Source organism: Pseudoalteromonas sp. B131b, from assembly GCF_037162545.1.
Taxonomy (GTDB): Bacteria; Pseudomonadota; Gammaproteobacteria; order Enterobacterales; family Alteromonadaceae; genus Pseudoalteromonas; species Pseudoalteromonas fuliginea.
Genome location: NZ_JARLUZ010000001.1, coordinates 634,385 through 749,727, shown reverse-complemented (window position 1 = coordinate 749,727; position 115,343 = coordinate 634,385). Strand labels below are relative to the sequence as shown.

The 115,343-nt window shown below is 39.9% G+C and carries 88 protein-coding genes, 3 tRNA genes, 15 pseudogenes and 1 riboswitch (2 of these 107 running past the window's edge); of the genes and pseudogenes, 62 read left to right on the top strand and 44 right to left on the bottom strand.

Features of this window, described 5'->3' with window-relative positions:
* On the bottom strand, positions 1-27 hold the 5' portion of the coding sequence (gene yrfG / locus P4S65_RS03555; protein WP_007378908.1) for a GMP/IMP nucleotidase. 621 nt of this gene lie to the left of the window's left edge; the window shows 27 of its 648 coding nt (coding positions 1-27); the start codon lies at positions 25-27; its stop codon lies beyond the left edge, outside the window.
* 61 nt (positions 28-88) lie between these two features.
* Here yrfG and nudE point away from each other — a divergent pair, with 61 nt between their 5' ends.
* From nudE to P4S65_RS03520, 7 genes and pseudogenes are all read left to right on the top strand, one after another.
* Positions 89-661 carry an ADP compounds hydrolase NudE gene (gene nudE, locus P4S65_RS03550; RefSeq protein WP_033029292.1) on the top strand — a complete coding sequence of 191 codons (573 nt, stop codon included), beginning with the start codon at positions 89-91 and terminating at the stop codon, positions 659-661.
* Positions 654-1,457, top strand: coding sequence for a 3'(2'),5'-bisphosphate nucleotidase CysQ (cysQ, locus tag P4S65_RS03545; RefSeq protein ID WP_033029289.1), 804 nt, complete (start codon positions 654-656; stop codon positions 1,455-1,457). Before nudE ends, cysQ begins: the two co-directional genes overlap by 8 nt.
* Positions 1,458-1,593: 136 nt before the next feature.
* Positions 1,594-1,670, top strand: a tRNA-Met gene (locus P4S65_RS03540).
* A 161-nt stretch (positions 1,671-1,831) separates the two neighbouring features.
* Positions 1,832-1,908: transfer RNA gene (locus tag P4S65_RS03535), tRNA-Met, on the top strand.
* A gap of 141 nt (positions 1,909-2,049) precedes the next feature.
* Positions 2,050-2,126 (top strand) — tRNA-Met (locus tag P4S65_RS03530).
* A 374-nt stretch (positions 2,127-2,500) separates the two neighbouring features.
* Positions 2,501-3,114, top strand: a pseudogene (locus P4S65_RS03525) (trimeric intracellular cation channel family protein).
* Positions 3,115-3,148: 34 nt separating this feature from the next.
* Positions 3,149-4,658 (top strand): annotated as a pseudogene (locus P4S65_RS03520) (YifB family Mg chelatase-like AAA ATPase).
* On the opposite strand, the gene P4S65_RS03515 reads toward P4S65_RS03520, so the two are convergent.
* Positions 4,655-5,359 carry a response regulator transcription factor gene (locus tag P4S65_RS03515; RefSeq protein ID WP_033029285.1) on the bottom strand — a complete coding sequence of 235 codons (705 nt, stop codon included), beginning with the start codon at positions 5,357-5,359 and terminating at the stop codon, positions 4,655-4,657. The pseudogene P4S65_RS03520 and the gene P4S65_RS03515 sit on opposite strands and share 4 nt — an antisense overlap.
* 216 nt (positions 5,360-5,575) lie before the next feature.
* Positions 5,576-8,071: an alpha/beta hydrolase family protein gene (locus P4S65_RS03510; protein ID WP_337119586.1), complete on the bottom strand. Its 2,496-nt coding sequence runs from the start codon at positions 8,069-8,071 to the stop codon at positions 5,576-5,578.
* Between the two features lie 84 nt (positions 8,072-8,155).
* Between P4S65_RS03510 and P4S65_RS03505 the strand changes: the two genes are divergently transcribed.
* Positions 8,156-9,232, top strand: coding sequence for a hemolysin family protein (locus P4S65_RS03505; protein ID WP_337119585.1), 1,077 nt, complete (start codon positions 8,156-8,158; stop codon positions 9,230-9,232).
* 32 nt (positions 9,233-9,264) lie between these two features.
* Here the strand turns inward: P4S65_RS03505 and P4S65_RS03500 are convergent, their stop codons facing one another.
* A complete protein-coding gene (locus P4S65_RS03500) occupies positions 9,265-10,476 on the bottom strand; it encodes an EAL domain-containing protein (RefSeq protein WP_337119584.1) in 1,212 nt (403 codons plus the stop codon).
* A 163-nt stretch (positions 10,477-10,639) separates the two neighbouring features.
* On the opposite strand from P4S65_RS03500, the gene P4S65_RS03495 reads away from it, so the two are divergent.
* Positions 10,640-11,656 carry a metalloprotease gene (locus P4S65_RS03495; RefSeq protein WP_096793941.1) on the top strand — a complete coding sequence of 339 codons (1,017 nt, stop codon included), beginning with the start codon at positions 10,640-10,642 and terminating at the stop codon, positions 11,654-11,656.
* 67 nt (positions 11,657-11,723) lie between these two features.
* Here the strand turns inward: P4S65_RS03495 and P4S65_RS03490 are convergent, their stop codons facing one another.
* Complete coding sequence (locus P4S65_RS03490; protein WP_096793940.1) at positions 11,724-12,671, bottom strand: chemotaxis protein CheV; 948 nt, start codon at positions 12,669-12,671, stop codon at positions 11,724-11,726.
* 159 nt (positions 12,672-12,830) lie between these two features.
* Here P4S65_RS03490 and P4S65_RS03485 point away from each other — a divergent pair.
* Positions 12,831-13,897 (top strand): annotated as a pseudogene (locus tag P4S65_RS03485) (potassium channel family protein).
* 108 nt (positions 13,898-14,005) lie between these two features.
* Here P4S65_RS03485 and P4S65_RS03480 read toward each other — a convergent pair.
* Positions 14,006-14,467, bottom strand: coding sequence for an EVE domain-containing protein (locus P4S65_RS03480; protein WP_007376189.1), 462 nt, complete (start codon positions 14,465-14,467; stop codon positions 14,006-14,008).
* A 77-nt stretch (positions 14,468-14,544) separates the two neighbouring features.
* Here P4S65_RS03480 and tesB point away from each other — a divergent pair, with 77 nt between their 5' ends.
* Positions 14,545-15,402, top strand: coding sequence for an acyl-CoA thioesterase II (gene tesB, locus P4S65_RS03475; RefSeq protein ID WP_002957902.1), 858 nt, complete (start codon positions 14,545-14,547; stop codon positions 15,400-15,402).
* A gap of 20 nt (positions 15,403-15,422) precedes the next feature.
* Here the strand turns inward: tesB and plsB are convergent, their stop codons facing one another.
* The gene (plsB, locus tag P4S65_RS03470) at positions 15,423-17,861 is read right to left on the bottom strand and encodes a glycerol-3-phosphate 1-O-acyltransferase PlsB (protein WP_033029271.1); all 2,439 of its coding nucleotides are present in this window, start codon (positions 17,859-17,861) and stop codon (positions 15,423-15,425) included.
* Positions 17,862-18,278: 417 nt separating this feature from the next.
* On the opposite strand from plsB, the gene rpsJ reads away from it, so the two are divergent.
* From rpsJ to P4S65_RS03410, 12 genes are all read left to right on the top strand, one after another.
* Positions 18,279-18,590, top strand: coding sequence for a 30S ribosomal protein S10 (gene rpsJ, locus P4S65_RS03465; protein ID WP_002957900.1), 312 nt, complete (start codon positions 18,279-18,281; stop codon positions 18,588-18,590).
* Between the two features lie 27 nt (positions 18,591-18,617).
* On the top strand, positions 18,618-19,253 hold the full coding sequence (gene rplC, locus P4S65_RS03460; RefSeq protein ID WP_002957898.1) for a 50S ribosomal protein L3: 636 nt from the start codon (positions 18,618-18,620) through the stop codon (positions 19,251-19,253).
* Positions 19,254-19,270: 17 nt separating this feature from the next.
* The gene (rplD, locus tag P4S65_RS03455) at positions 19,271-19,876 is read left to right on the top strand and encodes a 50S ribosomal protein L4 (protein WP_002957897.1); all 606 of its coding nucleotides are present in this window, start codon (positions 19,271-19,273) and stop codon (positions 19,874-19,876) included.
* Positions 19,873-20,175, top strand: a complete 303-nt coding sequence (gene rplW, locus P4S65_RS03450) for a 50S ribosomal protein L23 (RefSeq protein WP_002957896.1) — start codon at positions 19,873-19,875, stop codon at positions 20,173-20,175. The genes rplD and rplW overlap by 4 nt, the downstream gene beginning before the upstream one ends.
* Before the next feature lie 15 nt (positions 20,176-20,190).
* Positions 20,191-21,015 carry a 50S ribosomal protein L2 gene (rplB, locus tag P4S65_RS03445; RefSeq protein ID WP_007376192.1) on the top strand — a complete coding sequence of 275 codons (825 nt, stop codon included), beginning with the start codon at positions 20,191-20,193 and terminating at the stop codon, positions 21,013-21,015.
* A 15-nt stretch (positions 21,016-21,030) separates the two neighbouring features.
* The gene (gene rpsS / locus P4S65_RS03440; protein WP_004588689.1) at positions 21,031-21,309 is read left to right on the top strand and encodes a 30S ribosomal protein S19; all 279 of its coding nucleotides are present in this window, start codon (positions 21,031-21,033) and stop codon (positions 21,307-21,309) included.
* Between the two features lie 13 nt (positions 21,310-21,322).
* Positions 21,323-21,655 (top strand): 50S ribosomal protein L22, encoded by a 333-nt coding sequence (gene rplV / locus P4S65_RS03435; protein WP_002957892.1) that lies wholly within the window; start codon positions 21,323-21,325, stop codon positions 21,653-21,655.
* A gap of 11 nt (positions 21,656-21,666) precedes the next feature.
* Positions 21,667-22,368: a 30S ribosomal protein S3 gene (gene rpsC / locus P4S65_RS03430; RefSeq protein WP_002957891.1), complete on the top strand. Its 702-nt coding sequence runs from the start codon at positions 21,667-21,669 to the stop codon at positions 22,366-22,368.
* 12 nt (positions 22,369-22,380) lie between these two features.
* Positions 22,381-22,794, top strand: coding sequence for a 50S ribosomal protein L16 (gene rplP, locus P4S65_RS03425; RefSeq protein ID WP_002957890.1), 414 nt, complete (start codon positions 22,381-22,383; stop codon positions 22,792-22,794).
* Entirely contained in the window at positions 22,794-22,985 is a 192-nt protein-coding gene (gene rpmC / locus P4S65_RS03420; protein ID WP_002957889.1) for a 50S ribosomal protein L29, read from the top strand. The genes rplP and rpmC overlap by 1 nt, the downstream gene beginning before the upstream one ends.
* Positions 22,985-23,242 (top strand): 30S ribosomal protein S17, encoded by a 258-nt coding sequence (rpsQ, locus tag P4S65_RS03415; RefSeq protein WP_007376193.1) that lies wholly within the window; start codon positions 22,985-22,987, stop codon positions 23,240-23,242. Before rpmC ends, rpsQ begins: the two co-directional genes overlap by 1 nt.
* An 839-nt stretch (positions 23,243-24,081) precedes the next feature.
* The gene (locus P4S65_RS03410; RefSeq protein ID WP_337119583.1) at positions 24,082-24,420 is read left to right on the top strand and encodes a hypothetical protein; all 339 of its coding nucleotides are present in this window, start codon (positions 24,082-24,084) and stop codon (positions 24,418-24,420) included.
* Between the two features lie 55 nt (positions 24,421-24,475).
* Here P4S65_RS03410 and P4S65_RS03405 read toward each other — a convergent pair whose 3' ends face one another.
* Positions 24,476-26,113, bottom strand: coding sequence for an endonuclease (locus P4S65_RS03405; protein ID WP_008133324.1), 1,638 nt, complete (start codon positions 26,111-26,113; stop codon positions 24,476-24,478).
* Positions 26,114-26,418: 305 nt separating this feature from the next.
* Between P4S65_RS03405 and P4S65_RS03400 the strand changes: the two genes are divergently transcribed.
* The 4 genes from P4S65_RS03400 (at position 26,419) to P4S65_RS03385 (ending at position 31,416) form a co-directional block, all read left to right on the top strand.
* Positions 26,419-28,233 (top strand): assimilatory sulfite reductase (NADPH) flavoprotein subunit, encoded by a 1,815-nt coding sequence (locus P4S65_RS03400; protein ID WP_337119582.1) that lies wholly within the window; start codon positions 26,419-26,421, stop codon positions 28,231-28,233.
* Positions 28,234-28,294: 61 nt separating this feature from the next.
* Complete coding sequence (gene cysI, locus P4S65_RS03395; protein WP_337119581.1) at positions 28,295-29,992, top strand: assimilatory sulfite reductase (NADPH) hemoprotein subunit; 1,698 nt, start codon at positions 28,295-28,297, stop codon at positions 29,990-29,992.
* 42 nt (positions 29,993-30,034) lie between these two features.
* Entirely contained in the window at positions 30,035-30,775 is a 741-nt protein-coding gene (locus tag P4S65_RS03390) for a phosphoadenylyl-sulfate reductase (RefSeq protein WP_033029261.1), read from the top strand.
* 131 nt (positions 30,776-30,906) lie between these two features.
* The gene (locus tag P4S65_RS03385) at positions 30,907-31,416 is read left to right on the top strand and encodes a DUF4124 domain-containing protein (protein WP_337119580.1); all 510 of its coding nucleotides are present in this window, start codon (positions 30,907-30,909) and stop codon (positions 31,414-31,416) included.
* A gap of 245 nt (positions 31,417-31,661) precedes the next feature.
* Here the strand turns inward: P4S65_RS03385 and acnA are convergent, their stop codons facing one another.
* Positions 31,662-34,406, bottom strand: coding sequence for an aconitate hydratase AcnA (gene acnA / locus P4S65_RS03380; RefSeq protein WP_337119579.1), 2,745 nt, complete (start codon positions 34,404-34,406; stop codon positions 31,662-31,664).
* 724 nt (positions 34,407-35,130) lie between these two features.
* A complete protein-coding gene (locus tag P4S65_RS03375; protein ID WP_337119578.1) occupies positions 35,131-35,514 on the bottom strand; it encodes an RNA-binding S4 domain-containing protein in 384 nt (127 codons plus the stop codon).
* Between the two features lie 245 nt (positions 35,515-35,759).
* Between P4S65_RS03375 and P4S65_RS03370 the strand changes: the two genes are divergently transcribed.
* Both P4S65_RS03370 and P4S65_RS03365 read left to right on the top strand, forming a co-directional pair.
* The gene (locus P4S65_RS03370; protein ID WP_007582180.1) at positions 35,760-36,047 is read left to right on the top strand and encodes a hypothetical protein; all 288 of its coding nucleotides are present in this window, start codon (positions 35,760-35,762) and stop codon (positions 36,045-36,047) included.
* A 56-nt stretch (positions 36,048-36,103) separates the two neighbouring features.
* Positions 36,104-36,769: a hypothetical protein gene (locus P4S65_RS03365; protein ID WP_337119577.1), complete on the top strand. Its 666-nt coding sequence runs from the start codon at positions 36,104-36,106 to the stop codon at positions 36,767-36,769.
* A gap of 9 nt (positions 36,770-36,778) precedes the next feature.
* Here P4S65_RS03365 and P4S65_RS03360 read toward each other — a convergent pair.
* The 5 genes and pseudogenes from P4S65_RS03360 to glnA form a co-directional block, all read right to left on the bottom strand.
* Positions 36,779-37,236 (bottom strand): annotated as a pseudogene (locus P4S65_RS03360) (Crp/Fnr family transcriptional regulator).
* A gap of 29 nt (positions 37,237-37,265) precedes the next feature.
* Positions 37,266-38,650: pseudogene (ntrC, locus tag P4S65_RS03355) on the bottom strand (nitrogen regulation protein NR(I)).
* A gap of 14 nt (positions 38,651-38,664) precedes the next feature.
* Positions 38,665-39,735 carry a nitrogen regulation protein NR(II) gene (gene glnL, locus P4S65_RS03350; protein ID WP_008133339.1) on the bottom strand — a complete coding sequence of 357 codons (1,071 nt, stop codon included), beginning with the start codon at positions 39,733-39,735 and terminating at the stop codon, positions 38,665-38,667.
* 238 nt (positions 39,736-39,973) lie between these two features.
* A pseudogene (locus P4S65_RS03345) lies at positions 39,974-40,502 on the bottom strand (DUF4124 domain-containing protein).
* A gap of 114 nt (positions 40,503-40,616) precedes the next feature.
* Positions 40,617-42,023 (bottom strand): glutamate--ammonia ligase, encoded by a 1,407-nt coding sequence (glnA, locus tag P4S65_RS03340; protein ID WP_007376208.1) that lies wholly within the window; start codon positions 42,021-42,023, stop codon positions 40,617-40,619.
* Between the two features lie 506 nt (positions 42,024-42,529).
* Here glnA and typA point away from each other — a divergent pair.
* Both typA and P4S65_RS03330 read left to right on the top strand, forming a co-directional pair.
* Positions 42,530-44,353 (top strand): translational GTPase TypA, encoded by a 1,824-nt coding sequence (typA, locus tag P4S65_RS03335; protein WP_007376210.1) that lies wholly within the window; start codon positions 42,530-42,532, stop codon positions 44,351-44,353.
* 290 nt (positions 44,354-44,643) lie between these two features.
* Positions 44,644-45,081 (top strand): 5'-nucleotidase, encoded by a 438-nt coding sequence (locus tag P4S65_RS03330; protein WP_337119576.1) that lies wholly within the window; start codon positions 44,644-44,646, stop codon positions 45,079-45,081.
* A 12-nt stretch (positions 45,082-45,093) separates the two neighbouring features.
* On the opposite strand, the gene P4S65_RS03325 is transcribed toward P4S65_RS03330, so the two are convergent.
* Positions 45,094-46,272, bottom strand: coding sequence for an IS4 family transposase (locus P4S65_RS03325; protein WP_050484169.1), 1,179 nt, complete (start codon positions 46,270-46,272; stop codon positions 45,094-45,096).
* Between the two features lie 53 nt (positions 46,273-46,325).
* On the opposite strand from P4S65_RS03325, the gene P4S65_RS03320 reads away from it, so the two are divergent.
* Positions 46,326-46,628 carry a 5'-nucleotidase gene (locus P4S65_RS03320; protein ID WP_337119575.1) on the top strand — a complete coding sequence of 101 codons (303 nt, stop codon included), beginning with the start codon at positions 46,326-46,328 and terminating at the stop codon, positions 46,626-46,628.
* A complete protein-coding gene (locus P4S65_RS03315; RefSeq protein WP_337120726.1) occupies positions 46,580-46,870 on the top strand; it encodes a 5'-nucleotidase in 291 nt (96 codons plus the stop codon). The genes P4S65_RS03320 and P4S65_RS03315 overlap by 49 nt, the downstream gene beginning before the upstream one ends.
* A 160-nt stretch (positions 46,871-47,030) precedes the next feature.
* On the opposite strand, the gene P4S65_RS03310 is transcribed toward P4S65_RS03315, so the two are convergent.
* The 3 genes from P4S65_RS03310 to P4S65_RS03300 form a co-directional block, all read right to left on the bottom strand.
* Complete coding sequence (locus tag P4S65_RS03310) at positions 47,031-47,759, bottom strand: CBM9 family sugar-binding protein (RefSeq protein ID WP_337119574.1); 729 nt, start codon at positions 47,757-47,759, stop codon at positions 47,031-47,033.
* Positions 47,760-47,825: 66 nt separating this feature from the next.
* The gene (locus tag P4S65_RS03305) at positions 47,826-48,917 is read right to left on the bottom strand and encodes an MBL fold metallo-hydrolase (RefSeq protein WP_337119573.1); all 1,092 of its coding nucleotides are present in this window, start codon (positions 48,915-48,917) and stop codon (positions 47,826-47,828) included.
* 141 nt (positions 48,918-49,058) lie between these two features.
* The gene (locus tag P4S65_RS03300) at positions 49,059-49,715 is read right to left on the bottom strand and encodes a DUF2959 domain-containing protein (protein WP_007376214.1); all 657 of its coding nucleotides are present in this window, start codon (positions 49,713-49,715) and stop codon (positions 49,059-49,061) included.
* Between the two features lie 87 nt (positions 49,716-49,802).
* On the opposite strand from P4S65_RS03300, the gene P4S65_RS03295 reads away from it, so the two are divergent.
* The gene (locus P4S65_RS03295) at positions 49,803-50,708 is read left to right on the top strand and encodes a virulence factor BrkB family protein (protein ID WP_008133351.1); all 906 of its coding nucleotides are present in this window, start codon (positions 49,803-49,805) and stop codon (positions 50,706-50,708) included.
* Complete coding sequence (dtd, locus tag P4S65_RS03290; protein WP_337119572.1) at positions 50,709-51,146, top strand: D-aminoacyl-tRNA deacylase; 438 nt, start codon at positions 50,709-50,711, stop codon at positions 51,144-51,146.
* Here the strand turns inward: dtd and P4S65_RS03285 are convergent.
* Positions 51,130-51,848: pseudogene (locus P4S65_RS03285) on the bottom strand (spermidine synthase). The gene dtd and the pseudogene P4S65_RS03285 overlap by 17 nt on opposite strands.
* A gap of 242 nt (positions 51,849-52,090) precedes the next feature.
* Here P4S65_RS03285 and P4S65_RS03280 point away from each other — a divergent pair.
* A complete protein-coding gene (locus P4S65_RS03280) occupies positions 52,091-52,984 on the top strand; it encodes a bifunctional GNAT family N-acetyltransferase/hotdog fold thioesterase (protein ID WP_337119571.1) in 894 nt (297 codons plus the stop codon).
* Between the two features lie 72 nt (positions 52,985-53,056).
* Here P4S65_RS03280 and P4S65_RS03275 read toward each other — a convergent pair.
* From P4S65_RS03275 to dapA, 5 genes and pseudogenes are all read right to left on the bottom strand, one after another.
* Positions 53,057-54,090 (bottom strand): annotated as a pseudogene (locus tag P4S65_RS03275) (phospholipase A).
* A gap of 378 nt (positions 54,091-54,468) precedes the next feature.
* The gene (locus P4S65_RS03270; RefSeq protein WP_337119570.1) at positions 54,469-55,590 is read right to left on the bottom strand and encodes a succinylglutamate desuccinylase/aspartoacylase family protein; all 1,122 of its coding nucleotides are present in this window, start codon (positions 55,588-55,590) and stop codon (positions 54,469-54,471) included.
* Between the two features lie 5 nt (positions 55,591-55,595).
* Positions 55,596-56,800 (bottom strand): annotated as a pseudogene (locus P4S65_RS03265) (PLP-dependent decarboxylase).
* Positions 56,800-57,540: a 2,3,4,5-tetrahydropyridine-2,6-dicarboxylate N-succinyltransferase gene (locus P4S65_RS03260; RefSeq protein WP_337119569.1), complete on the bottom strand. Its 741-nt coding sequence runs from the start codon at positions 57,538-57,540 to the stop codon at positions 56,800-56,802. The pseudogene P4S65_RS03265 and the gene P4S65_RS03260 overlap by 1 nt, the downstream one beginning before the upstream one ends.
* Before the next feature lie 15 nt (positions 57,541-57,555).
* Positions 57,556-58,440: a 4-hydroxy-tetrahydrodipicolinate synthase gene (gene dapA, locus P4S65_RS03255; RefSeq protein WP_337119568.1), complete on the bottom strand. Its 885-nt coding sequence runs from the start codon at positions 58,438-58,440 to the stop codon at positions 57,556-57,558.
* A gap of 190 nt (positions 58,441-58,630) precedes the next feature.
* Positions 58,631-58,831, bottom strand: a riboswitch (Lysine riboswitch).
* Positions 58,832-59,022: 191 nt separating this feature from the next.
* Between dapA and P4S65_RS03250 the strand changes: the two are divergent.
* The 6 genes and pseudogenes from P4S65_RS03250 to P4S65_RS03225 all read left to right on the top strand — a co-directional run bounded on the left by P4S65_RS03250 (position 59,023) and on the right by P4S65_RS03225 (position 67,559).
* Positions 59,023-59,720 (top strand): annotated as a pseudogene (locus tag P4S65_RS03250) (DNA-3-methyladenine glycosylase I).
* 8 nt (positions 59,721-59,728) lie between these two features.
* Positions 59,729-61,137, top strand: a pseudogene (locus tag P4S65_RS03245) (protein adenylyltransferase SelO).
* 398 nt (positions 61,138-61,535) lie between these two features.
* A complete protein-coding gene (locus P4S65_RS03240; RefSeq protein WP_007376227.1) occupies positions 61,536-62,591 on the top strand; it encodes an OmpA family protein in 1,056 nt (351 codons plus the stop codon).
* Positions 62,592-62,883: 292 nt separating this feature from the next.
* Positions 62,884-65,481 (top strand): bifunctional aconitate hydratase 2/2-methylisocitrate dehydratase, encoded by a 2,598-nt coding sequence (gene acnB, locus P4S65_RS03235; RefSeq protein ID WP_033039455.1) that lies wholly within the window; start codon positions 62,884-62,886, stop codon positions 65,479-65,481.
* A gap of 200 nt (positions 65,482-65,681) precedes the next feature.
* Positions 65,682-66,314, top strand: a complete 633-nt coding sequence (locus P4S65_RS03230; RefSeq protein ID WP_008133367.1) for a 2OG-Fe dioxygenase family protein — start codon at positions 65,682-65,684, stop codon at positions 66,312-66,314.
* 9 nt (positions 66,315-66,323) lie between these two features.
* A complete protein-coding gene (locus P4S65_RS03225) occupies positions 66,324-67,559 on the top strand; it encodes a cysteine desulfurase-like protein (protein ID WP_337119567.1) in 1,236 nt (411 codons plus the stop codon).
* 20 nt (positions 67,560-67,579) lie between these two features.
* Here P4S65_RS03225 and P4S65_RS03220 read toward each other — a convergent pair whose 3' ends face one another.
* Positions 67,580-68,284: a 2OG-Fe(II) oxygenase gene (locus P4S65_RS03220; protein WP_149605717.1), complete on the bottom strand. Its 705-nt coding sequence runs from the start codon at positions 68,282-68,284 to the stop codon at positions 67,580-67,582.
* A 33-nt stretch (positions 68,285-68,317) separates the two neighbouring features.
* Here P4S65_RS03220 and P4S65_RS03215 point away from each other — a divergent pair, with 33 nt between their 5' ends.
* The 8 genes from P4S65_RS03215 to P4S65_RS03180 all read left to right on the top strand — a co-directional run bounded on the left by P4S65_RS03215 (position 68,318) and on the right by P4S65_RS03180 (position 79,281).
* On the top strand, positions 68,318-68,728 hold the full coding sequence (locus P4S65_RS03215; RefSeq protein ID WP_337119566.1) for an acyl-CoA thioesterase: 411 nt from the start codon (positions 68,318-68,320) through the stop codon (positions 68,726-68,728).
* 200 nt (positions 68,729-68,928) lie between these two features.
* Positions 68,929-69,900 carry an aldose epimerase family protein gene (locus P4S65_RS03210; RefSeq protein ID WP_149605718.1) on the top strand — a complete coding sequence of 324 codons (972 nt, stop codon included), beginning with the start codon at positions 68,929-68,931 and terminating at the stop codon, positions 69,898-69,900.
* Positions 69,901-70,090: 190 nt separating this feature from the next.
* Positions 70,091-72,838, top strand: coding sequence for a TonB-dependent receptor (locus P4S65_RS03205; RefSeq protein WP_096793914.1), 2,748 nt, complete (start codon positions 70,091-70,093; stop codon positions 72,836-72,838).
* Between the two features lie 173 nt (positions 72,839-73,011).
* Positions 73,012-74,538, top strand: a complete 1,527-nt coding sequence (locus tag P4S65_RS03200; RefSeq protein WP_337119565.1) for a tryptophan halogenase family protein — start codon at positions 73,012-73,014, stop codon at positions 74,536-74,538.
* A gap of 12 nt (positions 74,539-74,550) precedes the next feature.
* Positions 74,551-74,697 carry a hypothetical protein gene (locus P4S65_RS03195; RefSeq protein WP_337119564.1) on the top strand — a complete coding sequence of 49 codons (147 nt, stop codon included), beginning with the start codon at positions 74,551-74,553 and terminating at the stop codon, positions 74,695-74,697.
* Positions 74,676-75,311 carry a SapC family protein gene (locus P4S65_RS03190; protein WP_337119563.1) on the top strand — a complete coding sequence of 212 codons (636 nt, stop codon included), beginning with the start codon at positions 74,676-74,678 and terminating at the stop codon, positions 75,309-75,311. The genes P4S65_RS03195 and P4S65_RS03190 overlap by 22 nt, the downstream gene beginning before the upstream one ends.
* 36 nt (positions 75,312-75,347) lie before the next feature.
* Positions 75,348-76,826, top strand: a complete 1,479-nt coding sequence (locus tag P4S65_RS03185; protein ID WP_007376244.1) for an SLC5 family protein — start codon at positions 75,348-75,350, stop codon at positions 76,824-76,826.
* A 322-nt stretch (positions 76,827-77,148) separates the two neighbouring features.
* Entirely contained in the window at positions 77,149-79,281 is a 2,133-nt protein-coding gene (locus P4S65_RS03180) for an alpha-galactosidase (protein WP_096793911.1), read from the top strand.
* 69 nt (positions 79,282-79,350) lie between these two features.
* Here P4S65_RS03180 and P4S65_RS03175 read toward each other — a convergent pair whose 3' ends face one another.
* On the bottom strand, positions 79,351-80,052 hold the full coding sequence (locus P4S65_RS03175; RefSeq protein ID WP_007376246.1) for a FadR/GntR family transcriptional regulator: 702 nt from the start codon (positions 80,050-80,052) through the stop codon (positions 79,351-79,353).
* Positions 80,053-80,249: 197 nt separating this feature from the next.
* Here P4S65_RS03175 and P4S65_RS03170 point away from each other — a divergent pair, with 197 nt between their 5' ends.
* Both P4S65_RS03170 and P4S65_RS03165 read left to right on the top strand, forming a co-directional pair.
* Positions 80,250-81,008 (top strand): SDR family NAD(P)-dependent oxidoreductase, encoded by a 759-nt coding sequence (locus P4S65_RS03170; RefSeq protein ID WP_007376247.1) that lies wholly within the window; start codon positions 80,250-80,252, stop codon positions 81,006-81,008.
* Positions 81,009-81,011: 3 nt separating this feature from the next.
* Positions 81,012-81,953 (top strand): 2-dehydro-3-deoxygalactonokinase, encoded by a 942-nt coding sequence (locus P4S65_RS03165; protein WP_007376248.1) that lies wholly within the window; start codon positions 81,012-81,014, stop codon positions 81,951-81,953.
* A gap of 246 nt (positions 81,954-82,199) precedes the next feature.
* Here P4S65_RS03165 and glpD read toward each other — a convergent pair whose 3' ends face one another.
* The 7 genes from glpD to galE form a co-directional block, all read right to left on the bottom strand.
* On the bottom strand, positions 82,200-83,705 hold the full coding sequence (gene glpD / locus P4S65_RS03160; protein ID WP_337119562.1) for a glycerol-3-phosphate dehydrogenase: 1,506 nt from the start codon (positions 83,703-83,705) through the stop codon (positions 82,200-82,202).
* A gap of 211 nt (positions 83,706-83,916) precedes the next feature.
* Complete coding sequence (gene glpK / locus P4S65_RS03155; RefSeq protein ID WP_033014813.1) at positions 83,917-85,416, bottom strand: glycerol kinase GlpK; 1,500 nt, start codon at positions 85,414-85,416, stop codon at positions 83,917-83,919.
* 297 nt (positions 85,417-85,713) lie between these two features.
* Entirely contained in the window at positions 85,714-87,036 is a 1,323-nt protein-coding gene (locus P4S65_RS03150; protein WP_337119561.1) for an alpha/beta hydrolase family protein, read from the bottom strand.
* Between the two features lie 29 nt (positions 87,037-87,065).
* Positions 87,066-88,070 (bottom strand): Gfo/Idh/MocA family protein, encoded by a 1,005-nt coding sequence (locus tag P4S65_RS03145; RefSeq protein ID WP_096793908.1) that lies wholly within the window; start codon positions 88,068-88,070, stop codon positions 87,066-87,068.
* A 19-nt stretch (positions 88,071-88,089) separates the two neighbouring features.
* The gene (galK, locus tag P4S65_RS03140; RefSeq protein ID WP_337119560.1) at positions 88,090-89,238 is read right to left on the bottom strand and encodes a galactokinase; all 1,149 of its coding nucleotides are present in this window, start codon (positions 89,236-89,238) and stop codon (positions 88,090-88,092) included.
* On the bottom strand, positions 89,228-90,292 hold the full coding sequence (locus P4S65_RS03135; RefSeq protein WP_337119559.1) for a UDP-glucose--hexose-1-phosphate uridylyltransferase: 1,065 nt from the start codon (positions 90,290-90,292) through the stop codon (positions 89,228-89,230). Before P4S65_RS03135 ends, galK begins: the two co-directional genes overlap by 11 nt.
* 1 nt (position 90,293) lies before the next feature.
* Entirely contained in the window at positions 90,294-91,307 is a 1,014-nt protein-coding gene (galE, locus tag P4S65_RS03130) for a UDP-glucose 4-epimerase GalE (RefSeq protein WP_337119558.1), read from the bottom strand.
* 314 nt (positions 91,308-91,621) lie between these two features.
* Here galE and P4S65_RS03125 point away from each other — a divergent pair, with 314 nt between their 5' ends.
* Positions 91,622-92,440, top strand: a complete 819-nt coding sequence (locus P4S65_RS03125) for an SDR family NAD(P)-dependent oxidoreductase (RefSeq protein WP_337119557.1) — start codon at positions 91,622-91,624, stop codon at positions 92,438-92,440.
* A gap of 163 nt (positions 92,441-92,603) precedes the next feature.
* Here the strand turns inward: P4S65_RS03125 and P4S65_RS03120 are convergent, their stop codons facing one another.
* A complete protein-coding gene (locus P4S65_RS03120) occupies positions 92,604-92,852 on the bottom strand; it encodes a YdcH family protein (RefSeq protein ID WP_306724497.1) in 249 nt (82 codons plus the stop codon).
* A 545-nt stretch (positions 92,853-93,397) separates the two neighbouring features.
* On the opposite strand from P4S65_RS03120, the gene P4S65_RS03115 reads away from it, so the two are divergent.
* From P4S65_RS03115 to speD, 8 genes and pseudogenes are all read left to right on the top strand, one after another.
* Positions 93,398-93,979: an anthranilate synthase component II gene (locus P4S65_RS03115; RefSeq protein ID WP_007376259.1), complete on the top strand. Its 582-nt coding sequence runs from the start codon at positions 93,398-93,400 to the stop codon at positions 93,977-93,979.
* A gap of 46 nt (positions 93,980-94,025) precedes the next feature.
* A complete protein-coding gene (locus P4S65_RS03110; protein WP_007376260.1) occupies positions 94,026-95,186 on the top strand; it encodes an HDOD domain-containing protein in 1,161 nt (386 codons plus the stop codon).
* Between the two features lie 379 nt (positions 95,187-95,565).
* On the top strand, positions 95,566-96,771 hold the full coding sequence (locus tag P4S65_RS03105) for an aspartate aminotransferase family protein (protein WP_337119556.1): 1,206 nt from the start codon (positions 95,566-95,568) through the stop codon (positions 96,769-96,771).
* An 85-nt stretch (positions 96,772-96,856) separates the two neighbouring features.
* Positions 96,857-97,872: pseudogene (gene astA / locus P4S65_RS03100) on the top strand (arginine N-succinyltransferase).
* A gap of 15 nt (positions 97,873-97,887) precedes the next feature.
* Positions 97,888-99,357: a succinylglutamate-semialdehyde dehydrogenase gene (gene astD / locus P4S65_RS03095; protein WP_337119555.1), complete on the top strand. Its 1,470-nt coding sequence runs from the start codon at positions 97,888-97,890 to the stop codon at positions 99,355-99,357.
* Positions 99,358-99,483: 126 nt separating this feature from the next.
* A complete protein-coding gene (locus P4S65_RS03090; protein ID WP_007376264.1) occupies positions 99,484-99,831 on the top strand; it encodes a DUF3802 family protein in 348 nt (115 codons plus the stop codon).
* 91 nt (positions 99,832-99,922) lie between these two features.
* Positions 99,923-100,336, top strand: a complete 414-nt coding sequence (locus P4S65_RS03085) for an OsmC family protein (protein WP_306724500.1) — start codon at positions 99,923-99,925, stop codon at positions 100,334-100,336.
* A gap of 88 nt (positions 100,337-100,424) precedes the next feature.
* Positions 100,425-101,237: an adenosylmethionine decarboxylase gene (speD, locus tag P4S65_RS03080; protein ID WP_007376266.1), complete on the top strand. Its 813-nt coding sequence runs from the start codon at positions 100,425-100,427 to the stop codon at positions 101,235-101,237.
* Between the two features lie 51 nt (positions 101,238-101,288).
* On the opposite strand, the gene P4S65_RS03075 is transcribed toward speD, so the two are convergent.
* From P4S65_RS03075 to P4S65_RS03040, 8 genes and pseudogenes are all read right to left on the bottom strand, one after another.
* Positions 101,289-102,632, bottom strand: a complete 1,344-nt coding sequence (locus P4S65_RS03075; RefSeq protein ID WP_337119554.1) for a M24 family metallopeptidase — start codon at positions 102,630-102,632, stop codon at positions 101,289-101,291.
* 133 nt (positions 102,633-102,765) lie between these two features.
* Positions 102,766-104,037 (bottom strand): HAAAP family serine/threonine permease, encoded by a 1,272-nt coding sequence (locus tag P4S65_RS03070; RefSeq protein ID WP_337119553.1) that lies wholly within the window; start codon positions 104,035-104,037, stop codon positions 102,766-102,768.
* A 453-nt stretch (positions 104,038-104,490) separates the two neighbouring features.
* A pseudogene (locus tag P4S65_RS03065) lies at positions 104,491-107,579 on the bottom strand (efflux RND transporter permease subunit).
* Entirely contained in the window at positions 107,576-108,691 is a 1,116-nt protein-coding gene (locus P4S65_RS03060; protein WP_007376271.1) for an efflux RND transporter periplasmic adaptor subunit, read from the bottom strand. Before P4S65_RS03060 ends, P4S65_RS03065 begins: the two are co-directional and overlap by 4 nt.
* A gap of 120 nt (positions 108,692-108,811) precedes the next feature.
* A complete protein-coding gene (locus tag P4S65_RS03055) occupies positions 108,812-109,756 on the bottom strand; it encodes a pseudouridine-5'-phosphate glycosidase (protein ID WP_007376272.1) in 945 nt (314 codons plus the stop codon).
* A gap of 12 nt (positions 109,757-109,768) precedes the next feature.
* Positions 109,769-109,930, bottom strand: coding sequence for a hypothetical protein (locus tag P4S65_RS03050; protein WP_007376273.1), 162 nt, complete (start codon positions 109,928-109,930; stop codon positions 109,769-109,771).
* A 72-nt stretch (positions 109,931-110,002) separates the two neighbouring features.
* Positions 110,003-110,905, bottom strand: coding sequence for a thioesterase domain-containing protein (locus tag P4S65_RS03045; RefSeq protein WP_337120725.1), 903 nt, complete (start codon positions 110,903-110,905; stop codon positions 110,003-110,005).
* Positions 110,906-110,914: 9 nt separating this feature from the next.
* Positions 110,915-113,880, bottom strand: a pseudogene (locus tag P4S65_RS03040) (amino acid adenylation domain-containing protein); the annotation flags it as partial.
* 230 nt (positions 113,881-114,110) lie between these two features.
* On the opposite strand from P4S65_RS03040, the gene P4S65_RS03035 reads away from it, so the two are divergent.
* Positions 114,111-114,614, top strand: coding sequence for a MarR family winged helix-turn-helix transcriptional regulator (locus P4S65_RS03035; RefSeq protein WP_007376275.1), 504 nt, complete (start codon positions 114,111-114,113; stop codon positions 114,612-114,614).
* Between the two features lie 373 nt (positions 114,615-114,987).
* Here the strand turns inward: P4S65_RS03035 and P4S65_RS03030 are convergent.
* Positions 114,988-115,343: pseudogene (locus P4S65_RS03030) on the bottom strand (alkene reductase) (it continues 708 nt past the right edge of the window).

Genomic DNA, 115,343 nt, shown 5'->3' with positions numbered 1-115,343 from the left:
GGTATCGATTTTTGACCAATTTAACATAGGAATTTCAACTTATAAGGTTTATTATTGAACTAACTGCCATGATAGCAAATTAACGCCAATGACACAGAAAAAGCACCCAACACCACCACAAATCCTCAGTAACAATGTTGTTGCTAAAAGTCGCCTGTTTACTGTGGAGTCTTTAGAGTTAAAGTTTTCTAATAACGAAAAGCGCCAGTATGAGCGAATTCGCGGCGGTGGCCGGGGAGCAGTGATGATTGTTCCGTTAAGTGCAGATAATGAGTTACTACTTGTACGTGAATACTGTGCGGGCACAAACAATTACCAGTTAGGTTTTCCTAAAGGCTTAATCGATCCGGGCGAAACCCCAGAGCAAGCTGCTAACAGAGAGCTTAAAGAAGAAATTGGCTTTGGTGCTGAGTATTTTAAACCATTAAGAACAGTAACAATGGCGCCGAGTTACTTTAATGCCACAATGCATATTTTATTTGCTAAGCAATTATACCCTCAAACCCTTATTGGTGACGAACCTGAGCCGCTTGTTGTTGTTAAGTGGCCATTAACTCAGTGGCAGTCATTATTAGAGCAAGAAGATTTTACCGAAGCACGCAGTGTTGCAGCTTTGCTATTATTAGATAAGTATTTAGCGTCTGGAGCTGCCGATGAATAAATTAATCGAACCGTGCATTGAATTAGCTGAGCGTGCTGGCGATGCAATTATGGCCATTTATAAAAAAGGCGATATTGGCCAACAAGAGAAATCAGATAACACGCCTGTTACCAAAGCTGATTTAGCAGCAAATGACGTACTGGTTGCTGGATTAAAAGTCTTAGCGCCCGATATTCCTATTATGTCGGAAGAAACACCTATACCAGCACTCGCTGACAGACAAAACTGGCAGCGTTATTGGTTGCTCGATCCGATGGATGGTACAGGCGAATTTATTTTAGAAAGTGGCGACTTTGCAGTAAACATTGCATTGATTGAAAATAACCACCCAGTGCTAGGGGTTATTCATTGGCCTGCCAAAAGTGTGACTTATTTTGCTACAGCTAAAAATGGTGCTTTTAAACGTGAAAACTCAATTGATAAGCAAATATCTGTAGCGCCACCAGAGAACTTAACGCTTGCAGTGAGCCGCCGCCAAAAAATAGAAGCGGTGAGCCAGTATTTAAATAGTCAGTTTACAACGATTGCTGTTGGCTCCTGTTCTTTAAAAGCTTGTATCGTTGCAGAAGGCAAAGCAGATTGTTTTTTAAGAATTGGCCCAACGGGTGAGTGGGATACAGGTGCTTCGCAAGTTATTATTGAGGAAGCCGGTGGCTGTATTACCGATGCAGAATTTAACCCGTTAACGTACAACCAGCGCGAGAGCACTGAAAACCCTGACTTTATAGTAATGGGACATCCTGATTGGGAATGGCAAAAAATGATAAATCCACACCAAAGATTGAGCGCAGAATAGCGCTTTGGTTGCTTTTTGTTCACTTGAACAACATTAAGTAGTTTAAGCCTTGCATTATATGTTTATTCCTATATAGTAGCGCTCTCTTCAAGGCAGGCTCGTAAATATTACGAAAATGTTTTAAAGAAATTACAGGCGCGGGATGGAGCAGTCTGGTAGCTCGTCGGGCTCATAACCCGAAGGTCGTCGGTTCAAATCCGGCTCCCGCAACCAATATTTTTATTGAAATTTGGTGCAATAGTTAGTTTTAAAAGGTCGTCGGTTCACTCTTCACCTTCACAACTCCCGCAACCAATTTCCTTAGGGATTGAGGTTACTGTAAACTCTAACTTAAGAGGTTAAATAAAGTAGTCGATAGACTTAAAATATACAGGCGCGGGATGGAGCAGTCTGGTAGCTCGTCGGGCTCATAACCCGAAGGTCGTCGGTTCAAATCCGGCTCCCGCAACCAATTTTTTATAAAGATTTAGTGCAGTAGGTAGCTTAAAAAGGTCGTCGGTTCACTTTCCACCTTCACAGCTCTCGCAATAAATTTTTAATTGGAAGCCAAGTTGTAATGTAAGCAACTTAAAACAAGTCTACAAATTTCAGGCGCGGGATGGAGCAGTCTGGTAGCTCGTCGGGCTCATAACCCGAAGGTCGTCGGTTCAAATCCGGCTCCCGCAACCACTGAAATTAAATATCTAAAAAATTAAAACAAAATCGCACTCTTTATTGAGTGATTTTTTGCGTTTGGAGTTTAATAAATTATTATAAATTTAAATCCACTGTTACTGCGTAAAACACTTTGCACAAGTAAGCGAAGGTCGTCGGTTCGCTTTTTACAAACTCAAGCTCCCGCAGCCACTGAAATTAAATATCTAAAAAGTTAAAAAAATCGCACTCTTTATTGAGTGATTTTTTTGCGTCTGAAGTTTGGTAAAATTCTTTATATTCTGCTTTATTTAATGACTTTCCTCTAATACCTGTAGCCTTTAACAAATAAATTTTTTAAAAGAGAATTTTATGTTAAAACGGTTAAAATATTTTAAGTAACAATACACATGACAGAACTTTATCACTGGTTTGATTTAATAGGCATTGCGGTGTTTGCTGTATCGGGCACTTTATTAGCGTACGAGAAAAAAATGGATGGCTTTGGAGTCGTAGTTTTAGCTACGGTAACCGCAATTGGTGGTGGTACAGTACGAGACCTAATTTTAGACGCTCCTGTGTTTTGGTTACACGATCAAAGTTACTTTTTAGCCATACTCGCTTCAGTATTTGTTACAACACGCCTTATAAATAAGCAAAAGCCGATACCTCATTATATTTTACAAACAGCGGATGCGTTTGGCTTAGCTTTTTTTGCCGTAATGGGGGGCAAAAAGCGCAACTTGCTGGTATGCCTGATATGACAGCGGTAATAATGGGTGTAATTACAGGCTGCTTTGGTGGATTAATTCGAGATGTACTTGCCCGTGAAATCCCTATGTTATTAAAAGGTGAGCTTTACGCTATTACCTGCATAGCGGGAGGCACTGTTTATACACTTAGTATTGGTATTTCGTTAGCAACCGAAGTGGCAATGATATTAGGTATGTTAATGACCTTATTACTTCGTTTAGCTGCAATAAAGTGGCAAATCACATTACACGTTTTTAAATATCCTGACTAAACTGGTGTAATCACACCATTTACTAGGATAAGGAATGTCTTTAGCTCGTATATTTTCTCGTGCCCAAGTGGGTATAAGCGCCCCTGAAGTTATTGTAGAAGTTCATCTAGGAAATGGTTTACCTGCTTTTCATATTGTAGGCCTGCCCGAAGCATCAGTTAAAGAGTCGAAAGATAGAGTGCGTAGTGCGCTCGAAAACTCTCAATTTGGCTTCCCCGATCAACGAATAACCGTAAATTTAGCCCCTGCTGATTTGCCAAAAGATGGCGGGCGGTTTGATCTTGCAATTGCTGTGGGTATTTTAGTCGCCTCTGGGCAAATAGTGTGTCCTGATATTCATAAGTACGAGTTTTATGGTGAGCTTGCTCTTAATGGCGAGATACGTGGTGTGAATGCTATTTTACCTTCGGTACTTGCTGCAAAAGAGCAAGATCGCTGCTGCTTTTTACCCTTTGCAAATGACAGTCTAGCAAGCCTAGTTAATGGCGTTAAACGCAAAGCCGTCAGTTCTATTCAAGAAGTGTGGGGGGACTTACTTAATCAACAACCTTTGCCATTGAATATAGAGTACCCCGACTGCACGCAAGCCCCTGACTTTTTGCTCGATTTAAGCGATGTGAAAGGTCAGCCTGGCGCAAAGCGAGTATTAGAAATCGCCGCAGCTGGCGGGCATAATTTACTTTTTTAGGCCCCCAGGCACTGGTAAATCAATGTTGGCCCAGCGAATGGCAACTATAATGCCTACTATGTCGGACGATGAAGCTATTTCGACTGCTGCGCTTTACTCTATTATTGGGCAATCTATAGATTTAACTAATTGGCGACAGCGGCCATTTCGTAACCCGCATCATACGTGCTCAGCGGTTGCTTTGGTTGGTGGCTCATCAAACCCTAAACCGGGTGAAATTTCATTGGCACATAATGGAGTGCTTTTCTTAGACGAATTACCAGAGTTTGAGCGTAAGGTGCTTGATTCACTGCGTGAGCCGATGGAGACTGGTACGGTTACTATTTCACGTGCAGCTAGGCAAATGGAGTTCCCAGCGCAGTTTCAGCTTATAACCGCATTAAACCCAAGTCCAACAGGGAGCCATACTGATAAGCGAGCAACTCCCGATCAAGTTATGCGTTATTTATCGCGCGTGTCGGGGCCTTTTATTGACCGTATTGATTTACAAATAGAGCTTCCTCGGTTAACGAGTGTTGAATTACAAAGCACTCAGCCGGAGGAAAGTAGCGCTGAGGTTAGAGTAAGAGTTGAAGCGGCTTATTACCTACAGTTAAAACGCCAAGGTAAGGTTAATGCGAGGCTTAATAATAAAGAAATGAGTGTGCACTGCGTATTAGCGCCTGCAGAGTTGCAGTTCTTAGCCAGAGCAAGCGAGAAGCTGTCTTTATCGCCACGCTCTTATCATCGAGTGATAAAAGTGGCGCGTACCATTAGTGATTTAAAAGGCGCTGAAAATATTACTTTAAATGAGCTTAAAGAGGCACTCAATTACCGTGCTTTTGAGCGCCTTATTGCGCAATTAACTAAGTATTAAATAGAAAGCATATAACCTTTACCGCGAACGGTAACAATGCGTTTCTGATCTTTTTCGTCATTTAACTTTTTACGTAAACGACCAATAAGTACATCAACAGTGCGATCATTTGGGCTCCAATCTGGCTGGCCTATTTCTTCTGATATTTTTTCGCGGGAAGTTGCTTTACCTGCATTACTAATTAAACAAATCAGCACTTTATGCTCGGCTTCAGTTAAGCGTGATTCAACGCCCGCAGCAGTAATTAATGTGCGGTTATCGGGATGAAGCTTAAAGTCAGCATACTCTATAAACTCTTCGCTTTCGTCGTCTTCTAGGTTAACGGCAACACGCTTATAGAGTGCGCGCATGCGTAGCTCCAACTCAAGTAAATCGACGGGCTTACAAATATAGTCGTCAGCACCTTGAGCAAGACCAGCAATACGATCGGCTTGGGAGTCACGACTCGATAATACAATAACGCCAATATCGGTCAGTGTGTTTAATTCTTTTGCGAGCTGAAGACCATCGCGCTTAGGTAAAACAATGTCAATTATGGCTAATGATATAGCACCGCGCAGGTTTACTCGCTGCTTTACAATGCTAAGTGCATCAGCGCCAGTGGGGTCTACCTCTATTGTAAATTCGGTATCTGCAAAGTGATTTTGGATGCGTTTAACGAGTAGTTCATCGTCTTCAACCAATAAAACATTAATAGCCATAGTACTTTATTTTGAATGCTTATAGCCTTATATGGTAGCACCATTAGGTAAATGCTGAGAAGGGTGTTTAGTCGTTTTAGGTAACTTAATATTTCAAAAGAGAGAAAGGCGTTATGAGAGGATGAGATTAGCACCTTTAAACTAATTCAAAGGTGCTAAATAATTAATACTGCTATTAATAAATCTGTATTAAGTCGTTATTTTTAAGGTCCAGGCTCAGTCATTTTTATACATGGAGTCCCACCATTGAGGCTCGTCTTTTAGTTTTTTATCAAAATATGCGAGCATGGTGTTCCACCAATTAAATCGTTTATCGCGTGCAAAAATTTGGTGGTCGGCGCCTTTGTATTCTATTAACTCTACATCTTTATTAAGCAGTTTAAGCGCAGTGTACATTGTTAAGCTCTCGCCAACAGGTACATTGGTATCGCTATCACCATGAAGAAGTAGCATAGGTGTTGTTACTTTGTCGGCATGAAATACAGGACTATGTTGGCTGTACAGCTCAGAGTTATTCCACGGGAAGCTATTTTTTGATGCTTCGCCAGAATATAAGTAACCCCACCAACCTTCACCCCAATACGAGGTAATATTAGAAATACCCGCATGAGCTATTGAAGCACTAAATATATCGGTTTTAGTTGCTAATAACATGGTCATGAAGCCACCGTACGATGCCCCTAAGTTACCTACTTTTTTACTATCAACATAGTCGTATTTCTTTAAAAAGGCTTGCGTGCCTTCGATAATATCGTCTGCAGTGTAGTCGCCCCAGGCATTAACATGCTGCGCTGAAAACTTTTGTCCAAACCCTGTTGCGCCAGTAGGTTGTACTACATAAACAACGTAGCCATTTTCTGCCCATAAGTTAAACGGGTAACGACCTGTAAAACCACGCGTAACTGGTGAAGTGCCGCCGTAATAATACACGAGCGCCGGGTGCTTTTTAGTTTTATCTAAATTGCTAGGAATATAAACGCGGCCAGTTATTTCAACCCCATGTTTATTTTTAAAATTAAACTCTTCTAATGTAGGGAGTCGTGTATTTGCATAGCTACTTGGTTTTGAATCCCATATTAAATCTATTTTATTTTTACTTACGTTAAGGCGCTTTAGTTGTTGTGGCGCTAAAGCGTTAGTGCCACTTAATAAAATTTCGGTATTACGGTCGTGCGAGTAACTAAATTTTTCAACAATATCCAATCCTGTATTTAACTTTTTAAAGCGCTGTTTACTTAAATCAAATAGGTAAAGTGGTTGAGTGTCTTGCTCTGTTACTTTAATGAGCGCATCGCCGTTTTCTAAAACTTGCAGTTGGCCAATAGCAGAATCGAATTGTTTACTAAGTGCTTTTACGTTTTTACCGCCTTCAGTAAGTAGGTAAAGTTGCCCGTCGTAGTTATTAGCAAGCATTGCTTTTGGTAGAGCTCTACCTGCGCCATTTTTAAAGTCAGGGCCTGCAACTACATAAGTATCTTTATTTGCGTATTTGGCTAAATTAAACGTTTTGAATTTACCAAGCGATGAAAGCTTGTTTGATTTTAAATCGAGTTCGACTAACTCTGTTTCAGGGTGGGTTGATGCTTGCATTGCCATTACTGGGCGGCTCATTAATATTTTGCCACGGTTACTATTTGAATCTTCAAGGCTGTAAGAAAGAGGACCTTGGCTAAGTGCTTTTGTTAAACCACTTTTAGTATCAAGCATATAAATTTGGCTGGTGGTACGTGCATACGACCAGCGATCTTGTAGACCTTTATAGTGCTTGGTTAAGCTGTTAGTGCTCTCAGGTGATTTAGACCAGCTAAACAAAAGACTGGTGTCGTTATAAAAGGTAAAGCCATTGGCTCCTTCTAAATCGTTTGCTAATGTTTTTATTGAGAAGTTTTTACGGTTAAGTTGTTTAAGCTCACCATTTAACAAATACACTAAATATTGGTTATCTGGACTCCAAATAATGTTACTTGGTTGGCCTGCTTCGAAGCGATAAAGCGTTTGATTATCTGAATCTTTAAGTACAGTAACTGTATTTGCTTGGTTTTGTGTTTTATCGCTATAAGTGCGAGTAGTAGTAACGTACTGCTTAGCATTAGGTGCGAGTGATAATTGGCTGATCGTAGGGGCATCAAATAATTGTTTTGCAGATAAGCGTTTTGTTTGTGAGGCGCTAAGCGTAATTTTATCAACCTCGCTTTTAGGTGCAAAATCAAGCATTACGTCGTGCCAATTAGCTACTTGTTGGACTACTATTAAAATAGAGTGAGTACTGTTATTTAAAGCTAACTTATAGCTGTTTTTATCGCCTGTTTGTAGTTCGCCATTAATAAATAACTGACCTTGTTCAATCCCTTTTAAGGTAAGCGTACCTTGTGTAAAGCGGGTTGTTTCAATATTAAATTTTAGTGCCTGTAACCCACCTAAAGTGAGCGCATTGATTTTATTAAACGGCTGCCAGTTTTGTTTTTTCCCAAATACAGAAAAACTATCTGTGTCTGCTTGTAGTTGCGGCAATAGGTTGTTAATAATCGCACTGCCATGAGGTGTTTGAAAAGGCTTTAACTGCATATCTTCGGCAAGTGGGCCGATAAACTGAATTTTTGATTTATCCAATGGTGCAGCTATTGCAGCAAAGCTTAAGCTGCTAAGCGTTAAAAGAGCAGCTGCGCGTTTGACTAGCTTATTTTGATGACACCATGGTGCGCTAAATTTCATTATTATGCCTATTATTATTAGAAGTTTGGCCAAATATAGCATGTATTGTTACCATGCTCACATATCCAATATAGAGGAGAGAAAGTGACTTTACTGATAGTTTATATGGTAGTGGCGATTGTTATTTCGTTTTTATGTTCTGTGATGGAGGCTGTGTTATTAAGTATTTCGCCCAGCTATGTTGCATCACTTAGAAAAGAGCATCCTGAGCTTGCTAAACGGCTCAAAAAGCTTAAAAACAATATAGATCAGCCTTTAGCTGCTATTTTAACTTTAAATACGGTTGCCCATACTGCGGGTGCTGCAGGGGTTGGCGCACAAGCGGCTGTCGTGTTTTCCGATGCGGCTGTAGGTATTGCATCAGCTATTATGACATTCCTCGTATTAATCCTTTCTGAAATTATTCCTAAAACCTTGGGGGCTAATTACTGGCGAGCTCTAACGCCAAGTGTTACTTACGCTTTGCGGTTTTTAGTTATATCGCTAAAGCCTTTTGTATGGTTTGCACAAAAGCTCACTAATCTGATGAGGCCAGAGCACAACGAAGCGTATTACATCCGTCAAGAAATAGAGGCTATGGCTGATATAGGCACTGAATCAGGGGCGCTTCATCAAGATGAGTCTGAAATAATTCGTAACCTATTGCACTTTAGACATGCAAAGTTATGCGATTTAATGACACCTCGTACGGTCATTTTTAAAGTTCATAAAGATTTGACGGTTAATCAGTATTTAAACGATCACGGCTCGTCATCATTTTCTCGTATATTGGTATTTGATAAAGACAGCGACGATATTGTAGGGTTTGTGCATAAAAACGATATTATGCTGGCATTTCACCGTTTAGGTACTGATTACAAAATTAGCAAATTGATTAAGCCCATTTATACGGTGCCAACCTCTCAGAATGTATCGTCGTTACTGCAAACTCTTTTAACAAAGCGCACGCATATATGTTTAGTTGTTGATGAGTACGGTGACGTGCAAGGTATTGTAACGCTAGAGGATATGATTGAAGCTTTAATGGGGCTAGAGATTGTAGATGAGCGTGACCAATCAACTAATATGCGAGCAGTAGCTAAGCAACGTTGGCACAAACGCTTAGCAAGTAGTGCGCATATAGTCAGTGAAGAAGATAAGCACACTCAGGGTGATAATTAGCTAACAGGCCCCGAGTAAATATTAGTACCGCTTTAAGCGGGGCTGCCATCAGTTCTTAGCCAATTTTTAGCCCAATCTATAAATTCATTTTTGGGTTTAGGAGAGCTATATAGAAAGCCTTGTATGGTTAAGTCTTTTTTATAGTGTTTTAGATAGGCAAGCTCTTCTGGTCGTTCAACACCCTCGGCTACTAAATCTAAATGCTCTTTGTTCGTGATATTAACCAATGAACTAACAATAACCTGAGAAAATAAGTCAGTTTCTATATTACTAATGAGAGAGCGATCTATTTTAATTTCAGTAAAGGGTAGGTTTCTGAGTTGGTTTATATTAGTAAAACCAACACCAAAGTCGTCAAGCGACACTCCAAAACCATGCATTCTTAATCTGTTTAATGTTTCAAGCTGTGCGAGGCTTGAGAGTGCATGCTGTTCTGTTATTTCAATAATAATGTTACTGGGAGTGAGTTGATTAAGCTCTAAAATTAGCAGTAATTTATTTGGACAATTTAGATCGTCAAGTTGGATAGATGATAAGTTAAATGCCATTTTAAAATCGTGACCGAGCTGTGCTTTTATATTTGAAAATTCGCTGGTGGCCTTTTCAAAAAGAGAGAATGTAATTTGATTAATTAAATTGTACTGCTCAGCAAGGCTAATAAAGCGATTTGGTAAAATAATGCTACCATCCTTACTTGATACAATCCGCGCCAGTATTTCAACACTCTCTATTTTATTATTAATCGCATTAACTTTAGGTTGATAAAAGGGTGTTACCTCATCATTTTTTAATGCCTTAATAAGTTCACTTTTTGAGATCAGGCTCTCTCTTAATAAAGTGTGGCTATTTAATTTTGCTACTTTGGTAAGTAATTTTCTCATTTGGGATAGTTGAACAGGTTTTGGTATATTACCAATCAGGTGTGCGTTGTGTTGTTTTGCCAGATCAGCTGCTAGGCTAATTACTTTATGGTCCATTTCAGACACAATAATAATTCCGCCTTGATAATTTAATGCTCCAAGATGTCGTATTAATTCCATTCCATCCATTTCAGGCATATTGAGATCGGTGAAAACAGCGTCAAAGCGGTTTATGTCATTGGCTACTTTTTCGAGTGCCTCGGCAGCACTTAAGCAGGTAACAACCTTTTCAGACATATCTAATTCACTGAGTATGGCTTCCATAATTATCAAAATTGCCTTTGAATCATCAACGACTAAAATATTTGGTACCATTTTCTTCATTGTTATCCCTTTCAATATAAGGCGTATTATTACTATAAAAGTAGTAGTATTTTTTACGTTTGTCAGTTTTAAATAATTTTATTTAAAAAGTTACTAACTACCGTTACTCGTGTTTTTTAGCCGATTCGGTATACTAACGCCATTGTTTTAAACGGTTTTAATTATGATAAGAATAGATCTTACTTTAGCTGAACAGCCTTTTTCATTTATGGTTTCAGGGCAAAAGATTATACAAGTTTTTCATGTTCAACAAGCCATTACCTTTGATAATCCTCGTGAAAACTATTATCAATTTACTTACGACAACAAAGTAATAGGTATTGATACAGAGGCAGTGGAAGAGCAAAGCATTTCGCTATTTGTAGATGAGCAATTTGCAACACAACTTGCGTTACCTGCCCCGGTAAATGCAGCACCTAAAAAAGGCTTTTTAGGATTAGCAGCATTAGGTTTTAAGCTTTTTAAAAGTGCCAAGGTAATTAAAGTAGTGCTTGCAGGGGCTTCTGTTGCAGGCTATGCGTGGTTATTTAGTATCGAATTTGCACTAATGCTAATTGGTTGTTTAGTCGTACATGAGTACGGACATGTGCGCGCAATGAAATACTTTGGCATAAAAACCAAGGGCATTTACCTAATCCCATTTGTGGGCGGGCTCGCTGTTAGTGACGATAAAATAACAACGCGTTGGCAAGATGTAGTTATATCACTAATGGGGCCTGCATTTGGTTTAATTACTTCTGTATTGGGCGTGGTTTTATATTATGCCACAGAGATGGAAATATTTGCCGGTGTGGCGGTGCTTAGTGCGTTATTAAATTTATTTAACTTGTTACCTATTTTACCGCTTGATGGTGGGCATGTATTAAAAAGTATCAGTTTTTCAATGCGTTCATGGATTGGTTTGAGCGTATGTTTACTCGGGGTACTATTTGGCTTATGGCTGAGTTACACATTTGGTTTGATGTTACTGGTATTCTTTTTGTTTGTCGGTGCGCTGGAGATTGTATTTGAATGGCGAGGCCGTCACTATTCACATTTGATGCCGCTAGATAAATATGGCCAAGGCTTTTCAGCTGTTATGTATGCAGTTGTAGTGGCTGGGCATGTAGCTGTAATGATGCATTTTGCCGACTCGGAGAATCCAATATTAAGCCTACCGATGACTATTTTATCGAGTTGATAATCTACGATTAAAGAAATATCTCAGTAAGCTGTATACGTAGGCAATACAAAAGGGTACCTATTGTCTACGTATAATTAAGCACTATCTTTAAACGGCTTTGTACTTCTTCAACGAGTAAGTCTGGCTGAAACTTAGATAAGAATGCATTACACCCTACTTTTTCTACCATAGCTTCGTTAAAACTACCGCTTAAAGATGTGTTAAGAACAACATAAAGATTTTTAAGCCTGCTATCATTACGTATTTCATGGGTTAAGCGATAGCCATCCATTGAAGGCATTTCAGCATCTGTAATTACCATTAATAGCTCTTTTTCAACATCTTGCCCCTCATCAGCCCAGCTTCTAAGCATGTTCAGGGCTTCTAGACCATTACTGGCAGGGATGATTTCAATTCCTAGCTGCGAAAGTGTATCGCTTACTTGTTTACGTGCAGTGGGTGAGTCATCGGCGTGAAGTATTTTACGTCCTGCAAACTCATTGACGATACCTTGATCAAGTACTCCCTCTGAAATATCTACTTCATATTCAACTATTTCGGCAAGCACTTTTTCTACATCAATAATTTCAACGAGCTGTTCTTGGCCATCGCGCTTTATTTTAGTAAGGGCTGTTAAGTAATGATTTTTACCAACAGAGCTAGGCGGAGGCATAATATCTGACCATGTCATATTGACGATTTGATCAACTTTGCCAATTAAAAAGCCTTGTACGCTTCTATTGTATTCAGTAATAACTAAGTTACAGTCTTCGGCGTATTTTACTGCGGACATAGAAATAGCCTGCCGTAAATCGATTACAGGTATAGATTCACCTCTAATATTCGCAACTCCGGTTATTTTGGAATGAGAATGGGGAATTTTGCTTAAATGTGGCAATTTTACCACTTCCTTTATTTTAAACACATTGAGTGCAAATAAATGCCGACTATGTAAATAAAACAGTAACAACTCTAAGCGGTTTTCACCAACCAACTGAGTACGTTGATCAACCGAAGCTAAAACACCAACCATAATGAACTTATCTAATCTAATTATTTTATAACTATAGTCTACTATTTTTTAACTTCATAGCTCAGTTATTATTTTTCGATTACAGCTAGTTGTTGCTATGGTGGTATAATTTGCAGTACCGTACTACAGAGTAATTTTACTAATCTATTAGCAATAACTATGCATCATATTTTTAAACGTTTTATCGTGTTATTACGCAGTCATATAGAGCAAGTGAGTTGGCAATCTGTTGCGATTGTTACCTTTATGCATATTATTATTACGTGGTGCTTATTAGTGATCGCAAATGAAAAAGCCTTGATACCCCCAAGTACTTTTTTTACTATTACGTAATAACAACATCAACGGTAGGTTATGGTGATTTTAGCCCAACGACAGAACTTGGCCGTTGGGTGGTAGCATTAGTACAGATCCCATTTGGTTTAGCTTTATTTGGTGTCCTGCTTGGAAAAACAGGGCAAACAGTTACTTATTTAATTAGGCGCGCTATGACTGGTGATAAAAGTTTTGCACACAGTATTAACCATATTATTATTTTTGGTTGGCACGACACTCGTACAAAAAAGATGATTGATTACATTTTGGCTGACAGGAAGCGAACTGACCGCCGTATTTTACTCGCGGTAACAGAGCAAATGGATCACCCTTTTTTAACTAACGAACATGTTGATTTTGCACATCTAACCAGTTTTACAAATTTATCCGAACTTGAGCGTGTTGCAATAAGTCGTGCCGATAAAGTCATTATTGATGGACAAGATGACGATCAAACATTTACTACTGCACTGCGTATAAGCCGTTTAGTTAAGGATGATTGCCATATCAGTGCCCATTTCTTAGATGAGACAAAAATAGATATGCTGTTAGAGCATTGTCAAAATGTAGAGTGTAGCAGTGCTAAATCGGCAGAAATACTTGTACGTTCAATGCAAGATCCAGGTTCTAGCCGTGTACAAGAGGAGCTGCTTTCTACACTCCATGGTGATACGCAATTTAGTTTGGCAATACCTAAAGACTGTAAAGATATGGAATTTGGCACTTTATTCCATCATTTTAAGCTTGAACATGATGCAATATTATTAGGCGTTGCACACAATTTGAGTGCGCAAAATATGGATTTAAACCCACCGCTTGATTACAAAGTAAGTGAAGGTGATATTTTGCACTACATATCTGTAGAGCGAGTATTAAGTAGTGAAGTTGATTGGACAAGTTTGGAACGATAGTTAGTCTACCCAAGGCGATGAAAAAGGCTCTTTTATCAGTGTCGTGACTTTTTGTGACACAGGTTACTTCTTTGCTTTGGATTGCGCCTAAAGACCGAAAGAATAAAGCTAAGTGCTAACCATCTTCACTATTTGCAGCCAGTCATGTTCTGTGACTGGCATAACAGATAATCGCCCTGCTTTTTTTAGTGCTAACTCAGTAATTGAATCATTCGCTTTTATATCTTTAAGACTCACCAATTTTTTTAGATGGCTTTGATAGGTTACTTCAACGACAACCCAACGAGGATTTTCGCTGGTGGCTTTAGCATCGTAATAATCACTACTTAAATCAAATTGAGTGGGATCTGGGTAGGCTTCTTTTGTAACTATAGCAATACCCGCTACACCCACTTGTTTACAGCTTGAATGATAAATCATCACCAAGTCGCCAATTTTAACGCCATCACGCATAAAGTTCCGCGCTTGGTAATTACGTACGCCTTCCCAAAGCGTGGTTTGTTTTGGAGCGTTTTTTAAATCATCTAATGAAAACGCATCGGGTTCAGTTTTAAAAAGCCAGTAAGCCATAACAGTATTCCTAACATATATTTACTTCCCACTATTGTATAGTATCATTTGAATATCAGGGGAATGAGGAAGAAATGATGAGCCAAGTATTAGATGATTTATTGTCGTTGTTAACACTTGAAGAAATTGAGCAAGGTTTATATCGAGGACAAAGCCAAGATTTAGGCTTTGGTGCTGTGTTTGGCGGTCAAGTTATGGGGCAGGCGCTTTCTGCTGCCAAAGAAACTCTACCTGAAGGGCGAATAGTTCATTCATTACATTCTTACTTTTTACGCCCAGGCGATCCGGCTAAACCCATTGTTTATGATGTTGAAACTATTCGAGATGGGAAGAGTTTTAGTACACGCCGAGTAAAAGCGATTCAGTACGGTAAGCCTATTTTTTATATGACTGCGTCGTTTCAGGGTGAAGAAAATGGTTTGTCGCATCAAGCGACGATGCCTGATGTTCCCGCACCTGAAGAACTACGTTCATCGCTTGAGTTTTACCAAGATAACGCTTCACACATTCCTGAAGTCATCCGTAATAAGTTTACCCGTGAAATGCCAATTGAAATGCGACCTGTGACATTTCATAACCCGTTTAAGCCAGAAGTTATGGAGCCAGTAAAACATATTTGGTTTAAAGCCAATGGTGAAATGCCGGACGATCAGCGTATCCATAATTACTTATTAGCGTATGCGTCTGATTTTGAGTTTTTACCAACTGCATTACAACCTCATGGTGTATCGTTTATGCAGCCAAATATGCAAGTAGCTACTATTGATCATGCAATGTGGTTTCATCGCCCATTTAGAATGGATGATTGGATTTTGTATTCAATTGATAGCCCAAGTGCGAGCAATGGTTGTGGTTTAGTACGTGGGCAGTTTTTTGATCGCCAAGGCAATTTGGTTGCCTCAACAATGCAAGAAGGGGTTATGCGCCAGCGCTAACCCCTTCTGTAAATGCATTGCTAGTTACACTGGTCTTGTACTATATCGCTGATTGACTGCCAGACGCGTGCTGGCAGTAATGTTTTAAGGTGTGCGTAGGTTTCACATAGCTGTGTGCTACCTACTAAGCCCTCATCACCTTCTGTTATTAATGACTCTCCACGTAAGTTATCGATAAAGCTAACAAGTACTTTTTTGTCAAAAAACTCAGGTGTTTTAATGCCATGCAGTGTGCCTAAACGTTGCGCAAGCACTTGGCTTTCTCTTTCAAGTTCTGCTTTTTCAATGCCATCACTTGTTTGAATAAAACCAATTACAATAGCGTATCGTTGCAGAGTGAAGCTAAGTGCTCGTCCAAGCATTTCAAGCTTAGCTAGGCAGTCATTACTGTTCGTTATATGAATGTTATCGCCATCAAACTCAATTAAATTTTGATCAGCAAAGTTAGCTAAAATTCGTGTTATATAGTTTTCATCAAGAGGCTGTAAGTACCATTCTTTAGCAAATAGCGGATAAAATGTTTTTACAAGTTGCTGGCATTGAGTAATCGTAGTGCTGTGTTGTTTAAATAGGTGCAGTGCAATTAAACTTGGTACTGCGAATAAGTGCAAAATATTGTTTCTATAGTAATTAAATAAAACTTTCTCTTTATCACTAATTGTGATTATTTCACCAAATTCATCACTAATAACTTCAAACTTATTAAGCTTTAATGCATGTGTTAGTAATTGCTCTGGTGTTTCGTCAGGCGCTGTTACTTTATCGCTATAACTGGCATCGCGTTGTAAGCGCAGGTAAAAATCAAGTTGTGCTAAAAGTTTTGGCTTACTCAATGCTTGTTTATCGTTAACGAGTAAAATCATCGCCAATAAGTTAACAGCATTAAGTGCTGCTGCATTATTAATTTTAATCATTACTTGATCAGCAAGTTGAGTTACTTGTGTGCCTAACCATTGTGGCTTTTGTACATCGGTAGGATGTATTGAATCACGCCAATCGGGTTGGTTGTCGTTTAAATATTGATTAATTGAAATTGGATCACCAAAGTTTAGATAACCACGACCATAGTTTTTAAGGTTTTTAATCGCCTTAAAAATACCGAAAATAGATTCGCCTTTTTTATCTTTACCATCCAGCTCTTTAAGGTAAGTGTTTATTTCCATTACGTGCTCGTAGCCAATGTACACAGGAACAATAGATATTGGTCTGTCTATTCCGCGAAGCATCGCTTGTAAGGTCATTGAAAGCATACCTGTTTTAGGCGGAAGTAAGCGCCCAGTTCGGCTTCGACCGCCCTCCGTGTAAAACTTAACAGAGTAACCTTTAATAAACAGTTGGCTTAAATACTCTTTGAAGATGGCAGAATAAAGCTTATTACCTGCAAATGAGCGACGAATAAAAAATGCCCCCGAGCGTCTAAATATCCCGCCGGCAGGGAAAAAGTTAAGATTAATACCTGCAGCTATATGTGGCGGTACTAAACCTAAATGATATATTGAGTAAGTAAGGAGCAAGTAGTCCATATGACTGCGATGACAAGGCATGTAGATTATTTCATGGCCTTTATTAGTCAATTCATGAAGTTGTTCTGTGTGTTTAATATTAATACCGTTATAAAGCTTATTCCACAACCACGTTAAAAATCGCTCAGCTACACGTATCATTGCTTCTGAATAATTAGCGGCTATTTCGTCAAGTAACTTGAGTGCATTTTGACGAGCTTCAGTTTGGCTAATATTTTTAGCTTTAGCTTCATCTAGGATTGCTTTTTTAATTGTAGGGGACGCTAATAAAGAATTAAATAATTGTTCACGAGATGGCATTTTGGGGCCAGTAGCTGCGAGCTTTTGACGTTTAAAGTGAACGCGAGCGACACGCAGTAATTTGTGTGGTAACTCACTTACATCGGCTTTCTCGTTTACCAAAAGCGATAAGTCGAGAGGTTGACTAAAGCGAATAAAGTTATCACGTCCTGAAAACAACACGACAAAAAACTTTCTAAACCAACTAGGTGTTACCGAGTGTGTAATTAATGTGCGTAAACCTGGTTTTTCTTTACCCGGATCGCGGCCCCATAAAATTGTAACAGGTACAACTTGTACGTTCTGTTGACCACTATTAATTAAGTGTTCAATAATTTGCTTACCTTGAGCTAAAGCATTTGTTGGTTTAGCTTTGTCGCCAAATAATGGTGGTGGATTTTTGATTCCAATAAAACGATCTAAATGCTGAGAGCCTAATACTTGCTCTTCAATTGGGCTTGGCAAACCATGTTTTTTACATACATGTGTGAGTGCCGCTAAATCAAATCGTGAATTTAAACGCACTATATAAAATGTAGGGTATTCTGGGTTTAGATCATACTGCTCAATGGGGTTCTCTGGCAGCACTTTACTTCGTACTAGTAAGCGGCTAAATCCAGCAGACAAAACATTTAAACAATAATTAAAAATACGCATCGACTCACCATATTGAGAGTATTAAAGGCAAAATTAGCGCAATAGGATACCATAATATCTAAAAATCCTTTAGTTTGCGCTATTGAGTAGTTAACTTATTAATTGACTAATAGTAGAGGTATTAGTTCAAGTATAGCCAGTGAGTATGTACGGGCGCTTATTTAATCAAATTAGTGGTCATTGTATTGTTTCTAAATAGTTGTTGCATTTATCACCAATACCTCTATAATACGCAGGCTTTCAAAATTCCCTAGGGAACTAGAAAGGATAAATTAAGCTTGGATTTCAAGCTAATAAACAGGAGTTCCGATTTGGAACTCAACGTAGATATAATCAAACAGCCGACATCTTAAGTTTTAAGATTGTTTCGGTCGTTTTTTTATGCTCTTTTAAATGCTCTTTATATTGAGGTTAAGAATGTCAAATCAACGCATTCGTATTCGCCTAAAAGCTTTTGACCACCGTTTGATTGACCAATCAACGGCAGAAATCGTGGAAACTGCGAAACGCACTGGCGCACAAGTACGTGGTCCAATCCCACTACCTACACGCTTTGAACGTTTTACTGTACTAACTTCACCGCACGTTAATAAAGATGCGCGTGATCAGTACGAGATCCGCACCCATAAACGTCTGATAGACATCGTAGAACCAACTGACAAGACTGTAGACGCGCTTATGCGTTTAGATCTTGCTGCTGGTGTTGATGTTCAAATCAGCCTGGGTTAATCGAAAGATTAGAGAGGTTTTAGGAAAATGGCATTAGGTCTAGTCGGTCGTAAAGTGGGTATGACACGAATCTTCACTGAAGATGGTGTATCTATCCCTGTGACAGTTATTGAAGCGACACCTAACCGCATTGCTCAGATCAAATCTGACGCAACAGACGGTTATAACGCGCTTCAAGTAACCGCAGGCACTAAAAAAGCAAGTCGTGTAAACAAAGCTAAAGCGGGTCATTTCGCTAAAGCTGGTGTTGAAGCGGGTCGCGGTCTGTGGGAATTCCGCCTTAACGGTGGTGAAGGCGATTTTGAAGTAGGCGCAGAGCTTACTGTTGAATTATTCAACGAAATCAACAAGGTTGACGTAACCGGTACTTCTAAAGGTAAAGGTTTCCAAGGTGGTGTTAAGCGCTGGAATTTCAGCATGCAAGACGCTACACATGGTAACTCTCTATCTCACCGTGCTCCTGGTTCAATCGGTCAAAACCAATCACCTGGTAAGGTGTTTAAAGGTAAGAAAATGGCCGGTCATATGGGTGCTGAGCGTGTAACGACTCAAAACTTAGAACTAGTTCGCGTTGACGCTGAGCGTAATTTGCTTTTAGTTAAGGGTGCAGTACCTGGAGCTATTGGCGGTGACGTTATCGTTAAACCAGCTGTTAAAGCATAAGTCCTGGAGATTTAGTGATGGAATTAGCAATTAAAGACGCTTCTGGCGGTCTTGAAGTTTCTGAAGCTACTTTTGGACGTGAGTTTAACGAAGCATTAGTACACCAAGTAGTTGTTGCATACGCAGCAGGTGCTCGTCAAGGTACTCGTGCTCAGAAGACACGTTCTGAAGTAAGCGGTGGTGGTAAAAAACCATGGGCTCAAAAAGGTACTGGCCGTGCACGTGCCGGTACAATCCGTAGCCCAATTTGGCGTTCAGGTGGCGTTAGCTTTGCAGCTAAACCACAAGACCACAGCCAAAAAGTAAACCGTAAAATGTACCGTGGTGCGATTAAAAGCATCTTATCTGAATTAGTTCGTCAAGAGCGTTTAATCGTTGTTGAAAGTTTTGCTCTAGCAGCACCAAAAACTAAAGAACTAGTTGCTAAGCTTAAAGAACTTGAGCTTAAAGATGTTCTTATCGTGACTGAAGAAGTAGATGAAAATCTTTTCTTATCGGCACGTAACCTTTATAAGGTTGACACGCGTGATGTAGCTGGTATCGATCCTGTAAGCTTAATTGCTTTCGATAAGGTACTTATTACAGCCGCTGCTGTTAAGCAACTTGAGGAGGCGCTAGCATGATTCGCGAAGAACGTCTTTTAAAAGTGATCCTTGCTCCACATATCTCTGAAAAAAGCACTATTGCTGCTGAAGAAAACAACACTATTGTTTTCAAAGTAGTAAATGACGCAACTAAAGCTGAAATTAAAGTAGCAGTTGAGAAGCTTTTTGAAGTAGAAGTAACTGGTGTTCGCACACTTAACGTTAAGGGTAAAACAAAACGTACTGGCGCACGTTTCGGTCGTCGTAGCGACTGGAAGAAAGCTTACGTTACTCTTAAAGAAGGCAGCGAGCTAGACTTTGTCGGCGGCGCCGAGTAATAAGGGGATAGAATTATGGCACTTCAAAAGTGTAAGCCTACTTCTGCGGGCCGTCGTCACCTAGTTAAAGTGGTTAACCCAGATCTACATAAGGGTAAGCCATACGCACCACTTTTAGAGAAAAACTCTAAATCAGGTGGTCGTAATAACAATGGTCGTATTACGGTTCGTCATATCGGTGGTGGTCATAAACAACATTACCGTTTAATCGATTTTAAACGTACTAAAGATGGCATTCCAGCCACTGTTGAACGTTTAGAATACGATCCAAATCGTAGCGCAAACATCGCTCTTGTATTATATGCAGACGGTGAGCGTCGTTACATTATCGCACCAAAAGGCTTAAAAGCTGGCGATGCAATCCAGTCTGGTGTTGATGCACCAATCAAACCTGGTAATGCATTACCAATGCGTAATATGCCTGTAGGTTCGACTGTTCACAACGTAGAATTAAAACCAGGTAAAGGTGCTCAAATCGCACGTTCTGCTGGTGCATACGTTCAAATCCTTGCTCGTGATGGTCAGTATGTAACATTACGTCTTCGTTCAGGCGAAGTTCGTAAAGTTGAATCTGATTGTCGTGCGACTCTAGGTGAAGTAGGCAATGCTGAGCATATGCTTCGTTCACTTGGTAAAGCAGGTGCAAATCGCTGGCGTGGTATTCGTCCGACAGTTCGTGGTGTTGCCATGAACCCGGTAGATCACCCACACGGTGGTGGTGAAGGTCGTACATCTGGTGGTCGTCATCCTGTGTCTCCATGGGGTAAGCCGACTAAAGGTGCGAAGACGCGTAAGAACAAGCGTACGGATAAATTTATAGTACGTCGTCGTACTAAGTAATATTGAGGAATAGCCATGCCACGCTCTCTCAAGAAGGGTCCTTTTATAGACCTACACTTGCTGAAGAAGGTAGAGAAAGCTTTGGAAAGCGGTGAGAAAAAGCCAATTAAAACTTGGAGCCGTCGTTCAATGATCATACCTAACATGATCGGATTGACCATTGCTGTCCATAATGGTCGCCAGCACGTACCAGTTTTCGTTTCTGACGAAATGATCGGTCACAAACTAGGTGAATTTGCACCAACTCGCACTTACCGTGGCCATGCTGCGGATAAGAAAGCGAAGAAACGATAAGAGGGGAAGATAAATGCAAGCATTAGCTAAACATAAATTCGCCTCTGGTTCGGCGCAAAAAGCACGTCTAGTTGCAGATCAGATCCGCGGGTTACCTGTCGATCGCGCACTAGAAATCCTGGCGTACAGCCCTAAGAAAGCCGCTGTATTAGTTAAGAAAGTACTTGAGTCTGCTATTGCTAACGCAGAGCATAACGAAGGTGCTGACATTGATGAGCTTCGCATAACAACGATCTTTGTGGACGATGGTCCTACAATGAAGCGTATTATGCCTCGTGCTAAAGGACGCGCAGACCGCATCCTTAAGCGTACAAGCCATATCACTGTTATGGTTTCAGATAGCTAGGAGTATAAGTAATGGGACAAAAAGTTCATCCTACTGGTATTCGCCTAGGTATATCTAAACCTTGGGTTTCTACCTGGTACGCGAGTTCAAAAGATTTCTCTGCACAGCTTTTTGGCGATCACAAAGTTCGTACATTCCTTACTAAGGAATTGAAAACGGCTTCTGTGTCTAAAATCGTTATTGAGCGTCCAGCAAAATCAATCCGTGTAACAATCCATACGGCTCGTCCGGGTGTTGTTATCGGTAAAAAAGGCGAAGACGTAGAAAAATTACGTCAAGCGGTAACTAAAATCGCTGGTGTACCTGCTCAGATTAATATCTCTGAAGTACGTAAACCAGAACTAGATGCACAACTAGTAGCAGACGGCATTGCCTCTCAACTAGAGCGTCGTGTTATGTTCCGTCGCGCTATGAAGCGTTCGGTACAAAATGCAATGCGCATCGGTTCTAAAGGGATTAAAGTTGAAGTTAGCGGTCGTCTTGGCGGCGCTGAAATCGCACGTTCAGAATGGTATCGTGAAGGTCGTGTACCTCTACATACTCTTCGTGCTGATATCGATTACGCAACTTCTGAAGCCTTAACCACTTATGGTATCATTGGTGTTAAAGTTTGGATCTTCAAAGGCGAAGTTATTGGTGGTTTACCACTAGTACAAGAGCAAGAGAAGCCAGCTAAACGCGCACCAAAGAAAGCCAAGAAAAGTGCTAAGTAGAGGTAGCGAGTAATGTTACAGCCAAAACGTACAAAATTCCGTAAAATGCACAAAGGCCGCAACCGCGGTTTAGCGCAAAACGGTAACAAAGTAAGCTTCGGTACTTTCGGATTGAAAGCAACTGGCCGTGGCCGTATGACTGCTCGTCAAATCGAAGCAGCTCGTCGTGCTATGACGCGTCACGTGAAACGTCAAGGTAAAATCTGGATTCGTGTCTTCCCTGACAAACCGATTACAGAAAAACCTCTTGAAGTTCGTATGGGTAAAGGTAAAGGTTCTGTTGAATATTGGGTTGCTGAAATTCAGCCTGGTAAAGTACTTTACGAAATGGAAGGTGTTTCAGAAGAGCTTGCTCGTGAAGCGTTTGACCTTGCTGCTCGTAAACTGCCATTCAAAACAACTTTCGTAACTCGGACGGTAATGTGATGAAAGCTAGCGAACTAAAAGACAAAAGCGTAGAAGAGCTTAATGCTGAACTTCTAGGACTACTTCGTGAGCAATTTAATATGCGCATGCAAGCTAGTACTGGTCAGTTGGCTCAGACACACACGCTAAGAACAGTACGCCGCGATATCGCGCGTGTAAAAACAGTTATTAACCAGAAGGCAGGTCAATAATGAGCGATAAAATTCGTACTCTTCAAGGCCGTGTAATCAGCGACAAGATGGAAAAATCTTTCACTATCGCTATCGCACGTTACGTGAAGCACCCAATCTATGGGAAATTCATTAAACGTACGACTAAGTTACACGTACATGACGAAAATAACACAGCAAAAGCGGGTGACGTAGTTACTATCCGTGAATGCGCACCAATTTCTAAGAATAAATCTTGGACTTTAGTAGACGTTATTTCTAGTCCAAAACTAGCTTAATTTTTTAATTAAATTAGTTTTGTAAAAAAGCCCCGGCATTAGCTGGGGCTTTTTGTGTTTAAGGCACTGTCAATTTTAAAAGTCATAATTCCAACTGACATAAATCTTTGAGCAATTTAACGAGTTAAATTACGACTATAACGTCGTTAAAATTTTTATTTAGAACAACTAGATAAAATTTTTGCCTAGTTCTTGCTTAATTTTCTTAACGTTAAATAGACCCCATATATAAGTAGATTGGTATAATCTGGGTCGAATAATTACGAAATCTGAAACTAAAAGAGTGTCGCGAATCGTAAAGCATTGAGTTGTTCGCATCATATAAAGAACGTCACGAATAGATATTAAATGTAGTTAAAATATTCGTAATTGATTTTATACTTTCTTTTTTAGAAAAAGCTTATATAGAAGCAGACTTATTAATAGTGTGACAAAAACATATAACGAGGAATACCAATAAAATACGATTTTCTAATCGGCCAGCATTTCGTTGCTCTCTATATATTTTCGCCTTGCCTAAAGCTGAAAATTCAACCTCGAAAGATAAACACGCTCTAGTTTTTATATAAGTTAACCTAAACTCTGGATAATAAATTTATCTCGAGCAGCTACTTTCAGCGCTAACTGCGTTGAATTTACCTACAATAGGCAGCTATTGGCGCGTAAATTCGTCTTGTTTTCACTGAAAATCTCTAGCTAGAGAAATAAATTTAAATATCACCATGATTCAATACGTTAGTAAATCTCTTAACCAGAGTTCAGGTTAAGTTATTTAAAGTGCTTTACCTCAACTTAACTTGAGCTTTTATGATGTGTTTTTTATTTTAGTAATAAGTGATATGTATACCATTCAAAGTTATTTATTAAGCTTAGGGATTACTCAATACCAGCCATCTATCGAGCAGATACAAAATATTGTGAAATTAGTTCAGCACTCTTTTAAATCACCGAATATATTTACGATAAACGCTCTAGATTGGGCTAATAACAATAAGCGAAAACCATTTACGAGTGCTGAACTTACGTTGCTTTCAGGACTATTGGTTAACGTTGGTTATAAGTTATCAATGTATTCAGCTAAGCAAGTTGTTGTAGTGCATAATCGGCAAAGTCTACTTATTACTTTTGGAGAAAGCAGTTTTAGTACTAAGGATGGCAGTAATGTGGTCTTTCAATAGTGGGTAATAAAAAAGCCTCAGAAAATGCTGAGGCTCTTACTTTGTTTATTCGCTATTACCAAATCATCTCTACAAATTCAGGATGGTCGATATATGGATTACGATTACCTTGAAATTCATAAGCGGCTTGGTTGCGATCTAACTCCATTTGGCTCACAGGATCACTGTTATGCCAGTTGAGCAGCATGGCTACAACCCAGCTTTCAAATACTTGGTTGCGTGAACCGTTAAGTACTGCGTTGCTTGAGGTAGTTATATTTTGCCAAGAGCCAATTACATTTTCGTAGCGTGTTGCCATATAAAAATAAGCGCGTGCAAAGTCACCTTTAAATTCATCAATTGGCTCAAATACAGTACCTGAGTAATTTAATGAGCTTGTAGCTGAACCTAATTTGCTGCCGTTAGTGGATGTAAATGAAGCACTTGATACTTCACCAAATGGATAGTTACTACGCTTTGAGTTTACATAACCATCGGTTGCGTAAATATGGTGAACATCTGAGTTCATAGGTTCAATAGTGCCGCCAAACCAACTTTTCGGGAATGAATGCTCACGGTTGTAACAGCCGCCTTCTCCACTATAGTTACCGCACTGATCGCTCACGGCTGTATAGTTATAGCTGTCTGAACCGTTTGGCTTTTCGCTATACATATCTAAAATACTATTATCGTTTTCAAAGTATTTATCACGTGCTGATGAATCATAAAAATTCCAAATCGCCGAATAACCCTGTGCATTATGATCTTTAGTAATATTATAAAGCTCAGTTTTCAGCGCATAGCCAGTTAAGCCCTGTGTCGTTACATAATAACCAGTGGGTGTTGGATTAGTTCCGCCAGAGCCATCACCAGGTTCTGTGCCAGAGTTTCCTAACTCAAAAGCTGAGCTGTCTGTATTGCTAAAGCTCGCACCGCTGGCAAGAGTGATAGAGCCTTGCTTAAGTGTATAGCTACCATTACCAGTAGAGCAACACATGCCATCACCATAACTATCACTAATTACAAGCGTGTATGCCCCATCAGTTAAGCATATTTGTTCATCATACTGAGTGTTTGACTCATAACCACCACCGTTAGCAATTGAACTACCTTGACTATTATTAATAGACCAGCTTGTTTCGCTGCCATAATTATCGGTATTAAGCGTTAGGGTAAGGCTATTGTCAGAACAGCTTGTTGATGAGCCACCATCGCTATTTGGTAAAAAATTATCTACGTAGACAATTTCGCTACCGTCAAATCCACTAACATCATAAAAACGCAGACCCACGTTAATTGTTTTGCTGCTACTTGCTGTGTAGCTATGGCTGATTTTTTGCCATTGATTCGTTTGCGCCTCATTTGAATAGCCTTGGTAACCATCGACATACAAACGGGCTTTAATTTTACCTTCCGTATGGTAAATATCAGCAGAAAAATCGTAAGTTTGACCTGCTTCAACAGCAATTTGCTGTAGTAAATCCGTGTTACTTTGCGAACCAGTTGTTACATTTACAGCAGCAGAGCTACTACCGCTTTTCACTGTGCTAGTTGAGCGTGATAAGTTAATACCGCTATCTATAGTAGTCCATGATGCAGGTGTATTTCCTGACCACTGTTCAAAGCTACCATTAGCTACATTGGCCATTACTGGCAGTGAGCCGAGTAATAAAGCCGTACTAAGTAGTTTGTTTTTATATGTCCCGTATGACATGAGTATTCCTATTTTTTATTTTGAATGGAGAATATACCTTATATTAGTTTGGTTACAAAATTGTTAATTTAAAATTCGATAAAAAGCAATAATAAGTCTTTAATCTGTTTTTGAAGGTAATTTTATAAATTAATAACTAAATGGAATATCAAAGCAGATTCTATTCTTTTTTTATCTATGCAGACCCCGTTATCCTACATACTTAGAAAACCTCAACAGATACACTCTGGATGAGGTAAAACTCATTTTTTAACAATACATAAAGTGTATTGTGTTTAATTTTCAGGGTTATGGGGAATCGATTCATGTTGTTAGGTCAACTAAATGCTGCGGCAAGTCCGCTATCGCAAGAGCAAGTACAGAAGCTGCAAGGTTTAGTGGCTGAACTTAATCCAATTCAACAAGCGTGGGTAAGTGGTTACTTAGCTGCTAATGCTAATTCAGCTGCGCTAGGAGCTCCTATTTCAGGCGCACAGGCTAATGGCGATTCTGCAGCACTAACTATTTTATATGGTTCGCAAACGGGTAATGCAAAAGGTGTTGCTACCAAAATGAAAGAGCAGGCCGAATCACGAGGCCTAGCAGTTAAATTGGTTAGCATGTCTGATTACAAGCCAACAGCCCTGAAAAAAGAAAAGTTTTTAACTGTCGTTGTGTCTACTTATGGTGAGGGTGAGCCTCCTGAAGACGGTGAAACACTACATGAATTTTTAGCCACTAAAAAAGCGCCAAAACTAGACAATGTAAAAATAGCCGTTATTGGTTTGGGTGATTCTAGCTATGAGTTTTTCTGTCAAACAGCAAAAGACTTTGAAGAGCGCTTAAATAAACTTGGTGCACAAACTATATATCAACGTGCTGATTTAGATGTAGATTACGAAGATGAAGCTGCAACATGGATCGCCGGTGCACTTGATGCATTTGAGCCAGATTTAAAAGCGCAGCAAGGCGTTACTTCGGGGCAAGTAGGATCAATGCCATTTGGCGCACCAACGTCTGCAGCAAGCCAATACACAAAGCAAAACCCATTTGAAGCAGAGCTTTTAACAGTTCAAAAAATTACCGGTCGCGACTCAACCAAAGATGTACGCCACGTTGAAATTTCACTTGAAGGTTCAGACATTACTTATACACCAGGTGATTCATTAGGTGTGTACTTTTTAAATGACGATGTATTAGTTGATGAAGTACTTACACTCACTCAAATAGATGCAGCAAGCATTGTAAAAGTAGGTGATGAAGAGCTAAGCGTACGCGGCGCACTTATTGAAAAACTAGAGCTGACTCAGTCATACCCAGGTTTTGTAGAAAAATACGCAACAGCAACAGGTACGCCTGAATTATTAAAGCTTGTGGAAGATAAAGCTGCAATGCGTGCGTATATTGAACCTCGCCAGATATTTGATGTAATTCGCCAAAATCCAGCAAAAATTGATGCGCAAACATTAGTCGATTGCCTACGTAAGCTGCAAGCTCGCTTGTACTCAATTGCATCTAGCCAAGCAGAGGTTGAAGACGAAGTGCATTTAACTCTAGGCTTAGTTGAGTTTGATGCGTTTGATAGTGAGCACTTAGGTGGTTGTTCGGGTTACTTAACTCGCCGAGCTGAAGAAGGCTGTAAAGTTAAAGTATTTAGCGAACACAACGACAATTTCCGCCTACCCACTAACGATGATACACCGGTGATTATGGTTGGCCCAGGCACGGGCATTGCCCCATTCCGTGCATTTTTACAAGAGCGTGATGCGCGTGAAGCACAAGGCAAAAACTGGTTGTTTTTTGGTAACCCACATTTCACTCAAGACTTTTTATACCAAGTAGAAATACAGGGTTATTTAAAATCGGGCCTACTTAATAAAGTGGATGTCGCATTTAGCCGCGACCAAGCCGAAAAAGTATACGTGCAAGACAAGTTGCGCAGTAACAGTAAAGACGTGTTTGAATGGTTAGAAGCTGGCGCTCATTTTTACATTTGTGGTGATGCAAATCGTATGGCAAAAGATGTACACAGCGCCTTGGTCGATATCATCAAAGAAAACACAGGCAAGAGCGATGAAGACGCAGAGCAATACTTAAAAGATTTGCGTAGCGCAAACCGCTATCAGAAAGACGTGTATTAATCACGTTTCTTATTTTATTTAACAGCTAACAGCCGTCACTGTAACAAATTTAGGATTTAAAATGAGCGAACAAGATAAAAACGTAAAGCTTTCTGATAACGAGCGTTTGAAAAGAGAAAGTAACTTTTTACGTGGCACCATAGAACAAGATTTAAAAGACGAAATTACCGGTGGCTTTACCGCTGATAACTTTCAGTTAATTCGTTTTCATGGCATGTATCAACAAGATGACCGTGATATACGTGGTGAGCGTGCTAAGCAAAAGCTAGAGCCGCTACATAATGTAATGTTACGTGCGCGTATGCCTGGCGGTATTATCAAGCCAGAGCAGTGGTTAGCAATCGACAAGTTTGCTGATGAAAAAACAAGCTACGGCAGCATCCGTTTAACAACGCGTCAAACGTTTCAGTTTCATGGTGTGCTAAAGCCAAACATCAAAGGCATGCACCAAATGCTTGATAGCGTGGGCATAGACTCTATTGCTACCGCAGGTGACGTTAACCGTAATGTGCTTTGTACTACTAACCCCGTTGAGTCTGAGTTACACCAAGAAGCTTACGACTGGGCTGCAAAAATTTCTGAACATTTATTACCAAAAACGAAAGCGTATGCTGAAATTTGGCTAAATGGCGAAAAGGCAGAAACCACAGAAGAGCCAATTTTAGGATCTAACTACTTACCGCGTAAATTTAAAACAACGGTAACCATTCCGCCTAATAACGAAGTTGATGTGCATGCGAATGACTTAAACTTTGTGGCAATTGCTGATAACGGCAAGCTTGTTGGCTTTAACGTACTTGTTGGTGGTGGCCTTGCCATGACTCACGGCGATACAGCAACTTATCCGCGTAAAGCAGATGACTTTGGCTTTATTACGCTCGAAGATACCTTAAAAATTGCAGAGCATGTTGTATCTGTGCAGCGCGATTGGGGTAATCGTTCAAACCGTAAAAATGCAAAAACTAAATACACATTAGACCGTGTTGGCGTTGATGTATTTAAAGCAGAAGTAGAAAAACGCTCAGGTGTTACGTTTGCACCAAGCCGCCCATTTGAGTTTACTCATCGTGGCGATCGTATTGGTTGGGTTGAAGGCATTGATGGTAAGCACCACTTAACACTATTTATTCAAAGTGGTCGTATTTTAGACTACCCAGACAAGCCGCTTAAAACAGGTTGTCGTAAAATCGCAGAAGTTCACCAAGGTGACATGCGTATGACGGCAAACCAAAACCTAATTATTGCTGGCGTACCTGCAGATCAAAAAGCTGTGATTGAAGAGATTGCACGTAGCCATGGCCTGATTGACGACAAAGATTCGCAGCAGCGTAAAAATTCAATGGCGTGTGTTTCACTGCCAACGTGCCCACTTGCAATGGCCGAAGCAGAGCGTTACTTACCAAGCCTAGTAGAAAAAACTGAAGCATTACTTGCAAAGCACGGTATACCAGATGACAGCATTATTATGCGCGTTGTAGGTTGCCCGAACGGCTGTGGCCGCGCAATGCTTGCTGAAGCTGGTTTAGTAGGTAAAGGTCCTGGTAAGTACAACGTTTACTTAGGTGGTAATTTAGAAGGCACGCGTATTCCTAAATTGTACCTTGAGAACGTAGGCGAAGATGTTTACCTAGACGCATTCGATAAGCTAATTGGCCAGTGGGCTAAAGAGCGCAACGACGGTGAGTGTTTTGGTGACTTTGTTATTCGCAAAGGCATTGTTGCTGAAGTAAAAGTATCAGTAACCGATTTTCACGCTTAATTAAATACCAGCGCTAAGCGCTGGTGAGGTTTGGAATTTACCATGAGTGAATTTAAAAACATTTTACAGCTAGATAAACAAAGCCAAGCGGCTATGTTAGCTGATGCTAATGGTTTACTAGCAAATATGAGCGCAGAGCAGCGCGTTGCGTGGGCGCTTGATAACTTACCTGATACGGCCTTTTTATCATCTAGCTTTGGTATTCAAGCAGCGGTAATGCTGCATCTAATGACCTCACAGCGTCCTGATATTCCTGTTGTATTAACCGATACAGGTTATTTGTTTCCTGAAACGTATCAGTTTATTGAGCAAATGAGCGAGCGCTTATCACTTAATTTAAAGGTGTATAGAGCACAGCTTAGTCCTGCATGGCAGGAGGCTAAATTTGGTAAATTATGGGAGCAAGGCGAAGGTGGAATTAAGCAATATAATCAGCTTAATAAAGTAGAGCCAATGACCCGTGCGTTAAAAGAAATAGAAGCGGGTACTTGGTTTAGTGGCTTAAGACGCGATCAATCATCTACACGTGCAGATAAACAGTTTGTAGAAATTAGTCGTGGCACAGTTAAAGTGTACCCGATTATTGAATGGTCGAATCGCGATGTGTATCAGTATCTTACTAAGCATGACTTACCTTATCACCCATTATGGGAGCAAGGTTATGTGTCGATGGGAGATGTACACACTACGCGTAAATTAGAGCCGGGTATGACAGAAGAAGAAACTCGTTTCTTTGGTTTAAATCGTGAGTGTGGGTTACACATTGATGGCGATGGTATTTAACGCGGCACACGTATAGCTAAATCGAAAATAAAAATGCAGCTTCGGCTGCTTTTTTATTGTGAAAAAATTGCCGGATTAAGTATTTTTAATTAGACTCAAAGGATAAAGGATTAATTTAAAGCAGGAACGCTATGAAATACTTTGCCTATTTAGCAATATCAATCATGACTATTGCGCTCATATCTTTATTTTATTTAAAAAAGCCCGATGGTAAAACATGGCTTTCAGTGTCATCAATGAGTGACAAGTCGCACCATATTAAAGAAAAAATAGTGACGCTCACCGATAATGCTGTACATAACGTAAAGCAAGCAAGCGAAAAAATAGTAAGCTCTACAGCCTCAAATAGTAAAATTTTTAAATGGCAAGATGACACAGGTCAATGGCATTTTTCAGACACGCCAAATCCGCATGCAAAAAGCATTGAGGTTAAACTCAATCCAAAAGATATTACAGTTATTGCCGCAGAAGATACGTCTATTTTAAATAACACTCCAAAAGTATCAAGTATGTCAGCAGCATCAGAAACAATAAGTATTTTAGATCCTGATTCTGTTCAAAAGTTATTTGAAGATGCAGGGAGCGTACAAGATAAACTTGAAAAACGTAACAAAGAAATTAATAGCTTAAGCGGTCTATAATAAAGCTAAGGTTTTTATAGGCACGTCGCGATAACGTTTCTCGGCTTCCATGAATAATATGGTTAAATATATCTTTGTCGAAGTGGCAATAGTACCCCTATAGCAATATATGCAGCCGCGACCATTATCCCCTTAATATCATGCTCAACAGTAAAGTAGCTCGATACAATTAATGTATGGCCAGTCACAAAAAGGCCTCCCTTTATTAAAAGGGAGGCCTTTGTTATTTTTAAAACATACTTTGCTTAATCGAGCATATTACGCAGTACATATTGTAAAATGCCGCCGTGTTTGTAGTAATCCCACTCTTTAGGGGTATCAATACGTACATCGGCACTTAAGCTAACTTTTTTACCTTCAGCATTGGTTGCAATAACGGTGACTTCATCGGTTTTATCATACAAGCCATCAATATCAAATTGCTCTTGCCCTGTTAACCCATGTGACTCGTAGCTTTCACCTTCTTTAAATTGCAGCGGTAATACACCCATACCAATTAAGTTAGAGCGATGAATTCGCTCATAGCTTTGCGCTACAACCGCTTTAACGCCTAATAAAAGAGAACCTTTAGCTGCCCAGTCGCGAGATGATCCCGTACCGTACTCTTTACCGGCCAAGATAATTAACGGAGTTCCGTTTTTTTGATACTCCATAGCTGCATCATAAATACTTGCTAAGTCATTTTCTGGCTGGGTACGTGTTACACCGCCTTCAGTTCCCGGTGCTAATAAGTTTTTAAGGCGAACGTTGGCGAAAGTACCGCGCATCATTACTTCGTGATTACCACGGCGTGAACCGTACGAGTTAAACTGGCCTTTATCTACGCCGTTTTTTTGCAGGTATAAACCTGCTGGTGCATCTGCTTTAATAGCGCCCGCCGGGGAAATATGGTCAGTGGTTACTGAATCCCCAAGCTTAGCTAGACAGCGCGCACCTTCAATCGTCGGAATGCCCGGTGGTTCTACTTTCATGCCATCAAAAAAGGGTGCTTTTTTAATGTAGGTTGATGCATCGTCCCAATCATAAAGTTTACCATCAGGTATTTGAATTTGCTGCCAGCGGCTGTCACCTTCATAAACGTTAGCGTAGCTTCTTGCGAACATTTCTTTAGTCACTGTTTCTTTAACTAAGTCACTAACCTCTTTAACGCTTGGCCAAATGTTTTTAAGGTAAATATCGTTGCCGTTAGGATCTTGAGCTAGAGGTTCGTTGTATACGTCAATATCTGTTCTACCTGCAATAGCGTATGCAACAACAAGCGGAGGAGACGCTAAAAAGTTCATCTTAACGTCTTGGTGAATACGCCCTTCAAAGTTACGGTTACCCGATAAAATAGAGCTCACTACCAATTTATGTTTTTGAATCGCGTCTGATATTTCAGTTGCAAGTGGCCCTGAATTACCAATACACGTCGTACAGCCATAGCCAACTAAGTTAAAGCCTAGACTTTCTAGGTCACCCATCAAGCCTGCTTTTTCTAGATAATCAGTAACTACTTTAGAGCCAGGTGCAAGGGATGTTTTAACCCAAGGTTTTACATTAATACCTAATTGCTTCGCTTTTTTAGCGACCAAACCTGCGGCTAAAATTACACTCGGGTTCGAGGTGTTAGTACAACTGGTTATGGCGGCAATAACACATGCGCCATCGTTTAGCTCAAACTCTTGCCCTTTAAATTTAACTTTAGCGACGCCCATAAATTGCGCTTCATCAACAGGTTCATCGGGGTTTGTTGCCGGCCCTTCACTTTCGATACGAGCTTGTTCTTCATCGCTTTTATCACGACGAGCCATACGCTCATCTTGAAAGCCTTTTAAATGCTCGCTAATAACTTTGCCAGCCTCATTTAAGGCAATTCTGTCTTGAGGACGTTTAGGTCCTGCAAGGCTTGGTACAACATCATCTAATTTAAGCTCGAGTGTGTCGGTGTAATTAGCTTCGTCGCCATCGTTACGCCATAAGCCTTGGTGCTTAGCGTAATCTTCAATGAGTTTAAGTTGCTTCTCATCGCGGTTTGTTAAGCGAAGATAGTTAATAGTTTCATCATCAATCGGAAAAATACCACACGTAGCGCCGTACTCTGGTGCCATGTTAGCTATGGTTGCTCTATCAGCGAGTGGTAAATCGGCAAGCCCGTCGCCATAAAACTCGACAAATTTACCCACTACACCATGATTACGTAATATCTCTGTTACTGTTAATACTAAATCAGTTGCGGTGGTCCCTTCAGGTAGGCGGCCGCTTAGCTTCATACCCACTACTTGTGGGATGAGTAAGCTAATTGGCTGCCCAAGCATTGCTGCTTCGGCTTCAATACCGCCTACACCCCAACCAAGCACACCTAAGCCATTAATCATGGTGGTGTGAGAGTCAGTCCCTACAAGCGTATCTGGGTAAGCGAATTTTTTGCCATCGCGCTCTTCATTAAAAACAACGCGCGCTAAATATTCTAAATTCACTTGGTGAACAATACCGGTTGCGGGTGGCACTACTTTTAAATTATCAAAAGCGGTTTGCCCCCAACGCAAAAATTCGTAACGTTCTTTATTTCGGTCGTATTCAAGCTTTGCATTTAAATCAAAAGCACCCTCGTTACCATAGCCATCTACCTGTACCGAATGGTCAATAACCAGTTCTGCCGGTGACAACGGATTTATTTTTGCAGGGTCCCCACCTAATTTTTCCATTGCGTCACGCATTGCGGCTAAATCAACAATAGCGGGTACGCCTGTAAAATCTTGCATAACAACACGAGCTGGGGTAAAGGCAACTTCAGATGCTGGTTTTGCTTGAGGATCCCAATTAAGCAGAGCTTGAATGTCTTGTTCTTTAATGTTTGCGCCATCTTCGTTACGAAGGAGGTTTTCGAGTAATACTTTTAAGGAAAAGGGCAATCGTTTTGCTTTGTCACCAAGTCCTTTTAGAGAATGAATATGGTATTGCTCACCATTAATTGTGAGCTGATGTTGGGTGTCGAAACTATTATTCATTATTTGCCCCTTTATGAATTATAAAAATATTTTGAAGAGTGACCTCTGTAGTGCTTGAGTTGCAAAGTACATACCAGCGTAAAAAACCATACTTAGAGAACGAAATTTATACAGTTACCAAGATAGAGATGATGCTGAAAACTTTATTTTCAAGGATGATTTAAAAGAGGGAGGGGGCCAAACGTTATTCGGCCCATACTGACACCTACTTGATTAAAAAATGATCATTTTATCGCATTAAATAACGCACTCACTGCGTTAAAAATTATTTTTATAGAACAACTATATATCGTAATTTCGCCTCGTGATTACGCTATTTTCTTAGCGTTATAATAGCCCACTAATTTAATGCAATTGGTATAATTATTGTAACCAGCCTTGTTGCGTAACTTTAACACTCACACAAAGTAAAACCGGCCAAAAGTGCCTCTTAATACGGCAATAGTAAATGTAATGGTTAACTAAATAGGAATGTTAGAATGCGCAGCTTATTGATTTATAGTTGGTTTAATTATTATCTTGGGAGTCATCATCTGCATAAAAAATACAATAACGCCAAGTAAGTTCCATACGAGTTGACACCCATACAGCAGGTTTAAACCTATTGACAGGCATTTAACCACCTTATTTTTATTATTTACTAACACGCCCTAGGTTATTGAAGAGTAAAAAGGCCAACTATATAAGTTGGCCTTTTTATATAAAAAGAGGGGGTTTTAAATACTTAACCAAATGAAATAGGACGACGTCCTGTTTTGTCATCTACTTTTGGCTTTTTAGTTCGCTTACGCTTACTTTTAGCAGGCTGAACTGTTGGTTGAGAGGCCGCCGGCTTTGGTTCAGTGTGAGTTTGTACAGCAGGTTTTTCTGCAGGGATTGCATCCGCACTTAGTGATAGTTGAAAAAACTCACCATCAAATTCTAACACATCACCACTGTATAATTTTTTCCGTTTAATTGTACAAATTTCATGGTTAACACCCACATAGCCTTCAGTTATTAGGTTTTTAGCTTGGCCGCCACCTTCAACTAAGTTTAGTACTTTTAATAATTTACAGAGCTCAATCGGCTCTTCTTCTAATTCTATTTCTATGTATTCTTCGTTCATATTTGCTCTCGGTGGGGTAACGCACAAGCTTTAGTATAAAGGCTTGCAGCTACTTTTGCACCAAAGCAAGTGACTTTAGCTAATTGTAATAGGTAAATAGTTATGAAAGTTTTTATGTATTTTGTCTGTCTTTAAAAAAACTGAAGCAATTGAAGGTTAAGCTTTGCAGCAGTTAATTTTACGTATGGCCTGCTAATTGCTAAAACTTTGGCGGAATAAATATTTTTCATTAAATGGAGTAGGAAATGGGCGTAAGATTAGCAATGAAAAAAGAGCTAATGGGATTAGATAATTCAGGTATGTTAACTGCTGACGATGTTAGAGAGCACCTTGCTAATTCTGTAAAAAAGCAAGCTGATCAAGATGAGCGCGGTTTTTCTGTAATTTCAAAATTCAATGATACCCATAGCCGTTTAGTTAGTGGTGATGCCACGAGAAAAACAAAACTTGAATTTGAACGTCATCGTTTGTTTAAAGAAGTTTTATATACTCGCAAAAGTGTTGATGCTTGGTTAGATAGCCAAACAAATTAAATTGCCATAAATAGTTACCTTCAGTAGACTACAATTGTAATCAAAAAGGGGTAGCTATGAAAAATGGAATTTTAATATGTGTGTTGGCATTACTATTAGCTGCGTGCCAACAATCTACCGTGTATGTATTTAGTGAAAACTTGCAAGATGAACAGCGCAATCAGCTCGATGCTGCGCTAAAAGCACAATCGCTCCCTTATGAATATGTTGAGCTGGCAATTCCATCAGAGTTTAGTGAAGCCACATTACTCTTATCAAGTGACAAAATTTACCCAAAAGAGACTGAGAAGTTAGCTACTATTATGCAGGGGCTAGGTTACGAGCCACAAGTTAACTATTCAACGCGTTCAAATCATTTTTATGGTGATGGCAATATAGGATTTTATCTAAAAAATGCAGTGGCGGGTACAACCTTTGTTATGCCTAAAAAGTTACGAACAACTCAATGCAGCGAAGACAAGTACAATGATTTAGCGGTCAAATTTGCAAATGAACATGTTGAATTTACACTACCAAGTGGCGCAATAGTTAGGCTGAGTTGGGAGTATTTATATGGTTACGTTGTCATTTATTACAAAAATTATTCGCAAACATACAGTCACTCACGACCACTTATAAATACGCCCTTTGGCGCCAAACCATCCGATACTTACAGGTTTACAGCTCACGTTAATAACCCCAACTGGCTTGATTGCTCACTACAAATTGTTTATATGGACTGAGTGATAGAGTTAACCGTGGGTTTCTATATGCTCACTTAGTTTTGCAATTCGTTCGCTCATGCCCTCGATAATACGGTCTTTAATTTTTTCACGTATAACATTAGGTAAACGAGTCAATGCTTCAGGAGTTATAGCGAGTACGATAGTGTCGCTTTTAGCTTGGGCATTGGTACTTCTTTGTCTGTTACCAATAAAGGCGCCTTCACCTATAAATTCACCGGGCTCAATAGTACCTAGTTCTAATAAGTGATTATGCTTAAAGACTAAAAGGGCGCCACTTAGTACAATGTATAAATGTTTGTCGTTATCAAACTGCTTAAATAAAAATTGCTGTTGGTTAACTAAATACAACAGGCCAAACGATTCTAATAATATTTGACGTTCGTTGAGCGTAAACTCTTTAAAAAGTGTAGCCTGTTTATAATTTCCATTTGTTTGAATAATGGAATATGTTCGATTAGCTTCATCAATAACCAAATTTGTTAGACACGTTTAATTAGCTAATATTGCGCTCTTTTAACTTACGGGTCAACGTGTTGCGTCCCCAGCCAATTTTTATAGCTGCATCTTGTTTATGGCCAGAACAATTGGCGAGAGCTGTTTTTATTAGCCGAGTTTCTAGTTGTGCTTGAATATCGGGCCAAATATTTTCTTTGCCTTGTTTAAGTTCGTGGTTAAGCCATTGTTGAAATGCATCAAGCCAATCACCTTCCTCTTGAATTGGCGACGCATCAAGGATCTCAGGCGGTAAATCTTGTTCTGTAACAAGTTCACCTGGCGCCATCACAGTAAGCCAACGACACGTATTTTCGAGCTGACGTACATTACCTGGCCAATTAAAGAGTTTAAGCTGCTCTGTTGCTTTAGGGCTGAGTACTTTGCTTTCTACTTGTAAGTCTTTAGCGCTTTTGTGCAAAAAATGTTGCGACAAGCGATCAATATCTTCAGTGCGCTCCCGAAGAGCTGGCAAGCGTAGGCGTACTACGTTTAAACGATGAAATAAATCATCCCTAAATTTACCTTGTTTAACTAAGTCTTCCAGATTTTGATGCGTAGCTGCAATAATGCGTACATCCACCTTTATGCTTTGATGCCCGCCCACACGATAAAATTCACCATCGGCAAGCACGCGCAATAAACGTGTTTGCACATCAAGAGGCATATCACCAATTTCATCTAAAAAAAGCGTGCCGCCATTGGCTTGTTCAAAACGCCCTTTACGCACACTATCAGCGCCCGTAAATGCGCCTTTTTCGTGGCCAAATAATTCTGACTCAACAAGTTCTTTTGGAATTGCGGCCATGTTAAGTGCAATAAATTGATTTTCTTTACGTGGACTATGATTATGTAAGGCGCTGGCGACCAGTTCTTTGCCTGTGCCAGACTCACCATTTATTAATACACTCATGCTAGAGGCTGACAGTTTACCTATTGCTCTAAATACCTCTTGCATAGCGGGTGCTTCACCAATTATGTGTGCACTTTTAGGTGGGGCCTGCTTACGTTTAGTTTTTTTGTAGAGTTTGCTCTAAATGCACTTTCAACAAGAGCAACCGCTTCGTTTAAATCAAACGGTTTAGCTAAATACTCAAAAGCACCTTTTTGAAAGGCATTAACGGCCGAATCTAAATCTGAGTGCGCGGTCATTATAATAACCGGTAGCCCAGGGTTTTGCTCTGCAATAAGCTCAAGTAAAGCCATGCCATCCATGCCAGGCATTTTTACATCAGACACCAAAACAGCTGGTTGGCTAAACTTTAATGCACTTAATACATCTTGCGCATTAGCAAAGCTTTCCGTGTTAAACCCTGCTCGGGTAAGTGCCTTTTCAAGTACAAAGCGAATTGAGGCATCATCATCTACAAGCCAAACTGTTTTCATGCAAACTCCAAACATTAATCTGCAAAGGGCAGATAGATATTAAATTCAGTATGTCCAGGCCAGCTATCACATTCAATATAGCCGTCATGCTGATCAATAAGCGTTTGCGCAATAGAAAGTCCAAGTCCTGAACCACCTTCTTTATTGGTGATCATCGGGTAGAACAATGTTTCGCGTATGCTGTGGTCAATGCCTGGTCCGTTATCAGATATTTGGATCAACAAGGCTTTTTTAGGTGCTTTACCTGGGCGACGATGTTGATGGTTTATGCGGGTTTTTATTTTTATTTCACCGCCATCTACAAGCGCCTGTTGGGCATTTCGAACAATGTTTAATACGACTTGTTGTATTTTGCCTTGGTCAATATATACATCAGGAATACTCGGGTCATAATCCTTCACTAAGCCAATATTAGAACAATTATCTAACGTACTTAGCCTGACAACCGACTCTAGGGTTTGATGAATATTGCCATAAGACTTTTGCGGTAGCTGATTTGGCCCTAAGAGCCTATCTACTAATTCGCGCAATCTATCTGCTTGCTCAATGATAAGCTCAGCGCATTGGTCTCTTTCTTGTTGATCAACTTCATACTGCAATAACTGCGCCGCTCCGCGAATTCCACCTAAAGGATTTTTAATTTCGTGCGCTAAGCCACGAATTAAGTTTCGTGCAGCTTGATATTGATGCATTTGGTTTGATGCTTGGTCGTGCTTTATTTCATCATCTGTTTGGCGCCATTCTAATAATATATATAACGTGTCTTTAAATTTAAGCTGTCTTGAGCTGACTGCTACCTTGGCATGACGAGAATCGCTAAAAACCACGTCAGCTCTATGTTGCTGGCAATCAACGCCATCAATTAATGAATACTGTTCAATACGTTTCAAGTCAATAGAATGGTAATTAAAAAGGCTATCGAAAGGTTGATCTAACAAGCGTTTAGTACCAAGGCCAAGTAACTCACTCGTACTGGTATTAGCATAAACAACAGTAAATTTTTTATCGAGCAACATGACCGCTGTTGTTTGGTTTTGCCAGATAGCGTCAAGCAGTTCTGGGCTGAAAATTTCATTATTAATCATAGTTGCACCATTTTAGTGCGCTAATATTTGCAGGCAATTAATATCAATAAAATGCACTGCTGCGCCTCAGTTTTAAACTTAAATTTAGTTCTTGAATGTTATACCAATCTGCTTAATTAAGTGAGCTATTTTGAGGTATGAAAACCGTGTCGATAACAGGGCAAAAAATTCGTTATTTAGTTGTTCTATATCAGAAATTTTTAACACAGTTAGCGTCAAGCTTAAGCCCTCAAATTGATCAAGTATTATTGCGGATTGGTATTAAGCCCTTTCTGCGCATAAAAAACACATAAGGTTGGCTCACGGCAATAATTTGGTTTTTATTATTCAACAGCTTTACTTGCAATGTATGTTCACCGCGTTCAACATCTTTTATAGCAAAGGTTGAATCATGACTAGCAGGGCCATGTGTTTGACCATCAACAAACAGCTGTATTGTTAACCCACTTTCGAACCGTGGTGTTATACGGCTGGTAACATATACCGTGCCTGTATTTTCATGAATTGTCTGATTATGCTCTGGTGACAAAATAGCAATGTTAAACGCTGCTTTTTGGGGTTGAGGTTGGTTATTTAAAATATAAGTATTGGTCGCAGGCATTGTAAGGTGCTGACTTGTAAGCTTTACCTCCGTCGCGCCTTTATGCGGTGTATCTGAGAACACTAACACGCCATTTTTATCTTCCCAAGCGTATATTTTTTTCAGCAGCATAGCCATAATTACTTAATCCTAAAGTAATTGTTAGTAATAAAATGTAATTATTCACTCGGCGGTCCTGCGTTTTAGAGTAACTTTACTCTAGTGGAGATTGCTTTGATTTACCATTAAAAAAGCCCGCAGAGCAGCGGGCTTGAGAACACACATATTTTTTACAGCTTAATTAACAGCTGTAGTACATTTCAAACTCAACTGGGTGAGTTGTCATGTTAAGTTTTTCAACTTCTTTAGATTTAAGTGAAATATAAGCATCAATTAAATCATCAGTGAATACACCACCTTGAGTTAAGAATTCACGGTCTGCGCTAAGTGCAGATAGTGCTTCGTCAAGTGATGCTGCAACCGTTGGAATTTCTGCTGCTTCTTCAGCTGGTAAGTCGTATAAATCTTTATCCATAGCATCGCCAGGGTGGATCTTGTTTTTGATACCATCAAGGCCAGCCATAAGCATTGCTGAGAAAGCAAGGTATGGGTTAGCAGTTGGATCTGGGAAGCGTACTTCAATACGACGACCTTTTTCAGATGGAACCACTGGGATACGAATTGATGCAGAACGGTTACGTGCAGAGTATGCAAGCATAACTGGTGCTTCAAAACCTGGTACTAAACGCTTGTACGAGTTAGTAGAGGCATTTGCAAAAGCATTGATTGCTTTAGCATGCTTAATGATGCCGCCAATGTAGTAAAGTGCATCTTCAGAAAGACCGCCGTACTTATCACCAGCAAAAAGGTTTACACCATCCTTAGCAAGTGACTGGTGACAATGCATACCAGAGCCGTTATCACCAACAACTGGCTTAGGCATAAACGTTGCTGTTTTACCGTATAAGTGAGCCATGTTATGGATAACATATTTCATTTCTTGAATTTCATCCGCCTTTAATACCATTGTATTAAAGCGAGTAGCGATTTCGTTTTGACCTGCTGTTGCTACTTCGTGGTGATGTGCTTCTACTACTTGGCCCATTTCTTCTAGCACTAGACACGTAGCTGAACGCCAATCTTGGAAGTCATCAACTGGAGCAACTGGGAAGTAACCGCCTTTGACACCTGGACGGTGACCTGTGTTGCCATCTGCATATTCTTTATCTGAGTTCCAAGCAGCTTGCTTAGAATCAATTTTATACATAGAACCAGACATGTCTGATTTGTATTTAACGTCGTCAAATACGAAAAATTCTGGCTCAGGGCCAAATAACACAGTGTCTGCAATACCAGTTGAACGCATGTAATCTTCAGCACGCTTAGCAACTGAGCGTGGGTCACGTTCATAACCTTGAAGTGTTGAAGGTTCAACAACGTCACAACGAACAATTAGTGTTGTTTCTTCTGTGAAAGGGTCTAATTTGATAGAGTCTGCATCTGGTAATAAAACCATGTCTGACTCATTAATGCCTTTCCAACCAGCGATTGAAGAACCATCGAACATTTTACCGTCTTCGAAAAAATCTTCATCAACTTGATGATGAGGAATAGAAACATGTTGTTCTTTACCTTTAGTGTCAGTAAAGCGTAAATCAATGAACTTAACGTCATTTTCTTTAATAAAATCTAAAACCGATTGTGACATGTGTCCTCCAAGTGTGGGGTTTTGTTATTGCTGCATAATTGCTTTAGCATTTATTAAGCTGATTTTGTGCCATTTTTATAACTGCATGTTTATAAATTAAAAAAATAAGTTGTTATAAAATCCAGTATAGTGGTGCACTAGTTTGGTGCGTAAAATATCCCTTTTGGTGCAATATTTACACGGTGCAATTTGCTGATAATTTAATCGCTTAAAATTAGCATAAACTAAATGCAAAAGAGTACCAAAAAGATCGGAAAAATAGCCAAAATGGCTGTTTTTCGAAAAAATATCGAAATTTAATTCATATAATTGTCATATATAAAACAGATACTTAGTGAAAGTATTGAGAAAGTTTTAAAATTTGTATTGGATAAACTTTCATCCATGTCATTAATGAGGGATAATATGCGCCCTTTTAAATCCTATGCTTGGACATCTCGTGAAAACGCAGATGAGTGCGTAGATCTTGCAGGATCATTGAGAATTTAATTTCTCTGAGTAAATATATGAGCATCGAAAAGTTAAGAAATATAGCGATTATCGCGCACGTTGACCACGGTAAAACAACACTGGTTGACAAACTACTTGAGCAATCAGGTACATTAGAAACACGCGGCGGTAACGAAGAGCGCGTGATGGACTCAAACGACATTGAGAAAGAACGTGGTATTACCATTTTGGCTAAAAACACAGCCATTTCTTGGAACGACTACCATATCAATATCGTAGATACTCCGGGACACGCCGATTTCGGTGGTGAAGTTGAACGCGTACTTTCGATGGCTGACTCAGTATTATTACTTGTTGATGCTCAAGAAGGTCCAATGCCACAAACGCGTTTCGTTACGCAAAAGGCATTCGCGCAAGGCTTAAAGCCAATCGTAGTTATCAATAAAATTGATAAGCCAGGTTCACGTCCTGATTGGGTTATGGATCAAATCTTTGATTTATTCGACAACCTTGGCGCAACTGACGAACAGTTAGACTTTAAAGTAATCTACGCTTCAGCAATCAACGGCTGGGCAACACTAGATTTAGACGAGCCATCAGAGAACATGGAACCTATGTTCAAGATGATCGTTGAAGAAGTATCACCACCGGATGCAGATCCTGAAGGTGACTTCCAAATGCAAATTTCTCAACTAGATTACAACTCTTATGTTGGTGTAGTTGGTATTGGTCGTATTAAACGTGGTTCTGTTGCTCCTAACCAACAAGTTACTATTATCAGTGCTGATGGCACTACACGTAATGGTAAAATTGGCGCAGTACAAAGCTACCTAGGTCTTGAGCGTATCGAAACTGATAGAGCTTACGCTGGTAACATCGTAACTGTAACAGGTATTGGTGAGCTTAAGATTTCTGACACAGTTTGTTTCCCAGGAAACGTTGAAGCATTACCACCACTAAGTGTTGATGAGCCAACTGTAACAATGACATTCTCTGTAAATAACTCACCTTTCTGTGGTAAAGAAGGTAAGTTTGTAACGTCACGTAATATCCGTGAGCGTTTAGACAAAGAATTAGTACACAACGTAGCACTTCGCGTTGAAGATACTGCTAGCCCAGATAGCTTCCGTGTTTCTGGTCGTGGTGAATTACACCTAGGTATCTTAATCGAAAACATGCGTCGTGAAGGTTACGAGCTTTCAGTTTCTCGTCCAGAAGTTATCTTACGTACTGTAGATGGCGTTCTAGAAGAACCGTTTGAAACAGTGACTATTGACTGTCAAGACGAGCATCAAGGTTCTGTTATGGAACAAGTTGGCCTACGTAAAGGTGAACTTACTAACATGACTCCAGATGGCAAAGGCCGTATGCGTTTAGACTTCATGATCCCTAGCCGTGGTTTAATTGGTTTCCAAACTGATTTCATGACGCTTACTTCGGGTTCTGGTCTTATGTACCATACGTTCGATCATTACGGTCCTCACAAAGGTGGCGACATCGGTGTTCGTAAGAACGGCGTAATGATTGCAAACGCAACTGGTAAAGCACTTACTAACGCGTTATTCAACTTACAAGAGCGCGGCCGTTTATTCATCGGTCACGGTGTTGAAGTATACGAAGGTATGGTTATCGGTATTCATAACCGTGATAACGACCTTACAGTTAACGCCCTTAAAGGTAAGCAGTTAACTAACGTACGTGCATCTGGTACTGATGAAGCGCAAACGCTTTCTCCGCACCTTAACTACTCACTTGAGCAAGCGCTTGAGTTCATCGATGATGACGAGCTAGTTGAAGTTACTCCACTAAACATTCGTATCCGTAAGAAACACCTTACAGAAAACGAACGTAAACGTGCGGGTCGTGCACCTAAGTCATAATCTATTAATTTAGAATAATGATTTTAAAAGCCGCTGTATTGCAAAATACAGCGGCTTTTTTGTGGGTGAGATTAATTAAGTAAAAAGGTTAAAGGAGTTTTTTACTAACGAGCTCACCGAGATGCTGTGTGGTATATCTAGGTCGACTTATAAATATGTGTTGTTATTGGGTAATAGTGTTGTTATAAATTATCAAAGATTTTGCTGGCGCAAACACTAAATATTTATCGGTATTCTTGGTGATACACAGTTAGAGTTTTTGATTATTAAACCTCAATTTGGAGTATATTATGGCCTATGAGTTAGGGAAAAGATTAGTAATTGGTGTAGCTTCAAGTGCTATGTTTGATTTGTTAGAATCGGATACTGTTTTCAGAAAGCAGGGTGAGGAAGAGTATAGGAAGTATCAATTAGAAAATCTTGATAACCCGCTTAATAAAGGAGTGTCATTTTCATTTATTAAACGGTTACTTTCTTTAAATAACTTAAGCGAGAATCCTAAAACAGATCCTTTAGTGGAAGTAGTATTACTATCGCGTAATGATCCAGATACCGGATTACGTGTCATGAAATCGATTAAGCACCACGGCTTACCAATATCACGTGCTATTTTTATGCAAGGAAAATCTCCTTATGAATATATTCCAGCATTAAGTATATCCTTATTTTTATCCGGTAACTCTTCTGATATCAAAGAAGCAATAGGTATGGGATACCCTGCGGGCTGAGGGATCCCCACTTTATCCAGCGGCCTCTTTTTGATAATTAGAAATAAAGTTTTTTAAACTTTTTTCTATATAGCTTTGTGTAATACGTCTCTTACATAGCTTTATGACTTGCTTGGCTAAGGTTAAAAATGAAAGAACTCGGCGATTCTTAACACTATTTGCTTGAAATTTTATATGCCACTTTCTTTTTTCTGCTTCACACCCTATAAACCATAACGCAGTGCTCGCTATTGTGGCTATCAAGCATAATATTCCTATTCTATTTATGCCGGTGCTTTTACTAAAACGCCACGAAAAACCATATCTCAAACTTTTGTCATCGCGGAAATTTTGCTCTATTTGCATTCTTTTACTATATAAACCAACTACTCGCTTACTCGTCATTGTATTGTCTGATGTCGCGAGTAACCATGGCTCTTTCGCTAAGTTTTGATACATTTTTGTATCTTTCGTAAATCTGCTTTTTCCTTTTCTTCCTTTATTTTTTCCATGATATACGTGTAAAAATGCATCGCATGCTGTCGGGCTGGACTGAGTTAGTCGTGCTTGACCTAACGCCTTTGGTATATCGCTGGCACCAGCCCTAAGTTGTTTTAATGTATGCCATTGTGATTGCATGGCTAGTTTACACTTCATTGAGCCTCTTAATCGACCTATCATATGCCAACCAAGTTCGCGTACTTTACTATACCAAGGCGTAAGAAAGCCGCCGTCTGTTACAATATAGACACTAGGATGTCGTCCAAGCACTTCATAAAGTTCATCTAAAAACAGGCTGTTGGTTGCTGGGCTATCAAAATTCTTCTGCTCAACAATCATGTTATAAATCACGATAGAGCGCCCATCCACAAGTAAGCTTGCTCGCAGTAAGTGATAGTCGTGACCACAGGCACCGCTCCAGTCAACGGCAATTGCAAGCATTGGTAAAGAGTCGATAATAGGATGAGCTAATGCTTTATAGATAGCGACCCTTTCATTGTAGAGGTGAGTATTTTTTAAGAAGCGATCAACGCGTTTTATTTTATGTTTTACATCCACAGCGCCAGACAAATTTCTGCCGATTTCAGTTAAGGTAAGTTTATTGCCCGAAATTAATGCATTACTGCAGCTTAGTAATGTTTTTACTCTGGCATTATTGAATGGCGCTAATGCATGTTTAAAGTACTTATGGCAAACTGATGTGTCAGGCATAGCAGTTGTGACTTATGTGGGTTGTGGTGATTTACATAAGATCATAAATTGCTGTGCCTGTCACGTTTTGGGGATTCGTCAGCCCTGCGGGTCATGTTCTCGAATCAGCAATTGTAGATGATGACGATGATGATTTAAGAATAGCTTTCGATTTTGATGGTGTTCTAGCTGACGATGAATCTGAAACGGTAATGCATAATACAAATGATGTTAATCAGTTTCATGAACATGAAACTAAGAATGTGCTGCAGCCTCATAATCCAGGACCTTTGAAAGAATTTCTTGTAAAAATATCTGATATTCAAAAATTAGAAGAAAAAAGAAGAAATCTGATCCTGACTATAAAAATCGCCTGAGAGTTTCAATTGTAACTGCCCGTAATGCTCCATCACATGAGAGAGCTCTTAATACTCTGAAGGAATGGGGTGTAATGGCTAACGATGCATTTTTCCTCGGTGGTGTAGATAAAGGTTTAGTATTAGGAGTACTTAAGCCTCATATCTTTTTTGATGACCAGTCAGGGCATTTAAACTCTACAAGTACAGTTGCCCCTTCAGTTCATATACCTTTTGGTGTTAAAAATTTAAAGTTAGACTAATAGTTTAACTCCATCCAAACGCATTGAATTTGATGTCATATTTAATGCGTTTTAAAACAGCCGATAACGCAAAGCCCCCGTGTTTGTTGGTGGGGTATTTTTTCGTTGGGTTTCGCTGCGCTCAACCCAACCTACTTAATTATTTATTGGTGGGGGTAGCTTACTTTTTAGGAAGTAGGGTGATTTTGCCAAATACGTCGGCATCTATAAAACCACGGTTTCTGTCGCCATTTACTGGTTGTACTTCGTGTGAGCCCATAAAGTGCTCGCGCACGTCACTGCCATCGTTATCGCAATACGCTAGCATAAAGCCGATTACTTGCTTTTCGCTAAGTGTAATTGGGGTGTTATTAGCACTTTCTTTATAATCATTTGGGTAGAGTTTTATTGCTACTTCCCACGTAATGTTAAAAGGTGCGGTGGTATTGCGCTTCCAGTTACTCACTAGGTGGTCGGTATACAAATGGGCTTGTTTATCAGGTCCGTAATCGGCGGCTTGGTTATCAAGGCCAATGTGGTACGCCAAAGCGGTGTGATTAAATTGGTGATTACCACCGGATGCATCGCTATCAATAAAGACTTCAAGCGCATCGTCATCCCAATATTTATACGTTGGATCGGCGTGTGTATCTATTAAAACGTCATCCACAATATCGGCTTGTAGGTATAAATAGTTCTGATCCCACAATAAACGATAACGCCCTTTAAAGTCGGCATCGTTTGATGGCAGTGTGCCATCCATTAAATAAGGCATGTCGTGCCAAGTGGCTTTATTCCACGCATCTTCTGATACGCCATCAATAGTAATTGGGGTTGATGTATGCTCAACATCAATAGCCATTGCTGGCGTGCTTAATAAAAAGCTTAAGGCGAGTGCTAATTTTTTCATTAATTTCTCAATCTTATTATGTATTTTTATTGATGTAACACCATCTTAAAGTAGCTAAGTGATTAGTTACAGTGAAATACTTTCGCCTTCGTTTAAAATATACAGCGGTGTTTTAGCATCCATTTTCTTAACCATGTGTAATAGGCGCAGCAATGCAGAGTGACTGCTATGGTCGCCCATCTTCCAGCTTGAGTTACCGTATCCCCAAGGTATCATTACTTTGCAGTTAAGCTCTTGCGCTGCGGTTAACGCGTCTTCTGGGGTGGTGTGTACGTAACGATACCAGTTAGGATCGTCTTTACTGTAGTAAGAAGCGATTGGCATTAAGCACACATCGATATCACCATATTTTGTTTGTATATCTCTAAAGTGTTTTGAGTAGCCCGTATCGCCTGCAAAAAATAAGGTGCTGCCGTTTTGTTCGAGCAGCCAGCCATTCCACAGATCTTTATCGTTATCTTCGTAAATAAAAGGCACCAATACACGAGCGCTAAAATGATGAGCTGGCACGGCATTAATAACTAAATCGTTAATACTCGTTTTTGCATACCACGCCATTTCGCTAATATTAAATCCACCTGTTGGGAAGTTATCAGCCATTCCCAGTGGCGTTAAGTAGCGTGGTTTGTTACCTATTTCTTCTATATCGGCTTTGTTAAAGTGGTCATAATGAATATGGGAATACATTACCGCGTCAATATTTTCGAGTTCTTGCTTGTTTGGCCAAGCTCCTGGTTTACGATAAATACCACCTGCGAGTTTAAAGCCAAGTGCGACTGGCGAATCGAACTGCTCTTTTACAGGATCAAATACCACTTGCTGTCCGTTGGGTGTGCTGATCATAAACCCTGCATGGCCAAGCCAGCGAACAGTGTATCCGGTGCTTAATTTTGGAATTGCTTGCTCAGCAATATATTGGCAGTTTTCACTTTCTTCTTCGCATTGCAAATGAGTGTTGCTTGGATAGCAGTCATTTTCACAACTAATAGGGTACGTTTTTTTGCCTGGGTATAGATTATGGTAGCGCCCTTCGCGATCACCATCTTTATGTAGTGGTACTACAGTATCAGGCCCTGCGATTCTTTCTATGTGATTAGCAGTTCCGCAAGCGGTTAGTAAGCTAGAGATAGCCAAAAGAGTTAAGATACTTATTTTCATTGTAGTTTTTTATTTTAATTCTAATTTTATGAAAGTGTACCAAAAACGTTAGATTAATAAGTGGTTAAAAAGTAACAAAAAGTAAAAATAAGTAAGCCTGCGAAATTGCAGGCTTATTTTTGTTTGTTTGTAATATATTAGTTAGCCTGCGCTATTCATTTGTTCAATAAATTTGTTTGAATCGGCAATCGATTTGTTCATGTCATTCATTAATACTTGTATGTCGCGTTTAAGGTTAGTGAATTCGCCTTTAATAGCAGATACCGCTTGTGCGTTTAAGTTATGCTTTAAATATAAAACATTATCGTGAAGCGACGTTAATACTGGCTCCATTTTACTCTCTGCGCTGCGCATCGAGCGTAATAGCTGTTCAAATTGACGCTTAGTCGCGGTTAGCTTTTTGCTGCTTTCACGCTTAAGTGATGCGCTTTTGTATTGCTCTAGCTCATCGCTCCACTCATCAAAAAGTGCTTCTGCTACGTCTTCTACTTTATTGATGTTAGTTGATACTTCGTTTGCGGCTTTTAAGCTCGACTCGTAATCGTCGTTTAATTGATTGTAAGTGTCTTGTAGTTCGCCACCATTAAAATCGATTAGAGTAGTTAAGCGCTCTAGTGCCGATTTAAATTCTTCTTGAGACTCTTGCTGCGAGTCTTTGGTTTCTTCTACGCGATCGATAAGGATGTCGCGTTTGTGAATACCTACTTTTTCCATTGCAGAGTAATAAGCTGTTTGGCAACCTGACAAAGTAAGTGTTAGTACAAGCATTGAAACACTAAGTAATGTTTGTTTTTTCATCTGAATTCCTGTTTACGCGTGTTAGTGCTGTAAATTATGGCGCTGATTGTTATTATAATCAAAACCACATAAGCACAAGTCAATTGTATGAATGATAAGCTCTCCAATTACAAACAGCAAGTTAAGACCTTTATACGCCAGCAGCCAAGTTGGTGGATGCAGTATTTTAATCGCTGTATAGATGATCAAATAACGGTTAATGCCGGCTATTTAGCCTATGTTACGTTACTTTCTTTGATACCGCTTATTGCAGTGGGTGTTGCTATATTTTCGGCTTTTCCAGGTTTTGAATCCACTCGTATGGAGATTGAGAGCTTTTTGTTTACTAACTTTGTGCCTACTTCTACCGATGTTATTAGAGAGCACATTAGCTCTTTTGCCGGTAACGCAAACCAAATGACCGCAGTAGGTATTGGTTTTTTAGCTGCAATTGCATTGTTGCTAATACGTAATGTGGATGCCACGCTAAACCGCATTTGGCGAATAAAGAAAAAGCGCCCGATGATGATTTCCTTTGCAGTATATTGGATGGTTTTGAGCTTAGGGCCTATGTTACTTGGTGCCAGCATTGGTGTTACTTCTTATATTGTATCTTTGGTATCGTTTGCTGATCAGGGTATTCCTGGGTTTAGCGGGTTTTTGTTAAAGCTATTGCCGTATGGTATTTCGATGGTGGGCTTTATTATGCTCTACACCTTAGTGCCTAATACGCGCGTATCGTTTAAAGCGGCGATACCGGGAGCATTATTTGCGGCACTTTTGTTTGAGCTAACTAAAAAAGGGTTTGCACTTTATATTAGCCATTTTCCTTCATACGAAGTGATTTATGGTGCAGTGGCGACGATTCCTATTTTGTTTGTTTGGGTGTATTTATCGTGGGTTGTTGTTTTGCTTGGCGCTGAATTTACAGCATGTATTAGCCCAGATGAAATACCAGAAACACCAGAAATTGAGTTTGAAGATGACAAGCCAACAGTAAAGGACACAGTTTAAATGCAAGGGTTAATACAGCGCGTAAAGCATGCCAAGGTAGAAATTAATAATCAAGTTGTAGGCGAAATTAGCCAAGGTATCTTGTTGTTGCTGGGTGTTGAAAAACACGACGATAAACAAACGGCCGATAAGCTTTTACACAAAGCAAGTAATTATCGTATTTTTACTGACGAAAACGACAAAATGAACTTAAGCCTCAAAGATATTAAAGGTGAGTTGCTGGTGGTTTCGCAATTTACCTTAGCGGCTGATACTAAAAAGGGTATGCGCCCTAGTTTTTCATCTGCGGCAACGCCAAGCCAAGCTAATGAGCTTTACGAGTACTTTGTTGCTCAAGCTAAAGAGTTGGGGCTTACAATAGCCACCGGTGAGTTTGGTGCCGATATGCAAGTAAGCTTGTGTAACGATGGACCCGTTACGTTTAACTTATCTGTTTAAGTTTTTTGGTTACCACGACAATATGATTCACGTAGCCCGTAATTTTTTGCGGGCTGACTGTACAGCCAAACACATCGAGTAATAGCTGCTTGAGTTGCTTTAATTGCGACTCATGTTGCGATAAAAAATTAATAAATAGCACACCGTTGTTATTTAAAGCCAAGTAGATTTTTTTATAAAATGCCTTTTCAAATAAAAATCGAGGTGCGTCTATTTGGCTAAATAAATCTAAGATAATCCAGTCAATATTTTGCGCACTTTTTAAAACCTGTTGTGCATCGGCGCATAGCAATTGATCATTTTTATTTGATGAAAAAATTGAGTGTAGCAATCAATAATATCAGCGTTTTTTTCAACGGATGTTATGTGTGCTTTGGGGTATTTGTGTTGTAAATAATTACGAATAGCACCGCCGCCAAGGCCAAGTTCTAGCACCTTTTTTGGCGCGCTAAGAGCTTGCCAGTGCTTACCTAAGCACAATAAATGTGGAAAAAGTAATAAACTCGGGTCATTTAAATCAATAACAGATTGGAGTGTGTCGTTAATGAGTAACCAGCGCAACTGCTCATGACCACGTATCTGAATGTGATCGCCACTGCATTTATGCCAATAGATTAACTGACCAATGCTGTGGCTATTCTCAATAAACTGATCGCTTAGCAAGCCCGTCAGCGAATTTATATAATTGATTTTTTCTATCATATTCTCAGCATAAACTAGCACCGTTAAATGGCAATGCCTTGTGTTATTAATTTTTAGATATTTTATGGCCATCACCAAAGTCGTATTTGCAGTTTTTTAAAGATGGAGTATGGTATTTACAATAAAAATACCAAGCGATTTAATTATTTGAGCTTTCTAGCTTGTAGATAATCAATATGATTAGTATAGCGCCGTAGCCTTTTTGATTTTTATTTACGGCTTATATAACAACAGGAGTATGTATGTTTCAGGTAAGCACCCCACAAAGTAGCGAAGATTGGCAAGCGTATTACCAATTGCGCTGGCAGATATTACGCGCGCCTTGGGGCGAGCCACGTGGCTCTGAGCAAGATGATATGGAGCAAGATTCTGAGCATAGGTTTATAAAAAATAAAGAAGGTGAAGTGCTAGGCGTAGCACGTTTGCACTTTAACAATCATGAACAGGCACAAGTGCGTTACATGGCCGTTGCTGAAGGGAATCGTAATCAACATATTGGTAGTCGTTTATTACATGAGCTTGAAAAAATAGCATGGACGCAAAATGCTGATGAACTGGTTTTATTTGCTCGCGAACGTGCGCTTGAGTTTTATAAACGCCACGGTTACGAACTAAAAGAAAAAGCACATTTAGCGTATGGCGATGTACAGCATTTTAAAATGGTAAAGCAAAAGCCGTGTGAGCCAGGTTGGTTTCGTCACCCTAATTGGACGCAAGTGCTGCAAAACACATGGCGTGAGTCTATTCCAATTAGTGACGCGATGGGCATTAAAGTAGAAAGCTACACCGATTGGCAATTTACAACCAGCGCCGACCTAGACGCTAACTTAAACCTACATAACACTATGTTTGCAGGATCTATTTATAGCTTGGCCACGCTAACAGGTTGGGGCGCTACGTACTTAGCACTTAAAGAAGCTGGGCTTGAAGGTAATATTGTATTAGCCGATGCTAACATTAAGTACTTAAAGCCGCTTACTACCGACCCACGAGGGTGTGTAGATTTGCAAGCCTGCAAAGGTAAGTTGAGCGATTTAGAAACCGAAGGTAAAGCAAGCCATGTTGTGCCTGTTACTATTTATGATGGTGATAATATAGTTGCGGAGTTTGAAGGGCAGTTTGTAGTAAAAAAATAACTGTTTAGTTGTTCAAAACATTAAAAAGCCAAGCAATGCTTGGCTTTTTAATGCGTAAAACTTAGGGAAGTATTACAGCAGATCGGTTAATAATATACCTACACCAATACGTTCTATATCGGCATTATAGTCAATTAAGCTTTCGCCATAACCATTGAAGTATTGTGCATAACCACGAACTCGGCCCCATAATGGAAATGACCAGTCAAGCTGAATAGCACCACGATTGTCTGAATTTAAGTTATTACGCGACATAAAGCTAAATTCATGATCGTTAAGACGGTATGCACCGCTAAATTCAAAATAGCCCATGTATTTGTATATGTCTGGATTATCGTCGCCTTTAGCTTCTAAAACGTTGTCTTTTTCGTCCTCGGCTATGCGATACCAAGGTTTAAAACTAAAAACAAACCCTTCATTTTCCCAAATGAAATCAGCGTAAATACGGTTCCATGAGCGTGAGTTGGGCTGGCTACGACCATTTGATTGATGTGAAATACCTAAAACAATTGCCATTTCATCGCCCCAAAGTACATTTTCTGGGTCGAGGTAGTTTATCCAAAAAACTTCAGGTTCGTAGTTCGTTTCACGAAATGGTGAGGAGATTTCTGAATTATATATTTGCCAATATGATTGCAGCGTAAAACCAAAAAATAATGCTTGGTCTTCATCTGAAAAATCATCGTACAAAGGTACTTTAATAGAAAGCTGGTACTTTGCCTCTAAGTTGTCGAGCGGTTCACCATCATTATCATCAGTTAATTCGTCGAAGCCATCGAAAGGACGATCATTGGGATGGGATACGTACGAAAGTGGTAAAATATAATTACGTTTATGTGGCGTAATAACATTACGATTTTTTTACCCACTTCTTCACGTGCTTGGCGTTTATCAAGCGCGGTAAGTTGTTTGTTTTCTTCAAGAGCCGAACATTTTTTACGAAGATCGTCTAGAGTTTGTTTACCGTCTCCACCAATAACTTCGTTTAAAATACACTGTTTTACAAGGTTTATTTCGTTGTCTTGCTCGTTTGTAGCAACCTCTTCTTGTGCTAAGGTAGCTGTACTTATTAAGGCAGAAAGTGTGATCCAGTGGCGCCAGCTCATTGTAGTTCCTTTGTGAGTTTAAGTTATTGTATGCGTTAATTTAATTATAACGTCTTTTTACATATGTAACGGTGAACTTTTACTGAATTTTTTCTTATACTTCGTATTATACGTATTTGAGATAAACACAGATCAAAAGAAAAGCGGCCTGGGCCGCTTTCTAATGCAAATTAACTACTTTAGTTAATTTATACCAATTTTATTAAAAACATGATCATTCTAGCGTATTAAATAACTCACTAACTACGTTAAAAATTATTTATATAGAACAACTATGTACCATAATTTTAGCCTTGTTATTAAGCTATTTCCTTATCGCTATAATAGATCACTAATTTAATGCAATTGGTATTACTCTCACGCAATGAGAAGGGTGAGCTAAAGCTCAAATATGTTAGTAAAAAACTTATAAAGTTCGGTACCTTGGTTAACACTCGCTGAGGCAAAGTGCAAAATAGCAATTGCATCGCAATCAAGAGTGAGTGTTTGCAGTGGCTGCTCGCTTAAGTAGCGCTCCATGCGTAAAATATGTGCAATAGGCTCACCGGCTTTAATGTGCCCGCCAAGTGGGGCTATGTATTCAACCATACCGCCAATAGGGGCGTAATAAGCAAAGTAGTCATCTAAATTACATGCATAGCGAGTGATGTTAGCTGGCGTATGCGGTGCGTTTTGTAATACGCCTTTGTGATTTAAGTAACTTAAAATGCTGTTTGCATCGTTTAGTGCTTCTTTTAAGTCTATTTTTTCTTGGCTGCCTAGCTCTACCGTAAATGCTTCTACAGATATTGATAATTCACGACCTTGCTCGCTAAGTGCATCACTTAAATGCCACCATGGGCAAAAGTTAGCTTCATCCATAGCACCGTCAAAATCACTGGGGATAAGCAGTACATGTTCAATATTAAAGTAACGTGCGCTGTCGGTTGCATAGATTGGGCAGTACAAATGCTTGCTGGAAATAGGACCAGTGTGTAAATCGAGTACTATATCAGCCTGATGAGCGAGTTTTTGTAAGTTAAGCGCAATGCGTTTACCGGTATTGAGTAAATAAGCAGGGCCGTTAAGTTTGCTGTCTACTTCGTCAATAAGCGCCTGTTTGAAGTTACTTTTTAATGTAGCGTTGTCATACTGAGTATGATTTTGCGCAAACTGTGTCACTAAATTTTTATTGTAATGATACATGCGATTCCAATTAGTGCCCGTAATCGGATCGAACCTGCCAAGGGTAAACTCGCCAGATTTTTGATTACAACCAATCGGATTTGCATAAGGTACAAGGGTAATATCGCCATTAAGATTAAGGTGTTTTAATTGCTCAAGCAGCTGAAAAATAACTGCGTTACCTTGCACTTCAGCGCCATGCATATTGGCCTGAATGTAAACACTAGGCCCTGTACCATCGCCTTTTAAACGATACACAGGAATTGTAAGCGGTAAGCCGTTTGCAACTTCCCCTACTACAATGTTCTCTTGGCTGATGTGTGTTGTATTACTCATGCTTATTACCTTAAATAGTGGCTGGCATTTTCGGCTTGGCGAACGCAGGTAAGTGTACCGTTTTGCAATGTGTACTCGCCAGCTAGCTCATGGCATAAAAAATACGGCATACTTTCGGTAAAGCCGTAAGCACCGCATTGGCTAAACACTAGCCAGTCGTGCTCATTTAAATCGCTTGGCAGGTTATGCTCACCTAGACAATCAAGCGCTGTACAAAGCGGGCCGTATAAAGTGACCGCTTGAGTTTTAGCACTGGATTCACGCAGTAATGCAGCAGGAAAATCTTGACTGGTAACAGCAGGGCGTAATAAGTGATTAATACCGCCGCTTAAAATTACTTGTTCTTGATTATAGTTTTGTTTGCGCTCTACTACTGGGTTTGCGTAATGACCGCATTCGCCCACGGCATAGCGACCAAGTTCCATCCATAATTCTTCTACACCCGCATCATTTTTAATTTTAGCGAGCGCAGCAATTAAGTCATCCCAATCAAGCGTTGCTTCATTTTGTGTATAAGGAATTCCTAAGCCGCCGCCTAAATCGAGAATTTTAAGGCTAATATTTAAATCGCTGGCAAGTTGGCTAAGTGGTGCAATCATTTGTGACCACAAGTCGCTTAGCTTTTGGGTGCTAAGCATGTTGCCCCACTGAAAAATATGCAGGCCGTCAAACTTAAGTGCAGGGTAGTCAGCTACATTGAGTGCTTGCCACTCATCACAACCCATACCAAACGGCGTAAGGCTATCGCCGCCCAGAGGGTTTTTTCACCTTCAGGCCAACGTAATTGCACACGCAGTAATACTTGTAACTGCGTGTTTTGTAATTGTGCTTGTTGGTTTAACCAACGTACTTGATTGAGGCTTTCTGCTACGAATATACGCACGCCGCGCTCAATAAAGTGTTTTATTTGTTTAGGGCTTTTTGCAGGCCCTGTGTTGAGCACGCGCTGTGAGCTAATACCTTGTGCGAGTACTTGCTCAAGCTCACCTTTACTTGCTACGTCAAAATTAAAGCCAGCGCTGTCTAAGCTTTGAATTATTTTAGACAGTGGATTTGCTTTTACCGCGTACCATAGTTTTACATCGGTTTGCGCCACTAAACGCGCAAGATGCGTGTTTAGTTGATCTAGGTCGTAAACAAAAAAAGGTGTATCAAGTTGTTGTGTAATAGTATTTACAGCGGTTTTGATAGGCGTGCTCAAAAAGCTCATTATCGTAAAACCTCTTCAAGCAATAACGATGCATCGCTTTTCTCGTCGCGGTATTTAACTATTAACGCACACGACATGCTTAAGCCTTGCTTGCTCGCCCATTCGTTTGACGCAGGGCGAGAGCCCGGTATTACAATCGCGTACTCTGGGATTGGCTCGCCTTTATCAAGTTGGCGCTCGTTTACGCAATCGTATACTGGAATAGTTGCTGATAAACGCACGCCAGGGGCAAGTACTGCGCCTTTTTTAATGACTACGCCTTCAACAATAATACAGCCTGCACCAATAAATGCGTCATCTTCAACCACTACTGGGCTTGCACCAATTGGCTCAAGTACACCACCAAGCTGAACTGCAGCACTTAAATGTACGTTTTTACCTACTTGTGCACACGAGCCAACTAATGCGTGGCTATCTACCATTGTGCCTTCGTCGATATATGCACCAATGTTTACATACGCTGGTGGCATAATAATCGTGCCTTTAGCCACATAAGCACCACGGCGAACACTTGAGCCACCCGGCACCATTCGCACGCCATCTTCAGTGCTAAACTCTTGCGGAGCTAAGTTATGTTTATCAACAAAACCACCTGCAAACTCAGTATTAGTGCCATTTTTAAAGGCTTCTAAAATACCTTTTTTTACTTCTATGTTAGCTTGCCATTGGCCGCTTTCGTTTTGTGATGCTGCGCGTACAGCGCCCGATTCTAAATTATTTAATAGTTCTAACCAGCTCATTATAAAAACCTGTATTTAATGCCAAGATAAAATGGTGTTGTTTGCAGTTGTGATGCAATCGGTTTGAGTTAACTCAAGATGTGTTAAAGGTGGACGAAGTTGCGGGCTGCTTAAGCGGCCTTGCAAATGCATCAGTACCTTTACGGGAATAGGGTTTGCGACAGCAAATAGGCTATTAATAGCGCTTGACCACTGGGCAAATAAATTAGGGTGTTGGCCACTTAAACTGCGTTTAACAAACTCGTGAGTTTGTGCGGGCCATGCATTTGCAGCTACCGACACTAAACCTTTTGCACCTGCTTGTGCAAAGTAAGGCATTAGCGCATCGTCGCCACTAAAAATAGCTAAATTAGGGGCCGCTTGGCGGTAAGCTTCAAACTGAGCAATACTGCCGCTCGCTTCTTTTAACGCCCATAAATTTTTATTGTTTTGTAAGTTTTGAATTGTTGCCGCTGGGATGCTAACAGCACTTCGTCCCGGTACGTTATAAAGCATACACGGGTGAGCGCTTGCATTAAGTAGGCTTTCAAACCAATGAGTTTGACCTATAGCGCCGGGCTTTGCATAAAGCGGTGAGCCAAGTAAAAAGCTATGAATTGGCAATGTATTACAGTAGTTAACCCACTCAATTTGTTGTTTTAAGTTACTACCGCCAACAGCTACCATGAGTGGTACTGCTGGTTTTAGCTGGCATACGTGTTCAACAATGGCTTGTTGCTCTTTTTGCGTTAGCGCCAAGCCTTCGCCTGTACTGCCAAGTAGTAAAATACCGTTATGCGCCGCTTCTTGATCCCTAACCAGTTTAGTTAACGTGTTGTAGTCAACATCGCCGTGTTGATCAAATGGCGTTACGAGCGCGGTCCACAATGAGTAGTCGTTTAAATTGAAGTTGTTGATCATCTCTCACGAACTTATAATTTGTACCAACTTTATTAAAAACGTGATCATTTTAGCGATAACTAATTTAATGCAATTGATATTATTCGAAGAGTTAAAAAGCTTTATGGAAGGAGCCGCATTAACGTCGTTCGAACTAATAATTCGAAGAGCGAATGGGCTTAAAATAATAGGGCGCACGGCCTTAATATTTAAGACCAGAAGCTCTCCACCAAACTAATAAGCTGCTTTTTATAAGCAGCTATTGGTGACAGTCGCTAGGGTTCAACCTAGTCGCCCGAAATAAACACCTCGCAAAAGTGGTTACTTCTCGGCGTTAATTCCCCTCACGTATGCTCACTGGAGTTTGCGCTCCTAACATACGCTACCTGAATAACGCACCTCTTCTAGCCCTTTGCACCTGTTTGTAGAGTAAAACTTACAAACCTGAGCAATTTAAATAGGGTAATTACGGCGATTAAAGCATTTTAGCCGTCTGGGTGTCAAGCGACTAAATGCATATTCATTCATCCATAATGGGAGTGGTTACGTATTGGGTGCTTTTCTCGTACACTAGCAATATAAGTAGTGAGGTATTTAATTAGTATGGAAAAATTTAGCGATATTTATAAGCGAGCTGTAGAGCGAAAAGGCTCCGAAAAAATGCTGAAGTTATTACTTGCAAAACCGTTATCTAAAAAACAACTAAGCACGTTAAGTGACGACGATTGGCTTGAAGAATTTACTCGAAAAGTATTTCAAAGCGGTTTTTATTGGTCAGTCATTAATAATAAGTGGCCGGGCTTTAGAGAGGTTTTTGGGATTTTAGCGTTGATAAGTTATTAATGATGCCACCCGATATGCTGGAACAAAAAGCTACTGATGAGCGTATTGTTCGTAACTATAAAAAAGTAAAAACAATTACCGAAAATGCTTACATGATCCACGAGATAGCAGGGGAACATGGCAGTTTTAGCCAGTTTATCGCTAATTGGCCAACAGACGATATTATTGGTTTATGGGCGTATTTAAAAAAGCATGGTTCGCGTTTAGGCGGAAATACTGGCCCTTATGCATTGCGAGCACTTGGTAAAGATACTTTTTTATTATCACGCGATGTAGAGAATTACTTACGTGCCCATAAAATTATAGACGGCGGCTTACAAACTAAAAAATCACTGAGTGCAGCCCAGGCCTTTTTTAACGAAATGCAAAAGCAAAGTGGCTTAAGTATGCAAGAGTTGAGCTTAATTGTTGCTTATGGCGTAGGTGACAACCGTGTTGGTATAAGTCAGCAACAATAGGAATTACCATGAAATTAGTGCCAAGATACACAGACATTGCGGAAAACTTCGCGATTGAAGATTTCCCTGCAAGTGTCGCCTCTCCTCAGTTATTGCTGTGGAACGAGAGCTTAGCAAAAGAGTTTAATATTAACGTTGCGGCTGATTTGCGTGCCAGCACTTTTAGCGGTAACGAAAAACAGGCAATTCCTGCAGTAGCACTTGGTTACTCTGGGCACCAATTTGGACATTTTTCACCACGTTTAGGCGATGGGCGAGCGCATTTACTGGGCGCTATTAATGATGATAAAAACCAGTTGTGGGATATTCAATTAAAAGGCTCTGGTGCTACTCCTTACTCAAGAGGAGGGGATGGGCGTTGTGCACTTGGTCCTGCTATTCGTGAATACGTAATGAGCGAGGCAATGCATGCGCTGGGAGTTAAAACCACACGCTGCTTAGCGGTTGTTGGTAGTGGCGAAACGGTTTACCGTAATCCGCCACAAGCAGGGGCTATCGTTACTCGCGTAGCAACGAGCCATATTCGTGTTGGTTCATTTCAATATTTAGCGACGCAAGGCGATGTTGAAGGGCTTAAAAATTTAGCCGATTTAGCTATAGAGCGACACTACCCAGAAATAACTGATACAGGTTCGCAGCGCTATTTAGCCTTTTTAGGCGCAGTGATTAAAAACCAAGTTAAGCTAATTGTGAGCTGGATGCGTGTTGGTTTTATTCACGGAGTAATGAATACAGATAATACGCTAGTAAGCGGAGAAACCATTGATTACGGCCCATGTGCCATGATGAACAGTTTTGATTTTGATACTGTATTTAGTTCTATTGATAAACAAGGCCGCTATGCATTTGGTAACCAGCCGAATATGGCTAACTGGAACTGTGCCCGTTTAGCTGAAAGTCTTATACCACTAATTCATGACGATGATGAGCAAGCTGTTTCGCTAATGACGCCACATATAAATAGCTTTGCTGAACAGTTTAATACTGAATTTACGGCTATGTGGGCAAAAAGTTGGGCTTAGTCGGTATTGATGAAAACGATACAAAGTTAGTTGCAGAATTGTTAACATTATTAAAAGTTCATGAACTCGATTACACCAATACCTTTGATGCATTAACCGAGTCGTTAAAACAGGAAGCGCTTATTCCTGAAGCATTAGCGCAATGGGCATATAAATGGCAAAGCCGGGTTGATGGAAATAGTTATACAGTAATGCGAAAAGCGAACCCTCGAGTAATACCACGCAATCACATCATTGAATCAATTATTACTGACTACAGCGAAATGGGGTCAAGTGCGCTATTAAGTGATTTTTTAAAAGTACTGAGCAATCCTTATAATGAAGTGAATAAGCTTGTCGATTTTCAGACGCCTCCTAAAAGTGATCATGGGTATCGTACTTTTTGCGGTACTTAACTATTAATTTTAGATGTAAGTTTATGATTATAAATATTCATTTTTCATTTTTAGAAGTGTTCATTGATTGAGCAAAATAAATTCTAGTGTTATCATCCATTTTATAAGGATAAGTAAGTTTTGCTGTGTATAAAAGTGCATTTAACTGAATTGTTCCTGTTTTTGTCGCAGGCTATCGATTTATAAAAAAACCACAACTATAAATTATTTGCAGAGTAGGTAATATTTTTAATTTCACCTACAATGGGTGGTTGGATGTCGTTATAGATCATTAAAAAATTTATAAACTTTATTATTCGTTAAGTATTGATTAACAAAGGTTCGGTTAGTCTGTATAAAACAGATTGAGCTAGTATTGATTAGCTACAATTTTTAATTGTTAAAATGGGAAGAAAACAATGAAATTAAAATCACTTACAATCGCAATTGCGTTAGCTGCAACTAGCGTATCTACATTTGCTGCAGATAAAGAAGAAGGTTTCTACATTGGCGCATTTGGTGACTACTATGACGCATCTTGGAAAAACATGCGTGCCCAAGCTGGTCTTGATGTAAATGAATCAACTGGTTGGGGTGTTGAAGCTGGTTACCGTTTCAGTGATTACTGGAGCGCACGCCTAGAATATGCAGACATGGATTTTAATGCTTTTGATAAAGTTGCTGGCAACCGCAACAGTATTGATGGCGAGCGTTACGGTATTGATGCTCTTTATCATTTAAATGGCGGTCCTTTCTACGGTCTTTTCGGTATTAAAGAAATGGACGTAGTAGATGACAACACATTCTTAAATGCAGGTGTTGGTTACCAACATTTCATTACAGATGGTTTGTTTGTAAATGCTGAAACAGCTGTATACCAAGGTCTTGACCGTGGTTACACAGATGTAGGCGCTAAAATTGGTATTAACTACTTATTTGGCCAAAACTCAGCACCAGTTGAGCCAGTAAAACCAGCTCCAGAAGTAGTTGAAGTTGCAGTTGCTCCTTCAGACAGCGACAATGATAATATTTTAGATGCTGACGATAGATGTCCAAACACGCCAATGACTGACGCAGTTGATGGCACAGGTTGTACTTTATATGAAGATAAAGAAGTAACTGTAAGCTTATTAGTGACTTTCCCTAATAATACATCAGCAGTATCTACTCAGTACTTAAATGATATCGAAAAAGTATCTGAGTTCTTAAAAGAGTACCCAGGTACAACAGTGCTTTTAGAAGGTCACACTTCAGCTGTAGGTAAAGCAACTTACAATAAATGGTTATCTAAAAAGCGTGCTGATGCTGTAGCTAAGCAACTTGTTGCTGATGGTATTGCTCAAGATCGCATTACTACAGTTGGTTTAGGTGAAGAGCGTCTTAAAAATGATGCAAACACTAAAGCTGCAAACGCAGAAAACCGTCGTGTAGAAGCGCATATCAAAACTATCAAAAACGTTAAAGTTTTACGTTAATTAAATAGTTTGTAATAGAAACCCAGCCAAGAGCTGGGTTTTTTTATGTCTGTAATAAATTAATATTGGTTAATGGTAATGATTATTACTTAATAAGTATTCATGGGAATAGTTTTTACTACAACCACTATTCATAGTATTTATAATCGGTATAATCAGTTGCGTAACTGGATGGATTTTCATCTATCCATAAAAGCTTTATAATTACGCGTTAGAATACTATAAGTATTGGGTAACTTATTTGCGCTTGAAGCGCTACCGGATACTTTCACGTCACCAAGAGGGCAATATTGTGCTACAAGAATATCGTAAACACGTAGAAGAACGTGCCGCGTTAGGTATCGTACCAGCGCCATTAGATGCTCAGCAAACTGCTGATCTTATTGAATTAATCAAAACTCCACCTGCAGGTGAAGAAGAATTCATTTTAGATTTGTTTATTCAGCGTATACCAGCGGGTGTTGACGATGCTGCTTATATTAAAGCGGGATTTTTAGCAGCTATAGCTAAAGGTGAAACTAATTCTCCACTTGTTTCTAAAGAAAAAGCGGCAGAATTATTAGGTACAATGTTGGGCGGTTACAATATCGCACCAATGATTGACCTACTTGATGACGAAACACTTGCACCAATCGTAGTTAAAGGCCTTTCAAATACATTACTTATGTTTGATGCGTTCTACGATGTTGAAGAAAAAGCAAAAGCGGGTAACACATTCGCTAAGCAAATTATTGAGTCTTGGGCAAATGCGCAGTGGTTTACTAATAAGCCAGCTGTTGCTGAAAAGATCTCAGTTACTGTATTTAAAGTAACTGGCGAAACAAATACGGATGACTTGTCACCTGCACCAGATGCATGGTCTCGTCCAGATATCCCACTACATGCTTTAGCAATGCTAAAAATTGAACGTGATGGAATTACACCAGACAAGCCAGGCGAAGTAGGTCCAATCTCTCAGCTTGAAGAATTAAAAACTAAAGGCTTACCACTTGCATATGTAGGTGATGTTGTTGGTACTGGTTCTTCTCGTAAGTCTGCAACTAACTCTGTACTTTGGTTTATGGGCGATGATATCCCGTTCGTACCAAACAAGCGTGTTGGCGGTGTATGTCTAGGTAATAAAATTGCTCCAATCTTCTTCAACACAATGGAAGATTCAGGTGCATTACCAATCGAATTAAATGTTGATGAGCTTAACATGGGTGAGCAAATCGACATTTACCCGTACGAAGGTGTTGTTAAGCAACATGGTACAGATAAAGTAATCTCTACTTTTGAGCTTAAATCTGATGTAATTTTAGACGAAGTTCGTGCTGGTGGTCGTATCCCACTAATCATTGGTCGTGGTTTAACTGATAAAGCACGTACATCACTTGGTCTAGCTCCAACTGACGTATTTAAAGTACCAACAGCAACAGAAGTATCTGACAAAGGCTTCACACTAGCGCAAAAAATGGTTGGTAAAGCATGTAACGTTGCAGGTATTCGCCCAGGTCAATACTGTGAGCCTAAAATGACAACTGTTGGTTCGCAAGATACAACAGGTCCTATGACACGTGATGAACTTAAAGATCTAGCTTGTTTAGGTTTTTCTGCAGATTTAACCATGCAGTCTTTCTGTCATACATCAGCTTATCCTAAACCTATCGATGTAAACACTCACCATACGCTTCCTGATTTCATTATGAACCGTGGCGGTGTTTCACTTCGCCCAGGTGATGGTGTAATTCACTCATGGTTAAACCGTATGTTACTACCAGACACTGTAGGTACTGGTGGTGATTCACATACACGTTTTCCACTAGGTATTTCATTCCCAGCAGGTTCGGGTGCAGTTGCATTCGCAGCAGCAACGGGTGTTATGCCACTTGATATGCCAGAATCTATTTTGGTTCGTTTTAAAGGCGAAATGCAACCAGGTATCACTTTACGTGACCTTGTACATGCAATTCCTTACTACGGTATCAAAGCGGGTTTATTAACAGTTGAGAAAAAAGGTAAAATTAACGAATTCTCTGGTCGTGTACTAGAAATTGAAGGCGTTGAGCATCTTACTGTTGAGCAAGCATTTGAATTATCAGATGCATCTGCAGAGCGTTCAGCTGCAGGTTGTGCGGTTAAACTTTCTAAAGAATCTATCGCAGAATACCTAGAGTCAAACATTGTTATGCTTAAATGGATGATCTCTGAAGGTTACGGTGATGTACGTACTATTGAGCGTCGTATTACTGCAATGCAAGATTGGTTAGCTAACCCAGAACTAATGGAAGCTGATGCTGATGCAGAGTACAAGCATGTACTTGAAATTGATTTAGCTGAGATTAAAGAACCCGTTCTTTGTGCTCCAAATGACCCAGATGATGCGCGCTTACTATCTGACGTTACTGGCGAGAAAATCGACGAAGTGTTCATCGGTTCTTGTATGACTAACATCGGTCATTTCCGCGCAGCGGGTAAATTACTAGATGGCTTTAAAGGTCAGTTACCAACTCAACTTTGGGTTGCTCCACCAACTAAGATGGATAAAGACCAGCTTACTGAAGAGGGTTACTACGGTATCTTTGGACGTGTTGGTGCACGTATCGAAACACCAGGTTGTTCACTTTGTATGGGTAACCAAGCACGCGTTGCAGACAAAGCAACGGTTGTGTCTACCTCTACACGTAACTTCCCTAACCGTTTAGGTAATGGTGCAAACGTATTCTTAGCATCAGCAGAACTTGCTGCTGTAGCGGCTATCTTAGGTAAATTACCTACTCCAGCTGAGTACCAAGAGTATGCAGCGAAGATCAATGCAACGGCTGCAGATACTTACCGTTACTTGAACTTCCACCGTATGCCTGCTTACACTAAAAAAGCAGACAAGGTTATTATTCAACAAGCTGTATAATTTTTAAAGTTTGTTTAAAAACCCGCTTCGGCGGGTTTTTTATTGACTAAAATAAATATTAGATAGTTCATGCTTCTTTTTTTATATTTTTGTATTAACTCTGGCCTTAAGTTGTTTTTAAGTTGAGTAATAAAGCAAAAAATCCTCTCAATATGCATTAAAATCCTCACCAATATTCTCATTATTTTAGGCGAGATTTTATGACAGCATTAAACAACCAGAATTTACTGCAACTACGTTTTATTAACCAAGTAAATATTGATTTGGTTAAGCCTTCTTTTGATAACCTGCCTGCAAATCCATATGCAGATGGTGCTTTTCGTAAACGTCGTTATTCAGTAGTTAAAATGCTAAATGGTGAAATAAAGTTACAAAAAACCAAAGCATTTGTTCAAGACGATTCAATTAATACTTTTCAGGGTAATGTAGAGCGTACTTACGAAAACCTAGAGCAAAGTTTACTTGAATCAGAGGGTATGAAAAATATCGTCAATGAGTTTCGCCAACTTACCGGTATTGATGAACAGCGCGATATTGAAATTCATCAGTTCCGCATGCTTGCCATTGATAGCGATACACCTGCAGCGCCAGAAGGCGTGCATCAAGATGGTTTTGACCATGTATGTATATGCGGTGTATCTCACGAGAACTTAGAAGGTGGCGAACTGCTTGTATACGAAAGCAAGCAAGCTGAGCCTTGTTTTAAAATGGAAATAAAAGACGGCATGTTTGCATTAATAAACGACCGTCAAGTGTGGCACAACGCAACACCGATGAACAAAATTGATGCTAGCAAACCAGGTTACCTGGATTGTTTTGTATTAACGTCTTAAGGAATAAGCATGAACATAACGCAATTACGTGAGCAGTTTCCAGCATTAATGCAAGACGTTGATGGTAAATCGCCAATATTTTTAGACGGACCAGGCGGCTCGCAGGTACCAACATCGGTGCTTACTGCGATGACTGCTTATTTAGGTCATTATAATTCGAACTTAGGTGGCGCGTTTTTTTCAAGTGATAAAACGGTTGAGCTGATGGCGAATGCGCGCCAAGCGGCCGCTGATTTACTCAATGCACCTAGCTCACAACAAATTGTGTTTGGTCCAAACATGACCAGCCTCACATTTAGCTTTAGCCGTGCAATTTCGCGTGATTGGCAGGCTGGCGATGAAATAATTGTAACTAACGCTGATCATTTCTCGAATGTATCGTCGTGGCAACAAGCCGCAGAAGATAAAGGTGTTGTTGTAAATACTGCGCTTATTAACGAAGCTGATTGCAGCTTAGATATGGCGCAGTTTGAAAGCTTATTAAACAGTAATACTAAGCTTGTTGCGGTAACGTATGCGTCAAATACCACAGGTTCAATTAATAATATTAAACGCATTGTAGAGCTTGCTCACAGCGTAGGCGCACTTGTTTATGTTGATGCAGTACATTACGCACCGCATGAACTTGTTGATGTACAAGCACTTGATTGCGACTTTTTAGCTTGCTCGGCGTATAAGTTTTTTGGTCCGCATTTGGGTATGGTTTACGGTAAAAAAGAGCATTTAGATGGGTTTACACCGTACAAAGTTGAGCCAGCTAAAGACATAGCACCAGGTCGCTGGGAAACCGGCACACAAAGTTTTGAAGCAATGGCTGGTTTTATCGCGGCTGTTGATTACATTGCGGCGATTAGTGAGCTTGATGATAGCCATTCACGCCGCGAAAAGTTAAGCATAGCTTTTGCTAAAACTAAACAGCACGAAATGGCGCTTAGCGAACACTTTTTAACGCGCTTGGTAAATTACCCACGCATTAAGTTGTTTGGTATTGATGATTTTGATCGCCTTAATGAGCGTACACCCACTTTTTCTTTAATTTTTGAAGGACTTGAGCCGCGCGCTGTTTCAGAATTTTTAGGCAAACAGCATATTTGTGTGTGGGACGGTAACTTTTACGCGCAAGGTTTGTGTAAGCAGTTAGGTGTACTCGACAAAGGCGGTGTAGTGCGTATTGGTTGTATGCACTACAACACTATTGAAGAGCTAGATCAGTTGTTTAATTTATTTGATGAACTGCTCGGTTAAATAATACTGATTTTGGTGCGCTAACTCTTAGGCGCACCATATATTTGTTCTGCTCGATTAAACAACACCCACGATGTTAAAATATACTTATCGTTTGATACTGGCTTATTGCCTCTATGAGTATGTGTAAAGTAGCCAGGTGCTATTACCATAGTGCCTTTTTTAGGGGCTATTTTACGGTTTTGATAATAAAATTCTGTTTCACCACCTTCTTCTACATCGTTTAAGTAAAACATAAAGAGCAACACGCGATGTAATGCTTCATTGTGCTGTAGCTGCGGATAAACTTCACTGTGCCAGTAAGGGTAGCCACCTTTATTTACTTCGTATTTTTGCGCTTGAATATTGCCAAGTCTAAAAATCTGCTGCACTAAAACGGGGAGTTGCGGCTTTCCTACTTCTTCAAAATTAGCATGAGTTAAATCAACTACCTCCCCCGTTTTTGGATGATATACCTTTAAACCAAACGCCCCAATCATCATAAAAATATGCTCTTCAATATACTTAAAAACATGCTGTGCAGTCGTTTGTTGTATATGTTTTAATTGTTGTGCATATTCGGGGTGATTGTTTAGGTGTAGATCGTGGCTGTCTTTTTTCTTTAGATCGACACCGCCCGATGTCACCCCTTGTTTTACATGCGGGCTTTGCGCGAATGTGGTAATAAATTCATCGCAAAAATCATTGCTTAGCGCGTTATCGTATACGCGAATAAAGTCCGTCATGAGTAACCTTTATATAATTATTATTGGATTTTTATGTTTATTGAAAAAGTGATGCCGCGCTTTAGTGAAACTGATGCGCTCGGACATATTAACAATACCGTACTCCCGGTATGGTTTGAAGTTGCACGTGCACCTATTTTTAAGTTTTTTACACCTGACTTAAACCCACATGATTGGAAGTTGATAATTGCCAAAGTTGAAGTGTCGTTTGTAGGCGAATTATTTTATGGCCACGAAGTAACAGTAAAAACCTTTGTAGAGCATATAGGCACTAGCTCTTTTACGCTTAGGCAAGAAGCATGGCAAGAAGCATGGCAAGATGATAAATGCTGCGCAATAGGTAAAGCCGTTATGGTGAGATACGATTTTATCGCGAAATCAAAGCAGGCCCTTAGTATTGACGAAAAAACAGCGCTTAATGAGCATATATGCCAAAGCAGCTGACCTTGAGGAGCCTATATTTTATATAACCTCCGGCGAAGCTTAATTATTGTAAATAAATAATGGCAGCTGTAAATTTTTATCGAGAAATTTTAACGTATTTAGATTGAGTTACAGGCTTCAGTTATATACTATTTATAATATATATTGTTGCGCCGTCATAACAGAAAATGTTAATTCGGTAATTTGATTGGAGAATACATGTGGTAGCTATTGCCAATAACCAGCTTTTACAAGTTATTCAGCTCAGTGATGGTAAAGATTTAACCGCTGAAATTTTGCCATTTGGTGCAATAATTAAAAGCATAAAGTTTAAAAAGCAAGAAATGACACTTTGCGTCGATGACCCTCAATACTATCTTGAAAACCCATTTTACCTTGGCGCTACAGTAGGTAGATACGCTAACCGTATTGCAAAGGGGCGTTTCAGCTTATCTGGTACGCAGTATCAATTAGAAACGAACAACGGCCCTAATAGCTTACATGGCGGTGTTAAAGGCTTTAATAAAGTACTTTGGCAAGTAACCAAACAAACTGAAAGTGAAGTTGAGCTTTATTATTGCTCGCCCGATGGTGAGCAAGGCTTCCCCGGTGAGTTACAGGTTTGGCAAACGATTAGTGCTAAAAATGGCGAGCTTGCATTACGCTTTAAAGCTACGACTAACAAAGAAACACTCGTTAATTTTACTAACCATTGTTATTTTAACCTTGATGGCAGCGAATCAATTAATGATCATTCTGTTCAAGTAAATACCAGTCACTACCTTCCCATCGATAAAACCAGCATCCCGCTTAATGAAGCGGCATTAGTGACAGGTAGTTGTTTTGATTTTACCAAACCAAGTCAAGTTGGGGAGGCATTAAGCGCCATTCATCCTCAGCTAGAAGCTGGAAATGGCTTTGACCACTGCTATATTTTTAATGATGACAGCAGTTTAAAGACGATGGCTACATTAACCTCGCCACACACGAAGGTTAATTTAACGCTCAAAAGCACTCAGCCAGGTATGCAGTTATACACCGCTAACTTCGTCGGTGCGCCGTTTAAAGCACGACAAGCTTTGTGTTTTGAAGCGCAAAATTGGCCTGACGCGCCAAACCGTGAAAATTATCCAAAAGCTAATTTATTACCTGATGAAGTTTATGAACAGGTTATTATTTACGCATTTTCGTAATTAACTCAATATGTTGATGTTAATTTAAAGAAAATAAAAAGAAAAAATACGGTAATAAATAACGCTCTACAATCAAGGAAAAGGTTGCACTTCAGCTTGATTTAAAGTATTTATAATATAAATAGTATTTGAAACTATTTGCACTAGCACAACGACACAACGACTACACACAATCAGGAGTTTTTAAAAAATGATAATTAACAATAAGTTATCGTTCAACAAGAAAACCGCGATCAGTATTGCTATCACTGGCATATTGGCAAGCGGAAACGTTGCAGCTCAAGGCGCTGAAGGCGATACGTCTACAGTAGTAAATGAGGATGTTGAAGTTATCGCAGTAACGGGTATCCGCAGCAGCTTACGTTCATCAATGTTAGATAAAAAAGCATCTAATGTTGTTACAGACGGGATTAAAGCAGAAGATCTTGGTAAATTTCCTGATTTAAACGTAGCAGAATCTCTGCAACGTATTACAGGTGTAGCAATTGACCGCAGTGGTGGTGAAGGACAAGCGGTAACTATTCGTGGTTTTGGTCCACAATTTAATACTGTACTTGTTAATGGTCGTCAAATTGCGACAGACAGTGCAGGTCGTGAATTTAATTTTGATGTATTAGCCGCAGATCAAATCACCGGTGCTGATATTTATAAAAGTAATACAGCAACGCTTCAAGAAGGCGGCATTGGTGGTACGGTTAACGTAACTACAGCACGTCCTTTTGATTTTGGTGGTTTACATATTTTAGGTTCAGTTAAAGGTATGTACGAAAGCCTTTCTGAAGAAGTATCCCCATCAACATCATTCTTAATAAGTAATACGTTTAACGATGATAAGCTAGGTGTGCTTTTTGCCATCACTAATCAACAACGTAAACTTCAAAATAACCAAATTTTAACGGCAGGTTGGCGCGGCGGCCAAACAATCTCTAATCCAACTGATGGTGTATTGTTTGAAAATGCCTATATTCCACGTAACTGGGACCAAGTTGTTGATGAGCAAGATCGTGAGCGTACAAATGCAAGTTTAGTACTGCAATATGCGCCATCTGACGATGTTACTATTACTGTTGATGGCATGATTTCAAAATTTGAAGTTGATTCAACAGTACGCGATTTAGCATCTTGGTTTGAACCAGACCGCGTAGGTAGCGCAACGATTGATCCAGAAACAGGCACGCTTTTAACTTTCTCTCAAGAAGTGGGTTTAGGTGCGCCAAGTGGCGACCCTGCAAGTGACTTTGTGTCGCACACTCGTAACTCTCGTGATGTAACTAATAAAGCATTTGGTATTAACGTAGATTGGCAAGTAAACGAATTATTAAAAGCTAAATTTGATGTGTCTCGCTCAACAGCTGAAAATGACCGTGCAGGTACTGACCGTTTTAATGTTGTAGGTATTATTAATAGCTATAGCTTTGATGGTACAGGCAGTGTTCCTACTGTTCAGCATGACGGGTTTGAAAATGGTTCACTCCCAGATCCTAGCCTTGCGCGCCTTCACTACAATGAAGTCGGTCTTCAGTTTACAGATGAAGATGAAATCACAGAAGTAAAAGCTGATTTTGAATACGTGCCAGATAAAGGCCCTGTAGATCGAATCAACTTTGGTGCTTATCGCCAAGAGCGTGAAAAATCAAGTTTTCAAGTTTATGGTACTCAATGTCAATTTTGTGGTTATGGGACGCAAGCACCACTTGATGCAATTGATTTTGAAGCCTATCAAGCAAGTAACTACTTCCCAGGTTTGATCGATACTTTTTACACCTACGACGGTGATAAAATGCTTGATTATTTAGCCGATCAAGGTTTCCCAGTAGAGCCAACATTACAAAATAACCGTTACACAATCAACGAAGACATCACCAGCCTATACATGGACTTTACGCTTGGTTTTGACCTTGCGGATATGCCTGTAACCGTTAACTTAGGTGCACGTTATTCTGAAACTGATATTGAAGTAGCTGCAATACAGAGCTTTATTAGTGATGTAATCCCAACGACGGATGCAACTTTGTTTGCTAACGTATTTGGTCCGGCTACAAGCATTGAACAAGGGACTAGCTACTCAAACTTACTACCATCTTTAAATGTTAAGTTAGAACTGCAAGACAATATGATTTTACGTTTTGCTACGTACGACAGTATTACTCGTCCAACGATGTCGCAGTTATCACCAGCGACTACGTTTAACGAGCCTCGTCGTCAAAACTTAACGGCAAATGGTGGCAACCCTGCTCTTAAGCCATTCCAATCAGAAAACTGGGATATTTCTTACGAGTGGTACTACAACGATGCTAACTTATTTAGCTTTGCAGTATTTAGTAAAGAAGTTGATGACTTCATTGTCACGCTAACAGGTGCAGAAACATTTGAAATGTCTGACCGTTCGGGTCCTGATTTTGCGTGTACTACATGTACAGACCAAGCTGATGATGAACTCAATGGTAGTTCAGAGGTATACACAGTAACTCGCCCTCAAAATGGTGAGTCAGCTAAAGTAACGGGCTATGAAGTTGGTGTGACGCACATATTTGATAATGGCTTTGGTATTATAGCCAATGCCACAGTCGTAGATAGTGACATTAGCGTAGGCGAAGACACCACACAAACGTTTGCACTTGAAGGTTTAGGCGATTCGCAAAACTTAATATTGTTTTATGAGCAAGATAACTGGCAAGCACGTGTTGCATTTAACAACCGTGAAGGCTTTTTACGCTTAGTTGATAATGGCTTTAACGGTGAACCAGTGAACGTAGAAACTTACGGTCAGTGGGATATTAGTGCAAGCTACGATATTAACGAAAACTTCACTATTTTTGCTGAAGGCATCAATATCACTGAAGAAGAGCTAGTACAAACAGGTCGTTTTGCTAACCAAATCTATTCAGTAGAAGATAATGGCTCACGTTACGCGTTTGGTATTCGTGGATCGTTTTAATTGATAGCAGAGGCAGCGACTGCCTCTTAGTTTTCATTGCAGTGCATTATAAGTCCTGTTACTAATAAAGTTAGTAGCTATTTTGCACAAAATGAGACTAATTTAAACAAATGCCCGAAAGGGCATTTGTTGTCTAACCGGTTATCAATAAAGTACTCAAAGAGTAGTCCGTTATGAATAAAACAATAAAAACAATCGCCGTAATTGGTGGCGGCACAGCAGGATGGCTGAGCGCTGCAATTATAGCTTCGTATCACCAAGGTAAAAATGGTGACGGCTTAAAAGTGATGTTGGTTGAATCGTCAGATATTCCAACAATTGGTGTAGGTGAAGGTACCTGGCCCACTATGAAAAACACTCTTCAGCAAATAGGTTTGCGTGAAGTTGATGTATTTAAAGCCTGTAACGCTACCTTTAAGCAAGGTGGTAAATTTGTAAATTGGACGCACGGCAACAACGATTTTTACTACCATCCATTTACTGTACCGCTAGGCTACGGCCGCATAGATTTAGCCCCTTATTTAGATAATGTTGAAGACTTTGCACAGCAAACTAATTTTCAACATGATATTTGCGAAGCAAGCTTAGCCCCAAGAGGTATAGCGCAAGGTGAATATCAAGGTAATTGTAATTACGCTTACCACTTAGATGCCGGCGCTTTTGCAGAAATGCTTAAACAGCATTGTAAAAGTAAGCTTGGCGTAGAGCATATTATTGGTACTGTTGATCAGGTAAAACTTGATGACGATGGTGCAATAAATGAGCTTACTCTAAAAGATAAAACCCGCACTATAAACGCCGATTTATTTATAGACTGTACTGGTTTTTCATCATTGTTATTAGGCCAAGCGCTCAACGTACCATTTAAAAAAATGGACCACGTGCTATTTAACGACAGCGCACTGGCGATGCAAGTCCCTTATGATGAAAACGATGACTCCTTAGCCAGCCATACCATAGCAACAGCGCAAAACGCTGGATGGATTTGGGATATAGGTTTAACGCACCGCCGAGGTGTAGGGCATGTATATTCAAGCAAGTTTCTATCAGACGATGAAGCAGAGCAAAACCTAAGAAACTATTTAGGCGATGCAGCAAACGGTTTAACTGCCCGTAAGATTAGCTTTGAGTCGGGCTACCGTGAAAAGTTTTGGCATAAAAACTGTGTTGCCATTGGTATGTCGGCAGGGTTTGTGGAGCCGCTTGAAGCAACCGCTATTATGCTTGTTGAAATTTCAGCACGCTTTGTAGCAGAGCATATGCCAGCAGATACACAAGTAATGCCTATTGTAGCTAAACGCTTTAACGAGCAAATGGACTACCGCTGGCAGCGTATTATCGACTTTTTAAAGCTACATTACATGCTAACCAAGCGCCCAGAACCTTACTGGCAAGCACATGTACAGCCCGATACTATTCCACAAACCCTGCAAGAAGACTTGCTTCTTTGGGGAAGCCGTGGCCCGCTTATTCAAGATTTTCATGGCGCATTAGAGTTATTCCCTGCTGCCAGTTATCAGTATGTTTTGTACGGTATGGGCTTTAAGCCAGACTTTACTAAACAGGCATATTTGTATTCACACCATGTGCAAGCCAAACAAATAATTGAACGTAACAGCCAGCTTACACAGCAGATGTTACAAACTTTGCCGCCACATCGTGCTTTTATAGAGCAGTGGCTAGCAGCTAACCCAGTTTAAGGATGTGTAACTATGGCTATTAGTGAACTCGTAAACACTAAACACCAAACATTAAAAATTAACCCCAATGCAGCAGTTGAATACGCAAAAACGCAGCATTTAGTTAATCTAAGAGCTAACGAAGTGGCAAAAGCTGCATGCGACTTACCTATTTTTTAGCCCGTAACGCGCAAAATGGCAGCTACACAATATCAGCGTTAACAAGTTTTAACGCCAGGCAAAGTTTATTGGTGAATAACAACCAATGGCAGGCACTTTACACACCAGTATGTATGCAAACTCACCCTCTTCATTTAATGACCCGTGAAGCAAACAGTAGCGATTACTTTATTGCGATTGATGAGCAAAGCTCAGCTGTAAACTCGCAGCATGGTGAGGCATTATTTGATGCTAAAGGTAACCCAAGCTTATTTTTAAATTCGCAACAAAAGCTACTTGAGAGCGATTTAAAAAATGACTATCAAACGTATCAATTTACCCAGGAAGTAGTGCGCTTAGGGCTCATTAAAAATATTGATATTGTTTTACAGTTTGAACAAGGCGAAACCCAAACCATTCAAGGTTTGAGCACCGTTGATGAAGACAAACTGCAAACATTAGATAGCAATACCATTGCAGAACTGCAAAAGAAGGGTTACTTAAGTGTGCTTAACAGCATGCTTATTTCACTGTTTCAGCTTAACGCCTTAGTGAAACTTCATAATCAGCATTCAGACCTCAAACCTTTAAAGCAAATTAAATTAGAACTAAGTAGAGATTCACACGCGCTATAGCGTGTCTATTTTCACACGCATATAAGAGACACACACATGTCAGATAATATTTTACAGCTGGTGGTTTTTGTTTTTGTCACCGCTTTAATTGGTGGCCTTACTTATTGGAAATGCCGAGGCCAAAATCGTAATAACGGACAAAGCCAAACTAAAGAGTACTTTTTAGCCGGCGGTGGCCTTACTTGGATGTTTGTTGCAGGTTCAATCACACTTACTAATTTAAGTACTGACCAGCTTGTTGGCATGAACGGTAACCAAATGGCCTTACTGGTTTGGTGGGAGCTTGCTGCAATTATAGGTTTAATTATTTTAGCTAAAGTATTCATCCCTGTTTATTACAAATATAACTGTACAACTACCACAGAGCTTTTAGAAAAGCGCTATAACAACAAACATATTCGCGCTGTTATTGGGGGATTATTCTTTTTAGGTAATGCACTTATTTATATGCCAGCGGTTATTTATTCTGGCGCGCTGTTTATGCAAACCATGTTTAAGGTTGATATTCCACTAATGTATATTGCCACCGCGTTTGCCATTATTGGTGCTGTTTATGCATTTTTTGGTGGTTTGCGGGCAGTTGCTGTATCGGATACCTACAATGGCATACTTGTACTGGGCATGGCTGTTTTAGTAGTGTTTTTAGCACTTAATGCGATTGACTATGACTTTTCGGGTATTCCAGAGGAGCGTTTAACATTAATTGGCGATGCTGATTCACCTATTCCGTGGCCAACACTTTTAACCGGTATGATCTTTATTCAAATGTATTACTGGGGTACTAACCAAACAATTACGCAACGAGCAATGGCAGCGCCTAATGTTAAAGAAGCGCAAAAAGGTATATTTGCAGCAGCAGGTATTCGCTTTTTAATCGTCCCTGCAATTGTGGTATTACCGGGTATTATTTCGTTTAAACTTTATGGCGATATTGGCGACGCTGCTTATGGTCGAATTGTTGGCGATGTAATGCCTGCATGGTTAACTGGTGTATTTGCAGCGGCAATGGCGGCGGCAGTGCTATCTACTTACAACAGTTTATTAAATTCAGCCACAGCACTATATGTGTGTGACATTCACGAAGCTTACTTTAATAAAGAGCCAAGTGTAGTAAAGCTAAGTGGTTACGTAACATTATTACTAACGAGTTTAACGCTGGTACTTGTACCAATTTATCAGCAAGCCGACAGTATTATTAACTTACTACAGCAATTAAACGGCTTATTAAGTATGCCTATATTCTCTATTTTTGTAGTGGGCTTATTATTTAAAAATGTTGATGCTCGTGCGGGTATTGCAGCGGTAATTTTAGGCGTGGTTATGTACGGTATGCTTACGTTTGCAAACTCACCACTACATACCGACATTCATTACATTCACTTAATGCCAATTACACTCATTGTATGTGTGACTTTTGCATTAGTAGTAAATAAAGTGGTATTTGGCTTAAACGCGCAGTGGGCAGGTAAAACTCCTGATCTTGATGGCGCAACGCAGACGCTAATACAAAAATAAACTACAGATAAATTAAGCTATTAAAATCGGTCACAGGTAATTCTTGGCCGATTTTTTTATTCATCAAAAAGAGAGTAATTGGATTTTTGAGTTAAGGTTAGTTTAATGTCTTTTATTGCAGTGGTACTTCCAGTGAGTTTATCTAACTATTTGCAGTGCAAAGGCTATCAAAAGTTAATTTATATGATATATACTATTATTGTTGAGAGCCACTGTCTGACCGATCGTATCTCAAGCAACGGTAAATGAGTTCACACACAAAATAACTGACTCACATACTCACATTATTTAACTCGTAATAGATTAAAAGGATAGGAAAATCATGGCCGACACTAAATCATTTTATCGATTAGACAGTGTAAACAGCACCGTTATTTTCGACTGCCAGAGCAAAACACCGGCATTACTGTACTTTGGTAAACGCCTATCTGAGCAAACAACTGAAACAATGCTTACTCAGCTAGCAACTCGTCAAGAAGTAAAATGTGCCGTGGTTGAAGAAGCGCCTATTTCTCTATCTCCTTTATTAGGCGAAGGCTTTACTGGTGCGCCAGGGCTTGAGCTAGTAAATGATTCAATTGCATGGTCAGTTGGGCCAGAGCTTCAAGAAGTACGTCAACTTTCAAGTGCGACCGTTGAGTTTGTAAGTGTAGATAAACTTCGTGGTATTGAAGTAGTACACAGCATCACGCTTGATAAAAATACTGACGTATTGAGCGCACATACTGTATTAACTAATTTAGGTGATTCGCCATTAAGTGTTAACTTTTGCGCGGCGCCAACATTTCAATTGCCAGATAGCGTAAGCAAAATAGTGAGCTTTGAAGGCCGTTGGTCAAACGAATTCCAACGTCAATCGGTTGATTTAGTGCTTGGCAGCTTTGTACGTGAAAACCGTAAAGGCAAAACATCACACGATGTGTTTCCTGGTTTATTAGTGCATAACGAAAATGCAGGCGAGCAACACGGCGAATGTTACGGCTTTCATTTAGGTTGGAGTGGTAACAATAAACTACGTGCAGAGCTTTTAGCTGAAGGGCGCCGTTATGTACAAATGGGCGAGCTATTACTTCCTGGTGAGCTTACGCTTGTTAAAGGTCAAACGTATCAAAGCCCGAGCATTTATGGCTCGTTTTCAAGTGAAGGTTTTAGCGCGCTTTCTCGTAATTTCCATCGTTTTGTTAAAGCTAATTTACTTAGCCAAGCACAACGCGAAAAAACGCGCCCTGTGCATTACAACACATGGGAAGGTATTTACTTTGATCACGACGTAGACACGCTTAAGCAATTAGCCGACAAAGTAGCCCCGTTAGGTATTGAGCGTTTTGTACTTGATGATGGTTGGTTTAAAGGCCGCCGTGGCGACAATGCTGGCTTAGGTGATTGGACAGTAGATTGCAAAATTTACCCAGATGGCTTATCGCCAGTTATAGATCATGTTAATAGCTTAGGTATGGAGTTTGGTATTTGGTTTGAACCAGAAATGGTCAACCCTGATAGTGATTTATACCGCGCGCATCCTGATTGGGTTTTAGGCTCTCAAAACAACGAACAGTTAAGCTTTAGAAATCAGCTTGTACTTGATTTAACGCGCTCTGAGGTGGTTGAGTACCTATACAAAGCCATTGACGATATTTTAGTTGAATACCCAACCATTAAGTACATTAAATGGGATATGAACCGCGATATTAACCATGCGGGTAACTTTGATGGTAAGCCGGCCGTGCATCAACAAACATTGGCGCTTTATCGTTTAATTGATCGTATTAAAGCGGCGCACCCAGGGCTTGAAATAGAAAGCTGTTCGTCAGGTGGTGCACGTGTAGATTACGGCGTACTTGCACACACAGATCGTGTATGGACGTCAGATTCAAACGATGCGCTAGATCGCCTTGAAATACAGCGTGGATGTTCGTTCTTTTTCCCATCGTCGGTAATGGGCGCTCACGTAGGCCCACGTGATTGTCATATCACAGGGCGTAATGTGAGCATTGAGATGCGTGCTGCGGTATCAATGTTTGGCCACATGGGCATTGAAATGGACCCACGTGAGCTGACCGATCACGAATACAATACACTCAAAGCGGCAATAGTACTTCACAAAGAGCATCGGGAGTTTATTCATAGCGCCGATTTATACCGCCTTGATAGCGACGATTTATCAATTAACTTTGGTTTAATCGATGAGCAAAAAACAAAAGCGTTATTTGCCTATAATAGCGTTCGCGAAACACCGCGTACAGCGCCTAATAAATTACGCTTTGTTGGCCTAGATACCGATGCACAATATACACTTAATTTAGTGTGGCCGGTAAAATTTGAAGAGTATCGCCCATCTTCTATTGCTGTGGTAAATGGTCAAACATTTACAGGTGAAGCGTTAATGCAGTTTGGCTTACAAATGCCAATTTCATTCCCGCAAACATCGCTTATTTTTGAACTTACAAAAGCGTAATTTTAAATATGGGCAGCAAAAAGGGAGCTAATTAGCTCCCTTTTTTAATCTGTCAAAAGTAACTTTTTACTACACCAGCTTTGATTCGATAAGCTCAAGCGCTTCTTCTAAAATAGTTTCTACTGCTTTTTTAGCCAGCTCTGGGTTACGTGATTTTATGGTATTTAAAATGTCTGCATGCTTTGCTACATCAGCACCGGGTACACCTTTAATATGGTTAGTGTAGCGAATACTTACACGTAATGCGGTGCTAATAAACTCAGTCAATTGTACAAAAAATCGATTGTTGCTGGCCACTAATATACTGGTATGAAAGGCAATATCAGCTTCGAGAGGATCATCTAATCCTTCATCGGCATCGGCCATACGCGCTAATGCATTATCTATTTCAACGAGTTGTTCAGCAGTTGCATTCACCGCTGCAAGCGCTGCAGCTTGAGGCTCAAGTGCTACACGGACTTGGGTAAATTCTTTTAATAAAGAAAGTGACGGTTTGCTGCTTAAAATCCAACGCAGTACGTCGGTATCAAACATGTTCCAGCTACTTTCAGGTAATACACGAATACCCTGCTTAGGACGCGACGAAATTAATCCTTTAGCAGAGAGCATTTTTACCGCTTCGCGAGTGGCACTACGGCTCACATCGTATTTTATACATAAGTCAGCTTCCGACGGCAGACCTTCACTTACAGGGTACACGCCACGCACAATAGCAAAACCCAAATCATGGGTTAGTTGGTGTGTTAAGTTTTGACGAGGTTGGCTTTTCATTGTGCGAGTTTCCGAGTTCATATTGCTAGATTATATATCATATATCATATTAATGTACGTAAGGATATGGTATAAACTTTTTATTAGTTAAGTATTTTAACACAGTAATAACAATTTGGTTTGGCCCTTTATGTTGTAAGTATCAGTTTATAAAGGGTTTAAATAAGATTTTATATGTGCTGTATGGAGAGTTGAATTTGAACACCCTCGCTCAATATCATAGTCTTTCTGGTAAAGTTATTTTTATTACTGGTGGTGCATCAGGCATCGGTAGAGCAATGGTCGAATCATTTACTAAGCAAAATGCCAAAGTTGCTTTTATCGATATAGATGACGATGCTGCGCAGGCGCTCATTAACAATCTCCCACAAGCTAACTTATGGTACAGGCAAGTTGATGTAACTGATTCCCATGCTCTGCAGCAATCATTAGTTGATGCGTGTGCTGCCCTTGGTAGCGTCAATGTACTGGTCAATAACGTAGCAAATGATCGCCGTCAACCTAGCGAAGACGTTACAGTGCAAGACTGGGATCAGTGTCTGCAAATTAATTTAAATCCAGCCTTTTTTGCTTCCCAAGTCGCTATGTCATTTATGCAGCGAGAAGGGGCGGGCAGTATTATAAACTTTAGTTCTATCAATGCCATAATGGGCCAACCGCAAATGGCCGGTTACGTTACCGCTAAAGCAGGTCTTATAGGCATGACTAAGGCACTTGCTCGTGATTATGGCGAGTTTGGTATTCGCGTAAATGCTATTTTACCTGGGTGGGTGGCTACCGACCGTCAATTAGCAAGCTGGTTTACGGAGGCCGAGCAAGTAAAATGGATGGAAGCTATGGCGCTTAAAAAGCTAGTTTCACCTGAGGATGTTGCTAATTTAGCGATGTTTTTAGCGGCAGATGAAAGCAGTATGATTACCGGGCAGGGCATTAAAATTGACGGTGGGAGACTTTAAAGTTTGACTACTTCATCTCTTTTTATAGCCGTTGATTGGGGTACCAGTCATTTACGTGCTTATTTGTGCCGTGTTAACGCAAAACAACCGCTTACATTACTTGAACAACGTGATGGGCCAGGTGTTGTAAAAGTTAATCAAGACTTTGAGCAAACGCTTCTTAGTGCTATCGAGCCTTGGAGTCAGCAGTATGGCTGCGTACCTGTATATATAGCAGGGCAAATCACATCAAGCATAGGTTGGTACGAAACGCCCTATCTAGAGTGCCCTATAAACCCTGAGAGTTTACTCGATGCTGCTATTAGCTTTAATTGTGCAGGGCATACTATTAAAGCCTTGCCTGGTACTAAGTGCACCCTACAAAATTCTTTATTTGATGTAATGCGCGGTGAAGAGCTGCAAATTTTAGGGTTTTTAAAACAAAACCCAGAGTATCAACAGGGTAAAATATTACTGTGTTTACCAGGTACACATACTAAGTGGGTACTTATAAACCATGGTGAAATAATCTGCTTTAAAACCGCAATGACTGGCGAGTTATACGATTTACTGTGCCACCAAAGTGTATTGATACCCAGTGACTGTGAAGAGGGCGACTTTGATTGGAAAGCATTTGATCAAGGGTGCAAACTCACGCTTGGCAGTGATAGTGGTAATTTAGCGCATGGTATTTTTAGTGTGCGTACTCGTCAGCTTTCAAAGGAGTTAACACCTGTACAAGCTAAAGCGTATTTATCGGGTGTGTTAATTGGCAGTGACGTACGAGCAGCACGCCATGCCAGTGAGTGGCAATTGCAAAGTAATACACAAGTTGTGGTAGTGGGAACCAAACAGCTTAATAAATGTTTTTCTACGGCACTTAACCAAATAGGCGTTAAATGTGTTGAGTTTGACATTAAAATGGCTACGTTGAGCGGTTTTAATTTTTTATATCAATCAGCTTAATTAAGTGAGCGATTTTGAAGTAAGAAAATCGGGTCGATAACAAGGTGAGAATTTCGTTATTTAGTTGTTCTATATCAGAAATTATTAACATAGTTAGCGCCAGGTTTAAGCCCTCAAATTGACCAAGTGTTATTGCGGATTGGTATTATATAACCGAGAAAATTAAACCCCTTCATAATGATTAAATTATAAAGGGGTTTCGTAGAAAGCTTTTAGGGCTATTGCAGCCAATTTCTTTAGCGGTTATTAAGCAATTTTGGCCGCTTTGCTTTGTTCAATATAATTATTAAGGGTGGTAGTTTGGGTTTCACTAAAGCGCAGTCCTAACTTTGTGCGGCGCCATAATATGTTATATGCGTTTTGTGCCCACTCTTCATTTAATAAAAAATCGACCTCTGCTGCAAATAAGTTATGCCCAAAATCTTGACCTAAATCGCTTAGTTGTTTTGCATCACCCAAAATATTTATAGTGCGCGTACCATAGGTGCGTACAAAGCGATTTAGCATTATTTGTGGTAACCAATTATAGGTTGTTTGTAATTGCGCTTTAAGTGCTTCTACAGAGCTAAAATCGCCACCTGGTAACGCACCATGTTTAGTCCAAGCTTCACTCATTTGCGGGTAAAAGTCTTCAAGCTTGTTAACCGCAGCTTCGGCAAGTTTACGGTAAGTTGTAATTTTTCCGCCAAACACACTCAGTAGAGGTGTTTGTTTAGCATCACTCGAAAGCTCTAGTTTATAATCGCGAGTAACGGCTTGTGCATTAACTGATTCATCATCAAGTAATGGACGTACACCTGAAAAAGTATGCACAATATCTTGGCGTTTAATCGGAGTTTTAAAGTAGCTATTAGTAATCTCGATAAGGTAATCGATTTCTTCTTCACTAATTTTAACGTCTTGTGCCTCACCTTTGTGCTCAACATCAGTCGTGCCAATAAGTGAGTAATCATCTTCAAACGGAATAACAAACACAATACGCTGATCTTTGTTTTGTAAAATATAAGCTTGCGGTTCGTTATGAATGCGTGGCACGACAATGTGGCTGCCTTTTACAAGGCGAATATTTTGTGGTGATTTTTCTTCGAGTGCTTCATCAAAAAGCTTAGCAACCCAAGGGCCCGCTGCATTTACAATGCCTTTAGCAGCAATACTGTAATGCGATTTTGTACTTTGTTGCTCAAGCGTTACTTGCCATTTATCTTGCTCACGATGCGCTTTGACACATTTAGTTTGTGTGGCAATTACTGCGCCTTTTTGCTGCGCTGCAAGGGCGTTTAAAATAACTAAGCGAGAGTCATCAACCCAGCCATCAGCGTATTCAAAACCTTTAGTAATTGAAGGTTCTAGTACGCTATGCTCGCCAAATTTAATGCTCTTCGATGCAGGTAACGTAACTCGTTTTGCTAGGTTGTCATACATAAATAAGCCAATGCGGATCATCCATGCAGGGCGTAAATGCTTTTGATGGGGTAATCTAAACGTAAGTGGCCACATAATGTGAGGGGCATTTTTAAGCAGCACTTCTCGCTCGGCTAAGGCTTCTTTTACTAATCTAAATTCGTAGTGCTCAAGGTAGCGCAGACCACCGTGGATCAGCTTGGAGCTGTTTGAAGACGTTGCAGAAGCTAGATCTGACTGTTCGCACAAAAGTACTTTAAGTCCTCTACCAGCAGCATCTGCTGCTATGCCTGTGCCGTTTACGCCGCCACCGATGACTAGTAAGTCATATTCGTTATCTGCTAATTTCACCGAGCACCCTTCTATTTATAATATAAATAATACATAAAGCATCATAAAGCTGCTGTTTTCATTTGACAATAGAAAACCCAATTTTTTATTTGTTAATTTTGACGCGAATCCACTTTCAATTTGGAGCAGTAAAGTGTGCCTTTTAAATCGAGCATTTAGCTAAGTTAAAAAAGACAAAGTGACTAAAGTATTAGCCTTAGCCACTTAGTATTTACTGCGGGCAATTTTTATTTGTTAAGCACACTTGAGCTACACAGTGCTGCCATTTTGCATATAAATCATTACGCTCGTCGGCACTCATAGTTGGCTCAAAACGACGGTCACATGTCCACATTTTCGATAACTGCTCAGTTGATTCGTAAACGCCGGTTTGTAAGCCTGCTAAATAAGCGACCCCTAAAGAGGTGGTTTCGGTCACCGTTGGACGCTCTACTGTTGCACCTAAAATGTTTGATAGGAAGGTCATAACCCAATTGTTTTTTACCATGCCGCCATCTACACGAAGCACACTCGGGCGAAGGCCATCACGCTCCATCGCTTTTTGTAAATCTTTGGTTTGATAACCCACTGATTGCAAAGCAGCCGCAACAATAGTGCTAATTCCTGAGTCGCGTGTAAGACCTAAAATAGCGCCACGTGCATTTGGGTCCCAATAAGGTGCACCTAAACCCGTGAACGAAGGCACTAAAAATACACCATGATCGAGGGGGACATCTTTAACCATCGATTCACTTTCGCCAGCATGACTAAGTAGCTTTAAGCCTTCAACAATCCACTGCATAGTCGCGCCAGCCATAAAGATACTGCCTTCAATGGCGTAAGTTGGTTTGCCGTTTAGTCTATAGGCAACAGTAGTCAGTAAGCGGTTTTCTGAGGTCAGTGCTTTTTCGCCAGTGTTAAGCATTAAAAAACAGCCAGTGCCATATGTACTTTTTGCCATGCCTTGCTCAAAACATGCATGACCAACAAGGGCTGCCTGTTGATCACCAGCAATACCACATACACGAATTGGTGCACCAAAAATATCAGCGCTCGTTGAGCCAAATTCGTCGGCTGAGTCCATTACTTCTGGCAGCATAGATTCTGGAATATCGAATAACTCTAGAAGCTCTTGATCCCACTGCTGGGTATGAATATTAAATAACATAGTACGGGATGCATTCGTTGCATCAGTGCGATGTTCTTTACCACCTGTTAGTTGCCAAAGTAGGTAAGTGTCAACCGTACCAAAAGCCAGTTCGCCAGCGAGGGCTTGTTCGCGTGCGCCTTCAACATTATCTAAAATCCAACGAACTTTAGTGGCTGAAAAATAAGGGTCAAGTAGCAAGCCTGTTTTTTCGCTAATAGTTTGACAAAGTTCATCGGTAGTAAGGCTTTCGCAATAGTCACTAGTGCGTCTATCTTGCCAAACAATCGCGTTATAAATCGTTTTGCCTGTTTTTTTGTTCCATACTAGGGTGGTTTCGCGTTGGTTAGTGATACCTATAGCGATAATTTCTTCAGGCTTTACATCTTGTTTAGCGAGTACTTCGCGACTAGTGCTAAGCACTGTTTGCCAAATATCGTTAGGATCGTGCTCAACCCAGCCATTTTGTGGAAAATGCTGAGGAAATTCTTGCTGTGCTGTACCAAAAACGTCTGCATCTTTTGTAAACAAGATGGCACGAGAGCTTGTGGTTCCTTGATCAATTGAGAGTATGTATTTGGACATATTTATTAATATTATTTATCTTATATATAGCTAGATTGCCTTTAACGTTAGCTAATGGCAATGGTTTTTTCTTAAAATATCTTACTAAAAAGTAAACTCGCCTGTTTTTATTGATAACTTTTAAAAAGCAGGGCGTTTTACTTTTAGTAAATTTTAAGTGCGAGCGCGACTATTTAAGAGAAGCAGTCGCTTTTAGTGAGTTACTTAACTTGAAATCTGACGGACTATTGCAAGTAAATTCAACGCAGTTAACGCTGAAAATAGCTGCTTGAGATAGATTTATTATCCAGAGCTCAGTTACTTAACGTGTGGTTTAGCTTGCTGCCAATCCATACCAGTGGAAAAGCGATTATCAAATCCGTGCCACTGTGGTAGTGGCTTACCATCAACAACAGCTTGGTCGCCGTTTTGTGGTAAATCTAAGTATTTACACTCGCTGGCTATACCTTTTACGTGGCAATCCATCATAGCAAGTACAAAGTGTTTATTGATTTCGTTTAGTGTGCGCATAGACCACGATGGCTCGTAGTAATGGCCTATATCTAACTCACTGCTGCTTTGTGCAATAGCAGGGGCTGGGTGTGGTGCAATATTATGGCGCGCATTTTTGTAAGTAAGCATGTACTTATCTTCGCTGCCTGTTTGGTTATAAAGGTTTTTAATGCCTTCATAGCCTGAAATATCATCTAAGTTACCGGCTATATAAAGCGAAGGTACTTTAATATTTGCCATTGCTTTGGCATCAAATATAGCGTGCTGTCCGCCCCACGGTGCAAAGGCAACCATGGCTTTTATGCGTGGGTCTACTTTCGGGTTTTGGTATTGCCCACCAGCGCAGCTGTTGAGTAGTTGCTGTACTTGTTTAATTTGAGCTGGGTCTTTCATACCCGTAAACATGGCCGTAGTTTGCTCATTAAAAGCGTAACAACCACCTATCGTATTTACCGCGCCATAGCCACCCATTGAGTAACCAATTACACCAGCGCTTTTGTTATCTACTTGCTTACTTGCAAAGTTATTTTGCTCGTTGAAGTAATTAATAACAAACTGCTGATCGCGAGAGCGATTTATAAGCGTACTGAAAAAGCCAGAGAACGGCGCATTTTTAAAATCAACATCTGCGTTAGTTGAATCAGTATGATCAATCGCTACAACTATGTAACCGTGTGACGCTAAGTGCTCGCCAAGGTAGTACATAATTGTACGGTAACCGGTATAACCGTGCGAAAGCACAATGACAGGGTAGTGCTCTTTACTATTTATGGCGACATCACGCATTGCATCGGCTTGCAAAGTAAACTCTTTACCTGAGCGAGTTTCATCTGTGTAGCTGGTAAGTGCTGCTTTTGCTGTATTTGCAGCTGGATACCACACTTCTACTTTTAAAGGACGATCTTTTTGGCCTTGTGTGGCGGGGTCAAATTGCGCAGGGTTAATTAAATCAAGTGTTTGCACACCTACATTGTAGCTACCTTTAGCTGCAAGTTCTGGGAGTACTTCGCTAGTGATTGGCGGGTATAGCTGCTCTGGTTTATTAGGTTCAGCAACAGCTACACTGGCAGATAAACTGCACGTAGCAAGTAATATAGCTTTTGAAAGCACCTTGAGTGTGTGTGTCATTGTGTGTCCTTGTTGTGTATTTTTATTTTTTAATTAGTCAGTTCAGCCGACTCGACGGTATTGCTATATTGCAGCTGCCATTGTGCTCGCAAGGTATCCATTATGTTCATAACTCGCAAGCTAGTACCCAGTGGTAATACGCTGCTTTGGGTTTGTTTTTGTAATATACACTGCGTGACATGTGCAATTTCAAACTTAAAGTTTTCATTGTCGCTAAAGTTGTATTCAAAGTACTGAGGGTCTTGGTCGTTTATGTGTAGCTCTAGCGTTTGTGCACCTACAAACTGAGGTATTCGAATATAGCCAAGCTCACCATTAATACATGCTTCTGTTGGGCCATTTTGCTGCAGTGCGCTGGCAAGAGATGCTAATTGCCCGTTACCGTAATCAACTATAACCGTGCTTCGCTCATCAACGCCGGTTGTGCTTTTATGTACAAAGGATTTGATGTGTTCAGGGGCTTTATTAAATACCACATCAGCAATCGAAATAGGGTAAATACCTAAATCGAGCAGGGCGCCACCCGCTGTTACAGGGTTCATTAATCGGTGAGTGTCGGCAAAGCTTCCAGGTAAACTAAAGTTGGCATTAACACTGTGCACATTACCAATAACACCTTCACTTAGGAGCTGTTGTAATTTTACTATGGCTGGTAAAAATCGCATCCAAACGCCTTCCATTAAAAAGCAGTTTTGTTGTTTTGCAAGCTCAGTGAGGCTTTGCAACTGCTTAGCATTAACGGTAATTGGTTTTTCGCTAAGCACGTGCTTATTGTGTTTTAAGCATTGGGCTATCGTTTTAAAGTGTTGATCGTGCGTATTGGCAATATAAATAGCATCTATATTTGGGCATTGCATAAGAGCTTGATAGCTTTCATAGCCTTGAATATTGTACGGTGTGGCAAATTCTTTAGCGCGCTGCATACTCATTGATGCAGCGCCAATAAGCTGTGCATCACTACAATGTGCAATGCTTTTAGCAAAGGTGTGAGCTATATTGCCACACCCAATAATACCCCAATTAACCTTTGCCATGCTTATTCCTTAAGTTTATTTAAAAAGACGTAATTTGTAATCCTGAACCCGCTGAACATACGTAAATATCAGCATTTAAGCTAAAGCGTTCAAAGTAATGCTTTTCTACCGCTGCTTTAATTAGTGGTACTTCAGCATCACGACACAAACATACAATTGCGCCACCAAAACCACCCCCTGTCATACGTACTGCGCCGCGCTCGCCCATCGCTTCTTTACAAATTTCTACTAGGCCATCAGTTGCCGGTACGGTTACTTCAAAATCGTGTTTAAGTGATTGGTGCGATGCTGCCATTAGCGTGCGAAGTGCATCCATATCGTTATTTTGCAGTGCAGTAGTTGCTGCAATTACGCGGTCGTTTTCGCTAATTACGTGGTGTGTACGTTTATATTCGTTTTCACTTAATGTCGCTTTTACTGCTTGCAAGCCAGTCATGGTTGCTTGACGAAGTGTTTCTACACCCATTTTTACAGCAGCTTGTTCGCAGTCAATACGGCGCTGGTTGTATTCGCTATCAACTAATTTACGCGGGTAGTTTGAATTAACAATAACAATGTTTAAATCATCTGGTACTTTTACTGCCGTAGTCGCTAAGTTTTCGCAGTCAATTAAAAGTGCGTGACCATTCTCGCCTTTAGCCGAAATAAGCTGATCCATAATACCGCATTGGCAATGCATAAAGTCGTTTTCGGCTTCTTGGCCAAATAACGCAATTTTCTCTGGTGGTAAACCAAGCTGTGCAATATGGTTAAACATACCGCCAACAGCAACTTCGAGTGCAGCCGATGACGACAAGCCACTGCCTTGCGGCAAATTACTATCAATAAGTAGGTCAGCGCCACGTAATGTATGGCCTGCTCGTTTAAGTACAAAAGCCACCGCGCGAATATAGTTACCCCATTGCGATTGGCCTTCGCTGATTGCCTCATCAACGCTAAAGCGGTCTTGCTCGCCTGGGTAATTTAAAGAGCGCACAGTGATAATATTATCGTCGCGCTGTTTAAACATAACTTGGGTACGAAATGCTAACGAACACGGTAAAACAAAGCCATCGTTGTAATCAGTAAATTCACCAATTAGATTTACACGCCCAGGGGCGGCAGCAATACCTTGTGCAGGCGCGCCATACAGTGACAAAAATTGTTGTTGGAATTCGTTAAGCTTCATCTATGTGTCCTACTGTATCTTTATAATGTGTGGTACTGGCTGCTTTTAAAATAGAAGCGGCGGTTTCTGCGCTTAAATCGCGTTGGCTTTCGCCTAGCATTTCGTAGCCTACCATGTGTTTTTTAACGGTAGCAGAGCGAAGTAGCGGCGGATAAAAATGTGCATGCAAGCGCCAGTGCTGCTCATCAGAGCCTCTATTGGCCGGTGCATTGTGCCAACCCATTGAGTAGGGGAAGCTGCAATTAAATACGTTGTCGTATTTAGTGGTTAATACTTTAAGAGCCTGAGCTAAAGAGTCGGTTTGTGCATCGTTTAGCTGGCTAAAGTTTTGAATGTTATCTTTAGTTACTAGCATTGTTTCAAACGGCCATGCAGCCCAAAATGGCACAACCACAAGCCAGTGCTCGTTTTCAAATACTACACGAGTTTGATCTGCTTGCTCTTTTTGCGCGTAATCGGCAAGCAAGGCTGTGCCATGCTTTTTATAATAGGTAAGCTGCTGGTTATCTTCGGCTTCTATTTCCGTTGATAAATGTGAGTGAGCCCATACTTGGCCGTGAGGATGAGGTTGCGAGCAACCCATGATTTCGCCTTTATTCTCAAAAGCTTGTACGCATTCGTACTGCTGTGCAAGCTCTGTGTAATTTTGTTTCCAAGTTTTTACTACTTCGTGCAATGCATTTTGGCTAAGCTCTGGTAGTGTTTTATTGTGCTCTGGAGAAAAACAAATTACGCGGCATTCGCCACTGGCTTCATCGGCAATAAATAAATCGCTGTCTGACTCTAAGCCTTGTAATTGCTCGCTGGCATTAGGTGTGAGTGCGCCAAAGTCATTTCTAAATACATGGGTGTATTTGTAATCTGGGTTACTGTCGCCATTTGCACGGGTGTTGCCAGGACAAAGTGGGCAGTTTTCATCGTGTTTTGGTAATACGTTTTCGTTAACAGCTTCTGTTGCGCCTAACCATGGGCGATTATTACGATGTGGTGACACTAATACCCAACGACCCGTTAGCGGATTTTTACGTCTGTGAGTACTTTCTAATAAAGCCATATTAACTCTCCAACCCACTTGGGTAATTAGTTTGCCAGCGCCATGTGTCGTTTGTCATGTCGGTAAGTGTTAGTTCTGCGTGCCAGTTAAGTGTGTTTTGCGCTTTTGTGGCATCGGCGTAGTTACAGGCAATATCACCTGCACGGCGCGGTGCAATCTTATACGGAATATCTTTATTGGCTGATGCGCTAAATGCTTTAATCATATCAAGCACAGAATAACCTTGCCCTGTGCCTAAGTTATAAGCATGAAAAGCGGTGTCTGTTTTGTGCTGCATAAAAGCGGCAACGTGGCCTTTCGCTAAATCTAAAACGTGAATATAGTCGCGCACGCCGGTGCCATCTTCGGTGTCGTAGTCGTCACCAAAAATATTTACCACGTCGCGCTTACCTACTGCAGTTTGGGCAATAAATGGCATTAAGTTATTAGGAATACCATTAGGGCTTTCACCTAATAAACCACTTGGGTGTGCACCTACTGGGTTAAAGTAACGAAGCGCAATACCCATAAATTGACTGTTGGCATTACATACGTCTTGCATGGCTTGTTCAACCATGACTTTAGTCCAACCATAAGGGTTGGTTGCGCGTATAGGATGCTTTTCGTCAATAGGGAGGTAGTCTGGTTCGCCGTACACAGTAGCCGATGAGCTAAATATAATATGGTTAACGCCAGCCTCTTGCATGCTTTGTAGCATACTCAAGGTGCCCGACACGTTATTTTGATAATAACGCAGTGGTTGCTCAGTTGATTCGCCAACGGCTTTTAAAGCTGCAAAGTGAAAAACAGCTTCGGCTTTAGTATGTTTTAGAGCGAGTTTAAACTGTTGCTCGTTTTGTATGTCACCCAAAATAAACTCAAACCGAGTACCTGTAATCTTTTCGAGTTGGTCAAGTACCCGCGCACTTGCATTAGACAAGTTATCATAAATAACAGGCGTAATGCCTGCTTCATGCAATGCAATACATGTGTGGCTACCTATATAACCCATGCCGCCAGTAACTAAAACTTTCATGTTATTTCTCGAAAAGTATATTTATATGATAAATACTACTATTAAGGGGGTGTAAAAACAATAGTAATGATTAGAGCAAAATTCAAATAGAAGAATAAAAAACATTCGCTCATCAGATCCTCGCTTTATCAATTTATTTTATAAACTGATTCTATTACACGGCTAATTATCACGACGGTATTGGGGTGCTACGATAGCTGCATAATTTACTTTAAGACTGTAACTGGGCTTTAACTAACCACAACCCTGGTTAAGATATTTATTATCTAGAGTTCAGGTTAACTACTTTAATGTTGCACTGAGAGGGCATACACATGAAAAAAATCATTTTAATCACCGGTGCAACAGATGGCATTGGTTTAGAGACGGCAAAAATGTTACTAGCCCAAGGTCACACGGTATTACTGCATGGTCGTAATATAGAAAAGCTTAATAATGTACAGACAATGTTAAACGAGCATTACCCGCAAGCAAGTACTCAAAGCTATGTGGCCGATTTAAGCGAAATGTCACAGGTACATTATTTGGCAGAACAGATAAGCGCAGATCATAAACAAATTGACGTACTTATTAATAACGCTGGTGTATTCAAGCTTGAGAAGGTAACAACACCTGATGGCCTTGATGCGCGTTTTGCCGTAAATACATTTGCACCTTATTTACTGACTAAATTACTGTTACCACTATTAAATAAAAATGCGCGTGTAGTTAACGTATCATCGGCCGCGCAATCAAGCGTTAACCTTGATGCACTTATTGGTAATAAGGCGCTTTCGGATGGTGACGCTTATGCACAAAGTAAGTTAGCTATTACGATGTGGTCGCGCTATCTAGGACTTAAATTAAAAGAGGTAGGTCCGTTAGTTGTATCAGTAAATCCAAAATCGTTACTGGGTAGCAAAATGGTTAAAGATGCATACGGATTAGACGGTGGAGATCTAAAATTAGGAGCTGATATTTTTTATCGTGCTGCGCTTAGCGATGAATTTAACAACGCCACAGGTTTGTATTTTGATAACGATGCTGAGCGTTTTGCACCGCCACATATAGATGCATTAAACGAGACTAAAAACCAACAACTAGTTGATACATTAGATAGTGTTTTAGCACAGCTTAAATTAGGTGAATTATAATGAATACACCTATTACGTGGACTGTTGAGGACGCGCTTTATGACAACTTTAAAGCCCTGCTACTGTGTTTATGAATCCAGTGGGTGATTTTGTAAAGTAATATAGATTTTTGATTGAAGACGATCAAAGAGTTCACTGTTTACAGCGAACTCTTTTTTACTTTTTAGTGTTGTTCGACTTGAAGTAAACGCTGGTATAGCCAATCTTTTAATTCTGAGCGATCATGCTTTAATTGATGCATTTGTTCATCGCTAATTGGCGCATCTTTAAGCTCCAATACTCTTATTTCTTTGTCTAACTTATCGTATTGTGTTGCCTTTTCGGCAAATTCAGAATCGTCAGTATTGAGTGTTGCAATGGCATTTAAATGATCTGGAAAGTCGTTTGTTAATGAGTGGTCTTCGCCTAACATATTCGCTCCTTAATAGGATATAAATGAGCTCACAAGTAAGTGAGTTGTTTAAGTGAATTATTACCTTCACATAATACACTGGGGTTTAAACAATCATAAATCAACCATTGCCAACTTAATTTGATATAGCGCAAACAACCGCTTTTACTTTTTAGCAGTTATTGTTTTTTCCAATAAGGGACTTCACCAAAGCAGGCAATAAAATGATCGATAAACGCACGTACTTTAGCGGTCAATAATTTATGGCTGGGGTATACAGCTGAAATAGTCGTATTAACTACTCGTGAAAAGCTTAGAGCTTGATATTATTGCTCAAGATACGAGGAAGTAGAATAACCACAGAAGTTAAGCGACTATGAGTGGAATCAAACTTAAGTAACCTGAACTCTGGGCAATAAATCTATCTTGAGCTGCTATTTTAGTTAAAAGAGCAAGTTTTTAACGCTTTTTGCTAATTTATGTTGGTTAATTAATAGTGGTAGAATGCAGCGCTTAGTACCACTTGTATGAAGTAGTGGTCAATAATTTATAAGGTCTGTTGTGTAATGCTGTTAATGATCGATAACTACGATTCGTTTACTTACAACTTAGTGCAATATTTTCAGCGTTTAGATCAAGACGTTTTAGTAAAACGTAATGACGAGCTAAGCATTGCACAAATAAAACAGTTAAACCCGAAACACATCGTGTTATCGCCGGGTCCTTGCTCACCTAACGAAGCTGGTATATCGTTAAGCGTGGTTGAGCAGCTAAAAGGGCAATACCCAATTTTAGGCATTTGTTTGGGACACCAAACCATCGCACAAGCTTTGGGTGGTGATGTCATTCGTGCTAAAAAAATTATGCACGGTAAAACATCGCCCATAGTTCATACCAATAAAGGTGTATTTAAAGGTTTAGCCAACCCATTAACGGTATGTCGTTATCACTCTTTAGTCGTTAAAGCACAAACACTGCCTAAAGAGCTTGAAGTAACCGCGTGGAGTCAAACCGAATTAGGTGAATTTGACGAAATTATGGGGTTACTCCATAAAGAGTTAGCGATAGAGGGAGTGCAGTTTCATCCTGAAGCTATTTTAACTGAACAAGGATTAGCACTGCTTGATAACTTTTTAATGCGCTTCTAATTTTTAATACCGATACTTATTTTATATTTACTAATGAATGGATGTTATGACTGAACTTGTAGCGCAACAACGAACAGCTAAAATACTTGACCAACGAGCACATGATTTATTGCTTGGTCATAGCTTTGCGCATCAGCAAATTGGTTTTATTCATACATTAGAAATAGAATATGGCGAGCCAATGAAGCAACGTACGTTGCTTCAAGTTGAGGTCGCAGCACAACATAAACGTCAGCAGAGCAGTACTGCGCATCATAAGTATCGAGCTCAGGCGAGTGAAGTACTTCACAAAGCAATAGAAACAGCTATTTTTAAGCAACTAAGCGACATGGATGCCGTAATCCTAAATACGTTAGGGATTGAAGATGGTATTGCAACTATTCTTGACCTTTTAGCGGTTAAGTCTGCAACTGTAGGGCGGCTAGAGCCTCTAGTAAACGATTTAAGCTGGCTTGGGCGTGAGTTAGTCACACTCGTTAATTTACCTTACTATCGAAAACAGCGTAGTAAAAACACCTCAGTAAAAGTAGATAGCCCCGCGCTTGCTCTGCGCTACATTGGCCTTGATAATTTACAGTTAGTCATACCTACTTTTGCAGTACGTCATTGGATGCCACACAGTACTGAACCATTTTCACTGCTAAAGCGCAGGCTACGTGATAGTGCAATGGCTAATGCGATTGCAGCACAAAAAATAGCGCAAATTAACAATGTAAACGATATTCATGCATTTACCCTTGGTATGCTTTTAGATGTAGGGCGAATCGCATTAGTGCGTTTATATTTAAAAACTTTTGAGCAAGTATGGCAACGTAAAGTACAAATAGCGCGCCAAGAGCAGCGCAAAGACTTGCACACTGCGTTATTAGAATTAAAACCCGACCCACTTTTTTTAACTACGTTACTTAATAATCAATCTTTAGCTATCAGCGCTAAAGTTATTGAGAAAATGAAATTTAAGTATTTGCCCTTTCAAGGGGTCATGCAGCAGTTGGTTAATGGAGTCGATAAGGGCGATACAATGTTACCTTTAACCGAGGTAATGTTAAAAGCGCGTTGTTACTCTCAATATCTAAATTTAAAAGAACACCAGCTTATTGAATCTGATGAAACAACAGCATGGTTTTCGTACTTTAAGTTCACTAAAACGGAACTAAAAACCCTCGAAACAAGTAATTTTACCAATCTAGCTATTCAAATTGACTAAAAACTTAAAATTTTTGTTAATTTTTTAGCGACTAATCATTCATTCTCACTCTATTGTTATATTGCATATTTAACACTTAAAGTGTGTGCGCCTCAGTGCTCATGCGGTTAGTTGTCTAAAAATGAGCATAATTGACTATGCAAATAGTTATTCACTATCTATGAAATAATATCTTTAGCCCTTTATTTTAAAGGGATACATGAAAGTTTTTAACGAGACAGATTTAAGTAATTCTGAAATAATGCGCGTCTGAAAATTGAACCACAAAGCAATTTTGCGCAATTATCAGGTTACTGATCTTGCCTATAAAGTTGGTTACAAATAGTAACCAAACACCTATTTTGATGTTTTGTGTTGCTCACAATTAAGAGGAAATAAAATGACAGTCAATCGCGAATTATTTGATCACGTAATGGTTCCTAACTACGCACCTTCAAGCGTAATTCCTGTTCGAGGCGAAGGCTCTCGCGTATGGGATCAACAAGGTCGAGAGTTTATCGACTTTGCTGGTGGTATTGCCGTTAACTGTCTTGGCCATTGCCACCCTGCATTAGTAGGCGCATTAAAAGAGCAAGGCGAAAAAATCTGGCATCTATCTAATGTAATGACCAATGAGCCGGCACTTCGCCTAGCTAAAAAAATGGTTGATGCGACATTTGCTGAAAAAGTTTACTTTGCCAACTCTGGTGCAGAAGCAAACGAAGCCGCGCTTAAATTAGCGCGTCGTTTTGCACTTGATAAGTTTGGCGCAGAAAAATCACAAATCATCGCGTTCAACAAAGGTTTCCACGGTCGTACATTCTTTACCGTAACTGTTGGCGGCCAAGCGGCATATTCTGATGGTTTTGGTCCTAAGCCAGGCGACATTGTACATTGTGATTACAACGACCTAGCTGCTTTTGAAGCGCTTATCAGCGACAAAACATGTGCCGTAATGATGGAACCTCTTCAAGGTGAAGGCGGTATTGTTTCACCAACTGATGAGTTTGCTCAAGGCGTTCGTGATTTATGTACTAAACATAACGCACTGCTTATTTTTGATGAAGTTCAAACAGGCGTTGGCCGTACTGGCGATTTATACGCATACCAAGGCTTAAACGTAGTACCTGATATTTTAACTACCGCTAAAGCACTTGGCGGCGGTTTCCCTATTGGCGCTATGATCACAACAACTGAGATTGCACAGCACCTTAAAGTAGGTACTCATGGTTCTACTTATGGCGGTAACCCGCTTGCGTGTGCTGTTGCAGAAGCTGCATTTGATACAGTAAATACGCCTGAAGTACTTGCTGGCGTAAAAGCAAAAGCCGCATTATTTAATGAACTACTTAGCGCGGTTAACGAAAAATACAACGTATTTAGCGAAATCCGTGGCCAAGGTTTATTAATTGGTGCAGTAGTGAACGAGCAATACAAAGGTCGTGCAAAAGAGTTTTTAGTGGCAGGTACTGAGCAAGGCCTTATGTCATTAGTTGCTGGTGCGGATGTAGTACGTTTCACTCCATCTTTAGTAATTCCTGAAGCGGACATTTGCGAAGGTATGGCGCGCTTTGAAAAAGCAGTAGCAAGCGTAGTAAACGCATAAGCGACTTAAGCCAACCAATTAAGGGCAAGCACCGCTTGCCCTGCAATTCCTATTTACCGTTATTTATAAGGGAGCAAGCGGACTCATGATGATCCTTCGCCCAATCCAGCAAAATGATTATTCAGCATTACTGAAAATTGCCCACGAATCAGGGCATGGTTTTACGTCTTTGCCATTAAACGAAGAACTATTGCAAAAAAGATCGACCATTCAGTAAGCTCTTTTGCTAAACAAACGTCACAACCTGGTGACGAAGGCTACCTGTTTGTTCTTGAAGATAGCGAAACCGGTGACGTTGTAGGTACGTCTGCAATTGAAGCTGCGGTAGGGCTTGATGATGCATTTTATCATTATCACTTAAGTAAAGTGATTCACTCTTCGCGTACATTAAACGTCTACAAAGCGGTTGATATTTTAACGCTATGTAACGACTACACAGGTGCTACAGAGCTTTGCACATTGTTTTTAAAAGATGGCTATCGTAAAAATTGTAACGGTAAGCTACTTTCAAAAGCGCGCTTTATGTTTATAAAACAGCATCAAGAGCGTTTTGCACAAACAGTGATCGCAGAAATGCGCGGTGTGTCTGACGAAAACGGCAGTAGCCCTTTTTGGCAGTGGCTTGAAGAGCACTTTTTCTCAATGGATTTTCCAACAGCCGATTACTTAACAGGTATTGGCCAAAAGGTTTTCATTGCTGAATTAATGCCTAAATACCCAATTTACGTAAACTTGCTAAGTAAAGATGCGCAAGCCGTAATAGGTAAAGTACACGACAACACTCGCCCAGCAATCGAGTTATTAAAAAGCGAAGGCTTTACGTTTAATGGCTACGTAGATATTTTTGACGGCGGCCCAACGGTTGAAGCAAAAGTAGATAACATTGCGACGATTCGTAATGCAAATCACTTTAACGTTGAAATTGGCGAAATGACTGGCGACACCATGGTGTTACTAGCGAACGAAAAGCTTGAAGATTTTAGAGCAACTGTTGCGCCAATGACATTTGACGAGCGCGCAAAAAGCCTTATTTTATCGCAAGAAATAGCAGATGCATTGCATTTACAAGCTGGCGATATTGTTAGTGCAACCACGATTTAATTTAGGAGAAAGTATATGACTCATCCTGCACAATTTATAAATGGTCAATGGTCACAAGGCCAAGGCACAGAATTTAATTCGCTAAACCCTGCAAATAACGACGTTATTTGGCAGGCATCATCAGCAACTGCGGCGCAAGTAGACACCGCAGTAAATGCAGCGCGCGAAGCGTTTTACGCATGGGCTGATAAAAGCTTTACTGAGCGTTTAGAAATAATTAAAGCATTTGCAGCGCAATTAAAAGAAAACAGCGAAGAGCTCGCTATTACTATTGCACAAGAAACTGGTAAACCACTGTGGGAAACGCGCACAGAAGCGGGTGCTATGGTTGGTAAAATTGCCATTTCTGAAAAAGCATTTTTAGAGCGCACTGGCGACGTAGAAAACGCAATGCCACTTGGCCGTGCAATGATCCGTCATAAACCACATGGTGTTGTAGCTGTATTTGGTCCGTATAACTTTCCGGGTCACTTACCTAATGGCCACATTGTGCCAGCACTTTTAGCAGGTAACACGGTTGTATTTAAACCGTCTGAACTTACTCCTAAGGTTGCTGAGCTTACGCTTAAACTGTGGGAAAAAGCAGGCTTACCAGCTGGTGTAATTAACTTAGTTCAAGGTGAAGTAGAAACGGGTAAAGCCCTTGCTGCTCACAAAGGGATTGATGGCTTGTTCTTTACGGGTTCTTCGCGTACTGGTCATATTTTACATGAACAGTTTGCGGGTCAACCGGGTAAAATTTTAGCGCTAGAAATGGGTGGTAATAACCCACTTATTATTACTGACGTTGAAGACATTAAAGCGGTTGTTCACGATATTATTCAATCAGCGTTTATCTCAAGCGGCCAGCGTTGTACATGTGCACGTAAATTGTTTTTACCTAAAGGTAGCAAAGGCGATGCAATTTTAGAGCGCCTTATCACTGCAACTAAAGCGATTAAAGTAGGCAACTACGATGATGCAGACCAGCCATTTATGGGCTCTATGATCTCATCAGCGGCAGCAGCAGGCATGGTTAAAGCGCAAAACGAGCTTGTTGAGCTTGGCGCTCAAGTATTAGTAGAACTTGAGCACACAGCCAATACCGGTTTTGTAACACCGGGCATTATTGAGTGTACAAACATTAGTGACTTCCCAGATGAAGAGCATTTTGGACCACTTTTAAAAGTATTCCGCTTTGACGACTTTGACCAAGCAATTGATAAAGCAAACGATACAACCTTTGGTTTATCGGCTGGTTTATTAAGTGATAGTGCAGCAGATTATGACCACTTTTTACGTCGTATTCGTGCCGGCATTGTTAACTGGAACCGCCCAATTACTGGCGCATCAAGTGCAGCACCGTTTGGTGGTATTGGCGCGTCGGGCAATCACAGAGCAAGCGCGTATTACGCTGCTGATTACTGTGCATACCCAGTTGCTTCAGTTGAGCTTGAAAAAGTAGCGATGCCAGCAACGCTAAGTCCAGGTTTAAAAATAGATTAAGTACTACTTAATAACTACAAAAGCAGCTTCGGCTGCTTTTTTTGTATTGCTATCGTGCAAAGCTAGTAATTCGCGTCGCTTTCTGATTAAATCATGGCAATTAATTATTTTAAGGTGGTATAAAAAATGGTTTTAGATAGGCAAGGGTACGATGATTTGATCATGTATCTAACTCAAAATTTAGCATTGTTTGAGAAGCCAGGCGAGATAAAACCAGGTGCCCCAACAGTAATGGAATTAATTGAAGACGTCATTGCGCAAAATGTTATGCTTATTTGTGAGCAGCACACAGAGCTTAATACAGAGCAGCGTAGCTTAATTGTACGCGAAGTTGACGGCATAGTTTACGATTTAGAAGAAGTCCTCAGTAGTATCACCACACAGCCTGTCACGGTTGAGCAGCATGCATTTATAGATGAATTTGCTGGTTTAGTTAAAAACTTATTCGATAATGCAGTCTCGCAACAGTATTAATCAATTGCTTATATAGCCGCCTAGTACATTTTCATTTGCAACTGCGGCTAAGTTGCTTACAATCAAGAAAATATTTTTTTGAGATAAGCACATGCAAGCAAATGTAAAATGGGTTGAGGGCGATACGTTTATCGGTCGTTCTAATTCTAATCATAATATTGTTTTTGACGCTGGTAGCGATAGTGCCGCGCCAAGCCCTATGGAAATGGTTTTAATGTCGGTTGGCTGTTGTTCATCAGTCGATGTTGTCAGTATTTTAAAGAAAGCCAAACAAGATTTTTCAGACGTGCAGGTTCAACTTACTTCAGAGCGTGCCGAAACAGCCCCACGCGTATTTACTAAAATCAACTTACACTTTGTTGTTAAAGGTAATAATGTGTCTGAAAAACACCTTGCACGCGCCGTTTCCCTCTCTGCTGAAAAGTATTGTTCGGTTGCATTAATGCTTGATAAAACAGTAGAAATTACGCATAGCCACGAAGTTGTGCAAGATCAAGCAAAATAACGCTTTTTCCATAAGGAAAATTCGTATAAAATCCGCGAACTTTTCATTCTGCAGGTGCAGAGTTCACTAATTTATAGGTTGGTTTATTATGAACAAACCCTTCGATAAACTTAAACTTCATGGCTTTAACAATTTAACCAAAAGTTTAAGCTTTAGTATTTACGATATTTGCTACGCAAAGACTGAGCAACAACGTAAAGAATATATTGAATATATCGATGAGCAGTATAGTGCAGATAGACTAACCGACATTTTAGGTGAAGTTGTTGATATAATTGGCGCTAATATTTTAAATGTAGCGCGCCAAGACTATGAACCACAAGGCGCTAGTGTAACTATTTTGGTTTCAGAAGAACCAGTAGAAGAGCAGCAAAATTACGATGCTGACGAAGCGCCAGGTCCATTACCTGATTCAGTTGTTGCGCACCTAGATAAAAGCCATATTTGTGTACACACATACCCAGAAGCTCACCCTGATGATGGTATTTGTACATTCCGTGCTGATATTGAAGTGTCTACTTGTGGCATTATTTCGCCACTTAAAGCGTTAAACTTCTTAATTCATAGCCTTGAGTCAGACGTGGTAACAATTGACTACCGCGTTCGTGGTTTTACCCGCGACATAAATGGCGTTAAGCACTACATTGATCATGCTATTAGCTCGATTCAAAACTTCATGACAGAAGATACTAAAGAAGCGTACCAAATGATGGACGTGAACGTGTATCAAGAAAACCTGTTCCATACCAAAATGATGTTAAAAGAAACCGACTTAAATACCTATTTATTCGGCCTTTCTACGGCAGATTTATCAGAGGGCGAAGAAGACGAAATTCGCTCAAAACTGACCCGTGAAATGCAAGAAATATTCTATGGCCGTAACCTGCCAGATACAGAATAATAGCAACGAATTAAGTTAAAAATGGCGCTCAGTGAGCGCCATTTTTTTGCTTTATTTTACAAGCAATAATTGTGTTTGTCGGCCATTTAAATACCAGACACCGCTTTTATCAAAAATAGCATCTTCCTCTAGCATTATTCTTATTTCTTTATTCCACTGCTTTATAAACACCGCATTGTTAAGCTCAATTGAGTAAGCCGTATTTAAATGCAGCGGATAGTCACCATCTCCTGGTACACCTTGCTGAGAATCCCACATACCTAATGTAGTACCAGCAGCGTGACCATGATAGCCAAGAGGGTGAGTATAAATAGTGGGCTTTAATCCCTGAGCAATAGCGGCTTTTCGTGCTGCAGCTAACACTTCATTACCTGTTTTTCCTACCGCAAATTGATTGGTAAATATATCTTGTAGTTTATTACCGCTTTTTAGTGCTTCAACTAAGTAACTAGGCGCACTCGTTTCGTTTTCTTTGAGCACATACGCATGCTGCTGCGTGTCGGTATTTAAGCGTAAATAAGTAATACCAAAATCGACATGAAGTAAATCGCCGGTTTGTATAACGTTATCATCGTAGCCATTGGTAAAGCTTTCTTCATGATTAAACGACTTCGCATCGGCGCGCTGAATAGCAACGCTTGGGTGAAACCATGTTTGTAGTTTTAGCTCTTTTACGCGCTCTCTAAACCACCATACCAAGTCATCGCTAGTTGTTTTACCCACCGTAATTGTTTTACCCGAAAACCCCTCTGCAATAATATGATGGGCAATAGCCACAATGTGTTTATACATTTCAACTTCTTCAGGAATACGTTGCTCTAACCACGCGACAGCAAGCGGCTCTGCGGAAATTATTTTATTGTGATAAGTGGCGGGCAAGTTAGCCATTAAGGTTTTGTAATCGCCTAGCACAAGGCCATCGGCATGTGCCCAGTCGGTAGAAGTATTGAGCGCAATGTTGCGAGGTTTGTATTGCTCAATAAGCGTATTGAGTGCCTGCCACTGGCTAGGTTGTGTTTGCTTATCCCAGCCTTTTTTAAATACATTACCTATTTTATAAGGCGCAATAGCGTAAGCATCAACCCCACCTTGTTTATTAAGTGCAAATAGCAAAATAGTGGTGCGTCTGGCTGAAAGCCATGTTGCAGGCAGCATTGTTTTTAATATTGGATCTTCATTGTATTCGCGGCTTATAAGAAGCCACATATCAGTGTTGTGCTGCTTCATTAACGAGGGCATTAAGCTATTAACTCTAAGTTCAGTAATTTTATCTATAAACGCAGCGCGCTCTTTCATTGATAAAATTGTTGGGGATTCTGAAGCTTGAACTAAAGGGCTTACAAATAGTGTTGCGAGCAAACATGCGCTTATTAGTAATAATTTATTGTATTGCATAGTTGGGCTATTTTTAGGCTAATTTATACTTAACATGCCAGAACCCACACTATAAAAAAATAATTTGAGACAAACCGTACAAACAAAAAAGCCCAGCTAATTAACTTAGCTGGGCTTTTGTGTATATAGCGTATTAATTAATCATGCTGTAAATAAGTGCAAATACAGCAAGTGAGCCAACCGCTAATATAAATAGCGTGCTTAAACGGTTACGGTATTTATGAAGTGCAGGCACTTTATAAACTGCAATCATTGGCATGATGAATAAAATCATCGCAATGATAGGGCCCGATAACTGATCCATCATGTCTAAAATACTTGGGTTTTTAACAGCGCAAAACCAAATAGCTAAAAACATAATTAACACACCAATTTTATCGGCCACTTTTGCGCTTAAGCTTGTTTGTTTAGTTACTAAACCTGTAAAGCTTTCACGTGCCCCTAAAAAGTGACCCAAAAACGACGATGTAATAGCAATAAAGGCAACAAGCGGCCCAAGTGTGGCAATAAACGAGTTATCAGTAATGTTAGCAAGGTAGGATAAAACCGATACGTTAGCGGCTTTAGCAGCGGCCATTTGCTCGCCTGTAAGCGACAGCACGCAAGAGAACACAAATAACAGTACAAAGGTAATAAGTAGTAAGCTAGTGCGCTTTAAAATCGCCTCAGACTTATGTGTTGCTTGGTTACCGTAATGGCCGCGTTGCACGTTTACAAAGCTTGAGATAGCCGCTGCGTGGCTAAACGAAAATACAATAATAGGAATCGATAACCACAACGTTTTACCAAAGCTGCCCATTTCAGGCATGCTCATATCGGGCACTTGCCAGCTTGGGATTAAATAAAGTGATAAAAACAATAATATACCCACAAGCGGATAAACTAAGATAGCAAAGGCACGTAGCATTAAGCGCTCGCCGCCCATCATTAAGCTAATCATACCTGCAACTAATACACCCGAAAGTAATACGCGAGATGGCGACTCTAACCCCATTTGATTAACCATAAAGCTATCCACAGTATTGGTTAAGCCCACACCGTAAATAAGCAAAATTGGGAATATAGATAAAAAGTACAACAAGGAAATTAACCGACCTGCAGTCACACCAAAGTGCTCTTCAACTACATCGGTAAAGTCGGCATCTTTATTTTTCGACGAAAGTACAAAGCGTGCTAAGCCTCGGTGGGCACAAAAGGTCATTGGGAATGCTAAACACGCCATAATAATTAATGGCCAAAAACCGCCAATACCAATATTAATAGGTAAAAATAAAATACCCGCACCAACGGCCGTGCCAAATAGACTTAGTGTCCATTGTGTATCGTGTTGGTTCCATTTTGAGGTAGAAGAGTGTGTGTTATTTATTGGTGCATTTGAAAGCGTTGCACCTTGAGGTGTTGTCATGTGTGTGCTCATCCATTATTTGTAATAATAATTGCGCCGAAGAATATAGTTTTTGACTAAATTTTTCATGTTTTGAGCTGGTTTTAGAATGAATTAGTTGTAGTGGTTTAGTGACTAACTGTCATGAATATGAAACACCGATTTAAAAGTGAGCAATGTATAAAGTAATAATTATACAATGTGTTGTTTATTTGAACGAAGTAACTGCTGTCAGGTTTTTTGTATGAAACAAAGTTCTTTATACGCTGCAGATATTACATAATTTATCGCGATAAGAGCTTTAGCTTATTAGAGCGTGTTGATCTTTGGTCGTTGAATTTTCAACAGCATGTTTGCATGTAAGCCAACAAGGTAACGCAGGAGCTGTTACCGAGCTGGCTATGTTATAAATCTCGCGCCGGGATTAAATTTCCCCTAGATAGAACAAACTTTAATCCTGAGAGGTCACAGACCTTAACTAATAGCAAAAGATGATTTTTCATTTGAACTGAAAAGGTTACTTTTATTTACTTCTTTAGGCACTCGTTTTGAAGCCAGTTTTACGTAAAAAGCAGGCAATACAAAAAGAGTAAAAAGGGTTCCTATAAGCATTCCTGCTACTAATATAATGCCAATACTATTTCGGGCTTCAGCCCCAGCTCCAGATACCATTAATAATGGAAAGTGCCCAAGAACAGTGGCAGCAGTGGTCATTAAAATAGGCCTTAATCTAGTTGATGCAGATTCAATTACGGCTTCTATGCGGCTTTTACCTTGCTCTTGTAGGTGATTTGCAAATTCGACAATTAAGATACCGTTTTTTGCAATCAGACCAATGAGTGTGATTAAACCGATTTGAGAATAAATATTGATAGTCGTTAATTCAAAATACGATAGCATCAACGCGCCAGCCATTGCCAAAGGTACACTCCCAATTAACACAACTAGAGGGTCTCGAAAGCTATTAAATTGGATACTAAGCAGTAAGTAAACAATGACCAGTGAAATTAGCATAACGCCTAATAAACTATTACCTTGTTGTCTTATTTGTCTAGACTCTCCGGCATAATCAACAGTGTATGAAGGGGAGTAATTCTTGTGCGGCATTTTCTAATGCTGAAAGTGCCTCTTCTTTTGTGGAGTTAGGTAATACGGCTCCAAATATGCGAAAGGCATTTTGCTGTCCAAAGCTATTTAATTGTCTAGGAACTGTTGCCCATTTAACTTCAGCTATTGCAGATAATGGCACGCTGGTTCCATTAATTGATTTAATGTTTAAACTTAGTAGTTTTCCAGGATCTGACTTTACATTTCGGTCAATAACAGGGATTACCTGATAAGCTTTTCCTTGCGCATCAAATCGATTAACGTAATTATTTGATAAAAGAACACTCAGTTGCTGATTGACATAAGCGAGATCCATTCCTAAATCGGCAATTTTATCGCGCTTTAATTGTAATTGTATTTGGGGTAAATCGATTTTTAAATCAGTGTCTGCGTATAAAAAGTGCCCACTAGCAAATGCTTTACCTATAAGTTGCCCCGCATAGCTTTGCATTATTTCAAAACTATCGCTGGACTTAACGACCATTTCTACATCGAATTGGCCCGCAGTAGGAAGTGGCGCTGGAAGAATGGGCAACGGGTTGACTCCAGGGGTTTTAGCCAAGCGTCCATAAACCTCAGGAAGAATTGATTTAGTAGTGTAATCTCGTTCGCTAGCACTTATAAATTCAATACCGCCAAAAGCACTATTGGTAAAAATGTTCTGCCACATTTGAGTTGTGCCGGGTATTTCTAATAAGCTATCAACCATGCCACGAATGTTATCTTCATTATAAGTTAACGATGACTCAGGGGGATTGTACAAGTACAAATATGCTGCTTTGATCCTCAACTGGCGCAAGCTCTTTTTGTGCACCTTGGTAAAATGGTATTATCATAAGGCTTAACGCAATTGCAGCGACAATCACTTGATTTCGCCACGACAATAAAAGAGTAAGTAACAACGCATATTTATTTCTTAGCTGATCAAATACCCAGTTTACTTTTTTTGTTAATTTAGTTTCTTGCCCTTCAGCAGGGATAACATACGCGCTCATTATTGGTGAAAGTGTGAGGGCAACAATGCCTGATATAAGCACTGATATTGCTAGGGTAAAAGCAAATTCTTTAAATAATACGCCGGTAAGTCCAGACAGAAAGCCAATCGGTAAATACACCATTGTTAGTGTGAGAGTCATTGATACAATTGGTACAAACAGCTCTTTGGAGCTTGTGAGCGCAGCGTCAATTTTAGATTTTCCTGCACGAATATGACGTGAAACATTTTCTACAACAACAATCGCATCATCAACCACCAAGCCAACAGAGAGAACAATAGCGAGCACGGTTAGTAAGTTTAACGAAAAACCGACGACATACATTGCGGCAATAGCACCTAATATTGAAATAGGAATAGTCACTAAAGGTACCGCTGAGCTTCTAAATGAACCCATCATAAAGAGAACAACAACGCCTACTAGAATAACCGTCTCAATAAGTGTTTTAAAAATCTCATTTAATGCATCGCGCATATATAAAGTACCATCATAGGCATAACCAATGCTGATACCATCCGGTAAAGTCTTATTAATTTTATCGGTTAATGCGTAAAGTGCGTCACCAACTTCAATTTCATTTGCACCTGGCTGCGGCCAAACTGAAATATAAACAGTATCATGCTGATTTAAGCGAGCACTTACCGTTGGCTGCTCAGAGCCAAGTTCAATATGGGCTACATCTCTCAGATATATAACATCATTATCTATACGTTTTACAATTAACTGCTTAAATTCATCGATACTTTTCAATTGTGTATTAGCGACCAGATCAATTTTTTGTTTATTAGTTTCTATATAACCTAGCGTAGCTATTGTATTATTTGCAGCCAACGCGGAGTAAATATCGTCAGCGCTAAGATCAAATGCTTCTAACTTTGCAGAATTTAAATGCACGCGCATCGCAGGCGTTCTACTGCCTTCAATTGCGACTCTTTGAACGCCCTCAATATCTGTAATTATAGGAGTCACTTGCCTTGATAAAAAGTCGGTTAGTTGTGAAAGTGATTCGCCCTGATGCTCTATATTTAAATAAAATAGCGCATGAGGTCGATCGGTGCGCTTAACGCTAACAATGGGATCCTCAGTATCATTCGGGAGCATATATTTAACTTGGCTAAGACGAGCAGTAAGCTGTGATAAAGCCCGAGTACTATCTTCGTTTAAATTTAAGTAAGCTGTTACAGTGCTATTCCCTGCAATTGTGACTGATTCAACATAATCAACACCTGGAACCGTAGCGGAAATACGTTCTATTGGTTCTGTAATAAAACCTTTAACTGTTTCAGCTGATGCGCCTACGTAGTTAGTTGAAATAACTAAAGATGAACTTTCAATTTTTGGAAACTGTAGCACAGTCACCTTAAGCACTGACCAAATCCCAGCAATACAAATAATAGCGGATAAAACGATTGCAAGTGTTGGTTGTGTTATGAATCGATCCATAAAATGATTGTTTTTCATAATGATACCTTAGGAGATAACGTATCTTCCATAGCTACAGTACGCTCTGAATTAAGCAAGTATGCTCTTAAACCGTCACGCAATTTAAATGCTCCATGACTTGCGATTAATGCGCCTGAGGTCAAGCCATTGGTGATCATAACGAGATCCCCAATACGTTCGCCTAATTCAACTTGTGTTCGCTTAGCGTATGTTTTTCCTTCCTCGTCTTTATTTAATAAATATACATAGTTCCCTAATTTACCTTTAATAACTGCTAAATATGGGATTGCAACAACCTCTTTTTTGTTGCCAATAGGTACCTTAATTTTAACGAGTTGATTTGAATTTAGTTTAGTATTTCCTAATGTAATTTTTGCACGGTATTTCAGCTGTCTTGAGTGTTTTGACATTTCTGGTGCAACAGAAGCTACTTGTGCAATTATTTCTGTCTGTGTGTCATCAAGTAGCGTTAATACTACCGGCGTATTAATTGCTAGCTCTGTATAGGTTTGCGGGAGAGAAAAATCGACCCACATATATTTTTCAATACCAATGAGCTGAGTTAGATTTGTATTAGCAGGTAAAAACTGACCGACTTGCAAGTCATGTATACCAACGCGGGCTGTAAATGGTGCTGTAATCACTTTTTTAGCAATTTTAGCTGAGAGTAGATTTATTTCTGCTTGGTATTGAGCAAGTAAAGCCGTTGATTCATCTAATTGCTGAGCGCTCAATTTATTTGAATTATAAAGGCTTTTATATCTCTTTACGGTGGTGTTTTGTAGTTCAAAGCGTGATTTAGCTATTTGCAGTTGTGCTTTTTCCTCCTCGTGTTCTATTTCGAGTAACGTATCACCTGCATAAGTAATACCGCCAGATTGCAAATAGAGTTTTGTAACTTTACCTGCTGATTCATTAATTAACGATAATGTTTTAGGGGCTTTTACGATACCGCTAATATCTATATGTGACTGATGAGCAACTTTTTCTACATACATAGCTTCGACATTAGCCGATTGTTCATTGCCTATATTGCTGCGCGCATCAATGATGTTACTTTTAACTGCAAAGCTGCCCGCTATTAAAATTGCTAGTATGCCTGTCGTTGTAATCCATGGAATGAAATTCATAATTAGCTCCTTGTGTGCATCTAGTAGGTAATATGCTTGGGTGAAGTTTGTTTATGTGAAGTATCTTTATATAAAGATATATAATTAAAAAAATTTGTCAATAAACTTCACCCATTATTTTTACGCTACTTCTCTTTTATTACTAGATTGCTTTGCATGGGCAACAGCTAAATGCCCTGCAACACGCGCTGTATTGATCAAAACGGCACTGTTAGCTTTAGCTGAACGCCCTTTAGTTACTTCATCAATTGCTTTCATAATGTACTTAGTGACTTTATTTCCACTGATCCCTTGCGCTTGAGCCGAGCTAATTGCCGCGTTGATAGCATCATTAACATCATCACTATCAATGGCATCTTCGAGCTTAGTGGGTGTTGTAATTAATACACTGCGCTTATTATCAAGCAGCCATTGGGTTTCAATTATGTCGGCTAAAATAGATGCATCATCTATCCGTTGTGGTGCTTTATAGCCACTTGAGCGACAGTAAAATGCAGGGAAATCATCAAATTGATAAGATATAATAGGGACATTGTGGGTCTCTAAGTATTCAAGTGTTAAACCTAGATCGAGTATGTTTTTTGCACCAGCACATACAACGGCAACCCGTGAGCGTGTAAATTGCATAAGATCTGAAGAAATATCCATCGTATTGTTTGCTCCTCTATGAACGCCACCAATGCCAGCAGATGCAAAAAAGCATATTCCTGCTAACTCAGCTGCAATAATAGATGAGGCAACGGTGGTTGCACCCAATTGCTTAGTCGCTAATACAACGGGTAAGTCACGCGTGCTGACTTTAGGTATATTTGCGGTTGTTGCAAATAACTCAATCTCACTTTCATCCATGCCAATTAGTAATTTACCATTAGCGACTCCAATGGTTGCAGGGATTGCCCCCGATTCACGAACTGCTGCTTCTACTTGTAACGCGGTGTGTTTATTTTCAGGGTAATCTAAGCCATGCGTTATAACATTAGACTCAAGCGCCACGACCGCAAGCCCTAACTCAAGAGCCCGTTTAATTTCAGGCTTAATAACAAGATTTATCTTTGTATTGTTCATTTTATTTTTCCTCTAATAACTTGGTTTTTTAATTAATTTATATTTTTGCTGAATAATATGTTTGTTATAAACACGTTGTCGCCAATTTTTCGGTTGCTCTGCATGCAGTGCGATTGAAATAAAGTCGTTATTGCATTTAAACTCTTTACTTATCAGTGCCGAAATTTTTTTCACGAGCCTATTCTTGGTAGAACTGGATACGTGAGAATCAAAATAATGTATGTTGATATGCGGCATGTTGCGTCCTTACGCTATTAATAATGAACGATGGTTCTCGTAAGAACCTTGAGATTGCACAATGCAATTAAACAGCTCATCAACACCTTGATGTTTTAATAATGCGTAATGATCTGCTTGTAAGTGTTGTGTTATCGCTTCTTTTTCGTTGTACTCAGGAATGTTTTCAATAAATGAATAATCATCTCCTTGTGCTTTAAATATCACTTTTGGTGCTTTTACTTGGCGTTCAAGCAACTCTGTGAATGTATATTTAAACTCATAAGTGCGCATGACTACTTCTATGATTTTACTGACAACATCTCGATTCAAAGTGCGATGATTCATACATACAAAGTCAATAAACTGTTGTTTATTAGTCACTGCCGATAAACATTGTTCTAATACCGGGCCTTGTATTTTTTGAAAGAACACTGAAAATAAAATGGTGACAAATGCAGGAGAAGTAAAACAAGGTGTCTGCTCTTTTTGTGAATACTGAGGTAGATTAGGTGAGCCAGGTGCAATGAGATAAAGTGCTTCCACGGTCTCGCCACTTGCTTCAAGTTGATGCGCCACTTCAAATGCAACACGAGCCCCAAAAGAGTATCCCCATAACGTATAAGGACCCGTTGGTTGCTCATTTTTGATTAGCTTGATATCAGCTTCTGCCATTTCTTGTATTGTATCGTAAGGAACTTCATCACAATTAAGGCCATGCGCTTGCACTGCAATAAACGTCGCTTCATCGGCCACTTTTTCAGCTAAAGGTTTTAAGCTCATTGGATACCCACCTAAACCAGGCCAGCAGAAAATTCGCGATTTTTGTGTAGAGTTATTTAAATTAATCAACCGACTATGTGAGCTGTTATCGTTTTGCTTAATATAAAGAGCAAGTGCTTCAATAGTGGGGGCTTGAAAGATAGCTTGCATCGGGATACTAATGCTCAACTCTTTATTTAAAGTATTCATAAATGTAACGGCTGTTAAAGAGTTTCCACCACTTTCAAAAAAATTATCTTGGACAGATACTTTGTCCCATTTCATAACATGGAGCCAAATATCAGCTATTTTCTCTTCTAATTTATTTCGAGGCTCAATGTAGGCTGCCTTATTTTCAATATTATTAAGTTTCTCTGAATTTTTTAGAGCGAGATAATCGACTTTCCCATTCGCTGTTTGTGGGAATTCAGCAAAAGTTATAATTTTATTAGGTACCATATAGCTAGGTAGCGAATTTTGTAAATCATGATTCAATATTTCAAGGGGGCCACGCATATGTATAGCGTCTTCTTTCATACCTTCGCTGCGTTTTTGCTCTTCTGAAATTTTTCCACCAATGCAAAAATAAAATGGTTTCATTGTACAGTTCGCATCAGATAAAATTTCTTCAATACGATTGGCTGAAGGTAAATTATTACCAGATTTTGAGCTATAACCAGAAGACATTAAACCTATGTTTAAGTCGTTCATTTGTAACTGCTGTAACTTACGACCTAAATCAATATAGTGTCGCCAAGCCGTTGTAGAATGATTAAGTAAAGAAATACCAAAAGAAGCTCTATCATAGACTTGCTGATTAATGGCAATCACTTTTTTCTTTTCAATTAGCTGATCAGAAAGGGGTGTCAGCTGATTATCTTGAACTGTGTATTGTCCTGAATTTAAACCATCTACATTTTGAATTTGCACTAAGGTCTCAACATTTGAAAGCGAGTCAGTTTCGCTATGTTGGCTAATATCAAAACTTCCTAAGTAGGCGTCATCTTTGTGAACAGCTAAGTAATCTTGGTATTCATTGTCAAAACTAGCAGCGCCAATTGAAAGGCCAAACTGAGGTAAAATATGATCAAATAAGCCAAGCATATGGCCTGTTTCCATTTCTAAAACTTCTAATATATTATTTTGATATACAGGTTCTATAGCTGATTGTTTACCTAAAAAATGGCAAGTTAATTTAACCGTGCTTACAGGCGCTAATGAGCGTACAAGATGCAGGGTATGTAGTTCAGGGTGATAATAATAAATACCCGATTTTAAATTAAATAAATTATGTATTTCTAAAAATAACTGCGTAGCATACAGGGCGCCTGGAGATGCATAGCCATACTTGGGCAGTAAGCGTTGCTTGCTTTTAAACTGGCCAAAATATCTCATGATTTGACCAAATTCATCATATTCTAATGCGCTGACAGGGCGTGTAGGGATTTCTGATTTTTGTTTTTTGAGTAAGTTAAGTATTTCTTGCTCACACACATTTCCACCATCAAAGTAACGATAAGTTTTACGAGCAAAAACAGTTTCAGTTTGCTCTTTTGATGCATTTTTATTTGGTAAATTAAATACGGGTAAGTTTAACAGCGCTTGTGGTTGTCTAAATCCAGCATTAGAGAGTTGTGCTTTAACTTGTAATTTACTTTTTTTAGATTGATGGTGTTCACTCTGCTTGCCTTGATCCATTAAAGCGGCTTCACGATGATTTAATTCAATGCATGCAATAAGATTTTGAAAACCGGTACGCTGGTCATTTTTTACAACCATTGCGGCATTTTTTATCCAATCATGCTTTTCAATGGCAAGTCTAATTTCATCAAGCTCAACACGGTAACCACGTAATTTAATTTGATTATCGGCGCGACCTAAAAAGTGTGTGTTACCTTCTTTATCACGTTTTACAATATCACCACTGCGATAGAGCGTATTATGCATAGGCTCGCTATTGTGAGGGTTAGATATAAATCTTTCGAGCGTTGTATCGTTACGGTTTAAATAACCTCTAGCAACCTGCACACCACTAATATAAAGCTCACCAGATTCACCCTCATCAACTAAGTTTAACTGTTCATCAAGTATATAGTAGTGAGTATTGGCTACAGGCTTACCAATGGTAATTGCATCAAACGCTTGTTCTAAAGTATGAGGTGTTACTTTATGGCTGGATGAATTTATTGTGCATTCTGTTGGCCCATATAAATTGATTAGATCTTTTTCAGGCAGTGTTTCAAAAAATTGCAAGGCGAGCTGTTTAGTAAGCGTTTCACCCCACTGAACACGTGAGACAATGAGTTGCACAATTGAATACAAGGCGAATCAAGCAAGGCTTGTAAAAGGGTAGGAACACATTGCAAAACGGTCACTTGTTTTTCAATGATTAAATCAATAAGTGCAAGCGGATCGCGATACATTCCTACTTCACTTGTAACAACACAAATACCGATTGCATTAGCTAAAATCTCCCATTGGGCTGCATCAAAGCTAAAAGGCGTTTTTTGTACAATACGAGTTGATTGGCTAAAGCTATGCTCTTCTTTTAACCACAGAAGCTGATTAACAATACTGCTATGTTCAATGATGACGCCTTTTGGATCACCTGTGCTTCCAGAGGTGTAAATCATATAAGCAAGGCTATCTTGTGATAGTGGCGCATAATATGACGTATTATCATCAACATCATCTATTGAAATCACAGTAATGTCGCTGCTAACCAATGCAGTAATTTGCTCTTTTAAATGTGCTTGAGTTAAAACTAAGCGCGCTTTAGAGTCTTTTAGCATATAGCTAATACGTTTTTCAGGGTATTCAGGAGACAGTGGAAGGTATCCGCATCCTGCATAAATAGCTCCCCACACACCAAAAATTAAGTCAGGCGATGGATCGACAAACAAACCAACATATTCACCTTGCTTAGCACCATGCTGATGGAGTAAAGAGGCAATGTTAGCTGATTTTTTATCCAGCATTTTATAGCTCCAATCTCCTTGGTTACTAATTACTGCAGTTTCATCAGGTGTTTCAATAATTTGCTTTTGAATTAAATCAAACAATGTTCGAGTATCACTTTCTCCCAAAAAAGATATCTGATCTTGCTCAAGGTTTTCGGTTCGATTTAGTTGGTTATGTAGTTTCATTTCTATGCCTATTCCTTTATTTAAAATTTTATAGATGACTAATTTTTGAATTGCCTTGTTAAAAATGAGTACTACACATAACTCTCATGTAACAAAGTTAGGTAAAAGATAATACATACAATCTTAATGTCAAGTATCTTTGTGTGAAGATACTTGTTGTGATGAGTCTTGTCGTAGAGGTTGTTGTGAGTTATATTGGTTTATCAATTTAAATTAGAGTAGTAGATATAATGAAAAATGATCTTGTTGACGTCGTTATAGCCCAGTGGAATAAAGAAAGACCTGATTTAGACCCTTCGCCTATGGGAGTTATGGGCCGACTCGTTCGTACCGATGCAATGTTTAGCAAAGAATTACAAACTGTATTTGGCCGTTTTGGCCTCAATGGTGGCGAATTTGATGTATTAGCGACAATTAGGCGTTCAGGAAAACCGTTTACATTAAGTCCAAATCAACTATTGCAGACATTAATGCTAACCTCAGGCTCAATGACAAACCGTATCGATAAACTAGAAGCTAAAGACTTGGTTGCACGCAGCTCTGATCCTAATGACCGTCGAGGCGTTATGGTGTCTTTAACAGAGAAAGGTTTTCAATTGATTGATCAGGTTGTAGAGGAGCATATCGCAAAAGGGCAGTCTTTATTGTCACCTTTAGATAAGTCGGAGCAGCAGCAACTCGCAGTATTACTTAAAAAATTACTTTTAGGCCTTTCTAGCTCTACTTATAAATAAGGCCAGTTGGCCTTTCAGGAGCACAATTTGTTCTATCTAGGGCATGTTGATCTTTGTGGATTAAAATTTGTTCAATCGAGGAGCGATTTAATCGTGGCGCGAGATTTGTAACTTGGTAGCTTTGGTAACGCTCCTGCATCACCTTACTAACTTATCTTTATGTAAGAATAGGTAAAATCGCGCAAAGCTTCCGCGCCCTACTCACGGCTTTTATTTACATCCATGTAGCAGCAAAGAGTAAATCGCCCCTAGGACGAACCTAAGGGCTACGGATGTTTGGCACTTACGCTGCGTTATCGCCTATTTATGGGGAATAATCACACGACATAAACTCTGCCTCGCCTAACTACCAAACCTACAGGTGCAAAATTAATCACGAAAGCTCAACACGCTCTAATATAGATTCACTTTGTTTCTCAGATAGCGATGCACTTTTATCTACCATTGTAGGATAATCGGTATAACCGGTTTCGTCGCCACCATAAAACGTATCGGGATCTACATTATTAAAAGAAGCATTTAACTTAGTACGTTCTACCAAATCAGGGTTTGCTAAAAAGAGTGCCCCTAATGCCACACCATCGCATAAATTTTCATTTAACACATCTGATGCAATAGCAGGGGTTACAGGGCCATCCTGCCAAGCTTTGTGAGGGTTTAATATAAGCTTACCTAACCATTGGTTACGGATCTGCTGGGTGTGCTCACGGTTAGCCGCTTCCATAATAT

Excerpts from the sequence above, each read along its gene's own strand:
- rplV (WP_002957892.1), top strand. The coding sequence starts at position 21,323 with ATGCAAGCATTAGCTAAACATAAATTCGCCTCTGGTTCGGCGCAAAAA.
- speD (WP_007376266.1), top strand. The coding sequence starts at position 100,425 with ATGAACAAACCCTTCGATAAACTTAAACTTCATGGCTTTAACAATTTA.
- P4S65_RS03260 (WP_337119569.1), bottom strand. The coding sequence starts at position 57,540 with ATGAGCTGGTTAGAACTATTAAATAATTTAGAATCGGGCGCTGTACGC.
- plsB (WP_033029271.1), bottom strand. The coding sequence starts at position 17,861 with ATGCGTATTTTTAATTATTGTTTAAATGTTTTGTCTGCTGGATTTAGC.
- P4S65_RS03330 (WP_337119576.1), top strand. The coding sequence starts at position 44,644 with ATGGCCTATGAGTTAGGGAAAAGATTAGTAATTGGTGTAGCTTCAAGT.
- P4S65_RS03145 (WP_096793908.1), bottom strand. The coding sequence starts at position 88,070 with ATGGCAAAGGTTAATTGGGGTATTATTGGGTGTGGCAATATAGCTCAC.
- rplC (WP_002957898.1), top strand. The coding sequence starts at position 18,618 with ATGGCATTAGGTCTAGTCGGTCGTAAAGTGGGTATGACACGAATCTTC.
- P4S65_RS03045 (WP_337120725.1), bottom strand. The coding sequence starts at position 110,905 with ATGCAAGCTATCTTTCAAGCCCCCACTATTGAAGCACTTGCTCTTTAT.
- P4S65_RS03035 (WP_007376275.1), top strand. The coding sequence starts at position 114,111 with ATGAAAAATGATCTTGTTGACGTCGTTATAGCCCAGTGGAATAAAGAA.
- nudE (WP_033029292.1), top strand. The coding sequence starts at position 89 with ATGACACAGAAAAAGCACCCAACACCACCACAAATCCTCAGTAACAAT.
- P4S65_RS03240 (WP_007376227.1), top strand. The coding sequence starts at position 61,536 with ATGAAATTAAAATCACTTACAATCGCAATTGCGTTAGCTGCAACTAGC.
- rpsQ (WP_007376193.1), top strand. The coding sequence starts at position 22,985 with ATGAGCGATAAAATTCGTACTCTTCAAGGCCGTGTAATCAGCGACAAG.
- glnL (WP_008133339.1), bottom strand. The coding sequence starts at position 39,735 with ATGATTAATAATGAAATTTTCAGCCCAGAACTGCTTGACGCTATCTGG.
- P4S65_RS03215 (WP_337119566.1), top strand. The coding sequence starts at position 68,318 with ATGTTTATTGAAAAAGTGATGCCGCGCTTTAGTGAAACTGATGCGCTC.
- tesB (WP_002957902.1), top strand. The coding sequence starts at position 14,545 with ATGAGCCAAGTATTAGATGATTTATTGTCGTTGTTAACACTTGAAGAA.
- P4S65_RS03230 (WP_008133367.1), top strand. The coding sequence starts at position 65,682 with ATGACAGCATTAAACAACCAGAATTTACTGCAACTACGTTTTATTAAC.
- P4S65_RS03490 (WP_096793940.1), bottom strand. The coding sequence starts at position 12,671 with ATGGTTGGTGTTTTAGCTTCGGTTGATCAACGTACTCAGTTGGTTGGT.
- glpK (WP_033014813.1), bottom strand. The coding sequence starts at position 85,416 with ATGTCCAAATACATACTCTCAATTGATCAAGGAACCACAAGCTCTCGT.
- P4S65_RS03480 (WP_007376189.1), bottom strand. The coding sequence starts at position 14,467 with ATGGCTTACTGGCTTTTTAAAACTGAACCCGATGCGTTTTCATTAGAT.
- P4S65_RS03510 (WP_337119586.1), bottom strand. The coding sequence starts at position 8,071 with ATGAAATTTAGCGCACCATGGTGTCATCAAAATAAGCTAGTCAAACGC.
- P4S65_RS03390 (WP_033029261.1), top strand. The coding sequence starts at position 30,035 with ATGAGTGAATTTAAAAACATTTTACAGCTAGATAAACAAAGCCAAGCG.
- P4S65_RS03055 (WP_007376272.1), bottom strand. The coding sequence starts at position 109,756 with ATGAACAATACAAAGATAAATCTTGTTATTAAGCCTGAAATTAAACGG.
- P4S65_RS03185 (WP_007376244.1), top strand. The coding sequence starts at position 75,348 with ATGTCAGATAATATTTTACAGCTGGTGGTTTTTGTTTTTGTCACCGCT.
- P4S65_RS03070 (WP_337119553.1), bottom strand. The coding sequence starts at position 104,037 with ATGACAACACCTCAAGGTGCAACGCTTTCAAATGCACCAATAAATAAC.
- P4S65_RS03385 (WP_337119580.1), top strand. The coding sequence starts at position 30,907 with ATGAAATACTTTGCCTATTTAGCAATATCAATCATGACTATTGCGCTC.
- P4S65_RS03150 (WP_337119561.1), bottom strand. The coding sequence starts at position 87,036 with ATGACACACACACTCAAGGTGCTTTCAAAAGCTATATTACTTGCTACG.
- P4S65_RS03200 (WP_337119565.1), top strand. The coding sequence starts at position 73,012 with ATGAATAAAACAATAAAAACAATCGCCGTAATTGGTGGCGGCACAGCA.
- P4S65_RS03120 (WP_306724497.1), bottom strand. The coding sequence starts at position 92,852 with ATGTTAGGCGAAGACCACTCATTAACAAACGACTTTCCAGATCATTTA.
- rpsS (WP_004588689.1), top strand. The coding sequence starts at position 21,031 with ATGCCACGCTCTCTCAAGAAGGGTCCTTTTATAGACCTACACTTGCTG.
- rpmC (WP_002957889.1), top strand. The coding sequence starts at position 22,794 with ATGAAAGCTAGCGAACTAAAAGACAAAAGCGTAGAAGAGCTTAATGCT.
- P4S65_RS03225 (WP_337119567.1), top strand. The coding sequence starts at position 66,324 with ATGAACATAACGCAATTACGTGAGCAGTTTCCAGCATTAATGCAAGAC.
- P4S65_RS03075 (WP_337119554.1), bottom strand. The coding sequence starts at position 102,632 with ATGCAATACAATAAATTATTACTAATAAGCGCATGTTTGCTCGCAACA.
- P4S65_RS03410 (WP_337119583.1), top strand. The coding sequence starts at position 24,082 with ATGTATACCATTCAAAGTTATTTATTAAGCTTAGGGATTACTCAATAC.
- P4S65_RS03405 (WP_008133324.1), bottom strand. The coding sequence starts at position 26,113 with ATGTCATACGGGACATATAAAAACAAACTACTTAGTACGGCTTTATTA.
- P4S65_RS03220 (WP_149605717.1), bottom strand. The coding sequence starts at position 68,284 with ATGACGGACTTTATTCGCGTATACGATAACGCGCTAAGCAATGATTTT.
- rpsJ (WP_002957900.1), top strand. The coding sequence starts at position 18,279 with ATGTCAAATCAACGCATTCGTATTCGCCTAAAAGCTTTTGACCACCGT.
- cysQ (WP_033029289.1), top strand. The coding sequence starts at position 654 with ATGAATAAATTAATCGAACCGTGCATTGAATTAGCTGAGCGTGCTGGC.
- P4S65_RS03295 (WP_008133351.1), top strand. The coding sequence starts at position 49,803 with ATGAATGATAAGCTCTCCAATTACAAACAGCAAGTTAAGACCTTTATA.
- cysI (WP_337119581.1), top strand. The coding sequence starts at position 28,295 with ATGAGCGAACAAGATAAAAACGTAAAGCTTTCTGATAACGAGCGTTTG.
- P4S65_RS03500 (WP_337119584.1), bottom strand. The coding sequence starts at position 10,476 with ATGAAGAAAATGGTACCAAATATTTTAGTCGTTGATGATTCAAAGGCA.
- rplB (WP_007376192.1), top strand. The coding sequence starts at position 20,191 with ATGGCACTTCAAAAGTGTAAGCCTACTTCTGCGGGCCGTCGTCACCTA.
- acnA (WP_337119579.1), bottom strand. The coding sequence starts at position 34,406 with ATGAATAATAGTTTCGACACCCAACATCAGCTCACAATTAATGGTGAG.
- galK (WP_337119560.1), bottom strand. The coding sequence starts at position 89,238 with ATGAAGCTTAACGAATTCCAACAACAATTTTTGTCACTGTATGGCGCG.
- P4S65_RS03205 (WP_096793914.1), top strand. The coding sequence starts at position 70,091 with ATGATAATTAACAATAAGTTATCGTTCAACAAGAAAACCGCGATCAGT.
- rpsC (WP_002957891.1), top strand. The coding sequence starts at position 21,667 with ATGGGACAAAAAGTTCATCCTACTGGTATTCGCCTAGGTATATCTAAA.
- rplD (WP_002957897.1), top strand. The coding sequence starts at position 19,271 with ATGGAATTAGCAATTAAAGACGCTTCTGGCGGTCTTGAAGTTTCTGAA.
- P4S65_RS03125 (WP_337119557.1), top strand. The coding sequence starts at position 91,622 with ATGAAAAAAATCATTTTAATCACCGGTGCAACAGATGGCATTGGTTTA.
- typA (WP_007376210.1), top strand. The coding sequence starts at position 42,530 with ATGAGCATCGAAAAGTTAAGAAATATAGCGATTATCGCGCACGTTGAC.
- P4S65_RS03105 (WP_337119556.1), top strand. The coding sequence starts at position 95,566 with ATGACAGTCAATCGCGAATTATTTGATCACGTAATGGTTCCTAACTAC.
- P4S65_RS03280 (WP_337119571.1), top strand. The coding sequence starts at position 52,091 with ATGTTTCAGGTAAGCACCCCACAAAGTAGCGAAGATTGGCAAGCGTAT.
- galE (WP_337119558.1), bottom strand. The coding sequence starts at position 91,307 with ATGAAAGTTTTAGTTACTGGCGGCATGGGTTATATAGGTAGCCACACA.
- P4S65_RS03180 (WP_096793911.1), top strand. The coding sequence starts at position 77,149 with ATGGCCGACACTAAATCATTTTATCGATTAGACAGTGTAAACAGCACC.
- P4S65_RS03305 (WP_337119573.1), bottom strand. The coding sequence starts at position 48,917 with ATGAAAATAAGTATCTTAACTCTTTTGGCTATCTCTAGCTTACTAACC.
- astD (WP_337119555.1), top strand. The coding sequence starts at position 97,888 with ATGACTCATCCTGCACAATTTATAAATGGTCAATGGTCACAAGGCCAA.
- P4S65_RS03300 (WP_007376214.1), bottom strand. The coding sequence starts at position 49,715 with ATGAAAAAACAAACATTACTTAGTGTTTCAATGCTTGTACTAACACTT.
- P4S65_RS03495 (WP_096793941.1), top strand. The coding sequence starts at position 10,640 with ATGATAAGAATAGATCTTACTTTAGCTGAACAGCCTTTTTCATTTATG.
- P4S65_RS03270 (WP_337119570.1), bottom strand. The coding sequence starts at position 55,590 with ATGAGTAATACAACACACATCAGCCAAGAGAACATTGTAGTAGGGGAA.
- glnA (WP_007376208.1), bottom strand. The coding sequence starts at position 42,023 with ATGTCACAATCGGTTTTAGATTTTATTAAAGAAAATGACGTTAAGTTC.
- rplW (WP_002957896.1), top strand. The coding sequence starts at position 19,873 with ATGATTCGCGAAGAACGTCTTTTAAAAGTGATCCTTGCTCCACATATC.
- P4S65_RS03400 (WP_337119582.1), top strand. The coding sequence starts at position 26,419 with ATGTTGTTAGGTCAACTAAATGCTGCGGCAAGTCCGCTATCGCAAGAG.
- P4S65_RS03085 (WP_306724500.1), top strand. The coding sequence starts at position 99,923 with ATGCAAGCAAATGTAAAATGGGTTGAGGGCGATACGTTTATCGGTCGT.
- P4S65_RS03515 (WP_033029285.1), bottom strand. The coding sequence starts at position 5,359 with ATGGCTATTAATGTTTTATTGGTTGAAGACGATGAACTACTCGTTAAA.
- P4S65_RS03325 (WP_050484169.1), bottom strand. The coding sequence starts at position 46,272 with ATGCCTGACACATCAGTTTGCCATAAGTACTTTAAACATGCATTAGCG.
- P4S65_RS03135 (WP_337119559.1), bottom strand. The coding sequence starts at position 90,292 with ATGGCTTTATTAGAAAGTACTCACAGACGTAAAAATCCGCTAACGGGT.
- P4S65_RS03190 (WP_337119563.1), top strand. The coding sequence starts at position 74,676 with ATGCGACTTACCTATTTTTTAGCCCGTAACGCGCAAAATGGCAGCTAC.
- P4S65_RS03195 (WP_337119564.1), top strand. The coding sequence starts at position 74,551 with ATGGCTATTAGTGAACTCGTAAACACTAAACACCAAACATTAAAAATT.
- P4S65_RS03375 (WP_337119578.1), bottom strand. The coding sequence starts at position 35,514 with ATGAACGAAGAATACATAGAAATAGAATTAGAAGAAGAGCCGATTGAG.
- P4S65_RS03365 (WP_337119577.1), top strand. The coding sequence starts at position 36,104 with ATGAAAAATGGAATTTTAATATGTGTGTTGGCATTACTATTAGCTGCG.
- P4S65_RS03110 (WP_007376260.1), top strand. The coding sequence starts at position 94,026 with ATGACTGAACTTGTAGCGCAACAACGAACAGCTAAAATACTTGACCAA.
- P4S65_RS03060 (WP_007376271.1), bottom strand. The coding sequence starts at position 108,691 with ATGAATTTCATTCCATGGATTACAACGACAGGCATACTAGCAATTTTA.
- dapA (WP_337119568.1), bottom strand. The coding sequence starts at position 58,440 with ATGATCAACAACTTCAATTTAAACGACTACTCATTGTGGACCGCGCTC.
- P4S65_RS03090 (WP_007376264.1), top strand. The coding sequence starts at position 99,484 with ATGGTTTTAGATAGGCAAGGGTACGATGATTTGATCATGTATCTAACT.
- P4S65_RS03115 (WP_007376259.1), top strand. The coding sequence starts at position 93,398 with ATGCTGTTAATGATCGATAACTACGATTCGTTTACTTACAACTTAGTG.
- P4S65_RS03370 (WP_007582180.1), top strand. The coding sequence starts at position 35,760 with ATGGGCGTAAGATTAGCAATGAAAAAAGAGCTAATGGGATTAGATAAT.
- rplP (WP_002957890.1), top strand. The coding sequence starts at position 22,381 with ATGTTACAGCCAAAACGTACAAAATTCCGTAAAATGCACAAAGGCCGC.
- dtd (WP_337119572.1), top strand. The coding sequence starts at position 50,709 with ATGCAAGGGTTAATACAGCGCGTAAAGCATGCCAAGGTAGAAATTAAT.
- P4S65_RS03175 (WP_007376246.1), bottom strand. The coding sequence starts at position 80,052 with ATGAAAAGCCAACCTCGTCAAAACTTAACACACCAACTAACCCATGAT.
- P4S65_RS03310 (WP_337119574.1), bottom strand. The coding sequence starts at position 47,759 with ATGAAAAAATTAGCACTCGCCTTAAGCTTTTTATTAAGCACGCCAGCA.